The following is a 109180-nucleotide window of genomic DNA, read 5'->3' as shown; positions in this document are numbered from 1 at the left end:
ACGATTTGTGAAGGTGATTCTTATAACTGGTTAGTAGATGGCATGGATTATACTGTTGCAGATTCACCAGTGGTATTGAATTTAAACGATTCTAATGGTTGTCCATATACAGCAACATTAACAATAACAGAGGACGATGCACCAAATGCAGGAGAAGATGCGATCTTAACAGTTTGTGCAGATGTAGTTCCAACTAATGAAGATTTATTCGATGCTTTATTAGGCACTCCAAATGAAGGCGGAACATGGAGCGGACCACTAGCAGACGTATATACCTATACATTTGCAGCATCAGGATCATGTCCTGAAGTATCAGCAACAGTAACATTAGCATACTACGAAGTAACAGGCGATATCAGTGATACTCAAACAGTATGTGATGGCGGAAGTTATACATGGAGTATCGATACAGATAGCGATGGTATATCTGAGGATTACTTAGTAGATTCTGCAACAACCGAAACATTTAATGTAACCGATGAGAATGGTTGTCCATTCGATTTAGTATTAACATTAGCATACTATGATGTAACTCTAGATGATCAAGTTTCAGGAGAGGTTTGCGTTGGAAACACATATGAATATGAAGGTATTGAATATACAGTAGGATCTTATGATATACCTAAGACAGATACCAATGGTTGTCCATACAAAACAGTATTAACGGTTTCAGCATATGAAGTGACACCAGATGATGTAGCTTCAGGAGAAGTTTGTGTTGGAAATACATATGAATATGAAGGAACACAATATGCAGTAGGATCTTATGATATTCCAAAGACAGATTCCAATGGTTGTCCTTATACAACCGTATTGACAGTCACAGCTTATGAGGTAACTGAAGACATTGTAAACAATGTTACGATTTGTGAAGGTGATTCTTATAACTGGTTAGTAGATGGCATGGATTATACTGTTGCAGATTCACCAGTGGTATTGAATTTAAACGATTCGAATGGTTGTCCATATACAGCAACATTAACAATAACAGAGGACGATGCACCAAATGCAGGAGAAGATGCGATCTTAACAGTTTGTGCAGATGTAGTTCCAACTAATGAAGATTTATTCGATGCTTTATTAGGCACTCCAAATGAAGGTGGTACATGGAGCGGACCACTAGCAGACGTATATACATATACATTTGCAGCATCAGGATCATGTCCAGAAGTATCTGCAACAGTAAAAGTAGAATATTATGATGTGACTCCAGATGATGCAGCTACAGGCGAAGTTTGCATAGGTAACACTTATAACTATGAAGGTATTGAATATGCAGTAGGATCTTATGACATCCCAAGAACAGATGCCAATGGTTGTCCATACAAAACAGTATTAACGGTTTCAGCATATGATGTGACACCAGACAATACAGCTTCAGGAGAAGTTTGCGTTGGAAACACATATGAATATGAAGGAACACAATATGCAGTAGGATCTTATGACATCCAAAGAACAGATGCTAATGGTTGTCCTTATACAACAGTATTAACGGTAACTGCTTTTGATGTGACAGAAAACATTGAAACTGAGATATCAATTTGTAAAGATGACTCATACTTGTGGTCAATTACAAATGAAATATATACTGCAGCAGATTCTCCAGTGGTAGTGAATTTGAGTGATGCCAATGGTTGTCCTTATATTGCAACATTAATTATAAATGAAGATACAGTTCAAGATGCAGGTGAAGATGGTACTTTAACAGTTTGTCAGGATATAATACCTACAAATGAAGAATTGTTTGAAGCTTTAGGAGGAGATCCAGATGTTGGAGGTATTTGGAGTGGACCAATAGATGGTGTTTATAAATATGTATTTGAAGCTTCGGGATCTTGTGGAGAAGCATCGGCAACTGTTACTGTAGATTACTATGATGTGACACCAGATGTTACTGTAGATGGTGAGGTTTGTTACGGTCAAACATTTACTTATAACGGAATAGAGTACGGATTAGGTACTCATTATATTACTAATATAGATGATAATGGTTGTCCTTTTTCAACTATAATAAAAGTGACTTCAACTAACGGAACACCAGATGATGAAGCTAGCGGAATGGTTTGTATAGGTCAAACTTATATGTATCAAGGTGAAGAATATGAAGTAGGTGTTCACACAATTCTACAAGAAGGAAGTGATGGCTGTACTTATAATACTATTTTAACAGTAACAGAATATCCTAAAACAGAAGATGTTAAAGTTGATGTTGTTATATGTGAAGGTGATACTTACAATTGGACGTATGATGGTAATATATATACAGCTGCAGATTCGCCAGTTGTAATACAAACCGAAGATGATAATGGATGTCCATATACCGTAACTTTAATAATAGATGAAATACCAACAGCAAATGCAGGAGAAAATGGAGTTGTAACTGTTTGTATGGGTACTGTACCAACTAATGAAGAATTGTTTGAAGCATTAGGAGGTAATCCTGATTTAGGAGGAGTATGGAGTGGACCAATAAATGGAGAATACATCTATACAATAGAAGGAACAAATGATTGTCCAGGAGATTCTTCTATAATAAAAGTCTACGAATATTCTAAAGCTAAAAACATCAAAGAAGATGTTACAATCTGTAAAGAAGGTTCGTATTTATGGCCTTTAAGCGGTGAGACATATACTTATGAAGATTCTCCAGTAGTATTAAATCTAACTAATGATAATGGTTGTGATTATACAGCAACGCTTGTTATAAATCAAACCGAATTATTAAGTGCAGGAGAAAATAGTACATTGACAATATGTCAAGGTGTTGTTCCGTCAGAAAATGAATTATTTGCTGCCTTAGAAGGCTCACCAGATGAAGGTGGAGCTTGGAGTGGTCCAGTTAATGGAGATTATATATATACAATTCCTGGTACAGACTCATGTCCTGGATCTTATGCAATTGTAAAAGTGTATTATTATGAAGGAACTGATGATCTCATAGAAGAAGTTAATATCTGTGAAGGAGAATCATATTACTGGCCAGTTGATGGTAATGTATATGCTTCTAAGAATTCACCAGTAATAGCAAAAATGACAGATGACAATGGTTGTCCTTATACTGCTACTCTAATTATAAACGTTATTTCAACGAGTAATAGTTTTGGTCATTCATCTATCACAGCATGTGAAAAAGGTGGTCTTGTTGTATTATCTGGAGGAACACCTGAAGGAGGAATGTATTCTGGATATGGAGTCGTAGATAATAATGATGGTACATATAGTGTAAATACTAATATGTTAACTCCAGGAATTCATGCTATAATTTATACTTATGGTTATGGAACTAACTGTGCACAAATCATGAAATTTAAACTAGAAATAATAGATTGTGATAATTTTAGAGAAAGCTCAGTTAAGGATGTAGATTTTAAAGCATATCCAATTCCGTATTCTAAAGAAATTAATATAGCATATGAATTTGATTTTGATACAGATGTAAATATTCAAGTTATGGATATTCGAGGTATGTTACTTGAAGAAGTAAACAATAAGAACTACATTAAAAACTCAGAAAGCGTTTCACAAATAGACCTTTCAAAAGCTAATGATCAAATATTGTTTATTAAAGTCTCAACCAATAAAGGAAGTGTTGTAAAGAAAATAGTTCCTTCAAATAAGAGGTTATAAGTTTATCGAGTTTTATTAGTATTTTAATTAAAGCGAAGAGTAGTCATAATTTATGGCTACTTTTTGTTTTTAACAAGGTTTTCTATAAGTTGAATATTCACTTCATGTACACCTTCAAAAGGAATAATCTCTAAATGAGTACCAAACAAGTTTTTAGCTTTTTGAAGTTCTTCTTTCATTCGCTCATCATTGAGGTATTCATCTTTGTCACCATAAACAAGTTTAGCTTTTCCGTTAAAAAAGTCAAAATCTTCTTTTTTTAATTCCTTCGGAATTCCACCAGAATGCAATACCAATTGCGAACATTGCAATTGTCGGTTGGCAACATATCTCATAGCAACACTCACACCTTGAGAATATCCTAAAACGATTAGATTTTTTACTTCGGAAATTTGCTCTTTCTCAAAAATGGAATCAAAATAAGTCATTATATTTTTGGTTTCCATTGCAGTATTTTCTCGAGTTAACCAACTTGCTCCAACATGTTTAAATTTAGGAGTACTATAATATTTACTTTGAGCCTGAGGTGCAATAATATAATTCTCTTCAGGATTTAAACCCTTAAAATATCTAATAAAATACCTGCTTAAATAACCCATGCCATGACAAACAAACCAAACGTTTTTTGTAGATGAGGTGAGTTCATTTAAAGTAGAGTAACTATTGGTAATGGAATAAGAAATTTCCTTTTCTGTAGAATTCATTTTGTATCTTTACGTTTCTTAAAAATCATGCTAAAAATACAGTAATTATATGCAATTATCTAAACAAGACGTGCTTGCTAAAGCAAATGCAGCGAGTAAAAACACCTTGATGGAAACCTTAAATATTGAGATGGTAGACTATGGTGACGATTTTCTTGTGGCTAGAATGCCAGTAGATTCAAGAGTTTATCAACCAGATGGTGTTTTACATGGAGGAGCAACTGCAGCTTTAGCAGAAAGTGTTGGTAGTTTTGCTTCACATATCTTTCTAGATATTGAGAATAAATTTGTTCGTGGCTTAGAGATAACAGCCAATCATTTAAAAAGCGTCACAGAAGGTTACGTTTATGCTAAAGCCACTTTTTTACATAAAGGAAGAACCACACAATTGTTAGATATTAGAGTTACAGATGATAACGACAACTTAGTATCTATTTGTAGATTATCAACAATTTCGCTTACCAAAAAGAAGTAGGAGATGATAGAAAAAGAGTTCTTTACAGCTATAGAAACCCAAAACAATTCGCAACTACCTTTCGTAGCTTATAGAAAGCCTAACGAAAGTTTTGTGAAGGCAATTCTTCAAAAGGATGATGCGATACATACTGTAAGTGATTTTACTGAGAGTGGTTTTGTTTTCTCACCTTTTGATTCTGAAAAGAACACAATACTGTTCCCTCTAGAACAATCAAAGATGATTTCCTGTGAATATTTTATATCTTCGGAAATATCTAATGTTTCAAAACTAGAGCGTAAAAAGGAAGCTTCTAATAATTCTGAAATCGAACAAGAACAACACCTCAAATTAGTTGAGCAAGGAATTAAAGCTATAAAGGAAGGTAGATTTGAAAAAGTGGTTTTATCAAGAGTTGAAGGTGATCCAATTTCCGAAGAAAATCCAATAGAGATTTTTCAAAACTTACTTAAAAATTATCCAACTGCATTTGTATACCTCTGGTATCATCCAGAAATAGGACTCTGGCTTGGAGCAACTCCGGAAACGCTTTTGAAAATTGACGGACAACGATTTAAAACCATGTCATTAGCTGGAACTAAAAAGTATGACGATACGATTGAAAAGCCTTGGGGAACTAAGGAAATTGACGAACAGCAAATAGTAACAGATTATATTGTTAATAATCTTCGAGATATCGTTAGAAATATTAATGTTACAACTCCAAAGACAATTAAAGCTGGAGAATTATTACACTTACAGACTAAAATTTCGGGTATTTTAAAATTGGGAGATTTAAAGAAAGTTATTGAAACTTTACATCCAACACCTGCTATTTGTGGTTTACCCAAAATAGAAACCAAAAGTTTCATTTTAAATAATGAAAATTATAATAGAGAATACTACACAGGATTTTTAGGAGAACTGAATGTTAAATCATCAAAGACAAGAAACAAGAACCGTCGCAATGTAGAAAACAACGCGTATAATTTGGTGAAAACAACCAGCGAATTATTTGTGAATTTGAGATGCATGCAAATAAAAAAACAACAGGCTTTAATTTATGTAGGAGGTGGCATCACAAAAGATTCTAACCCAGAATTAGAGTGGGAGGAAACGGTTAATAAAACCCAAACGATGTTGCGTGTATTGAATTAATCACCAAATTTATCAATAAAGGCTTTGTAGAAATTCACAATGGGTATGATAGCTTCTGGCCAATCATTGAATTGCAAAGAATATTCTATTAATAACTCGTATTTACCATTAGAATTTATTCCAATTATTGTAGGCTCGAAAACATCTTTTTGAGTAATTTGGCGCAATCCTAAAATACTCTCGCTAGTTTGTATAAATGTTTTTATATCATTGCTCGATGTCTGAATTTTAAACCTATCCTTCTTCCTTGAAAAAAGATTTGTAAAGTGACTTTTTGTAGTTAATTGAAATTCTAAGGAACTTTGTCTATTCAAAATTACAGATTGAACATTTCCATAAAAATAAGTTCCAGTAGCGTTTTTTATTTTAATCGTTCTTCCTTTGTAATTAAGATTTAGTAAAAAAACACAATTCGGACTTATCACACCTCCACCAATATTTATTTTGTTTTCGGAAAAATGTAACGTAGCTCCTAATTGTTCTGCTATATCTTCAAATTCAGTTACTAAATTTGTCATTACTCAAGATTATTTAATTGATCTGTTTCAACAACTCAAAAACAGCAGCTTCAATTTGTTTATCTTTTCCGTTGGTAACTTCTTCAAAACCATTTTTAACTACAATATCAGGTTGCAGTTCTTTATTTTCTAACACATCGCCTTTAATGTCAAGCACTTGCATGTTTGGGATTCCAAATACAATACCATTTTGAATTCGTTCCCACCACACAAAACTACAAGTTCCTGGAACTGGCATTCCTACGAGTTTTCCAATTTTTAAATCCTTATATCCTGCAGGAGTACAGTGTGCATCAGAATAATTAGATTCTCCTATGAGCATAATACTTGGTTTCGTCCAACGAGTATGTGATTCTGTGCCAACAATTTTCCCTCCGTTTCTAAATTCCATATATTTTGTTCCACTTAAAAAGGTGGTGATATCATCAACTAAATCTCCACCACCATTAAAACGAGTATCAACAACTAAAGCTTTTTTATTCACTTCTTCTCCCATAACTTCGTCTAAAAACTCTCTAAAACTACTGTCATTCATATTTCTAATATGCATGTAACCAATTTGATTGTTTGATAGTTTATGAACCATTTCTCGGTTTTTTTTAATCCAACGTTGGTAGCGTAATTCGTTTTCTTTTCCTATTGAAATTGGCTTCACACGTTCTTTCCATCTGTTTTTTGTTGATGGATTATAGTAAGAAATCGTGATAGCATCACCAGCTTTTCTATTTAAAAGTGTGTAAAAATTAATGTCTTTAGTTATCACTTCACCATTTATTGCTTCAATTATCACTCCCGATTTGACTTTTTTATCTCCATTTAATAATGGACTTCCTTCAATAAGTTCGGTTATTTTGAGTCCGTCGCCATCGTAACTATCATCAATAAAAATTCCAAGTGATCCTGTTTCATCACCTTTTTTATTTGATGCTCTAAAACGTGCTCCAGTATGTGAGGCATTTAATTCTCCTAATAATTCTCCCAAAATGTCTTTAAAGTCAAAGTCATTATTAAGATGAGGTACGAATTTTTTGTAGTTAGCAGACAATTCATCCCAAGGTGCTCCATGAAGATTAGGATCTAAAAACTTTTTCTGAACTTGACGAGAGACGTGATCCATGAGATATAAACGTTCAGCAGAAAGATTAAAAGACATTTCGTCATTAATACCAACACCTTCTTTCTTCCCAGAATCGACGCTTACTTTAGAGATTTTTCCAGCGCTTAAAATAAATACATCTTTTGCATCTTTACCAAATGCTATGCTACCTCCACGACCAAATTTACCTAGAGATTTTATTTCTCTTGTACGTAAATCTAACTTCCATAAATCGGCTTTATTGTCTACGCGACCTAAGTATAATAAGGATTTAGCATCTTTAGTGATTAACATGTCAGATAGGTTGGTAGAAAATAATGAAAGTTTAACTTTCCGCTTAAATAAATTTTCTAGTTCAATTTCAATAGGCTTTAATGTTTTCTTTACTTCGGTTTTGTCATCGTCTTTTTTGTCTTTATCTTTTTTAGAATCTTTGTCCTTATCGTCATCATTTTCATCATCTGAAACAAATGCGTACTCGTCTTTACTTAATTTGAATTTGTCATATGCTTTTTGAGTCAAAAACACACCATAAACATCTAATTGTGAAGGACCTGTTTTGGCAACACTATGCATCCCATTTCTATCTGAAGACCAATATATCATAGAACCATCAAGCGACCATTTTGGTGAAAAGTCATTAAATCCGCTTTTTGAAACATTAATTAAATCACCAGTACCATCAGCTTTTAAAAGTCCAATTTCTGAAACCCAATGTTGATCTGGATTGAAGGTTAAAGCTATCCATTTACCATCTGGACTCCATTCAAATTGTTGGTCTCCATCTGCATACGAAAACTGTTTTTCGCCATTATGAATTGATGTGATTTTTCTAGTTTTTAAATTAATAGTTCTCAATTTTGTGCGCTCTTCTAGGTAAGCGATATCTTCACCTGTTGGCGAAAATTTAGGTTGAAAACTTTCAGAGGCATCAGCCAATAAAACGTCTTCTTTTAATTCAATGGCATTCAAGAAATATTTTTCTTTTGTATCCGGAAGCGTTTGCGTGTATAGGTTCCAGCTATTATTACGTTCTCCAGCATAAACAATTGTTCTACCATCTGCGCTAATATCAATACTGCGTTCTTGTTCTGGAGTTTCGGTAAGTCTACGTGTTAAACTACCATCTACAGACGTTACAAATACATCACCTCTATGAATGAAAATTAATTCTTTTCCGTTTGGAGATGGAACCATATCTGTCACGCTTCCATTAACAAATAATAACTCATTTTCCGGTAACGATTGATCACCACTTACATCTATACTTACTTTTTTTGGAGATTCTCCAATGCGCTGAGTGTAGATATTTCCGTTGAAACTATAAGCTAAAAGATCATCTTTTGAAACCGACAGATGTCGTACAGGATGCATTTCAAAATTTGAAACCTGTGAAGATTGATTAGGATTAGAGAATGTAGACTGAAATACGTTAAACGTTCCAGATTTTTCAGATAAAAAATAAAAAGTGTCACTAGAACCAAATAGTATATTGCGATTTTCTCCTTTAAAATTAGAAAGTTTTGTGTAATTCCCAGAAGCAGATTTGATCCATATATCTCGAGTTACAGAAGAAGTGTGATGTTTTCTCCACTCATCTTCATAGCCTTTAATTTCTTCAAATATCATGTCACCTTTACTATTGTTTTTTGCTTCATAAGCAGGAAAACTAGTAAGTTGTTTAGGTGTTGATGCGTTTTTATTTACACTATATAATTCTCCTAATCTATGAAATAACATAGAGTTTTGACTGTCTAATCGAATACTGTTAAACCAAACGTTTTCATTGTTTTGAGAGAAATCTGTAGGCATATCGTCAGCCGAATGAAACGTTAATCGCTTTACATTAGTTCCTGAAGCAGTCATTATAAAAACATCAAAATTCCCATGTCTATTAGAAGCAAAGGCTATGTGTTGACCATCGTGTGACCAAACAGGTTTGGTATCATAAGCACTATGAGTTGTTAATCGTGTTGCTTTTCCGCCATTAGATGACACGAGATATATATCTGCATTATAGGTAAAGGCAATTTGATTTCCATTTGGAGAAATCGCACTATTTCTAAGCCAAAGATTGTCATTTTGTTGTGCTGTTACTAAGTTGTTAAAAGTTAATGATAGTAGGAGAAAAAAGAGGGAATTGAATTTCATGAAATTAATATTTGATTATAAAGTGATGAAAGTTAGTAAATTAATTGTATCCAATCTTGTTTTTTTAGAGTGACATTTTGAATAACTTTGCAAAGACATGATACACCCTAAAATTCCGCTTGCACAAACTGTGATTCAGTTGTGTAAACTTAAAAACATAAAGCATATTGTTATTTCTCCTGGAAGCAGAAATGCACCATTAACATTAGGATTTAGCAATGATGAATTCTTTAATTGTTACAGTATTGTAGACGAGCGTTGTGCTGCTTTTTTTGCTTTGGGAATTGCACAGCAAACAAAAGAGCCTACAGTTGTTGTTTGTACTTCAGGTAGTGCGTTACTTAATTATTATCCTGCAGTTGCTGAGGCTTTTTATAGCGATATTCCGTTGATAGTACTTTCAGCAGATAGACCAAAACATTTAATAGGTATTGGTGATGGGCAAACCATCAATCAAAAAAATGTTTTTGAAAATCATATCTTATATTCCGCAAATTTGAAATTAGATTTAAAGGACGAAAGTAGATTATCAAACAAAGAAGAAATACCAATTTTTAAAAGTCTAGAGAATAAATTAGAACGTTTTTTAGGTTTACAACAAGGCATTCAATCTGACAACGAAAAGGAAATTAATAATGCAATTAATCTAGCGCGATTTAAAAAAGGACCTGTTCATATAAATGTACCATTAGACGAACCACTTTATGAAACTGTTGCGCAATTAACAGTAAGTCCTAAAGTTGAAGAATTAGATGTCAATCAGTTAAAAGTTGATCAAGCAGAACTTAAAGACTGTATTGATGAATGGTATGTATCAAAGAAAAAAATCATTTTAATAGGTGTGTTGCCTCCAAATCAAATAGAACAGCAATGGCTAGATGACTTAGCAAATGATGATAGTGTGATTGTTTTTACCGAAACGACTTCAAATATTCATCATGCAAAATTTTTTCCTAGTATCGATAAAATGATTGCACCATTAGAAGATGCAGATTTTAAAAAGCTACAACCAGAAATATTAATAACTATTGGTGGTTTAATTGTATCTAAAAAGATTAAAGCTTTTTTACGGAAGCTGCAACCTAAACACCATTGGCATATTGGTGATAAAAATGCAAATGATACGTTCTTTTGTTTAGACAAACATATCGTTGCAAAACCCAATGATTTCTTTGCTGAATTTCTACCAAAAATAACACATATTGCTAAAAGTGATTATTTAGATATATGGACAGTTGTAAAACAACGACGTCACAAAAAGCATTTGGAATATGTGAAGCAAATTCCATTTAGTGATTTTAAGGCATTTAGTCTACTATTAAAATCATTACCTAATAAAACAATTTTGCAATTAGGAAATAGTTCTACAATTAGATATACACAGTTGTTTAATATAAATCCTACTTTGGAGGTATATTGTAATCGTGGTACAAGTGGTATTGATGGCAGTACATCTACAGCAATTGGATGTGCAGTTGCCAATATAAAACAAACAACGTTTATCACTGGAGATTTAAGTTTTTTCTATGATAGCAATGCATTATGGAATAATTATATACCTAAAAATTTCAGAATTATAGTGCTCAATAATCAAGGAGGAGGTATTTTTAGAATTCTTCCTGGACATAAAAACACAGATAATTTTGACTATTTTTTTGAGACCAAACACAACTTAACTGCAAAGCAATTATCAGAAATGTATGGTTTTGAATATGTTACAGCGCATAACGAACAAGATTTAGAAAGTGCATTAAAATCTTTTCATAATAAATCTAAGCACCCACGATTACTAGAAGTGTTTACGCCAAGAACCGAAAATGATTCTTTACTATTAGACTACTTTAAATACATCAAATAAAAATGTGACTTCCTTAGTTTTTACGTGTCTAATAATTAACTATCTTTATAGAGCAAATATTTATTAACCTAAAAATTAACAACTAAGATGAGTAAAAGAGATGATTTAATAGCAAAGTATGCTGCAGATTTAAAAGATAAATGTGGTGTAACTCCAAACATGGATTTATTAACTAAAGTAACAATTGGTTGTGGACCATCTATTTATAATGCAGATGCTGCAACGGTTTCTGGAAGTGATGATTCTGAGCTAGCAACAGTAAAAAACAATTTCTTAATTAAAAAATTAGGATTAAAAGATAGCGCAGATTTAGATAAAGCTATTGATTCTGTAATGGAAACATATGGTAAATCAAATAGAAATAAATACAGAGCAGTTGTATATTATTTATTAGCTACACATTTCAAAAAAGAATCTGTTTACAAATAGAATTTTTTAAACATATAAAGAAGCGTTACGAAAGTGACGCTTTTTTTTTATTCGGAAATATTAAATCTTGAATTGTTGTGATTCTAACAATCTTACTTTTAGGTTTAAAATAATTATGCAATTTGAGTTCATTGATAAAAATATTAATTTGTCATACCATAACTTAAAAAGTAGCACCATCTAAAACTCTTTTTTCCATATCTTTGACGCATGATTAGAATAGGCGATTACAATACATTAGAAATTATACGAGAAAGTGAGCAAGGCATATATTTGTCAGATGCAGAGGATAATGAGGTTTTACTTCCAAATAGATATGTACCAGAGACATTTCAAATTTGGGAAAAACTAGAGGTTTTCGTGTATTTAGATAATGAAGAACGTCTTGTTGCTGTAACAGACGAACCTTATATTATACGTGATGATTTTGCTTTACTGCGTTGTAATCAAGTTACAGAACATGGTGCTTTTTTAGATTGGGGAATGGTTAAAGAACTCTTTTGCCCATTTAGTGAGCAAGCATTTAAAATGAAAGCAGGTGGCTGGTATCTTGTACATTGTTATCTCGATGAAAAAACAGATAGATTAGTTGCATCTAGTAAAACCAATCGTTTTTTAGACAATAAAGATCTAACGGTTCAGCAATTTGATGAAGTAGATTTGATTGTGTCTCATCCTTCAGATTTAGGAATGAATGTCATTGTTAATAATCAACATTTAGGCTTAATATTTCATGAAGATATATTTAAAGATATTAGTGTTGGAGATCGTTTAAAAGGTTTTGTTAAAAAAGTACGAGACGATAATAAACTTGATATTGTACTTGGTAAAATAGGTTATAGAAAAATTGAACCTAATGCCGATTTAGTGATGGAATATCTTGGTGACACCGATAACGGTTTTTTAGCACTTAATGATAAATCTAGTCCAGACGACATTAAAAACGTTTTACAAATGAGTAAAAAAACCTTTAAAAAGGCTATTGGTACTTTATATAAACAAAAGTTGATTACTATAAAAGATGATGGTATTTATTTAAATTAAATAGATGCTGCTGTTTCTTTTAGATTGTGTTCAACCCATTGTATAGCATTTTCTAAATTATCAAAATTTCTTCTATTAAACTTGAAGAAATGATTTTCTATTTCAAAAACTTTACTAGCCAAATCAGAGTAAGTTACTGTAGCGTATGCTTTTACATTTTTAAATGTCTTATTAAATATTGGTGCATCTGTAACTAAAATGGAGTATGAATGTATTCTGTTGCTAATAAAACCAAAACTGGTATTACCATATTGCTTTTCAATTTCAATCTTGGCTTCATTAAAATTTTCAAAATTAATGTTTACACCTTCATTGAATTCGCATACTACAAATTTCTTAAAAAAATATAAATCTCCTAAATCTATAGTTTTTTTTAATATTGGTTCTTCATTGTAAGGGCAATCTACAATTGACATATCTGTTATTTAAAAAATTAAAAATGCAAATATACTATGTCTATTTAGTCTATTTATTGTATTTTTTAACTTAAATACATTATTATAAATTTCCTATTAATAGGAATGAAAGCTTTACGAATATTACATGTTTTATGAAAATAACTCATAATAATTATTAAAAAAAACATTTAGAGCGTTTAAATTAACAATCTTCTAATATTGTATATTAACAAAAAGATTAAAGAATTTAATTAAGAGGTAAAGGGATCTTGCTTATCACTCTATTGTAAACAGTATCTATACCTTCATAAAGGTTATTAAAGCTAATATCTTCGGAAGTGCAAAACTGACTTTCAATATCTGCATTCATGCGTCCAGCAAAATTATAACTAACAATTCCGTAGGCAACTAAATTTGGAAACATAGAGCGCACTTCAACAGTTTCTAATAAAGCAATAGAATAAGAATTAATTCTGTTTGCGATAATGCCAAAAGGTTTAGAATTTCCGAAGTAATTCATCATAGATTCTAAAATTTTCTTTCCGTTTTTTATGTCAGCATGAATGCCTTCGTTAAATTCTACAACAGCAATATGATTGAAGAAATGAATAACTCCTGCTTTAGATTGCTCTTCTTTAATAATTTGATGTGCAATATTAGAATTCAAAATTTTCATATCCCTAAAATATGTATTAATTATTATGGCGTTTTAAATTGATGCCTATAATAAGACACTTGTTTTTATAAAATGTCACATAAATATTTAATTGCTAGTATTTTATGTGAGAGACTCATAAGATTTAGATGTTTTTTGATTGAAGTATTATTTTTAAAGCAGTATTTTTGTAGTAAATATTATTAATTATGAGTCAAACCGAATGGGTTACCGCAAAAACCTATGAAGACATTACCTATAAAAAATGTAATGGTGTTGCTAGAATAGCTTTTAATCGTCCTGATATTAGAAACGCTTTCCGACCAAAAACAACAAAAGAACTTTACGATGCTTTTTACGATGCTGGAGAAGACGTAAATATTGGTGTTGTATTATTGTCTGCAGAAGGTCCATCAACAAAAGATGGCATTTGGAGTTTTTGTTCTGGAGGCGATCAAAAAGCAAGAGGTCATCAAGGCTATGTTGGAGAAGATGGTTATCATCGTCTTAATATTTTGGAGGTTCAACGTTTAATTCGTTTTATGCCAAAAGCTGTGATTGCTGTAGTTCCAGGTTGGGCAGTAGGAGGAGGTCACAGTCTTCATGTTGTTTGTGATTTAACGTTAGCGAGTAAAGAACATGCTATTTTTAAGCAAACAGATGCAGATGTAACGAGTTTTGATGGTGGATATGGATCTGCTTATTTGGCAAAAATGGTCGGACAAAAACGCGCTCGTGAGATTTTTTTCCTCGGAAGAAATTACTCAGCTCAAGAAGCCTATGACATGGGAATGGTCAATGCAGTAATTCCTCATGATGAATTAGAAGATACTGCTTATGAGTGGGCTCAAGAAATATTAGAAAAATCACCAACATCAATAAAAATGCTAAAATTCGCTATGAATCTAACAGATGATGGTATGGTTGGTCAACAAGTATTTGCAGGAGAAGCTACGCGTTTGGCATATATGACAGATGAAGCTAAAGAAGGTCGCGATGCGTTTTTAGAAAAACGTAAACCTAACTTTGATAAAAAGTGGATTCCATAAATAGAAAGCTGTTTTATGATTAACAAAATAAAGCCATGGCTTTCCGCTTTTAGATTACGAACGTTGCCACTTTCGGTATCTGGTATTATTATAGGTTCATGCTTTGCATATTACAATGGGAAGTTTGATGGACTTATCATGACGTTTGCCATGCTCTTAACTATTGCACTACAAATTCTTTCAAATCTTGCCAATGATTATGGAGATGGAGTTAAAGGAACAGATAACGAAAATAGAATAGGACCAGAGCGTGCTATTCAAAGTGGAGCCATTACTCCAGAAGAGATGTTTGAAGGCATCAAAAAGAATATTCTTGTAGTTATCATCCTAACCGTAGGACTCATTTTTACATCTTTTGGTAGTAAATATTTACTGTATGCATTGGTGTTTTTCTTACTCGCAGGTTTCTCTGTATATGCAGCAATAAATTATACAGTTGGAAGCTCACCCTATGGCTACAAAGGCTTAGGAGATGTATTTGTTTTTATTTTCTTCGGAATAGTAAGCGTTGTTGGTAGTTATTTTCTTTATACAAAGCATATAGATCATCATGTTTGGTTACCTGCAATTTCTCTAGGTTTGTTAAGTATGGGTGTTTTAAATCTCAATAATATGAGAGATATCGAATCTGATAAATTATCAGGAAAAGAGACGCTAGCTGTTAAATTAGGAAAAGAAAAAGCGAAAGCCTATCAAATCACACTTATTGTTTTAGCTATTATTATTGCTATAGTTTTTTCAATTTTATACTACTCTAGCTTATGGAATTTCTTATTCTATATTGCCTTTATTCCATTGTTAATTCATTTAAATAAAGTTAGAAAAGCAACGAATCCAATAGATTATGATCCTCAATTAAAAGTATTGGCGCTAACCACATTTTTGTTTTCTCTATTATTAGGTGTAGGTTATATTTTATGATTTTTTTAACATAAATATTTGGTTATCAAATAATTAATACTTATATTTAAGTAGAAATTTTGTAGGTAGATACATTTTATATTGTGTCAACAATAAAATTTGGGGCTTTAAAACTCAGACAATTTCTTCAAATCTGTCTGAGTTTTTTTTGTATTTTTCAGTTCTATAAAACTAAACCCTAATTATGAACAGATTATTCCTTATTCTATTTACAATTTCAATTTTCACAGCTCAAGCTCAAAAAACTAGTAAACTTAAAGTTACAGAGAGCGAAGAGTATAAAGACGATGTTAAAACATTTGATATTAAATCCATTCATACTACAACATCAAATCTTACAGGAATTGTTAGAGAAAGTAAAAGAGATATTCTGTTTGATATTTTTGATGCTAATCTTAAAAAGATTTTTTCTAAAGTTGTTGATAGTGAAAAGAAAGAACGATTTATAGGTGAATTGTTTTTTGGTAATGAGATCAAATACTTTACTGTGTTATCACCAAAAAAAAAGGAACGCATCGTGTATTGTCACACTTTTAATCTGGCAACAAAATCCTATAATAAAAAAGAAATCTTTAGTGCTACCGTAGAAAAAAACCAAGGCTTATTTTCTGGTCGTAATAAACGTCAAACGAGTTTTGCCTTATCTCCTAACGGACAGTATTTTGCAATGGCTACAGATAACATAAAGAAAAACCTTAATAGTTATACCATTCGTGTCTATAATGCACAATCACTAGAAATGGTTTATAAAAAATCTTATAGAGAAGATGCGGAGCGTTTCTACCAACCTAATGATCTTACAGTTTCTAATGATGGCACTGTGTACTCGCTAGGAAAATTATTTAAAAAAGGGAAACGACAAAAAAAAGGAGGTGAAGCCAACTACGAATTCGTGCTTAATGAAATCTCTAAAGCATCAGTTAAGGACGTATTTATTGGTTTAGGAGAAGATGAGCACATCCAATCGTTAACAATTACAGATATAGATAATGAACTTCATTTAATTGGGTTTTATTCAGAAAGAAATGTAGGTAGAATCAAAGGGGGTTGTAACTTTATGATTGATACAGATAACCTTTCAGTAAAAAATAAGAAACTTTTAGCACTACCTCAAGAAGTATACGATGATCTTTATGGCTATAGAAAAGCAAAACGTAAAAACGACAAAGAATTGTCTAATTTTTATATAGATTATGTCCTAACAGATGGTCAAGGAAACACTTATATGCTAGCCGAAGAATTTTACGTCACAAGTCATTACGTATCTACAGGAACAACAGGTGGTTATTGGACCTATACCTATCATTATGATGATGTATTAATAATAAAATTTAATGCAGAAGGTAATCTAGATTGGGGAAGAAGCATCTTTAAACGTGCTACAGCACCTTCTTACAATGCGTTTATGAAAAATGGAGAATTGCATGTCATCTTAAATTCTGGTAAAAACTTAAAAGAGAAAAAAGATGGTCGTACAAAAGCATCAACAGGATGGTTTGAGTCCTCGTCACTCTATGATTTTGTGTATAGTGCTTCTGGTGAGGTAACTTATGACAAAATTCAAGATAATAAAGGGAATACCTTCTATGCACCTTTTTATGGTACATTTGAAAACGAGAAGTTTATCATGATGAGTACGAGAAAAAGTAAGAAGAAACAATTTATGACTTTAGAATAAGGCAATTTAATCCACATAATAATTAATACGCAATAACATGCAAATTACATTTTACGGTCACGCAAGTCTAGGAATCAAAGTCGCTGATATTGATATTTTGGTAGATCCTTTTATCTCCGGAAATCCAAAAGCAGCTCACATTTCTATAGAAACACTTAAAGCAGATTATATTTTGGTGACTCACGCACATCAAGATCATATTTTAGATGTTGAAGCTATTGCTAAACGCACAGGTGCTGTTGTGATTTCAAACTTTGAGATTGCAACTCACTATGATAAATTAGGCATAGAAAATCACCCAATGAATCATGGTGGACAATGGGATTTTGAGTTTGGAAACGTAAAATATGTTAATGCAATTCATACATCATCCTTTCCAGATGGTAGTTATGGTGGGCAACCAGGTGGTTTTATTATAGAAGGCGAACATAAAAACATTTACATTGCTGGAGATACTGCCTTGATGATGGATATGAAACTTATTCCATTATTTACAAAACTAGATTTAGCAATTCTTCCAATTGGAGATAATTTTACGATGGGAATTGACGACGCCATTTTAGCAAGTGATTTTGTTGAATGTGACAAAGTGTTAGGTTATCATTTTGATACCTTTGGTTATATAGAAATTGATCACGAAGACGCCAAACGTAAATTCTTTGATAAGGATAAAGATTTAATGTTGTTGGAGATTGGTGAGAGTATTGAGTTATAGATTGACTTCAATTTGACTAAAAACTAATGATAAGAAAAAAAGGATTAATACATACACTAATCTATTATAGTATTTGTGTGGTAGTATTTATAGTTTTATCTGTGACATTAGAACAGCCAAGACATTTTTTTGGTTTGAATTATATATTTCTCTTTTTGATAGCATTAATTGCGTTTTTCTTGATACTTATGAACCTGATTAGCATAGATATGAATAAACATAAAGAGTATAATATAGGTGCTCTTTTTGTTCATTTATTTTTTTTAATAGGAGTAATAACATGGTATGTAATTATTTATTATAGTCAATTTGAATAAAATATTTATGACTAAAAAATTAGGAGATTATTTTGCAAAACATCTTCTGTGACCTTTACTCACAACCAAGTACCTACCTGACCTTACTGCGCAACACAAATTTATGAACCAATTTTGGTGATAAGCGTTTTAATAACACACCAAAACGTTCAAACTTACCAATATAAGCTTCATACTTTTCTTTTTGAATAGCTGTAATCATTTTTTTGACGAAGACATCAACATCTAATCCGTTTTCTGTCATCTCATCTTGATACTCTTGCTTGCTACCATCTGCGGTTAAAGCATTTCTTGCCACATTGGTATTTACAAAACCAGGACAAATAAAAGTGACTTTCACATGGTCTTTATCATGTTCTAAACGTAAGGCATCAAAAAAGCCATGCAAGGCATGTTTTGCACCACAATAGGCAGAGCGATAATGCGAACTAAATTTCCCCATTAAACTAGACACAACAACAAAATGACCAGATTGTTGTGCAACAAAATGTGGTAGCAATGCTTTAGAAATGGCAACGGTTCCTAAATAATCTACTTCCATTAGTTTACGATCTACAGCAATAGACGTTTCGATAATTGGAGAACGCTGACTAATACCACCATTATTCACCAGTATATCAATAGTTCCAAATGCTGAAATAGCTTCATTTGCAATTTCTTGCATGGCATCAGTTTCTGCTAAATCTAAAGGCAAGACATACACCAACTCTGGATTGTGACATAATTGTTTCACCTTTTCAAGTTCTGAAGTTCGTCTAGCAGACAAGATTAATTTACAATCGTATGTTGATAATGCAATGGCTAGACTTTTTCCTATTCCGCTAGAAGCACCAGTAATCCAAACTGTTTTATTGTTAAGTTTCATTTTTTGCTCGTAAAAACGAGAGTATTTATTTTTTCATTGTAAACTGCGACTGCGAACTATGTTTTAAATATTCCTTCCGCAAATCATCTGAGGATTGTCCAGTGCCATCATGTCTCCAACCAGGAGGTTTAAAAAGATAAAGTAATCTGTGTTTTAACGATTTCCGACCAGAAAAAGCATCTTTAAACATGTGTACCCATTCTATAAAAGCTATGCTTATTGGGTTGTATGTGTTGATATTTTTAACCAAACCGTACACCACTTTTTCATCTTTTAATTCAGCTTGAAATGTGCCAAATAATTTATCCCAAATAATTAATATTCCTGCGTGATTTCTATCTAGATATAAAGGATTGCTTCCATGATGAACACGATGATGAGAAGGTGTGTTAAAAACCGCTTCAAACCATTTTGGGAGTTTGTCGATGGCTTCAGTATGAATCCAAAATTGATACAATAAGCTAATGGACATTTGTAGTAAAATCATGCCTGGATGAAATCCTAAAAGTGGTAACCACAACCAAAACACAAAAGAGTAAAATCCGCCAGACCAAGTTTGACGCAACGCAGTACTCAAATTATAATGTTGTGAGGAGTGATGCACCACATGAGAAGCCCAAAATAAACGACACTCATGAGATGTGCGATGAAACCAATAATAGGCAAGATCATCTGCAAAGAATATTAAAACAAAACTCCACCAAGTAATTGGGATAGTGAATAGTCTAAAATGTTCATAAATGTAAAAAAAAGCCAATAAGACTAATGCTTTACTAAAAAAACCAAGAAACACATTGCCTAATCCCATTGCAATAGAGGAGAAGGCGTCTTTAGATTCGTAAGTCTTAATACCTTGTTTGATTGTCACATACAATTCTAATAGCATCGCAATGATAAAAAACGGAATGGCAAACAAAATAATATTAGGAAATTCTGGATCTTGCATGTACTCATATTACGTTTTGCTAAAGTACAAAATTGTTAAATATTTATCTTCACTTTTATGAAACAGACTTTTTTTTGGACTAAGACCACTTATCGTAAAAAGTAAATTTAGTTTTCATTCTGATTTCTAATTCGATCAAACGTAATTTGTGCATACAGATTTCTTATTTTTGTCCTAATGATAAAAGCAACATACAAACACTACAAGCTTCACTTCAAAAACCCAAGCGGAACTTCTCGTGGGATTTTAAAAACCAAAGACACTTGGTTTCTTCTTTTAGTGAAAGATGGAAAAACAGGTATTGGAGAATGTGGTATGTTTAAAGGTCTCAGTATTGATGATAGACCAGATTTTGAGCAAAAATTGCAATGGACTTGCGATAACATCAACTTGGGTGTTGACAAACTAGTCACTGAGCTCATTGAATTCCCGAGTATTCAAATAGGTGTAGAGATGGCTTTTAAATCTTTAGAAAGTGAGGATGGTTTTAATTTATTTCCTTCACGATTTACTCAAAACCAAGCACCAATTCCAATCAACGGATTGATTTGGATGGGAGACAAAGCCTTCATGAAACAGCAAATCAAAGATAAATTAGAAGCTGGTTTCTCATGTATAAAATTAAAAATTGGAGCTATTGATTTTTCTTCGGAAATTGAACTCCTTAAATCTATTCGTCAGGAATTTTCAGCAAAAGAAATAGAACTTCGTGTAGATGCAAATGGTGCATTTTCTCCAGAAGAAGCTTTAGAGAAATTAAAACGTTTATCAGAATTTGATTTACATTCTATTGAACAACCCATAAAACAAGGACAATGGAATGAGATGGCAAAATTATGTCAAAACACACCTTTGCCAATTGCTTTAGACGAGGAGTTGATTGGCGTATTTTCCGAAGAAAAAAAGAAAGCGTTATTGTCTATAATTAATCCGCAATACATCATCTTAAAACCAACGTTGGTTGGTGGATTTCAAGGAAGTGAATCATGGATTAATCTAGCAGAACAGCAAAATATTAAATGGTGGATAACAAGTGCGCTAGAAAGTAATATTGGACTAAATGCAATTGCACAATGGACCTTTGCACTAAACAATAAATTGCCTCAAGGTTTAGGAACTGGTAGTTTATTTACTAATAATATTGATTCGCCATTAATTGTAAAAAATGGTACATTGCAGCACGAAAATAATCGAGATTGGAACACGTCGCTTCTCGATATTAAACTAAAATAAAAATGAATAAATTTATAGCACAAGCTTTTAAAGTTGAACATGATTTCTGGAAGTATTTAGTAGGATCTTTGATTGTCTTTTCAGCAGCTTTGGTTGGTCAGTTTCCATTATTGGGAGCTGTAGTCATGAAAGTGATTAGTGATGGAGGAGATGTACAATCTATTAATGAATCTTCAATGTATTCTATTTTAGATTCTAATGTGTTTTTACTTTTGGCATTATTATCATTTGCTGTTGGTTTTATTGGGCTATACTTGGCTGTAAAATTTATACATAAACAAAAAATGACTGCAATTGCGACTTCTAGATCAAAACTAGATTGGAAACGTATTTGGTTCGCTTTTATCTTTTGGGGAATTTTATCATCAGGTCTCGTTTTAGTCGATTATTTTTACTTAGCACCAGAAGGTTATGTCTATAATTTTGAAATGCAACGTTTTATTATTCTAGCAATAATCGCCATAGCTTTAGTACCTATACAAACCAGTTTAGAAGAATATTTGTTTAGAGGCTATTTGATGCAAGGATTTGGTGTTGCAACTACAGACAAGTTTTTTCCTTATGCGTTTTTGATGTCATTGATTACGATTCCAATGTTTATTATATTAAATATTAAATATTCAATTGACTATTTGCAAAATAGTTTACTATTATTAGCAGTGATTGCAGTAGGTGTTATTGTATTTCAAATTATTAAAAAAACGAACGGATTTGAATCTAAAAGCTATAATAGTCTTAGAAATGTATGCCAAAGAAATTGGTCACCCTTATTGATCACATCTGCTATTTTTGGCTTATTACATATCGCAAATCCTGAAATTGGAAAACTAGGGTATTCCTTATTGATTTACTATATAGGTACTGGATTATTTCTTGGGATTATGACCTTAATGGATGAAGGTACAGAGTTGGCGCTAGGGTTTCATGCAGCAAATAATTTGTTTACTGCATTGCTGGTAACTTCAGACTGGACGGCATTTCAAACACATTCTATTTTAAAAGATATAGCTGAGCCAAAATTAGAATTTATAGATATGGTTTTTCCTGTATTTATAATGTTTCCAATTATATTATTCATTTTTTCTAAGGTGTATAAATGGACCAATTGGAAAGAAAAGCTGTTTGGTAAAATTGTAGAGCCACCAAAAGAAGACTACAAAATTATAGGTTAATTATTGCTTTTAAGCCGAAATGTTATGACTCCAATATTTGATAAAATTCATTTAAAATTTAAACTCAATGGCACCAATTATGATCATGAGGAACTTAAAGAAGTTGCTTATAGCTTGGTGAAAGAAGGAGAGCCATATGAGAAAATAACTGGAGATTTCTTGTTAGATTGGTTAGACGAAAAAGACTTTGTTTTAGCAAATACATCTGGATCTACAGGTAAACCAAAAACCATGAAATTGCGTAAGCAAGCTATGGTTAATTCTTGTATTGCAACTGGTGATTATTTAGGTTTAGAACCTGGAGATACTTCGTTGCATTGTTTGCCAACACAATATATTGCTGGTAAAATGATGTTAGTACGAGCTATGATTTTAGGTCTAGAAATTGATCTCGTTGAGCCAACGTCACAACCTATTTTTGATTATGAGAAAAAGTATCGCTTTTGCGCTATGTTACCAATGCAATTAAAGTCTACATTAAGTTATTTACATAATGTAGATATTATGATTGTTGGAGGTTCTTCGGTTTCTAAAAGCCTTATAGAATCTACGCAAAATTTAAAAACTAAAGTGTATGCAACGTATGGCATGACAGAAACAGCAACGCATATTGCTTTAAAACCATTAAATAACGGACAAGAAAAAACACATTTTGAAGTGTTACCAAATGTGACTATTTCTCAAGATGATAGAGAGTGCTTGGTTATTGATGCTCCTAAAGTAGCTTCTAAAAAAGTGGTGACTAATGATATTGTGAAATTACATTCTAAAACTACTTTTGATTGGATTGGTCGTATTGATAATGTGATTAATTCTGGTGGATTAAAATTATTTCCAGAGCAAATAGAAGAGAAATTAAAAGGCAATATAAAAATGCAATTCTTTGTTGCTTCTGAGCCTAATGAAACTTTAGGAGAGCAACTCATTTTAGTTATTGAAGCAGATGATACTGCTTTAGATTCAACAGTTTTTAATGGATTAGGCAAACTTGAAATTCCGAAGAAAACATACGCAGTATCACAATTTGTGATGACAGATACTGGAAAAATTCAACGTAAAAAAACTCTTGAAAAAATTAAATTTTAGTCGTTCTTCTTTTTGGTAAGCGATATAGAAAATAAGCAGCAACAAGACCAACACCTGCAAATATAGACATAACTCCAAAAGTATATTGTAAGCCTAATGCGCCAGGATGAGCATCTAAAAAGTATCCCATTAATGGTCCTGCAAAAATATCAGGTGTATAACCAATTATAGATATAAAACCAACTGCTGTTCCTGTTAATGCAATTGGTATTTTACCTTCTTCTAATGTTGCGAAATATAGCACTCTTGCAGAATATACGCCAATTGCCATTGTTCCAATTGAGAGTGTGAAAAATAGAGTGGAACTATCGTCAATTATTCCGCTCGCAAAAATACCACTGGTGACGAGCATGAGAAAAAAGCCAACCACGATCCATAATGATGCTCTTGTACGATCTGCAATTAATCCAATAACAACTCCGATTACTGGACGCATATATAAAAGGTATGTGCCTACTTTAGCTGATTCAATGTCGTTATATCCCATGACATCTTTAGCATATAAACTAAAAACATCTGTCATTTTATAAGCGTAATACGCACAAAGAATTATGATCATTAATAACCATACTGATGGTATTTTCATGACAATTTTAAAATCAGCAAACGTTAATTTGGGTTTTGAAATACTAATGTTTTTTTCGGAAGGATTGAGATTCTTGAGAAAAAAGTAAACAAAAACACTTACAACACAAATTGCTAAAGACGTATAAATAATGACTTGTTTAAAGGCTTCTTGACGTTCTGTAAATGAAGTTAACTCAATGTCTTTAGTAATAAATAAGGAAAAAATGATCAAACCTACTGACCCAAAAAGAGCTGCTACCAAACCACGACCACCATCTAAAAAGCCAAAAGCGATGCCTTGTTTGTCTGTTCCACCCCAAATTCTAGTGGCTTTAATCATGGCAGCCCAAAAGAGAAAAATAGTTGTGAAACCCCAAAACCCGTAAAGAATATGAAGGTTTAATAGAGAAGGGTAGGTTGAGAGATAAAATCCGCCACAGGCTGTGAGTATTAAAGCCACAGACATTAATAGGTGAGGTTTAAATTTATCGGCTAATGGTCCTCCAAAAAAATAGGAGAAAAAAGCAACGGTTCCATAAACAGAAAAGCAGCTCCCAATTTGAACATTATTTATTGCAAAAACTTCTAGAAATGTGGGTCTAAAAATACGTTGTAAAACAAATGGTAATATAAATACAGCTTCTCCAGCTAAAATGAGTAGGAGAATGATATATGCTGGTGATTTTGTGGTTTTGTTTTTCAATATTCTGGATAATGAAATCTAAAAACGTTATGAGGATCTTTGCTTAAGATTTCCTTTACTTTTTCATGTTGTGCTTCAAAAGTTCCTAAAGATGTTCCTTTGCAGATACCATAACAATAATGATACTGGAGTAACTCATAATCAAAATCTGTTATTTGTTTGTCTTCAGAGAAACAATTTGAGAAATAGCTATCACAATCAAATTCTTTGGATAATTTAAAGAAGCCTAATGACTGAAACAAAAGAGCTTTGATTTTAGCAATTCTAAGGGACTCACTAAAATATTTCTCATTGTTTATTTTAAGAGATCCTTTATACAATTGATTATTATTGTACCAATATACCCAAAAATCAGCATCCTTCTTTTTTTCTAAATTTTTATCATAATTATAATCACTGGAATAATAAATGGTGTAATTAGAGTCTGCATGATTTTTAGCTTCATAAATATTAAGTGAATCAATTTGAGTTGAGATTTGCTTTGCGAAGGATAAAATAGATTTTTTCTCTTTTTTAGAAACAGATTTGGCAAAAAATAGTTTGATGTCACTTTTCCAATATTTCATTGTGGTTTCATTATCTATCATTTTATGATTAAAAGCAACTTTCTTATACTGGTCAAGAAATAAAGAATCTTTATATACATAGTCTACATAAGTACCAATAGTTTTCATCTTTTCAGTAATTAATACCAATGTAATTTCATCTCTAATAATAAAATTTAAAGAATCTTTTTTGGTTAAAGGTGATTTATATCTTGTGTGATAGTCTTGTATTGGAACATAATTTCTGATTACGACACTTGGTTTTTTTTGTGAAAAACTAGATAAAGTTATAAGTATGAAAATTATAAAACAAAGTATTGATTTCATATTGGTTTAATTAATTTTTTTGCAATAGTGTTTCAAAATCAGTTCCATCTATACGTCTATTATAAAGCTGATAATAATGTAATTTTAAAATTGACAAATCTAAATCACTAATTATTTTTTCATTCTCATAAATGAGATTGGTTAAAATACTTTCGTCCATTAAGGAAGCGTTCAAGAAAAAGCGACCTAAACTTAAAAAAATGCCTTGTTTTATATTAGCTAGTAAATGATCATTATTATTTAATTGTTCTCTATTGATTTTCAATGAACAGCCAATAATCCCATTTCTATTGTCATTGATTAAAAAATAATTACAGTAATCAAAAAAATAATTATTTACTGTAAATTTTTCTGAAAGCTTATAGGTCTTAGAATTTGTACTAAAAATTTCATCGGTAATTTGAACCCGATAATTAGCCTTATCTATGTTATTAGTGAATGTTACACTAAGATTATCAATGTCATTTACTTGGCTATAAAACGATTTGACTTCCTTTTTTATCTTGTTAGGAATCTCTTTATCAAAGTAAATTACCACTGGAACTTTCCATTGAAATATTCGATACACCTTTTTAGAATGCTTTTTTGTACGGTAGAACACCGATTTTTTGTAGTGCGAAAAAAGCTTAGGCGTTTTCTCTTTGTCATACTGAAAATCGCTTAAATCAAGATACTTCAGTTCTTCACGATAAAATGTATCTCTACTAGAAATCGTATATAATAACGCTTCACTTTCAATGTTTTTTGAATCCATTTTGCTAAATCTAATCCTAGGATTTATGACATTTTCCTCAGATTGAGAAAAACCAATACTAGAACATAGGAAACAAAAAATGAGTATGTATTTCATAAACTAAACCTGTAAAACTCCCATATTAAAAGGTTTTTCAATAGGAGCATGGTTGGCAGCTTCTATTCCCATACTTATCCAAGTTCGTGTATCTAAAGGATTAATAACAGCATCTGTCCAAATACGTGACGCAGCATAATATGGTGATACTTGGTTGTCGTATCTGTTTTTAATTTTATCAAAAAGTTCTTTTTCTTTTGCTTCAGTAATTTTTTCACCCTTTTTAAGAAGTGATGCTTTTTCAATTTGCAGCAACACTTTAGCCGCAGAATTCCCACTCATTACAGCCAATTCAGCACTTGGCCAAGCAGCTATTAATCTTGGGTCGTAAGCTTTTCCACACATGGCATAGTTTCCTGCACCATAACTATTTCCGAGGATAATAGTAAATTTTGGAACTACACTATTACTAACTGCATTTACCATTTTTGCACCATCTTTGATGATACCACCATGTTCAGACTTGCTTCCAACCATAAAACCAGTGACATCTTGCAAAAATACTAATGGGATTTTCTTTTGGTTACAATTTGCAATAAAACGCGTAGCTTTATCTGCACTATCGTTATAAATCACACCTCCAAATTGCATTTCGCCTTTTTTGGTTTTTACCAGTTTACGTTGATTAGCAACAATACCAACTGCCCAACCATCAATGCGAGCATAAGCTGTGATGATTGTTTTTCCGTAGCCTTCTTTGTATTCGTCAAACTCACTATTATCAACCAAGCGTTTGATAATCTCTTTCATATCGTATTGCTCAGCACGTGATTTAGGTAAAATTCCGAAGATATCTTCAGGATTCTCTTTAGGTTTTTTAGAAACTGCTTTATTAAAGCCAGCTTTGTCATAATCGCCAATTTTATCTATTAAGCGTTGTATGGTTTCTAAAGCATCCTTATCATCTTTTGCTTTATAATCTGTAACTCCTGAAATCTCACAATGTGTTGTTGCACCACCTAAAGTTTCATTATCAATAGATTCTCCAATAGCAGCTTTTACTAAATAACTACCAGCAAGAAATATACTTCCAGTTTTATCTACAATAAGTGCTTCGTCACTCATAATTGGTAAATAGGCTCCACCAGCAACACAACTTCCCATCACTGCAGCAATTTGAGTAATTCCCATACTGCTCATCACTGCATTATTTCTAAAAATGCGACCAAAATGTTCTTTATCTGGGAAAATTTCATCTTGCATTGGCAAATACACACCTGCAGAATCTACTAAATATATAATAGGTAATCTGTTTTCTATAGCAATTTCTTGAGCACGTAAATTCTTTTTTCCAGTAATAGGAAACCATGCTCCAGCTTTTACTGTAGCATCATTGGCAACCACTATGCATTGTTTACCTTTTATGTAACCCATTTTTACGACAACACCTCCAGAAGGGCAACCACCATGTTCTTCATACATTCCATCACCAGCAAAAGCGCCAATTTCTATGGAAGGTTTTTTTGAATCTAAAAGAAAATTTACACGTTCTCTAGCAGTCATTTTTCCTTTAGAATGATGCTTTTCAATACGCTTTTCTCCACCACCAAGCTTTACTTGGGCTAAACGTTTTTTTAGGTCAGAAAGGAGTAATTTATTATGATCTTCGTTTTTATTGAAGTTTAAATCCATAGTGTGTTTTATTTCCTACGAATTTACGAAACCAACAACGGATTTAAAAGCGAATATTTTGTTAAAATCAATTACATGGAAATAGTTACCTAGGAATATATAAATTTTTTGTTGTATATTTGTACCATAACTAATAAATCACAAAAATGAAAAGAGATAAAATTATTTACTACATCGCTACAGGATTGTTAACATTATTGATGTTGTTTTCTGTTAGTATGTACTTTTTTAAACATGAAGATGTTTCAGCAATGTTTACTAATTTTGGTTATCCAACCTATATCATATATCCTTATGCAGTTGCTAAACTATTAGGATTAGTCGCTCTTTGGTTACCAAACTTTAAAACGCTTAAAGAATGGGCTTATTCAGCATTCTTTTTTGCTTTTATACTTGCGTTTTTTGCACATTACATGATTGGTGATGGCGAACAAACAGGAGCATTAGTAGCCTTAGTATTATTAATAGTATCGTATATATTTTATAAAAGAGTTAATAAATAATTGAAATGAAAAAAATTATAGTATTTGCAGGAAGTAACAGTAAGAATTCAATAAATAAGCAATTAGCAATATATACATCAACTTTAGTTGAAAATGTAGAGGTTATCGTTTTAGACTTAAATGATTTTGATTTACATGTCTACGGAATTGATTACGAAATAGAAAACGGCATTCCAGATAACGCAATTAAGTTTTTGGAGTATATAAAATCTTCAGATGGATTAATTATATCGCTTGCAGAACACAATGGAGCTTATTCGTCAGCATTTAAAAATCTTTTTGATTGGCTGTCTAGAGCTCAACAGAAAACGTTTTTTGGTAAACCTATGTTGCTTATGGCGACTTCACCAGGAGCAAGAGGTGGACAATCGGTTTTAGGGATGGCAATGGATCGTTTTCCTAGGCACGATGCGAATATTGTTGGAAAGTTTTCTTTGCCTTCATTTAATGATAATTTTTCCGAAGGAAAAATAAATAATAAAGTACTAAATGATCAATTATTAGAAGAGGTTCAACAATTTAAAGAAAGTTTATAATTATGGAAATCAAGAGTGAACATCATAAAACTGGAGGTAAATTCTATTTTGAAATTGATGGTATTGAAAAGGCACATTTAACCTATAAAGTTTCTAATACACATAAAATCATAATAGATCATACCGAAGTTGATCCTTCTTTAAAAGGACAAGGTATAGGCTATAAATTGGTTGAGTCATCAGTACAATATGCTAGAGAAAATGGATTAAAAATTAAAGCAACATGTTCTTATGCCAATGCTGTTTTAAATAAGAAAGATGAATTTAAAGACGTGTTAGCCTAAAAATCGAATATGGGAGATTTTGCAAAAGATATCAATTCAAAATTTGAAAATAATAGAGTAAAAGCAATGCTTAATATTATTTATACTGCAAATTGGATTATGAGTACTCAAAATGATTTTTTTAAAGATTTTGGTATATCACAGCAACAGTATAATATACTAAGAATTTTAAAAGGCGCTGGAGAACCTTTAAACGTTCAAACTATTAAAGATAGAATGATAGAACGTTCTCCAAACGCTACTCGATTAATGGATAAATTGTGTACTAAAGAATTAATTGAACGTTTGCCATGCCCTAATGATAGAAGAGTAGTGCATATAAATATTACAAAGCAAGGTTTAAAATTACTAGATCTAATATCAAAAAAAGATCGAAAAAATTTACTTGAAAATTTAACTGAAGATGAAGCAACTCAACTAAGTTATTTATTAGATAAAATAAGATAATTTAAAACGAGTCTAAGTCAGCTTCATCTTAAAATAATAACAAACAATGAAAACAATAATTCACAAAGCAGAGAATAGAGGTTTTGCAAATCATGGATGGTTGCAAGCAAACCACTCATTTAGTTTTGCAAATTTTTATGATAAAGACAAAGTGCATTTTGGAGCATTACGTGTGTTAAACGATGATATTATAGCTCCTAAAATGGGATTTGGAACACATCCTCATGATAATATGGAAATAATTACAATTCCATTAAAAGGAGTGCTTAAGCATAGAGATAATATAGTACATGACGAATGGCAGCAAGTGTTACCTGGAGAAGTTCAAGTGATGTCTGCAGGAACAGGTGTGCAACATTCTGAAATTAATGGATCTATAGATGAACATTTGAGTTTGTTTCAAATATGGATTATACCAAATAAGCAACAAGTTTCACCTCGATATGATCAAAAGTATTTTGAAGAAAAGGGTAGAGATAATAAGTTTCAAACTCTAGTAACCTCTATAGATGAAGATGATGATAGTGCATTAAAAATTTATCAAGATGCAAAAATATCAAGATTGTTTTTAGATGAAAACAAGTCGTTAAGTTATGCTCTTAAAACCCAAAATCATGGTGTTTATGTTATGGTGATAAGTGGAGATGTTACTATTGGAAATGATACTTTAGAGTCTCGTGATGCTCTAGGTATTTCAGAAACAAAAGAGTTTTCAGTTAAAGCTAATGAAAACTCAGAACTACTGTTCATTGAAGTTCCAATGAATTAAGTCAACTTTAATTGATTAATTGCTAAAAAGCATTCTGTAACGGAGTGCTTTTTTTGGTTAAAAAATGCGATATTTGTATTTCCCTTAATAAAAATTGAATTATGGCAATGAATAAAAATACAGTCCTAGCTTGGGCTACCACTATAATGATAATAGTAGGATTATGTTTAATCGCTTTAGGAGCATTTAGATACGATGATGTTGCTGGATGGGGATTTGCTGCTGTTGGTGGTGGATTTTTCTGTATAGCTTGGGTGTTTAATGCTTTAAAAGGTAGAATGTAGCTTTTGAAGACTAAATCAATACCAAGCAAAGGGTAGTTTCTGTAAATCAAAATAATTATCTTGTTTTGAAAGTATTTTGATCAACATAAGCTGTAAAAACAAAATTGAAAAGGTAGAATGTAGCTTTTCGGTAAGCTCTATAACTACAATAGAAACGATTAATTGTAAATTAATTTAAAATTTCATTTAAAAATAACTCAACAATTCAACAATACTATGAGTGACGATAAAAAAGTAATCTTCTCAATGTCTGGTTTAACCAAGACATTTCAAAGTGCGCAAACACCAGTTTTAAAAAATATATACTTAAGCTTCTTTTATGGAGCAAAAATAGGAATATTAGGACTTAACGGTTCTGGGAAATCTACGTTGCTTAAAATTATAGCAGGAGTAGATAAAAATTTTCAAGGTGATGTTACCTTTCTACAAGATTATTCGGTTGGGTTTTTAGAACAAGAACCACAATTAGATGACGATAAAACGGTTATGGAAGTTGTTCGTGAAGGTGCTGCAGAAACGGTAGCTATTCTTGATGAATACAATAAAATTAACGACATGTTTGGTCTTGAAGAAGTCTATTCAGATGCAGATAAGATGCAGAAGTTAATGGATAGACAAGCTGTGCTTCAAGATGAGATTGATGCAGAAAATGCTTGGGAGTTAGATACCAAATTAGAAATTGCAATGGATGCCTTAAGAACTCCAGATGGTGATAAGAAAATTGGTGTGCTTTCTGGTGGTGAGCGTCGTCGTGTTGCTTTATGTCGTTTATTATTACAAGAGCCAGATGTATTATTGTTAGATGAGCCTACTAACCACTTAGATGCAGAATCTGTACATTGGTTAGAACATCATTTAGCACAATATAAAGGAACTGTTATCGCAGTAACTCACGATAGATACTTTTTAGACAATGTTGCTGGATGGATTTTAGAACTCGATAGAGGTGAAGGTATTCCTTGGAAAGGGAATTACTCTTCTTGGTTAGATCAAAAATCTAAGCGTATGGCTCAAGAAAGCAAAACGGCATCTAAACGTCAAAAGACATTAGAACGTGAGTTGGAGTGGGTTCGTCAAGGTGCTAAAGGTCGTCAAACCAAACAAAAAGCTCGTTTAAATAATTACGATAAATTAATGAGTCAAGATCAAAAACAGCTTGACGAAAAGTTAGAAATATACATTCCAAATGGACCTCGTTTGGGTACAAATGTTATTGAGGCTATTGGTGTTAGTAAAGGGTATGATGATAAGTTATTGTATGAAGATTTAAATTTCAATTTACCTCAAGCTGGTATTGTTGGAGTTATTGGACCAAATGGTGCTGGTAAAACAACAATTTTCAGAATGATTATGGGAGAAGAAACTCCAGATAAAGGCGAATTTAAAGTTGGTGAAACAGCTAAACTGGCTTATGTAGATCAAAAGCATTCTAATATTGATCCCGAAAAATCAATCTGGCAAAATTTTAGTGATGAGCAAGAAATGGTTATGATGGGAGGAAAGCAGGTCAATTCTAGAGCGTACTTAAGTCGTTTTAATTTCTCTGGTAGCGAACAAAATAAAGCCGTTAAATTATTGTCTGGTGGTGAACGTAATCGTTTGCATTTAGCAATGACATTAAAAGAAGAAGGCAATGTTTTACTTTTAGATGAGCCAACCAATGATCTTGATGTCAATACATTAAGAGCATTAGAAGAAGGTCTAGAAAATTTTGCAGGTTGTGCAGTAGTTATTTCTCACGACAGATGGTTTTTAGATCGTATCTGTACGCATATTTTAGCTTTTGAAGGTGATAGTCAAGTCTATTTCTTTGAAGGTAGTTTCTCAGAGTATGAAGAGAATAAGAAAAAGCGTTTGGGTGGAGACTTAATGCCTAAGCGAATTAAATATAAAAAATTAGTAAGATAATCTAAATTAAAAATTAATTATGGTCACTCATTGTTGGTCATTGAGCGTGTTAGAAATGAGGCGAAGTGAACCAAAAACTATTTAATAAATATGTTCTGAACTTATTTTATAATTATTTGATAAGTCTAACTTTTTTAGTGTTTCTAAGTTTGTTTCAAAGGTCTCAAGTTCTTTTTTAATTGAATTTTCATGCTCATGAACGTAAAGATATTTTTTTGCTTTAAGAGCAAAAGCTATAGTTATAATTATAGAAATACTCGGTGCTAAAAGATCTATCATGACTAATTGTTATTATCATATAAATGACCATCAGTAAAATCTTGATAGCTTTTATCAATTTCAGACTTATAGAAACTATTATCCAATAAGCGTTTGTTTTCTGCTTTCAATTTATACATCTTGATTATTGCTACAGCAATAAAAATTAAGAATATAGAAGCAGTGACGATAAGAACTATAGTAAGTTGCATCGTGCTAACAAGTGAAATATTTGATGGATAGGAGTTTAGCATATCGCTATATTTATAATGATTTGGTTTTCAAATGTACAAAATAAATATATATAAAAGCACTTTATCTGAAAAAAAACACACTTTATCGATAGAATTTATGAACAACTCGATCCTTTATAGTTAATAACTCTATTATTTATACCAATCTAACTGCACTACTTCTATGCTTTCATCACCCTGATTAACAAGTGTTTTGAAATTGTCAACATCACTAAAACCGTCAGTTCCTCTATAGTGATATGGGTAAACTTGCTTTGGTTTAAACTCTAAAACAGCACTTACTGCACTTTCAACAGTCATTGTATACGGTAAATTCATACAAACAAAAGCTTTGTCAATATTTTCAAGAGCTCTCATTTCTGCAATATCTTCAGTATCTCCAGAGATGTAAATACGTTCATTATTTATAGTTACAACATATCCATTTCCTCGACCTTTAGCATGATATTTTAAGGCTTCTTCACGTAAATTGTACATTGGGATGGCTTCAAATAAGTGACCGTTTAAATTTATAGAATCGCCATTATTTAATGTTACGCTTTTTCCTAGTTTTAATTCCTTCGGAAATTTATCAACTACAGCTTTTGGAGCAATTACAGTTGCATGAGACAGATCTAATGCTTTTAAGGTCTCAATATCTAAATGATCTCCATGAATGTCTGTGATTAAGACGATTTCCGGAGAAGAAAACCCTTTAAAAGCTTCAGCACCTCCTGTTGGATCCACATAAATATCATCTTCACCATACGATAAAACCATAGTAGCATGTGATATTGGACTGATACTTAATTTCTTTTCTTGAGTAGATGTTTTTATAATTAAGTCTTTCGTGTTGGTTTCTAGAGTATTAGCAGTTTGCTCTTTTGGGTCTGTTTTACAAGAGAAAATTGATAAACACAACGATAACAATAGTAAATAGGAATATTTCATAATCTATATTTTTAGAACCTAAAGATAATAACAGTTTAATTAAGAAAATAGTTTGTAACAAAACATTACCTTTTACTACATATATTTTAGGCAGTTTATGTTTATAAAATCAGATTTTTTAACGAAATTGCTAGTCCTAAATAGTGTTCAACCAATATTAGCTCTTATAATAATTAAGAAATAGTATTAAATACAAAATATAATATGTCTGATGATTTTGATTTATTAGAAACAAATTCCAACGAAAAAACTGAAAAAGTAGATGTTAATTGGGGAAAAGCCATTGACCAAATGAAGTCAAAGCTTGCTCAAGAAGATGATCCAGAAAGTCGTCAAAAAATCTTAAATGCTACATTAGATAATGTTGTTGATATGGCAGAGAAAGATCGTACTACATTATTAGATGCGATTAAAGATTTGACCGATTATCAAGACGAAGTTGGTATTATGTTTGAAGGTTTTTCTGCATTAAACGCAGCAGAACAAAAAATCATAGACGATGCTGTTAAACGTTTAGAGCGTGCAAAAATAGAATTGGAAGATGCCAATGCAAAACCAGATACGTTTTGGAATAACCTCTTTGGAAGAAAAGGAAAAATCAAAAACGCAGAGCAAGAGCTTAAAGATGCTCAAAAAGTTCGTGATGCAGCAGATAATAAAGCAAAAGCAATGTTTCAACAACGTATTGAAACAGCAGATGTACAAACCTTATTAAATGAATTATCATTTAAAAGTCAGGCAGCTATCAAACGTTTAAAAGATAGAGAAGTAGAAATTAAAGAAGTTGAAGAAAGTTTAAAAACAGCTATCGTAGAAGCGAGTAATAATCATACTAAAGCGCTTCAGAAGAAAAAAGAAGTCGAAGACAAACTAGAAGAGCAGTATGCCATACTTAAGCAATCGCGTCAAGCTTTAGAAGAAGTAGCAGATAAACAATCTACAGAGTACTCAGAGGCTTTAAGTAAAGTCACAACATTAGAACAAAAAGTAGAAGAGTTAGAAGGTCTTAAAAACGCCTATACAACGCTTGCAGCTTCAAAAGATAGTTTTGTACATAAACATAATTTAACAATTAAAGTATTAACATCTTTACGTAGTAATTTACAAACGCATCGAGCAAAATTAAAGAGTGATACAGATGAACGTCTTAAATATTATGACGGTTACGTTGTTGCTTTAAAAGCTCGTACAGATCAAGAATTCGCTGCAATTTTAGAACATTTAGGTGTTAAAACAGATGAGCATATTGGAGAAACATTAGCTTCTATGCATACAGCAAGTGCTAAAGCACGTCAAGAAATGATGGATAATATTCCAGTTCATGAAAAAGTGATGCAAGGCGTTTATGGAAGTTATGCAGAGGCTTTAAACGAAATTAGAGAGAAAGATAAATCAATTCAAAAGAATTTTGCAGAGCGTTACGGTATCGATATGAAAGAGATTTTTGAAGATTACTATGCTGCAGATGCTAATGCACCTTCAGGAGGTGATGGAGGAGGAGAGCCAGAAGGTGAGCCAAAGCCAGAAGCTAACGACGACGATTTATTGTCTTAAAATAATTATGATAGCGTTACCTTTTGCGATTCAGGTCACTGAGCTTGTCAAAGTGCAGGATAGCAAAAGGTCAGGCTCTCGCAAGTCGCTCTCTTTGAGGAGCTCCAACAATTGCTCCATCCTTAACGCGATGTCTACTTATAATTTAAATTACAAAGAAAAACCAAAAGTTTGCTTATGGCTACTTGCCAATAGCTAAAAGCTAAGAGCGAAAAAAAATGATTGTAACACCATTAGATTCTGCAATATTAGACTCCAAAGAGCAATATGTGTTCTACCATAAAATGGTAGACTTCTCTCTCAAAGAGCTCATTGTAGCTGTACAACAAAAACAAATCTTAGAAGAGAAAGAAATTTTATTGTTTAAGCAATATTCAGATTTACTTTTATATTCCATTGAAGCTATGCGTGTAAAATACATGTATGACGACGAAGAAAACATGAAAGTAGATTTAACAGACTCAGGATTTCCTAATTATTTAGAGTTTCGTTATTTGTTTAATGATTTAGAATTGCGTGACGATTATTTAGGTAAGCTAACAGATGTAAATGTATTAAAAGAAGAATTTTTAGATACCTTATTAAGAAAGAAAGAACCAATTGCTAAGCGCAAATTATTTCAAGCGTCTTCAATTGTATATTATACATCAGCTAAAAAAGAATACATCTTTAATCGTTTTGTACAAGGTAAAATTATAGAAGCACCTCAAGATTCTCCTGGAGAATATATGGTAAGTTGGAGTTTTTATGATGTGTCACACAACCGTCCGTTTATTTGCTACATGTACTTTAATTATGATGGTAACCCAACAAAAGACAGAGAAGAGATTTACTACGCATTAAAAACAGTAGCAGATAGAGAAATGGCAATGGATACCATGGCTTATGGTATTGATAAGCGTGTCCCAAATATGTTTCCAAAGCTCATAAAACGTGTCGATTTAGGTCCAATCCACAACGTGTTTGCAAAAGATGAAAACAAAGTAACGCATGCTATTTTACAAGGAATTGCAGAAAAAGCAATCCCATTAGAGTCTTATGCGATTTCATTTAAAATTGATGAAGTAAGCTCAAAAAGTGAATTTAAAGAAGGAAGTTTTTTTAGTAAGCAAACCTTTCAAAAATGGGATGCGATTTTTAGACAACGTTACGTTTTTGCACCACATAGAATTATACAATTACTATATAATAAAACACCTGAGATTATGAATAAGTTAGCTAAAGCACCTATTCAAATTGCAGACTTGACAATGAAAAAATAAAAGACCAAAATAATTCCTTCCCTTATTTAGGGAAGATGGATTTATTCTGAGAAAACAGAATAAAGACGGAAGGGTTAAAATCCACCTCGTCTTTTGCTAAAAAGCAAAATCCACTCCTCCTTTTAAAGGAGGAGAATTTGATAGATGATTAAAATAATAATAAGTATAGAAGTTTAAAGCATAAATCTCAAGAAGTTGAGTAAGTGAACTTTGAATATTAAACTTAAAACATTGAACTAAAACATGGAACACAACTCAACATTTCCTATAAAACAAAATGAACTCGATATGCTTCGTGATGAAGCAACTTCCTATATAAAAAGTATTCAATGGGAACAAGGTCAGAGAGCAAAAAACAAAGATAAAGACGCAAAAGATGAGTCTATATTATTGTATTTATCTCGCGCTAAAGGAAATGGAGCCACAGATGTCACTTCGGTTTCAAAAACGATTTTAGAACTTAAAAAACGTTTGTTACCAGAGTCTATAGCAATTCCAATACACTTAAATCAAACACTGTATGCGGTTCAAGAAGGAATTACTTTAGGGATTTGGACCAAAGATAGTTACTACGATTCTTCTGGTTTATCTAGTTTGGCAGAAAACAGATCTGCTCTAGATAATTCAGGAAAGCGTGAGTATGAAAGTAAAATGCAAACGGCAACAGCATTTATGTTGTTTGCGACTGCTTACAAAATATTACATGATTTAAAATCCGTTGCTTCAGACGATTTAAGCGTCATGAAAAACAAATTTGCTGGCATTCCTGAAGTGTCTCTAATGTCTCCTTTAAAAGGGATTTCATGTGCCTTATTTTATTACGATAAATACTTAGGACATCCAGAAATCATAAAAACTGATAAAGACGTCATTGATTTTACCGTTGTTTATTTTGAAGCTTTAATAGCCGAAATCCAAATGCGTAAAAGCAGTTTGGAGTATACTGAAACGATAGTTGATAGAACTTATAAATTAGAAGACTCAGAATTTGCAGTTGCAGGTTGGGATAATGTATTTCAAGGGACAGCAAAAAGTGTTGAGTTTAATAAAATTCAGTTTGAACAAATTGTAGGTAACAGAGATGCAAAGCATTTTGCACGTCGTTTGACAGAACGTATGTTGAGTTACGATTTTGAAGCAAAAAAGAATCCGTTTCAAGAATTAGGTGGATTTATGCCAGTGTTTATGGGTTACGGAATTCCGGGAACAGGAAAAAGTATGCTGATTGCAGCAATTGCGACGCGATTAAAAGAACATTCAGATAATTTAGATATTCCATTTTTGTTTCACCCAATGCCAGACACGTTGATTTCAACCTTTCAAGGTGGTTCAGCAGAAAAAATGGTAGATTGGATGAAACCAATGCAAGATCCAAGTAAATTGATTTTTGCTCCAATAGATGATGCTGAAAACAATTTGCAAGAACGTACAGCTCAGGGAGTTTCCGCAGGTGTAAAAGAAGTTATTGGTGTATTTTTGAGATATACTGAAGGCGCTTATGCTGTTAACTACGGAAATAGTTCTATTGGATTATTCACAAATTTACCTGAAATGCTAGATAAAGCGGTCATTTCTCGTGTACAAGGTCGTTTCAAAATTGATGGAGCAAGAACTGAGCACGACTTTTTAGATCAAGATCATTTATGGTGGAGAAAGTTGGATACAACTATGCCAGATTTTGTGAATATGCAAGGTCCAGAAAACTATAGTTATTTGCAAGATCAAGGATTAGCAAAAAACATGGGAGAAATCTTTAATGTATCTGACAAGCCTACAGAAGTACGTGTTTTAGACGCTTATGATAAAACAGAAAAGCATTTTAAAACCAACCACCATTTGTTTTATGCTAATTTATATAAGGAGATTCAAAAGATTTTTCCATTCTTCTCATCTCGTGATGTGAGAAATATACAAAGTGCTGTGTCGTTACGATTAACAGATTTTGATTTAGAAGAAGATTGGTTTGATAATCCAGAAATTTATTTCAAAAAGGATTATGAGACAAAGTTTAATATGCTTCAGGAATTGATGCGAGCAAATATGAAAGGCTTAGATTTTTCTGAAATTCGCCGACAAGAAGTTGTGCGCTATTTGGATAATGTTGCGACGATTGCAGATACCGATTTTAAACGAAAAGTAGATGCAAGAATCAACCAATTAAACATAGAAACAGAAGCTAGAGAGCAATTTGGAATTAAATCATAACCATGAGTAATCGTGTAAAAGATATCAAACGACATGTATTATCTGATAAGTTTTTTAAACTGTCAGAATTTAAATTTGATTATCAGCTCAAAAATAAACAATGGGTTACAAATACGTGGGAAGTTTTAGAACGTCGTGATGCAGCTGCTGCCTTACTCTATAATCTCGAAAAACGTAGTATTATTTTAGTAAAACAGTTTAGGTTGCCTGCGTATTTAAATAAACATGAAACTGGGTTTTTGTTAGAAGTGCCTGCAGGAGTTATTGATGATAATGATGAATCACCAAAAACGGCAATGCAACGGGAACTGCTAGAAGAAACAGGTTATCAAATTAATAACCTCGAAAAAGTATATGATGCTTATGCAACTCCAGGAGGCAGTACAGAACGTTTTTCTTGTTTTATTGGTGCTTATGATTCATCGATGAAAACAAACGAAGGTGGTGGATTAGCCTCTGAAAATGAAGATATCGAAATTATTGAAATAGCTTTTGATGATGCCATAGGTTTATTAGCAAATGGAGACATTATTGATGCAAAAACAATCATGTTGCTACAACACGCTCAAATTAAAATATTTTAGAATTAATAATGAAAAAGATGACCGCTTTTGCGGAAACAAGATGCAAAAATTAAAAGCAGCAAATTTATATAGAAGTGAATTAATTCCAGTGAGTGGAAAACTCGTTGAGCGTTATAATAAATGCTTAAAAAAACTGGGTTTTACTGAAACAAAGCTGACTCATTTTCATATTGATGGTATTGGCTGGAGTCCGGAAATTTCCGAAGAAAAAAAGAATGGAAATTACTTATGCAATGGAGAATCAAATCCGCATGGTATTATCATTTCGCCTTTGCAAAACAAGAAACCTGTTTACATTCCTTATCATACATTTGATAGAGAAATGATGCAATCTGTGTTTAAAGTACATGGAGAGCGTATTAATGATATTACTAGAGATTCTGCTATTTGTATCGACTTTGATCAAAGTATAGATGCTTTTTATGAGCCATTAGATGTTTTGAGATATCAAATTGTTACCATAAAATTTCATCTTATAGATAATCTAGATCATGTTAGAGAGGAGCAATTACAACTTATTGAAAAGTTTAAAACAGGTAACAATTTTATTGACGAGGACTTACATAATCAATTATTAGAATCGGCTAATAAATATGGTGATTTAAGAGAACGTGATTTAGAATTACGATCTGTAAATTATGTCACAGATTCATTCTATACAAAATCATTTGGAGGTGTATATGTGCTTCGAGATTTTATCACACCAATTGTCGTGTTTGAAGATATGAAATGGTATAAAGAAGCAATTAAAGATACGCTTCATGACGTAACAATTTTTCATATTTCTCAACCAGAACTCATGGAGAAACTTCGTGATCATATCATAATCGCTTATGATTTAGAAGAAATGATAAAGTCTAAACGTTATGAACGTATAAAGAAATTTGAGTTTGCTCAGCATTTAAAAGATACTCAACATCCTATTAGAGATATTCTTAATGATCCATTATTATTTAAAAGTTATTTAAATAAAGTGGATATAGAAACGCGTAAAAAAGTGATGAGTGTAGAGCGTTATGTAGAAAAGTTAGAAACGAGTAATCAATATAAAATTTCAGATATAATAGACGACGATTTATTTGCAGCCATGCACGAACCACATTCTAGCTTGAGTCCTAATCATCAAGATTTAATTTGGAAGTTGTTAGTTAACATAGCACCAAAGGATGTGTTGTTTTTGTATTGGTATGACAAAGAAGAGTTTTATAAACAATATACAACTTGGGATGATTCTCTTAAGGATTGGGTCATTGAGACAATTAGTAACAATATTTGATTTTTTTAGACTAACTTTATAAGTGGTTGTCATTCCGCACTTGATGCGGAATCTCAAACTTTATGAAAGGTAATTATCATCAATATTATACTTATTTAGTCACTAATAAAAAAGAGGGAACACTTTATTTAGGTGTTACAAATGATTTAGAACGAAGAATGTATGAGCATAAAAACAAATTAGTATATGGGTTTACTCCTAAATATAATTTAAATAAACTAGTGTATTTTGAGCAATTTCAATATGTTGATAATGCTATAAAAAGAGAAAAACAATTGAAAAATTGGAATAGAGAATGGAAAATCGAATTAATTGAAAATGACATTCCAAATTGGAATGACTTATCTTTTGATTGGTAAAATATAAACAGATTCTGCGTCGTAGCGCAGAATGACAAAATAGGATAACCATGGGAATAGAAATAATAATATTTATTGCAGCAGTACTTTTTGGGATTTTTCTCTATTGGAGAGAATCTAACGGAAATGGACTCTATCGCTTTGTAAATAAGATAGTCAATAGTAAAGAATTGCAAATGGCTCCAAATAGTAAAAAAGGATTCATATATCAGCGATCTATTTTACCACGTATATTATTTATTGTCACTTTGGTGTTAATTGCAGCTTTAATTGTTGAATTCCTAACACCAATTTCAATATTTGGAAGTTATGTAGGAGTTTCAGCATTTGCCTCATTTGCTGCAGGAACTTTATTAGGAACCTATTTAGCCAATATTGTATTAAAATCAGGACAAGTTTTAGAAGAACAAAGTGAATCTTTAGAAGATAAATTTGAACATGCTGTAGAAAAAGGAAAAGACTTTATTGAGGATTTAAAAACTAGAGACGCTAAGGTTGTTGAAGAAGCCAAAGCAGAATTAAAAGTAGATCCTAAGCCAAAAGCAGACGATAAATCTGCACGTGACCGATTAAAAGATAAGGGTCTAATGTAATAAGAACTGTCACACTGATTGCAGTCAAAGTGTGAACGAGATTGAAAATAAATTAAAACAGATTCTGCGTCGTAGCGCAGAATGACAAAATACAACCAATGATCAAATCATACTGGAATAAAGGCGCAAAGCAAAAATTCATAACCATACTTTTAGGTTTAATTCTACTCATTGCATTATTTGCTTTTCGAGATGACTACCAACCTGGATTATTATTTCTTCGGAAATATATCTTCATCATTCTATTAAGTCTGTTGGTATTATTTTTCGGACTTAAAAAATTTAGAAGTTCTGCCAGCACAGGAAAACGTTTAGGTGTTTTGGCTTTATTATTAGTGTTCTTTGGGTTGTTATATGTAGCAGGATGGCATTTTAAGATGTATGATTATATGAAAACATACAATGTGTTTAACGATTTAAATAAAGTAGAAATTCACGAATTACCATTAACTCGTAACGAGCGTATCCAACCTTTGCAAAACATTTTTACAATGGCAAATGAAAGTGTTGGAGAAACCAAAGATGTATCTCTTCCACACTTAGTTCGTATTGAGGATGAAAATAAATGGACGATGGCTATTCAACCGTCTGAGAATTATACATTTCAACAAATAAGTGATAATACCGAAGAAGTATTTGCTGTATCTAGCACAACACCATTTCCTCGTTTTTCTAACGAAAATAGAATTTCAGTAACCTTTTCAATAGGTGAAACTTTAAAATTTAGTCGTAATACGTACAATGCAGTTGTGCAACGTTTTAATCCGTGGATGCTTATCAATTATGAGCCTAGCGATACATTTTACATGAAAAATGATTCGGGAGCATGGGTTCAGGTTGTGAGTTTAATTAAGTGGAAAGGTTTTTTCTTCCCATATCCAAGTTTTGGAGGTGTTATGGTTATTGACAGTGGTGAACACGATATGAATGATTATTTAGAGCGTATCACTATAGGAAAAGGAACATTTATCTCTCCAGAAGAGATGCAAAACTTTCCATACTTAACCAAACAAAATACGTTGGCAGAAAAAGTATCTAGATTACAAGCAGAATCTTTAAAATTTCTTGGTGGATTTAGTGATCCATTACCATGGAATATGTTGACAGCAGTTAAAATTCCAGAAATGCCTAAAGATCAAAATCAGCAACCTTACGTCACCGACTTTGATTTTTCAGGTTCAGAAAGTGATGCTTACACAGGTTTATACCATTGGTTTGGATTGGAGCCAGTAGGAGCAGAGCGCACAAGTTTAAGCTATAGCATATTTGTACCAGCAGATGGTACAGATAAATTGTATTATTATGATCATGCTACAAAAAAGCAAGGTTATGCAGGTGTTTCTGCGATGCCTCAAAAAGTTAAAGAATCTAAAAAAGAGATAGATTGGACAGCTAATTCTCCGGTAGAATTTAGACCCTATATAAAAGACATAGCTGGACGTAAACGTATGTTCTTTTTAGGAACAATTTCGGCAATTAGTGATACAGATGCAAAACAATTTGATGGATCTGCTACACCAGATTTAGTTTTAGTAGATAGTGAGTATCGTGATGTTATTTGGATTGACGTAAAACACCCTAGTACTTGGGATGAAGAAGTGTATAAGCAATTAGGCGAAGCTTGGAGAGCAAGTGAAGGCATTGGTTATTATTACGAAAAAGAAATCACAGACGAAGATTTACAAAGTATGATAGATTCTTTAACGGTTATTCCAAAAGTGAATAAGAATACTTCTGAAATTGAAGCCTTACAGCGGAAATTGGATTCTTTGAAGGCTTTGGAAGGGAATAATTAAATGCTTTAATAATGAATGTTTTAAGAATGGTATTTAGTTTATTTCTAGGTGCAATAACATTTTTGTCATGTTCAATTCATAAACCCGTTGTAAAAGATGTTATTGGCATATATCAATCTAAGGACGGAAAACCTTTCACAAAATTAGAAATCAATAAAGACAATACCTTTAGTTATCAGCAAGTTTCAGGCTTATATGATTCTAGGAGCAAAGGAAAATGGAAACTTCAAGGAAGTGATTTAATTTTAATAAGTGATGATTATTTTAAATCCGATATGATTGAAGTCATTGAAAAGGAAAACATCCAAAGCAAACAACTTCAACTGTACGATAGTTATAAAAAGCCATTTGTTAATTCTTTGGTGAAATTTAAAGTTGGAAATTTGTTTTTAGAGAGAATTACTAATGAAAAGGGAATTATTTTAATTGATGATTCATGGATTATTGACTCTTTTTATATTAACACAAATATAGATGAAGTTTATTCCTATTCTGTTAAAGAAATGAATACATCTTTTGAAGTAATACTTTACATCGATGACTTAAGTATGGAGTTCTTTAATAATGAAAAACTTGTTGTCAACAGGAATAGTTTAGTTTTAAAAAAACATAAATTATTTAAATAAAACCTCCACAATTTCTGTAACAAAACCCATGATTTTCAGACTTATAAGTAAAGTCTATTATGGGAGGTTACATGGGATTAGGTATGGCTTCTTGGATTTATAAACAAGGTCCAAGAAAACCGTTTTCTAAAAGAAAACGAAGACCAACTTGCAACACCCTTTCTACTTATGAAAGAGTGTTTAAATTGCAGCCATCAAAAAAATCCAGTAATCTTTATATTGTTTTTAGTTTTTTATTTATAGGTTTAGTTGCCATTGGTTTGTATTATAAAATACCAGAGTTTACAGACTATCATAGTATTAGAAATACGCAAAAAAGGGAACGTATTGAGCATAAAAATAAATCTGTTTATAATTTCTTAATGAATTCTGGGATAAATAGATTGAAAGCAAATAATTTAGTTGGTGCACATTCAGAGTTTACACTAGCACGAGCAATTTATCCTAATGATGAGACTGTAAATCAATTGTTGGTTGAGACTTTGGTTGGATTATGTGATGATAATAATACGTATTGTGTTGAATTGTATGTCATACTAGAAAATTCATTTTGATTAGTCGATAAGATAAGCATAAGGTGATTCAAGAGGAATCAAATGAAATGCTTTCCTATTCTTAATAAATTTGTCATTCCGACAATAGGAGGAATCTCTCACGAAAGGATAATGAGATATCTCACTACGTTCAATATGATATAGTCTATAAAACCTAAAAGGTCAATTCCATTTTAATATCACTACGAACATAAGGACTATTTTTTTCTAGCTTCAATTCTATAAACCCAAGCTTTCTATAAATATAAATCGCGTTTTCTAATTTGGTAGCAGAGTAGAGCATGAGTGATTTTAATTTATGCTCTCTTGCAAAATCGATACAATGTTGAAGTAGGTGTTGACCAATTTTTTGTCCGCGTTGATTAGGCAATACTGCCATTTTGGTCAACTCAAAAACTAAAGGGTCTTTTGTAGGCATCAAAGCAACAGTACCTAGAATGAGATCATTAGATTTAGCGAAGAAAATATGACCACCTTTATCAATAATGTAAGTTTCTGGTTTGCTTAACACGTCTTCATCAAAAGGCTCAACATAAAAATAGGTTTGTAACCACTCAATGTTTAGTTCATAGAAGTTTTTGGCATATCTATTTTCAAACGGAATGATCTCAAATGCTTTCATGCGCTCTAATAAAATCAGTAATGAGGTATGAAATGAGTTTGCCTACTTGAGTTTCGGTTTCTGGAGTAGGAGCAGCTTCACAAATATGCAAATAAGCTACATGCTCTTGTTTTCCGAAGAAATTAACAAAAGCTCTTGTTTTATTTACTGCAAATCCGCTAGGAGTCATCGCACTACTTGGCAAATCTTGTATGGCATCACAATCTATTTCTAACCCAAACTGTTTTGATGAAATATGTTCTAAAGCACGATTCATTTCAGCATCAAAAGATTTTTCTCGTCGTACCATCATACTCTCAAACGTATTGAATTTAATAGTTTTAAGTTTTTTTAAGGTTCTAAAAATTCTATCAGATGTATAATTTTCATGCAGACCAAAAACGAAGTAGTTTTTTAAAAACCCTTCAGCAAATGCATAACTAAATCCGTTGCCACTATGACGACCTTCTTCAGCTCTAAAATCATGATGCGCATCAAAATTTATAGCATTGATTTGCTTATTTAGCGCTAATGAAGTGCCTTTAATATTTCCGTAGGCATTATTATGACCACCTCCAATTATAATAGGAATCTTACCTGCACTAACAATTTGAGACACTAAAAAAGAGACAGATTCATCAATTGTATCGACTTTTTTTCTTGCTTTTGCGATGTCTTTCTTTTTACTTTGATCAAATTCGTTGACTTGTTCTTGATACTTCGGAAATTCTAAACACCCTAAAATTGCTATTTTTTTGGCATGCGTATGTGCATTACTTTGAATGTTTAACAAAATTTTAATGACTGCATCCCAAGCATTGTAAGTTCCTGGATTTCCGTAATTTGCGAATACTCCAATATCTTCTTTGATACCAAAAATAACATAAGAAACGTCTAATTTTAACAATTGTTCGTATATATCCTTGAAGTTGGGAAGTAATGAGATATGTTCTCCAAGTTTGGTTTCTTTAGAGCGTTTTTTCAGAATAGAATTTAATTCTGAAGTAGTAAAAGGTTTTAAATTGTCCATTAACAAAATTGTTTAATTTTGGCGAATTAAAAGTACAGTTTTTTTATTTTCAATTTCAAAAACGATTAACTAAAATTAAAGATTAACTTTTTTAAATAATTTAAACAAAAAGTAACTTATGGAAAATTCAAATAGTAAGGGTACAGGATTAAAAATTGCTTTAGGTGTATTACTAGCATTGTTTTTAGGTACAGGATTTTACACATCAAAACTTTATAATGAGAAAAAAGAAAACGAAATGTCTTTAACTCGTGAGAAAGAACAAGTGATGGCAGATTTGAGTACAATGGCAAAACAATATGATGTTGCTATTGGTGAGAATGAAGTCTCAAATGAGCGTTTAGAAGAAGCTAGAGGACGTATACAAGGTTTGATGGATTCATTAAAAATTTCTCAAAATAGTGTGAGTAGTTTGTGGAGATACAAAAAGAAATTCATGGCTTTACAAGAGGAAATGAATGTTTTAATGAAAGAGAACGATAAACTTAAAGTAGAAAACTCTTTATTAGCAACGACTTTAGATAGTACAACGGTTCAATTAGCAGAACGTACGGTTTTTACAGATTCTTTATTAGTGCAAAACACACAATTAGCAGAAGTTGTTGAAAATGCTGCAGTTTTACAAACTACAGATCTTAAAGGATTTGGTGTGATTGAAAGAAGCTCAGGTAAATTAATTCCAACAGAACGTGCTAAGCGTAGTGATAAACTTAAAGTATGTTATACTGTTGCAAAAAACAGATTAGTTGGTGCTGGAGATAAAGAATTATATGTGCAAATTTTAGATCCTAAAAACAATGTATTGGGTTCTAATGATCAAATACAGTTTGACGATACCGTTTTAAATTATAGCTTAATTAGTAAGTTTAATTACGAAAATAGAAACTTAAACATTTGTGAGTTTGTTGCTCCAAATGAAGATTTTGAAAAAGGACGTTACATTGTAAATGTTTTTAATAATAAGGAATTAATTTCTTCTTCAGAATTCACGCTGAAATAAGTAAGATAAGTTAGGTTAGATTGAAAAATCTGGAAGTTCACAATTGAGCTTTCAGATTTTTTTTTGTTTTTATTCGGAAAGTTGTGCAATACACAATTCTCTAACCTTCCAAAGTTCATCGTAATTTAGCGGTACATTTTTTTCTATAATCCACGACTTTAAAAATGATTGATGGCGTTTTAGCTTATAGTCTCCAATGTGTTCTGGTAAGATGAATTCTTCTTGTAATAAAGATTTTACAAAAGCAGGTGGTTTATTATCATTAAAAGTAATGTCTATGATTTTGTTATTCACTTTTAAATAACAATGCGCTTCAGGAATGTATTCTAATTGATAAGCATCTAAAACAGTACTAATTTTTGGCGTATTCTCTCTATTCATTTTAAAAATACCCAAGCACAATGTTATATCTTCAGTATTGTTTTCAGTAGCTATTGCTTTTAAAAAAGCGTGTTTTGTAGAGCAAGTGCCTTTGTTTTCTTTTATAACTAATGCGAAGTCACTTCGATTGGTATTTCTTCCATAAGGTAATTGTTTAATGTAATTGAACACTGAACTAAAATCTGGAAGCCCTTTTGCTATACATTGTTTAGAAAGCGACTGATGTTTAGATAAATTAAAATTTTTGACCATTAATTATAACGGTTTCAATTAGATTGTCGCCAAATGCGTAAGGTAAATGGTAATAACTAGGAATTGCTTTGGTGATGATTAAGTTTGCTTTTTTACCTCTACAAATACTTCCGTAGTTGTTAGAAATTCCCATGGCATAAGCTCCATTAATTGTTGCTGCATTAATAGCTTCTTCTGGAGTTAACTTCATTTTAATGCAAGCTGTAGAGACTACAAAATTCATGTTTCCGCTAGGTGTAGAACCAGGATTATAATCTGTTGCTAAAGCTAATGGTAAACCAGCATCTATTATTTGTCGTCCAGGAGTATAAGGAATACTCAAAAAATAGGAGCAAGACGGCAAGGCAACTGGCATTGTATGAGATGTTTTTAAAACCGAAATATCATCATCAGTAAGTTCTTCTAAATGATCAACAGAAAGTGCATTGTGTTTAACACCAAGCGCAACACCTCCAAATGCATTAAATTGATTGACATGAATTTTTGGTGTCATCCCATATTTAATTCCTGCTTTTAAAACACGTTCGGTATCTTCTAAGTCAAAATAGCCTTTTTCGCAAAAGACATCAATATAGTCGGCTAAATGCTCTTTAGCAACTGCAGGAATCATCTCATTAACAACCAAATCAATAAAACCATTCTTATTATTTGTAAATTCTTTTGGAATGGCATGTGCAGCTAATAATGTTGGTTTAATGCTTATTGGAAACTCATGTTTTAATCGTTTAATAACGCGAAGCATTTTTAATTCTGCTTCTATAGTCAATCCATAACCAGATTTTATTTCAATAGCTCCTGTTCCTAATTTTATAACTTTGGTAAGACGTTTGGCTGCTTGTTCATATAAACTATCTTCTGTAGTGTTTTGTAATGTTTCCGCAGAATTTAAAATGCCACCACCACGATTTGCGATATCCTCATAAGACAAGCCATTAATTCGATCTACAAATTCTTGAGTTCTATCACCTGCATATACAATATGCGTATGAGAATCACACCAAGCAGGCATTACAATTTTACCTTTCGCATCTATAATTTCATCAGCTTCTAGGCTTTCAAAATCATCCATACTACCAAATTCAACAATAGTATCATGTTCAATTAAAACATAAGCATTTTTAAGAATAGGCAAGATTTTCATGTCTTTGCCTTTAACAATAGTAATGTTGGTTTCTCTAACTTGAAGTAATTCTTTGATGTTGGTAATGAGTATGGACATAGTAATGATATAAAGTCTAAATTTAAAAATTATATCATTAGAAAAGTAGGCTAGAGGTCTCTATTTTTTAATAAACTTAAATACGGTATTGGTGGTATTAAATTTCAGAAAGTAGATTCCAGTTTTTAACTCGGAAACATCAACTGCTTCATGTAATTGCAGTTGTTGAGTTTTAATGATTTTACCAAGACTATCAAAAATAGATATTTCCGAAGCATTTGTTATACCATTAAAATGGAGCTTGTCTTCTGCTGGATTAGGAAACATTGTAATGTTTGCATGTTCAATATCTGAAACTGATAACACAATTTTTAAATTTTTAAACATATTGACTTTGTCATCATTATATGCAATCGTTGAAATGTCTAAATCACCATCATTTTCAAAATCTGCAAACGTAATGGTATACGCTTGACTTTGTGTATCATCAATTATTTGTTCTGGGCCAAAATTACCTGTACCATCACTTTTAAACCAAACGATGTCATTTCCAGCTCCAGATGAAGCGCTAGTGAGAATAAAATCTTTTATGTTATCATTATCTAAATCTCTTAAATCTAAGCAAGCAGGATTGGCAATACTAGTGCTAATTGCTGTTTCTACATAAGTTGCTGTGCCTGGAGAAACTTGAGTGCGTTTAAACCAAGAAGCATCTCCTGTGATATCTGTAACTAAGATATCTAAGCTAGAATCGTTATCAACATCTTCTGCCATGATACTAAATATATAATCTTTAGAATTTAAGGATACAATATTGGTATCTGCTATGAAATTTCCGTTGCCATCATTATAAAAAACTTCAATTTTACAATCGTTTGGTACTCCAAAGGCAATTGCATTTCCAATAACACAATCTATATCACCATCAAAGTCAATATCTTTCATGGCAAAAGCACCAGGACTTATAATTGTATTATCGATGATGTTTTTTGTTCCAAAATTTCCTGAGCCATCATTTGCAAACCAAATGACTTCATTTCCATTGTAAGCAGCAACAGCAACATCTAAAGATGTATTGTTATCTATAGTTCTAACATAGACCTGACCTGGACCATTTACAGTAGATGTGATAATTTGTTCAGGACCAAAATTACCTAGACCATCATTTTCAAACCAAACTAATGTGCCATCACCAGATGATGTTGAAACGACATCATTAAAACCATCATTATTTAAATCAGCAATGGCAACACCTCCTGCACTGTTTAACAAACCAATTGTAGCTGTTTGTAAATCAAAATTTCCTGTACCATCATTTTTTAACCAATACACTGTACCTCCAATTGTGGTACTCAATACGATATCAGGAAAAGCATCATCATCAATTAAGCCAGATGCAATGTTGTAAGGTGCATTTCCACCTGGAAGTGGAAGTACAATAGATTGCGTTTTATCAAAAGTTGTTTGTGCAAATGCATTAAAATTTCCGAAGACAATAAAAAGGCTATAGAATAAAAAATTACGCATGGTCATTAAATGGGTTTAAAACAAAACAAGCAAGTAAATAAAAATTCACTTGCTTGTTTTATAGTAAGAATGAATCTTTATTGTTTTACAAACTTGTGAGTTGTATTTGTATTTTCAAATTTAATGATATATAGTCCACTGTTTAAAGCAGAAATATCTAAACTTCCGTTTTGTTCTATTGAAGTATTAAGGACAGATTTACCTAAGATATCAAAAACCTCAAGGTTTAAAGTTTCCGAAGAAATACCTTTAAAATTTAAAACATTTTTTGTTGGATTAGGGAAGATGCTCAACGATTCTAAATTATAATCATTTGTACTTAAAACAATGTTGTTGTTAGAGAAATAGTTAAGGTCATCTTGGTTATAAGCGCAACTTGCAATATCTAAATCACCATCTCCATCATAATCTGCAACATCATAAACGAACGCTTGGCTAGATGTATCGTCAATTACTTGTTCAGCACCATAAGTTCCACCATTGTTTTTATACCAAACGAGATCATAACCAGCACCAGATGAACCACTACTTAAAATAATATCTTTAAGACTGTCACCATCTAGATCAACATGTTGCGCAACAGATGGATTTACAATTGAAGTTACAAAAGGAGTTTCTGTATAACTAAGTATAACTCCAAATTCATCAACTTCATCAACTTCATACCAATAAAAATTACCTGTTGGTCCACTACCATAAGAAACCTCTGTCGCCAAAATATCTAAATTAGCGTCGCCATCTAAATCTTCAAAAGTAGCATTAAAAACTCCATTTTTACCTGTTGCTACTGATGTAGCATCTTTGGTAAACGCAACACTACCACCAGGAAATAAATCATTTCTAAAAATTTCTATGACATCACCACTATATACTGCAGTAGCAATTATAGCATCTAAATCACCATCTCCATCAATATCTTTCATATTTATAACACCTGGAGCAGCTAATGTATTATCTATAATATTAGCACTACCAAAATTTCCAAATCCATCACCAGAGAACCAAATAACTTGATTATCGACAGATGACGTCACAGCAATATCAATATTACTATCTGCATCAATATTACCTACGAATGAACCACTTAATCCATCATAAGCATCTGTAATTAATTGCTCAGTTACAAAATTTCCTGCACCATCGTTCGCAAACCATACAAGTTTACTATTGTTACCATAGGTAGAAGTAGCATAACTCCCAAAACCACTAGCAAGGAGATCTAAACTACCATCACCATTAAGATCTACAAGTTTAACAGCACCAACATTTATAAGTGAATTAACAATTGCTGTTTGTTTTATAAAAGTGCCATCACCATTACCTTTATACCAAACAATAATATGATCTACGTCGGTACCAATAATGATATCTAAAATACTATCACCATCAATTAAACCTGTTGCAATCGTATAGGGATTATTACCAGTGTTTGAGTCAATAGTAACTTTTGGTTCAAAAGTTGTTTGAGCGTACATCATTGTACAAGCTCCAAATAAAGTTAATAAGCTAAGTAATTTTAGTTTCATAGTAATTATTTTAAATGCTAATATATGTAAAAAACACTAACAAATTAGCGTTTTATCGAATTTTAATGCGTTTAATCGTTATTTTATAGTGCCAACCATATTTTCTGGTTTTACCCATTCGTCATAATCTTCTGCAGTGACGTAGCCAAGATTTATAGCTTCTACTTTTAGAGTTGTTCCGTTTTTATGTGCCGTATTTGCTATTTCCGCAGCCTTATAATATCCAATTTTTGTATTTAGTGCAGTCACTAACATTAAAGAGTTGTTGAGTAGTTGTTTAATAACTTCGTGGTTTGGTTCAATACCTGCAGCACAATGCTCTTCAAAACTTACACAAGCATCACCAAGCAATTGCGCACTTTGTAACACATTTGCAGCCATCATTGGTTTAAATACATTAAGTTCATAATGACCTTGCGTGCCACCAACTGTCACAGCAACATCGTTACCCATAACTTGAGCACACACCATTGTTAAGGCTTCACATTGTGTTGGATTTACTTTTCCTGGCATAATAGAACTTCCAGGTTCGTTAGCAGGAATTGTAATTTCTCCAATCCCACTTCTAGGACCAGAAGCCATCATTCTAATATCATTTGCAATTTTATTAAGCGAAACTGCTAGTTGTTTTAAAGCACCATGCGTTTCTACTAAAGCATCGTGAGCAGCAAGTGCTTCAAATTTATTATCTGCGGTAATGAATGGTAAGTCGGTAAATTTTGCAATATATTCGGCCACCAATTCACTATAACCATCAGGAGTATTTAGACCTGTACCAACTGCAGTTCCTCCAAGTGCTAATTCACTTAAATGCGGAAGCGTATTTTCAAGGGCTTTCAATCCGTGATCTAATTGTGACACGTAACCCGAAAATTCTTGACCTAAAGTTAAAGGTGTCGCATCCATTAAATGTGTACGACCAATTTTTACTACCTCTTTAAAAGCGATTGATTTTTCGTGTAATGTATTTCTTAATTGAATCACACCAGAGATGGTGTTTTCTGCAATCTTTTTATAAATAGCAATATGCATTCCTGTAGGGAACGTATCATTAGACGATTGTGATTTGTTCACATCATCATTTGGCTGTATCGTTTTCTCACCTTCACCAATCACTTTACCAGCAATTTGATGTGCTCTATTCGCAATTACTTCATTAACGTTCATATTACTTTGCGTCCCAGAACCAGTTTGCCAAATCACCAACGGAAACTGATCATCATGCTTTCCTTCTAAAATTTCATCACAAACTTGTGCTATCAAATCACGTTTTTCACTAGACAAAACACCTAATTCACAGTTGGTATAAGCAGCAGCTTTTTTAAGATATGCAAAGCCGTACACAATTTCTAAAGGCATTGATGCGACTGGACCAATTTTAAAGTTGTTACGAGAACGTTCTGTTTGCGCTCCCCAAAGTTTATCTGCAGGCACATTTACGTTACCCATTGTGTCTTTTTCTATTCTATATTCCATAATTGCTTGTGTTTTTTTAGGTGCTGTAAAGTTATGGATTTTGATTGTTTTTTTTGATGGATTTTTGGGTTTATTACTTCGGAAATTGGAACCTATAATTTTTTGTCTATTTCATTGACTTGTAATTAAAAATCAGGTATATCTACGCTAAAATTTTATCACAGCAACTAGTATTTTGTGAACTATTAATCAACACAATGTAACTCATGAAATTCAAACTTGTTATAATCGTTATTTTTTTATTGGCATTATTTTTAAACTGTAAAGACAATAAAACTGATGTGATAATACACTCATTTGATCAAGAGATTGTCATAGACACAATGAAGACAAAAAGTTCAATAAGCTCATTTTTAGCATTGTCTGATGTGCATTTAAATAGTGATGCAGGTAATGTGACATTTGGAAGAGGTAATGATACAGGAGATTCACTTTGGGCTAGAACAAAATTAAAACTAGAAGCTGTCATAAAAGCAGAACAACCAAAATTTATGGTGTACTTGGGTGATTTACCGCATCATTGTGATACTAGTCGTGTAAAAAATGTAACACTCATGCTAGAACATTTACGTTCGCTTAATATAAATATTCCGTTGTTGTACTTGCCAGGTAATAATGATTCGTTAGGTGGAGATTATGCGTCTTTTCAAAATAGAGATAGTGTTACTCCATTTTCCACAGATAAAAATAAATTTGATCCTTGGCCAATATTACACGAGTCTAAAGGGAAGATCAAAATATCTGATACAGATTTCAGAAGTAAATTTGGATATTATGCTACAGATCTAGCTATTGGTACTGATACTTTGAAAATTATAGCACTAAATACGGTCATATTCACAAAAAGTTACTATGTAAGTCAGGATGGTGTAACCCAACAAGCAGCTGCTGAAAAGCAATTTCATTGGCTAGAGAAAACGTTAGATAGTATTAAAACTAATAAACCTATTTTGATGATGATGCATATTCCACCAGGAATTGATAATTATGCAGTTTTTGATAAAAACAAAAAAGGTTGTAATAATGTACCTGGACCTATGTGGAATCCCTATTTAAAAGTCACCAACTTAAATGGAGATTTATTAACACTTCAAAATGCATTTTTGAATTTAGTTGAAGGTAAGAAAGCTCAAATCAAAGGCATATTAACAAGTCATACACATTTTGATGGGATTAGACGTTTGTACTCAAGCAAATCCGTGCAAAATGATAGTTTAATTGCGATAAGTATGTCTACACCAGGTATTACGATTGGTCATGGTAATAATCCTGGATTTAAAATGTATACATATAATGATGTTACTTATGATATTTTAGATTTTGAAACATATTATGCAGTACCAACTGTAAATGATTTTGGTACATTTAAGTTTAAAGGGAATTTATCTTATACGTTTAAAGAGACTTATAAAGTTTTAGATTCTACGCAGTCTATTTATGAAAGCGTAGCAAACATGAGTGATGCAGATTTGAAAACTCATATGAGTAAAATTCTAGCTGTAAAAAGTGTTAAAACACCAAGTATAATAAGCTGTTATAAGTTTGATACTGTCATGAATGTAGTGCGCCAAAAGTAAATAAGGAAGTGTTTAAATAATAAAGCATGAATTTAAAAAGTGATATTAAAAACCACATCATTAGTTTTCTCAATGAGATAGGAATTGACGTGATCAAAGCAAATTTAGGTGATAACACCTTTTTACCAGGTTTACAACTCCAAGGGCAAACCATACTCGTAGATGAAGAAAAGCTAAAATATCCAGGAGACTTATTACATGAAGCTGGTCATATAGCAGTGACAGAAAAACAGCTGAGACCATTAATTGGTACAAATAAAATAGGAGAGGATTGGCCAGGTTTAGGTGATGAGATTGTGGCTATATTATGGTCGTATGCGGCATTAGATCATTTAAAATTAGACCCAAAAGTAGTGTTTCATTCAGAAGGTTATAAAAATGCCTCACCTTGGTTTATAGAACAATTTACGAGTGGAGTATATATGGGATTGCCACTTTTAGAATGGATGGGAGTTTGTGATACTGAAACGTTTCCTAAGATGAAGCGATGGTTACGTTGATGGTTTTAAAACATCAAAAATATCAAGAGATTATTCATAAACTATTTAAAGATATAGTAATAAATGAATAAAGAATTTTAAAAGTACTGTGTTAATAGTATTTGGAACAGTAAAAAAGAAGCTACCAAAATTTCTTAACAACCCTGTTAATAAAACTCAAATTTACTATTGCAAAACAAATCCCTTTATTATATCTTTGCGATAACAAAAAATAAGAACATGTTTGATTTTGACCAATATTTAGGATTTTTAGCTTTTTTAAGCATATTAACTTTAGGATTCTGGTTGATGATATTTCTCATCACATTTGTAATTCCTTATTGGATTGGTGGATCGCTTATTGAGCGATTAAATGAAATTAAAGAAGAAAAGAAAGCTAAGCGTGAAGCTGCCACTCATTAAGTAGTCGTTTTACTTTTATATAGATATTAAAAAAGGAAACCAATTTGGTTTCCTTTTTTTTTGTCTTATTCTTTTTTATTCCCCTTCTCTTTAAGGAGGATTCGATTCGCTCTCATAAAAGAGATTGAATACGAGGTGGTTAGATTGTTTTATTAATGATTACTTAAATATTATTACCCTTCCGACTTTGATTTCTTAGCTGAAATCAAATCCACCTTCCCTTGAAAAAAGGGAAGGAATTTTAATTATGTTTTCTAAAGGCAATTAAAGCACATAAGAGTAAGCACTGAATACTGCGACTGCAAACTGCCAACTGAAAAAAACTACCCTTCAAAATCAAAATTATCTCCTGCAGAATCTCCTCGTTCTCGTTGGTTCTTTTTCTGTTGATTAAATCTATAAGTGAATGAGACATTAAAACTACGTTGTCTCCATTGAAACTCGCTATCATTAATAAAAGTATCAGTTGTAGCTGTGGATTGTCGTTTTCTAGTATTAAAGACATCACTTACGTTAAATGCAATAGAGGCTCTGTCTTTCCATAAATCTTTACTAAACGCTAAATCTGTTGATAGAATTCCTTTTTGTGTGCTTTGAGCATCTTCTCTAGGTCCACGATAGAATATTCGAGTTTGCCAATCTATCTCTCCTGGTAAGGTATATTTATTGTTAATTCTTGCAAACCAACTAAAGTTTTCATTTCCAAAATCTGTGCCTTCATATATTCCAACGGTTTTTGATTTGAATAAGTTGATGTTTCCGTTAAGGTTCCATTTTTTTGATGGTCTGTAAGTTAGAGTGAATTCAAATCCGTAACGATCATCAGTAGCTAAATTAATTGGAGAACGTCTAATAATTGGTACTTCTGTTCCGCCAACTACCGTTGTTTCTCCAGTGTCAAGTGTTACAAATGTAAAGACATCTGTAGCTTGTTGGTAATAAATAGAAGAGTTAAGAGTTATTTTTCCGAAGCGATTCAAATACCCAAAATCAAATGAATTTGAGTAACTAGGATCTAAATCTGGATTTCCTTGAAAGATGTTAGTTGCGCTACTTCTAGAAGGAAACGGGTTAATATAACGAGAACGAGGACGTCTAATTCTACGATTATATCCTAAGGTTAAATTTTGTTTTTCAGAAATTTCATAACCTAAATTTACAGTAGGGAAGAGTCCTGTGTAATTTTTACGTTGCAAATCGTTTGTGGTAATTTGATTTATAGTCACACGAGATTGCTCCATACGAAGTCCTAATAAATACGAGAATTTATCTTTTACTTTACTGCCAAACTGTGTGTATAATGCATTTACATATTGACGGAAAATAAGATTGTTACTCACATCATTGTCTATAACAAAATCGCCATTTTCATTAAATTCTAAAACGTAATCTGTATCTGTTTCTTCATAGTTTCCTCTGAAACCAAATTCAAAATTACTTTTTTCTCCAATAGGTTTAGTATAGTCTAATTGTAAGAGAATTTCATCTTGATTTTCTATGGTTTTAACTCGCTCTGCTGCATTTCCATCTTGAGCAATGATAGATTTTTCTTCTTCACCATTATCTTCATATTGAAAATCTATGGTTAAACGATGCTGACTATTACCATTAAATTGTTTGTCAAAATTAACAGCATATTGTCTAGTAGCATCCGTTTCTTCTTCTGGATCTAAACGTATAGACTCAGTGATAAGGTTGCTATTGCTATCAAACTCTTGGATGGTATTTGTGTTGTTATTATTTTGGTCACTATCTCTATACACAAACGAAGTCACTACCGAAGTCGTTTCATTGATATACCATTCTACACCAAGATTGGTATTAAAGCCTTTGCTTTGTCTGTCAAATTCTCTTGATTCTTTAAAAAAGGTACTAGGATCATCACCATTAAAATATTCGGTATTTGTAGTTGCATTACCTGGAGATTCTCTATAACTATATCCAGAAGTATTAAAGAAATTGAAATCTCCAGTTCTATAATTTATATTTCCAGAAACACCTGCTTGTGTTGGGTCTCCAGCATTTAAAGTTACAGCTCCATTAAGTCCTTGTAGTTTGCTACGACGTAAAATAATATTTAGAATTCCTGCTGTACCTTCAGCATCATAACGAGCAGAGGGTGAAGTGATGACTTCTACACGCTCAATAGATTCTGCAGGTAATTGTCTAAGTGCATCTGTAGAATTTAAACCTACTAATCCAGAAGGTTTACCATTAATAAGGATGGTAACATTTTCGTTTCCACGAAGGGCAACATTACCTTCAACATCTACAGAAACCGATGGCACATTATCTAAAACGTCACTCACAGTACCACCTCTAACAGTTAAATCACTACCGACATTATATATCTTTTTATCTAATTTTATTTCTACTGTTGTCTTTTCTGCAATAACTTCTACAGCATCTAAAGCTTCTAGATTAAGAGACAATGAAACAGTACCTAAATTAATATCTTTAGTAAGTGATTTATTCTCGTAAGATTTGGTTTTGTATGAAAGATATTCAACCTTAACATCATAAACACCTGGTGCGACTTCTATTTTAAATTCGCCTTTAGCATCTGTGATACCTCCAGTAATAATCTTATTTTCTTTTTTACTGAAAAGTGAAATTGTTGCATATTCTAATGGATAATTCCCATCTATATCTAGTACAGTACCAGAAACAATGATTTCACTTTGAGCGAAACTAAATGCAAAGGTTAAAAATGATAATAGTAGTAAATAAGTAGTTTTGTGTAACATTCTCAAGCAGTTAAGGTTTGTATGATTATTAATCCACAAATTTAGAACTACTAGATATATTGACTGGTTAATGTTTTGTTAAACAAAAAAGCATAGTGTGTTAAATAAAATAGAAATTTAAACTTCTAAATTGAAAGTATAGTTTATTGAAAAAAAGGATTAAGATTTATTTTTCTTTTTACGTTTTTTTTCTTTCTTTTTCTTCTTTTTTTCTTCGCTACGATCCCATTTGCCTTTTAAAGCATCCATGATTTTAGACATTTGCTCTTCAGTAATCATGGCTTTTAGATCTCTAAAATGGCTATCATCTAGATTTTGAACATACGTTTTTCTTTCAAAATCTCGTAGACCAGCAATCATATTAATTTTTTGTAATTCTGTGAAATAGGATTCCATTTGTTGCTTGATGATTTCCTTTTGAAAGTCATCAACTTTTAAAGTTCCAACAAACTCACTGATGTATTCTTTCTTTTTCTTTTCCATCTCAGCTTCATATTTGAGTTTGTCTTTTTCTGCCTTAGCTTGAGAAAAACCGTTACTCATAAATATTACTGAGCAAAAAATTGAGATAAGTACTGTTTTCATTTTGTAATAATTAAATAGAAGTGCTTTAAATTTTTAACATTGTATCAAATGTAATAGGTTTGAATCACTTCAAAATGTCTAATATGTTTTGTGACGGACGACCAATAACAGCCTTCTTTCCATTAATAACGATAGGACGCTCTATTAATTTAGGATGCGTAACCATAGCTTTTATAATTTGAGCATCTGTTAATGGTTTTCCTTTAAAATCAGACTTCCAAATCGCCTCATTTTTTCTAACGAGTTCAATGGGTTTGATTTTTAGAAGAGCAATGATGTTTTTCAATTCTTCTTCGGAAATTGGCTCATCCAGATATTTTATCACTTCAAAATCTTTGCCAGAATTTTCTAAAACGTTTAAACCTTCTCTAGATTTACTGCATCTTGGGTTGTGAAGTATTGTAATCATTGTCTGTTTTTAATTATAATTCGTTAGGGTTTTCTTCTTTTTGACCCATCATCATTAAATATGCTTTTAAAAATGGTTCAATATCACCATCCATAACCGCATCTACATTTCCAGTTTCATGAGCAGAACGCACATCTTTTACTAATTTGTATGGATGCATGACATAATTTCTAATCTGGCTTCCCCATTCAATTTTCATCTTGCCAGCTTCAATATCATCACGTTGGGCTAATTGCTTTTGTAATTCTATTTCATAAAGCTGAGATTTTAGCATTTGCATAGCACGAGATCTGTTATCGTGTTGCGAACGTGTTTCAGAGCATGAAATCTGAATTCCTGATGGTTTGTGAGTTAACTGCACTTTGGTTTCTACCTTGTTAACATTTTGTCCACCAGCACCACTTGAACGTGCTGTTGTAATTTCTATATCGGCAGGATTAATATCAATTTCAATAGTATCATCTACTAGAGGATACACATATACCGAAGCAAAACTTGTATGACGTTTAGCATTACTATCAAAAGGAGAAATTCTTACCAAACGATGTACACCATTTTCTCCTTTAAGCCATCCAAAAGCATAATCACCTTCTATTTCTAAAGTTACGGTTTTTATACCAGCAACATCACCACCTTGATAGTTGAGCTCTTTTATTTTAAATCCGCTTTTTTCAGCATACATCAAATACATACGCATCAGCATGTTTGCCCAATCACAAGATTCTGTTCCACCAGCACCTGCAGTAATTTGTAGCACAGCACTTAGTGAATCTCCTTCTTCAGATAACATGTTTTTGAACTCTAATTTTTCTATAAGGAGTAAAGCTTTGTCGTAACGGTCTTGAACGTTTTCTGCAGGAGCCTCATCTTCTTTAAAGAATTCATAAATAACTTCTAAGTCTTCTATAAGTGTTTTAGATGTATTGTAATCTTCAACCCAAGCCTTTTTAGTTCTAATAGATTTCATGACTAATTCAGCCTCTTTTGAGTTATTCCAAAAATTTGGGTCAAAAGTTTGTTCTTCTTCGTTAGAAATTTCTATTAATTTGGCATCAATGTCAAAGGTAGTGCCTAAGTTTATCGAGGCGTGTATTGAGATCTTTTATTTGATCTGATGTTATCATTATGAGTAATTTTTGGTAAAATTAATATTTAAATTGTTCAGAAAAAATTAAAACCTAATTATGTTTAAATTGATGGTGTAGATGTTAATTGTGAGTAGTCTTTTTGAATTTCTGAAGGAAGCGGAATAAAAGACACAGTACGTTTAAAGAAAAACCATTTTTCTTGCCTAACAATATAAGGCACAAAACCAATGCGATAAAAGCCTTTAAGGCTACCAATATTACGATCTTTAACAAAAGCTATTGCTCTTTTGAGATGTTTGTATTGCTCTTGTTTTAAAATTTGATACATAGCATTTGGCATAATACGCATTCCTCTATAATCAACATGCGTGAAAACACCTTCAATTATGGCTTCATTTTCTTTTAATTTGGGAAAAATTGGTCCAAAATACTTTAGAATTTCATCATTTTGTTCATGTTTAAAAAGCCATTGTCTATATACTGTAGAATTATCAATAGTAGTTGCTACATAACAATTTGGGATTTTAGCTTCTACCAAACGTGCATGCCTATGTTCTTCTTTAAGTGAGTTAATATCTGAGTCTTCAAAGGGTCTTATAACCATATCAAGCATTGATTCATAACTATTAAGCTGTTCAGGTATCACCTCTAGACCAATGAAATTTGTTGTAGAAAATAGTCGTGTTGAAATAGCCTCAAAAATAGGTTTTAGACGACCATTTATGATAAGGGTGAAAATTATTTTTATTCTGTTTATTAGGGCTTTCAGTATAATTTGATAATTGATATAGAAACAAACCAAAATTTGCAACCATAAGTTTAACAATAATTTAGACACAAATTATTTTATGAAGTCACAATTACTATTAGGCTAAAAATAACTAAATTTAAACCTTAAACACAACAATGAGACACTATATCCTTAGCTTAATCACGTTTTTCTTAATCCTAAATGGTTTTTCACAAAAATTAGACACAAAACAATTAAAAGATTATGATGGCTTTTTTAATTTCCATTATGAAGAGTCTACAGATAAAATCTATCTAGAGGTCAGTGATTTAAACAAAGAGTTTCTATATGTAAATTCTTTAGCAACAGGAGTCGGCTCAAATGATATTGGGTTAGATAGAGGACAAATAGGTCGAGAACGAATAGTGAAATTTGAAAAAGCAGGAAATAAATTATTACTCATTCAGCCTAATTTGAATTATAGAGCAATTACAGATAATGAATTGGAGAAAAAAAGTATAGAACAAGCCTTTGCAAAATCGGTGCTTTATGGGTTTAAAATTGAAGAACATAATAATGGGACATACTTTATAGACCTCACACCTTTTTTATTGCAAGATGCAAATAATGTTGAAAGTAGATTAAAAGGAGAGGGTTCATACAGACTAGATTTAAGCAAAAGTGCTTTGTCCTTAGAACGGACTAAAGCATTCCCAAAAAATGTAGAATTTGAAGCCTTATTAACGTTTAAAGGCGACCCAAAAGGTAGAAACATTAGAAGTGTGACACCAACAGCATCTTTAGTTAGTGTAATACAACATCATAGTTTTATTGAACTACCAGATGACAACTTTAAAATGCGAGAATTTGACGTGCGTAGTGGAGCAATTTCTTTATCTTATTTAGATTATGCAACTCCAATACAAGAACAAATTAGAAAGCGCTATATCATTCGTCATCGGTTAGAAAAAAAGAAGCCAAATGGTAATTTATTGAATCCAAGTGAAGCCGTTGAGCCTATCATCTATTATTTAGACCCAGGAACACCAGAACCAGTACGTTCTGCTTTGCTCGAAGGTGCCAATTGGTGGAATGACGCTTTTGAAGCCATCGGTTATAAAAATGCATTTCAAGTTAAAATGTTACCAGATGATGCAGATCCTATGGATTGTCGCTACAATGTGATTCAATGGGTTCATCGCTCAACACGAGGTTGGAGTTATGGTGCAAGTGTTATAGATCCAAGAACTGGCGAAATTATTAAAGGACATGTGAGTTTAGGGAGTTTACGTATTCGTCAAGATTTCATGATTGCACAAGCCTTGATGAACAAACCGTTTGCTGAGCGCGATGATAATTATCAGCCAATGTTAGAGATGGCTTTGGCAAGAATTAGACAGTTGAGCGCACATGAAGTTGGACACACAATTGGGTTTACACATAATTTTGTTGCGAGCGCAAATGGTAGAGCTTCGGTTATGGATTATCCGCATCCTACAATTTCTATTAACGACGGAAATATCAACTTTTCAAACGCTTATGCTGTTGGAATAGGAGCTTGGGATAAGGTAACTGTAGCGTATTCGTATTCAGAATTTAACGACAACCTAAGAGAAAAAGATAATTTAAAAACAATTCTTGAAGCTGCAGAACGTGAAGGTTTAAAATTTATTTCAGATTCTGATGCTAGAGCGCAAGGTGGCGCACATGCCTTTGCACATCTTTGGGATAATGGTAAAAGTGCTTCCGAAGAGTTAGAAAATGTACTAAAAGTAAGAGCACAAGCGATTTCAAATTTTTCTGCGGATAATATTCGTGAAGGTGAACCGTATTCAGTTTTAGAAGATGTGTTTGTGCCACTTTATTTTTTCCATCGTTTTCAAGTAGAAGCAGCAACTAAAGTTGTTGGCGGATTGGATTATAACTACGCAGTCAAAGGAGATGGTCAAATGATTGTAGAACCAGTTGATGTCAACATTCAAAAAGAGACTTTAATTCAAATTTTAAATACAATTTCTGCTGAAGCGTTAGCCATTCCGAAGAACACATTAAAACTCTTTCCTCCACGAGCTTATACATATTATAGATCGCGAGAATCATTTAAAGGAAAAACAGGAGTTGCGTTTGATCCCATGAGTGCAGCAGCCACAGCAAGTGATATGACGTTGAAGTTGTTGTTACATCCAGAACGTGCTAATAGAATGATTCAGCAAAAAAGTTTAGATGATAAGCAGTTAGGTTTTGATGAAATGTTGAAACAAATTTTAGATGCTTCCTTCGGAAAAACATATAATGATGCTTATAAAGATGAAATTCAGCAATTAATAAATGAACGTGTGTTATTGCATCTCATGAATTTAGCAATAAGTGATACATCCTTTTTTCAAGTGAAAGCAAAAGCAAATGATGCTATAAATTCACTTTTTAGAGATTATCTTGCAGATAAAAAGAAACCATCGCTTTATGCGTCACAATTTTCACTTCTCATAAAAGAATTTAGAGAAGATCCAGAAGAATTTAAAATAGAAAACGCTCCAAAAATACCTGATGGTTCACCAATAGGTAGTGATTTTTGCAATTATAATGAGAATTAAAGCCTAGTGTCAGGCTGATCGTGGTCACTGAGTGTAGTCGAAGTGCAGTTGAAGCCTACTAAAATATGTTTAACTAAAAAAGATTCCCGATGTCATGGGAAATAGATACTGAATAAATTCAGCATAAATATGATTATAGATTTAAGAAGCGATACAGTTACAAAGCCAACAAAAGGAATGTTGGAAGCTATGATGACTGCTGAGGTAGGAGACGATGTATTTCAAGAAGATCCAACAGTTAATGCCTTAGAAAAACGATTAGCAGAAATGTTTGGCAAACCTAGAGCTTTGTTCTTTCCTTCAGGAAGTATGGCAAATCAAACCGCTTTAAACTTACACACAAATCCAGGAGAGCAAGTCATTTGCGATAAATATGCTCATATCTACAATTATGAAGCTGGAGGAGCTTCATTTAATAGTGGGATTTCATGCCATTTACTAGATGGACACAGAGGTATGTTTACTGCTGCTCAAGTTAAAGACGCTATTAATCCAGATGCGTTTTATTACAGTCAAACCACATTAGTAGAAGTTGAAAATACAACGAATAAAGGAGGAGGAGCGTGCTGGGATTTTGAAGAACTAAAAAAAATAAAAACTATTTGTACGAATCATGATTTAGGATATCACTTAGATGGTGCGCGACTTTGGAATGCTTTGGTGGCAAAACAAGAAACAACACAACAGTATGGAGATCTTTTTGATACGATTTCTGTATGTTTTAGTAAAGGTTTAGGTTGTCCTATCGGTTCAGTGTTGATTGGTGATGAAGCAATAATGAAAAATGCTATAAGAGTACGAAAGGTCTTAGGCGGTAATATGAGGCAAGTTGGCTATTTGGCTGCTGCAGGATTATATGCTTTAGATCATCATATTGAACGATTAGGCGACGACCATAATAGAGCTAAAGAGATTGGTAAAGTTCTAGAAGACTTATCCATCATCCGAAAAGTAGAGCCAATAGAAACCAACATCGTTATTTTTGAGTTAGAATCTCATGTTGATGAAAGCGAGTTTATCAACCAATTAGCAGATAAGCAAATTAAAATTATTGGTATGGGAAGCAATAAATTACGTATGGTCACACATCTGGATTATACAGATGTGATGCATGAACGTTTGTTGGAGGTTTTAAATGAGTTTTAGTTAAAAACTATTCTATTTAAACAAATCCATTCCAGGAATATTTGGCATTCCTTCTTTAGCAACAGCAGCAACTTCAGTTTCATGAACTGTTGTCGCACGAGCTATCGCTTTATTAATAGTTAGAATTAAATAATCTTCAAGCATATCTTTATCTTGTAATAACTCATCATCAATGTCAATAGATTTAATCGTACGATTTGCTGAAATAGTTACTTTTACTTTTTCGTCATGACTTTTCATATCGATTAAAACAGTGTGTAATCGCTCTTTCGTTTCTTCTACTTTTTTTTGAGCTTCTTTGAGTTTGCCCATCATTCCCATCATATCTCCAAACATAAAATTGTGTATTAAAAATTATTAATTGAGTTCAAACACAAAATTACTAAATTGCAAGGCTTTTAAAAAGAAAAATGCTATCGCATTAGTTTCCGAAGATATATATATGAAGAAAACCATTGAAGCTCCTGTAGCTAGAATAATTCCGAAGGAATTAAAAAAACATAATGACTTAAGAACAGATAATTATTTTTGGCTCAATCAACGAGATGACCAAAATGTTTTAGATTACCTTAATGCAGAGAATGATTATTACGAGCAAGAAACTGCTCACACCAAAGACTTAGAGACATCGCTTTTTGAGGAGATGAAAGCTAGAATTAAGGAAGATGATTCTTCTGTGCCTTATAAATATAATGGGTATTGGTACATTGTTAGATATGAAAAAGGAAAGGGCTATCCAATTTATACGCGTAGAAAAGAATCTTTAGAAGCTGAGGAAGAATTGCTTTTTGATTGTAATGAAATGGCCGAAGGTCATGCTTATTTTAGGTTAGTTGGGTTAAGTGTGAGTCCAGATAATACCATGATTACTTTTGGTATGGATCTTACAGGAAGACGACAATACACATTGCAAATTAAGAGTTTGATTACTAATGAAGTGTTCTCAGATGCTATAGAAAACACAACAGGTTCGTCTACTTGGGCAAATGATAATACGACATTGTTCTACGCTAAAAAGGACGAACAAACCTTAAGATCTAATGAGATTTATAAGCATAAAATTGGAGATTCTGAAGATCAAGATGTTTTAGTATTTACAGAAGAAGATGATATGTTTGGCGCAGCAGTTTATAAAACGAAGTCAAGAAAATATATAATTATTGCGTGTTACAGCACATTAACAAATGAGTTTCATTTTCTCAATGCAGATACTCCAGATACTAGTTTTAAACTATTTCAACGTCGTATTCGCGGATTAGAATACAGTATTTCACATTTTGAAGATCAGTTTTACATCCTCACAAATAAAGATAAAGCGACCAACTTTAAACTCATGAAAACTTCAGAAACAAAAACTGGAATAGACAATTGGGTTGAGGTTATTGCACATCGTGATGAGGTATTACTTGAAGATATTGAAATTTTTAAGGACTATTTAGTGATTAGTGAGCGTGCAAATGGTTTAAATCAAATTAGAATTACGCGTTGGGATAAAACCCAAGACTATTATTTGCCATTTGATAATGAAACCTATACAGCAAATGCAGGAACTAATGTTGATTTTGATACCGAAATTTTAAGATTTAGTTACCATTCGCTTACTAGTCCAGCTTCGGTTATTGATTTCAATATGCGAACTAAGGAGAGAGAAATAAAAAAAGAACAGGAGGTTTTAGACCCAAAGTTTGATAAAGATAATTACACGTCAGAACGAATTTGGGCAACAGCTCAAGATGGAACAAAAATTCCAATGTCGTTAGTAAGACGCAAAGACACTAAACTAGATGGCAATGCACCATTGCTTCAATATGCCTACGGAAGTTATGGGTCTACAATAGATCCTTATTTTTCAACAATACGATTGAGTTTGTTAGATCGAGGTTTCATTTATGTGATTGCTCATATAAGAGGTAGTGAATATTTAGGTAGAGATTGGTATGAAAACGGAAAGCTTTTACAAAAGAAAAACACATTCACAGATTTTATAGATTGCTCAAGGTATTTAATTGATAACAACTACACTTCTGCAGCACATTTATATGCAATGGGTGGAAGTGCAGGTGGTTTATTAATGGGAGTTATTCTAAATGAAGCACCACAGTTATATAATGGTATTATTGCGCAAGTCCCATTTGTTGATGTTATGACTACAATGCTTGATGATACCATTCCTTTAACAACAGGAGAATATGATGAATGGGGAAATCCAAATGATAAAGACTATTACGATTATATGAAAAGTTATTCACCATATGATAATGTGAAGGCTCAAGATTATCCGCACCTTTTAGTAACTGCTGGTTTAAACGATTCTCAAGTGCAATATTGGGAACCTGCAAAGTGGGTGGCAAAGCTTAGAACTCTTAAACAAAATGATACTAAATTGTTTTTCAATATTAATATGGATGCTGGTCATGGAGGCGCTTCCGGAAGATTTGAATCCTTAAAAGAAGATGCTCAGGAATATGCATTTTTATTGGATTTGGAAGGTATTTTGGACTAATTCAAAAAAATATCGTAATTTTGCAAGGTTATACGTTTCAGATTTAAAAGTAGGAAACTGATAAATAGCATTTATGAAAAAAGACATTCAAGTATTTGATAACGTTTTACAATTAATAGGTAAAACTCCCCTCATCAAATTAAATAAAATGACTGAAGGTTTTGAAGGCGACTTCTTTGCAAAAGTAGAAGCATTTAATCCAGGTCATTCGTCAAAAGACAGAATTGCACTTCACATTATTGAAGAAGCCGAAAGAAAAGGCATCTTATCTCCTGGAGATACTATTATAGAAACAACATCTGGTAATACAGGTTTTAGTATTGCTATGGTAAGTATCATTAAAGGTTATGAGTGTATTTTGGCTGTAAGTTCAAAATCATCTGCAGATAAGATTGATATGCTTAAGTCAATGGGAGCACAAGTTTATGTGTGTCCAGCCAATGTTAAAGCAGACGATCCTCGTTCATATTATCAAGTAGCAAAACGCTTGCATGATGAAATAAAAGGTTCTGTATATATCAATCAGTATTTTAATGAGCTTAATTTAGATGCTCATTACCATTCAACTGGTCCAGAAATTTGGCAACAAACAGAAGGGCAAATCACACATTTAGTGGCTTGTAGCGGAACAGGAGGAACAATCTCAGGAATTTCTAAATACCTAAAAGAGCAAAACCCTAACGTTAAAGTGATTGGTGTTGATGCTTATGGTTCTGTATTAAAAAAATATCATGAAACTCGCGAGTTTGATGATAAAGAGATTTACCCTTACCGTATTGAAGGTTTAGGTAAAAACTTAATACCAACAGCAACAGATTTTGATTTAATTGATACCTTTATCAAGGTTACAGATGAAGAAAGTGCACACACAGCACGTGAAATATCTAAAACTGAAGGTTTATTCGTTGGTTATACAAGTGGTGCAGCAATGCAAGCACTAAAACAACTTAATGAAGAAGGTGAATTTAAAAAAGGAGATAAAGTAGTTGTTGTTTTTCCAGATCATGGGTCTCGTTACATGAGTAAAGTGTATAGTGATAAGTGGATGGAAGATCAAGGTTTCTTTGATAGTAAGACACAAATTGCTGAAAAAATTCAGTACATAAAATAAATAGCATTTTAGATGCTTTTAAAATCCTATTACGATATTAAGTAATAGGATTTTTTGCATTTAGATTAATTATGAACATTGGTTCATAAAAATATTATGCTGTCATAATTTAATTAACTAATTTTGCATCGAGTCTGTCTTCTTGTTTTCTAAGAAAATTAAGAACCCTAGGCAAATTCTAACAACTAATATGACTAAAACTGACTTATAAATGAAGGATTTATTTGCAAAGATATATAAGGACAAAGGACCATTAGGGAAATGGGCTTCTCAAGCAGAAGGTTATTTTGTGTTTCCAAAGCTTGAAGGTGAGATTTCTAATAGAATGAAATTTCAAGGTAAAGAAGTTATTACTTGGAGTATTAATGACTATTTAGGATTGGCAAACCATCCTGAAGTTCGTAAAGTAGATGCAGAAGCTGCAGCACAATATGGATCCGCTTATCCAATGGGTGCACGTATGATGTCTGGTCATACAGAATTACACGAACAATTACAAAACGAACTTGCTGAGTTTGTTAGCAAAGAAGCTGCTTATTTACTAAACTTTGGTTATCAAGGGATGGTATCTACTGTAGATGCTTTAGTAGCTAAAGATGATATTATTGTTTATGATGTAGATGCTCACGCTTGTATTATTGATGGTGTGCGTTTACATATGGGTAAACGTTTTACTTATAAGCACAATGATATAGAAAGCTTAGAAAAAAACTTAGAGCGTGCTACTAAAATGGCAGAGCAAACAGGTGGAGGAATTCTTGTTATTTCTGAAGGTGTCTTCGGAATGCGAGGTGAACAAGGTCGTTTAAAAGAAATTGTAGCACTTAAAAAGAAATTTAACTTCAGATTATTTGTTGATGATGCTCACGGTTTTGGAACCTTAGGAAAAACAGGAGCTGGAGCAGGAGAAGAGCAAGGTGTACAAGATGATATCGATGTGTATTTTGCAACATTTGCTAAATCTTTAGCAAGTACAGGTGCTTTTATTGCTGCAGATCAAGAAATCATTGATTACTTAAAATACAATTTACGTTCGCAAATGTTTGCTAAATCGTTACAAATGCAACTTGTTGTAGGTGCATTGAAACGTTTAGATATGTTGCGTACAATGCCAGAATTAAAAGAAAATCTTTGGAAAATCACCAATGCTTTACAATCTGGATTAAAAGAACGTGGTTTTGATATAGGAACGACAAAAAGTTGTGTAACTCCAGTATATTTAAAAGGAAGTATTCCTGAAGCTATGGCTTTAGTTCGTGATTTACGTGAAAACTATGGTATTTTCTGTTCTATCGTTGTGTATCCAGTAATCCCTAAAGGATTAATTTTATTAAGAATGATACCAACTGCAACGCATACATTACAAGATGTAACTGATACGCTTGATGCTTTTGATGCGATTAGAACACGTTTAGAAAACGGAACATACAAACGCTTATCTGCTTCAGTAATGGCTGCAATGGGTGAGTAATTTGATTATAATATAAAGATTTAAAAAATCCGATTCAAATATGAATCGGATTTTTTTATTTAGTTTTCTTTTCAGTGTTTTTGTAAAAGTATTCTATTATAAAGCACAAGGCAACTATAGAAAGTGCAACGATAACACCTATTCTATTAGATTCAAATTGTTTTATAATTAATACAATTAACGATATCGTACATAAAATTAAGCCAATAGTAGGTATCCATCGTTTTGCGTTGATTTGTTTACTTAGTTTGAATCCGACATAATTAACTACTGCAAAAATGATTAAAAATCCAACACTACCAGCAGTTGAAATGCTTTCTAACTTCAAAAAATTCACAAGAATTAAGGTCGCAATAGCAGTAATGATAAGGCCAATTGGTTGATTCCAAAATTTACCCGTAAGCTCGTGAGGTAATTCGTCATCTTTAGCAATTTGATAACTCACGCGACTTCCACCGTATAATGAAGCATTTATTGCCGAGAATGTTGAAATAAGAGCAGCAACGGTCATTACAGTGAATCCTAATTTACCAAGCATTGGTTTTGCTGCTTTAGCAAGAACATATTCTTCAGCAGATTTTATGGTATCAAAAGACAATGAACCAACAGTTACAATTGAAATTATGATGTAAAGTAAAATCACAAAGCCAACTGAATAGTAATAGGCTTTTGGGATATTTATCTTCGGATTGATGATATTTGATCCTGCATTAGCGATAAGTTCAAACCCTTCATAAGCCACTAAAATAACCATTCCTGCAGTTAGAATTTGAATTGGGCTTTCCCAATTTGTAGCCGAAAGTTGTGATAAGTTAGGATTTCCGAAGAGACCATAAATCCCAATTCCGATAAACGCAATAAGGATTATAAGTTTTATAGCGACGGAATAAGATTCAATCGTAGACACCACTTTTACACTGTAATAATTGATGATTGTAGCAATAATTATGATAGCACTAGAATAAATATGAGTGTCTATTTTCACACTACCAGAAAGTTCTAAAAGATTTGGTGCGTAAGACCCAAATGCAGAAGCGTAAAGCGACAACATAATAATATAGCTAATCCAAAGAAGGTTGTTGATTGAGCCACTAAAAATGGTTTTTCCAAAACCTTCATTTATAAATTTTACTGTACCTCCATTATCAGGAAATTTGAGAGTGAGTTTTACATAAGAGTAAGAGGTTATAAAAGCTACAATACCAGCAAAAAGAAAAGCCACAGGAGTTGCGCCTTTTGATAATGATACAGCAAGACCAAGTACAGCAAAGATTCCTCCACCAACCATACCACCAATACCTATAGAAATTGCACTTTTTAAACTTATTTTGTCACTCATTGCAATTCTATTTTATCGTTATAATCTTTACAGCGATTTTTTAAACGTTTTACGTCTTCTGTACACTACAGGGAAAAAGTGTTTCCAAATCTTGTGAATAGCTTCATTGTCTTCTAACTCTGGAGTTCTGAAACAGGTTTTAATTCCTAGTTGTCTAAACGTTTCATAATATTCGTTAAAAATAACAGCATGCACACCTTTATTTTGATATTTTGGATGAATACCAATCAAATAGAAAATGACTTCTTTGCTATTCGTTTTAGCTTTTAAAATATGTCTAAATCCAAATGGAAATAACTTACCATTTGCTTTTTGAAGTGCTTTAGAAAACGCAGGCATGACAATAGCAAAACCAACAAGTTCATCGTCTTTGTCAACAACGAATTTGATGTAATCAGGATTGATAAAACTTATAAATTTCTTTTTAAAATATTCTTTCTGAATGTCTGTAATCGCAACAAAAGAAGATAATGAAGAGTAACTTTCGTTAAATAAATCAAACATCTTGTCTGCATATGGCATCACCTCAGATGTTTTAGTAAATTTAAGAGCACGTAAACTATAGCGACGTTTTATGAGTTCTTGCGCTTTTTTGAAAAATTCTGGTTTTACGTTTTCAAACGGAAATTGGCTTTCAGAATAATTTTTTTCTATTGTATAACCATGTGCTTCAAAATGGTTAACATAATAGGGATGATTATACCAAGTAATCATTGGAGCTATGGCGTCAAAACCTTCTGTTATAACACCTACCTTATCAAGGTTAGAAAACCCAACAGGACCTTCAGTATAATCAAGGTTATTCTCTTTTCCTATGCGATTGACTTCTTCCAAAAGTGCTTTAGAGACCTCTAAGTCATCAATAAAATCAAACCAACCAAAACGCATTTTCTTTTGCTTTTGATTATTAACTTCTAACCAATTAATGATAGCAGCAACACGACCAACGATTTCATTGTTTTTATAGGCTAAGAAAAAACGTGCCTCAGCATCCTCAAAAATGGGGTTTTTGTCTTTATTAAACGTTTCTAATTCTTGCTTAATAATAGGAGGAACCCAATATTGAGAATCTTTATAAAGTTTAAAAGGAAATTTTACAAATTGTTTTAATTCCTTTTTAGAATGAATTTCTTTTACTGTAATCATAGTTTAGGCTTAAAGGCTTCCGTCATCATCAAAATCATTTGCTCTTTTATTCTTGCCTTTTTTCTTTTTAGGTTTCCGTTTGTCGGCATCTTTTCTAGAATTCCCATTGTCTGTTTCTTTATCCACATGGAAATCGAAGCGGTAAGACATTCCGAAGTTAATACCAAAAACAGAAGGTGTATCCTTACTATTAAAAGTCAAAGCAGTATCTAATTGGAAATCTTTACTCCATAAATAACCACCTCCAAAACGGAATAAATTGTCTGCATAAAAATCACTTTTGATGCCTTGCGTTTCTGCAAAAATTACCCATTGCGGATTGAAAGAATGCGTAAGCGTTATGATGTATTGAAACTCTGAGTAATCTGTACCAATTCTATCCATTAATAAATTGGTTACTAAAACCCAACCTCCAGAAAAATTATTTTGAGAAGCCACCATGATTTTAGGACTAAAACCTTCAATTCCTGGAGCAGTATATGGATTATTCTTCGTGTCAAAATTTGCACCAGCATATACAGCAACTGCAGGTATTAGAGATTTCCATTTAAAAGACCTATTGGCATGATAACTATATAAATTAGGTTTTTCCTCTTCTTCACCATCTTTAGTTTTATAAGGATCATATACCAAATATTTTGCTCCAATCGTAAATTGCTTAAAATTTGAACGCTTGTCTTCTAATGAAATTGTAGAACGATTATCTGTAAACGTATCGTTTTGGTAAGTTCCTTCTATATTTAGTTCTAGCTGCTCAAAAAGGAGTCCGTAACGTGCCGTAAAATCAACACCAAATCCAGAAACTTCATATTTTAAAGGTGTATGTTTTTCATTGATAATGTATGGTCCAACTTCTACTTGTGCAACGTTTGTTCCTACGGAAAAAGCACTTTTAGAGACACCTGGTCTGTTAGAATTAATAACGTCAGTATATTGGGCAAACATAAACTGAACACAGAGAAATGTTATAAAAATAAGCCCTTTTTTTATGAGTTTCATAGGTTATCGATTAAATTCAAATATAGAGATTTTATATAATTTTTAAGTATTTATAACAGTAATTATATAGAGATAATTGTATTTTTGAATAAAATTAATTTAATGTTACAACAAGCATCATTATATGGTTTTCTTAGAACCATTCTTATTATACTTTTGGTGTGGTATGGTATTAAAATTTTGACGCGTTTATTTGCGCCATATTTAATGCGTTACATGTCAAAAAAAATGCAGCAAAAGTTTGAAGGTCAATTTGGTCAACAACAGCAACGTCAACAACCTACGCAAAAGGAAGGTGAAACTGTTATAGATAAAATACCAAATAGAAATACAACTTCTAATAAAAAAGTAGGCGAATACATCGATTACGAAGAGGTTGATTAATCTTTCAAAGTACTATCATAACGTATTATTTTTTACTTCGGAAATATTATAATTCACACATTGTAATCTTATGAAGTGGTATTTTTAAAAAAAATAACTACTTTTCAGCAACAATCCATTTAATAGCGTTTCATGCAATTTTCATTTAAAAAATTTCTACCTCATTTATTGGTTTTAGTTGGTTTTGTAGCCATTTCATTAGCGTATTTTAGTCCGGTTTTACAAGGCAAGAAAATATATCAAAGCGATATCATGCATTATATTGGTATGGCTGAACAACAAAAAGAATTTAAAGCCACTACAGGACAAGAAACCTATTGGACAAACAGTGCGTTTGGTGGAATGCCAACTTACCAATTAGGAGCAAGATATCCACATAATTATATCAAAAAATTAGATGCTGTGTTGCGTTTTTTACCACGTCCAGCAGATTATCTATTCATTTATTTCATTGGATTTTACATCTTATTACTCTGTCTTAAAGTAGATTACAAACTTGCAGCTTTAGGAGCTTTAGCCTTTGGGTTTTCCACCTATCTCATTATAATTCTAGGTGTTGGTCATAATAGTAAAGCACACGCAATAGCTTATATGCCTTTGGTTCTCGCAGGAATTGTGCTCACTTTTAGGCAAAAGTATATCGCAGGTTTTCTACTCACAGCAGTCGCCTTAGGTTTAGAAATTGGTGCCAACCATTTTCAAATGACCTATTATTTGATGTTGCTGGTTGTCGTATTAGGAATCGCTTATTTGATAGATGCTTATAGAAAAAAAATGTTGCCTCACTTTTTTAAATCGGTTGGTTTAATGGTCGTTGCGCTAATTTTAGCCATTGGTCTTAATGCTACTAATATTCTTGCAACACAAGAATATGTCAAAGAAAGCACACGTGGACAAAGTGAATTAACGATCAATCCAGATGGTTCACCAAAAGAAGTGTCTTCCGGTTTGAGTAAAGAATATATTACAGAGTACAGTTATGGAAAGTTAGAAACCTTCAACCTTTTCATTCCAAGATTTCTAGGAGGAGGAAGTGGAGAAGATGTTGGTAAAGACTCTGAGATTTACAAGTTTTTTAGAAATATAGGAGCAACTCCTGTACAAGCCTTGCAAGAATCTCAAAATGCACCTACATATTGGGGAGAACAAACCATTGTAGAAGCACCAGCTTATATAGGAGCAGTGATGATTTTCTTATTTGTATTTGCATTATTTTTAGTGAGAGGTCGCTTAAAATGGTGGCTTGTTGGTGGAACAGTATTAGCACTTTTATTATCCTACGGAAAAAATCTAGGGTTTCTAACCGATTTCTTTATTGATTATGTACCACTTTATAATAAGTTTAGAGCCGTAAGTTCAATCCAAGTGATTGTAGAATTGTGTGTGCCAGTATTGGCAATTTTCGGATTGGTAAAACTATTCAATGATTTTGATAAAGACGAGCATAAACTTAATGCACTCAAAATTTCTTTAGCAATTGTTGGAGGTTTAGCATTAATATTCTTACTCTTTAAATCTACATTCTTTGAATTTGTTGGAGCAAATGATGGTTACTACAGACAAGCGTATGGAGAATACGGTCAAGGTTATATTGATGCGCTTAGAGCAGATAGAAAAGCATTTTTTACTCAAGATACACTTCGGACATTGATATTAGTACTGCTATCTGCAGGTACGATATTTATGTTTATTAAGAAGAAAATTTCTGAAACTTTAGTCGTCGGTATTTTTGCTATTTTAATATTATTTGATCTAGTTGGTGTAGATAGACGTTATGTCAACACAGATAATTTTGTGTCTGCATATAAAGTTGATAAACCATATCAACCAAATGCTGCAGATCTAGAAATTATGGAAGACAAAGGACATTTTAGAGTCCTTGATATTTCTAATGAAGGCAGCAGAGCACCAGCCAGAGCAGCTTATTTTCATAATACATTAAGTGGTTATCACGCAGCAAAATTAAAACGCTTTGATGAGTTGTTTGATTTTCATATTTCTAGAAATAATATGAATGTCCTCAATATGCTCAATACAAAATATTTTATTGCAGAAGAACAAGGACAAGTATTTCCTTATGTTAATGAAGATGCAAATGGAAATGCGTGGTTTGTGAGTGAATTGGAGAAATTAGAATCTGCTAATGAAGAAATTAGAGCATTAGATAGTTTACAGACTTTAACCAAAGCAGTAACAACTATTTCAGAATTATCATCAAAACGTTTCAATGTCGATTCTACAGCAACAATAACTCTAACAGCACATCAACCAAATAAGTTGACCTATAAGTCATCAAACCCAAATGAAGGTTTTTCAGTGTTTTCTGAAATGTACTACGGAAACGGTTGGATAGCAACCATCGATGGAAAAGAAACACCAATTCAACGCGTAGATTATACATTAAGAGGCTTACAAATTCCTGCTGGAAATCACGATATCGAATTTAAATTTGAACCTCAAGTGGTACAAACCGGAAGTATGATTGCGCTTGGGAGTTCTGTATTATTAGGATTGTTGTTGATTGGTGGAGTTTGGTTTGGGTTTAGGAAGGAAGATTAATTGTCATTCCTGCGCAGGCAGGAATCCAGAATTAATAAAAAACTAATAGATTCCTGCCTTCGCAGGAATGACAAAAATGAGTAAAACAAAAGTACTTATCATCACATACTATTGGCCACCAGCAGGAGGTCCAGGAGTTCAGCGATGGTTGAAGTTTGTCAAATACTTACCTGAGTATGGTATTGAACCTATTGTGTATTGCCCAGAAAACCCAAGCTATCCTATTGAAGATGATAGTTTATTGAGTGAAGTTTCAAAAGATATAAAAATCCTTAAACAAGCTATTAGCGAACCTTATCGTTTTGCAAATCTATTATCAAAAAAGGATTCTAAACAGATTAGTTCTGGGGTAATTCCGAAGAAAAAAAAGCAAAGTATTATGCAACGTTTAATGTTGTATGTGAGAGGTAATTTTTTTATTCCAGATGCGAGAAAGAATTGGGTGAAACCATCAGTAGAATTTCTTTCAGATTATATTAAAGAACATAACATCAAAACCATAATTACTACTGGTCCACCACACAGTTTACATCTTATTGGTTTACAATTAAAAGCGCAACTAGGAGTGAAGTGGCTGGCAGATTTTAGAGATCCTTGGACAACCATTGGGTATCATAAACAATTGAAATTATCTAAATCTTCCGCAGAAAAACACAGAGCATTAGAGTCGCAAGTTTTACAATCTGCTGATGAGATTATCGTCACTAGTGAAAACACTAAAAAAGAATTTTTATCCAAAACAAACCACCCAATAACTGTTATTACAAATGGTTATGATGCACATAAAATTGAGCGTCCAAAAAAAGACGAAAAATTTACGCTAGCACATATTGGTTCACTATTATCTGAAAGAAACCCAAAGCAATTATGGACTGCTGTAAAAGAACTCATTGACGAGAATGAAAATTTCCGAAGTGAATTTCAATTAAAATTAATAGGCGTTGTGAGTGAAGATGTTTTGCAAACACTCAAAGAATTTCAATTAGAAGCTTACATTAATACTGTTGGTTATGTAACTCATGAGGACGCGATAAAAGCGCAAATGGCATCTCGTGTGTTGTTGATGGTTGAGATAGATTCTATAGACACTAAAGTTATTATTCCAGGTAAATTATTTGAATATATGGCTTCTGGAACTCCAATTATGGCTGTAGGTCCAAAAGAATCTGATGTAGAAACGATTTTAAAATCAACAAATACAGGTCGTTATTTTTATTACGATGACAAAGAAAAAATTAAATCACAAATTTTGTCGTATTTTGAAGCGTTTAAATCCAACACTTTAATTGTTAATGCGATTGGGTTGGAGCAGTATAGTAGAAAATCACTAACCAAAGTATTGTCTAGAATCATCTAATGGGAATCGTTCTTCATCAATCCTTAAGAAATACAATTACAACCTATTTAGGTTTTGGTTTAGGAGCTATTAGCACACTTTTTTTATACACCAATTTTATAAGTGCTGAATATTACGGACTCGTAGCTTACATACTTTCTGCAGCAAATATTATGATGCCTTTATTAGCTTTTGGTGCACACAATACGATTGTAAAATTCTATTCTACATTTAAATCTAAAAACTCACTCAATAGCTTTTTAACATTGATGTTGTTTTTACCAATTGCGCTCTCAATACCTTTGGCTTTTGTTGGTTATTTTGCATATGATACAATTGCTGATTTATTAACTACAAAAAACGAAATTGTTAGAGGCTACCTCTGGTATATTTTTCTCACTGCTTTATCCATGGCATATTTTGAGGTGTTTTATGCTTGGGTAAAAGTACAGATGCAAACAGTTTTTGGTAATTTCATGAAAGAGGTTTTTCATCGTGTAGGAGCAATGTTACTCTTATTTTTAGTCTATTTTAAACTCATAGATATTGACCAGTTTATGCTAGGCATTGTTGGAGTTTACATCTTACGAGCTTTAATTATGATGTTTTATGCGTTTAGCAGAAGACTTCCAGTGTTTAGGTTTAATAGAATAGATAAACTGAGTTCTATTTTAAAGTATTCATCGCTCATTATCATTGCAGGTTCTATTGCAACGATCATCTTAGATCTTGATAAATTTATGCTTAATAATTATATCGAAATCGAAAAAGTAGCGTATTACAGTGTTGCAGTTTTTATTGCCACAGTAATTGCAGTTCCGCAACGTGCTATGCATCAAATATTATTACCATTAACTGCTCAGTATTTGAATGATAATAATAAAGGCGCACTTAAAGATTTGTATCAGAGAAGTTCATTAACGTTATATGTCATTAGTGGTTACATATTCTTATTGATTGTTTTAAATATCAATCAACTTTATGAGATTATTCCTTCGGAATTTAGTGGTGGATTAATCGTCGTTTTCCTCATAAGTATTGCCAAGTTATACGACAACCTCTTAGGAAATAACAACGCTATATTATTTAATAGTGATTATTATAGAATGGTGCTTGTTTTTGGAGTTATCCTAGCCGTTTTGGCAGTTTTACTTAACATCATGTTAATCCCAATGTATGGAATCAATGGTGCAGGACTGGCTACGTTTATTGCTATTTTAGTTTACAATACGATTAAAATTATTTTTGTAAAGCAAAAATTTAATATGCTTCCATTTACTTCGGAAACTTTAAAAATCACAATACTCTTAATGCTTTTAGTAATTGGGTTCTACTTTTGGGAGTTTCCGTTTAATGCGTATTTAAATATTGCATTGAAGTCTATTGCAATAGGTATCGTGTATGTTTTCTTAATTTATAAATTAAATATTTCCGAAGATATTTCCGAAGCAATTCGAAAATACTTAAGGCTTAAATAATATGAGTATGATTCTTTAATCATCTAGAATAAAATCCTTCCCTTTTTGAAGGAAGGTGGATTTCGTTTTTTTAATCGAAAGACGGAAGGGTTAAAAGCTTTAAATATTTAAATCACTTCTCTTGAAAACTCTACGAGACTTTATGTGTTAATTATAAAAAGAGATACCCACTTTCGTGAGTATTAATGAGAAAGTCCCACAAGGTGCTTTGAGGCATACTCTTATGGGACGATCTACTAACCAACCAAAACTTTAATATTGTTATGAGCGAGATCTTGTTCTGCTCGTTCCAGAACTTCTTGTTTTAGAAGATGTTCTTGGACTTGATGTTTTTACTTGCGAGCTACTTCTAGATTGTGTTGCATTTCTTGAAGTTGTACTTCGCTTGTTACTAGATATACGTGTATTTGTCGTTTTTGGTTTTCTAACACTCGTATTTTTATTTACTGTTCTAGGTGTCGCTTTTTTATTAGACACAGTTTTAGGTGATTTAGTCACATTTCTAGTTCTTGGTGTCGATGTTTTTGGTGTAACTGTTCTAGGTGTTGATGTTCTAGGTGTTACTTTTGTATCTCTATTATTCACTCTAGGACTACTGTTTGTACGTGGTGTAGACGTTGTTGCTCTATCACCTCTAGTTGACGTTCTAGGAGTAGACGATAAACTTCTATTATCACTACGTCTTGGTGTTGCTTCTTGTCTGTAACGGTTACTTATTGTAGATGTTCTTCGTCCAGTTGTTGCAACAGTACCTCGTCTGCTATTTACTCTTACAGGTTGTCTATAGTTATCTCTATATGGTCTGTAATATGTATGTCTTACAGGAGTGTAATATTGTCTGTATGGTCTTGTATATACTACACAGTAATTTACTGGTGGTGCAACATAATAGGTGTGCCATGGTCTGTAAACATAAGCTCTGTTATATACGTTTATGAAACCTGTGTAGTGTGTGTAAACTCTATTACTGTTGTAGTGTACATATAATCCTCCTAATCGTGTAATGCGTCCATAAGAATTATAGTTAATGTTTACATTTCCTATTTGAGTAACACGTCCATAATAATCATAATAAATTGCTGTATTTTCAACTTGGATGATTGCTCCAAAATCGTCATACTGTACATAAGGATTATAATCATAACCAGAGTTAAAACTAATTGAGAAACCTGGTGTGTTAATTCCAACATTTACATCTGGACCATAATTTTGCATATAGAAATCAAATTGTCCATCGGGAAAAACCGAAAACTCGACGCCTCCTTCTACAAATATGAAAGAATTACCATAACCTCTAACATAGTTGTTTGTTGTGTTTGTTTCTACTGTGTTGGTGGTTGTTGCGTTTACCGTTGTTCCTACTAGGAGCAAAAGGGTAAAAATTGATATTAATTTTTTACTCATTGATATCATTTTTTTTTGGTATTCGTGAATCTTCGTTTTCATAATTGTAAAGTGTTTTTTGATTACAGTTATTGTAAAACAATTAACGTGCCAAAAAACGATAAGACTAGTTAGTTGGTTGATTTATAGTGATTTGTGTAAACGGGTAAATCTACGTGTATATATATCAATAGATAGAATTATTTTGTTGCTTTATAATTTTAGTAGCGAATAATCATGAACTCATTACAAGAAACTACAACAAAACTAGATCGTGTTAAATTGCCTTTTAATTTTAATGCGCAACGAATGCATGACGAATATTTGAAACTCCAACTCAAAGATTTTGAATATTACAATGTTATTCAATTAAGAGCTCCAGCACATCTTGTTGATACCTCTTTACCTTTTCCTCCGCCTGTAGATGATTATGCAGATGGTACATGGACAAATTGGTTAGATACAAATGATTTAAATACATCACCTTATTTAAAAAGTATTATAGATTCTTTTAAAGACCTAACAACAGTAACATTAGTACGACTACTTCGACTGGCACCAAAGTCTGAAGTTAAAGAACACACAGACCCTACACTTGGGTTAGAGGTAGAAAAATCTGTGATACGATTGACGTTACCAATTTTTAATAACAAGGAAACAACATTTTATTTAAACGCTGTACCTGTAGACATGCAACCAGGAGAATGTTGGTATTTAAAACTAACAGATCCACATCAGGTTGTAAACTCTGGAAATACAGAACGTGTGAATTTAACGATTGATATGATACCTAATGAGAATATTAGAAGTCTAATTAATGAAAGTAAATAATTAGTTAAAGACCAAATTAAAAATCCCGAAGGTTTGGGGAAACGCTTCGGGATTTTATATGTGTTCATATTAAAATGAACAACCAACCAATATGTAAATATTTTCTATTTTTTATTTTTTTTCTGCTTTTTTACTTTACCATCTTTACGGTAGTAGTAAAAATCATCGTCATCACTATAGTTATCGTTATAATCATCATAATGTTGTCCTCCATATCCAGTTGAAACTCCATAGTTATGAGTTGTATTATTATGATTTACAATTCCAGTAACATGTATAATTTCTCCCCAACGATTGTAGTTGATTTTTAGTCCGCCAACCTGACGAAGCAAACCATTACTACGTTGGTAACTCATGTATACCGAACCAGCACGTTTAATTCTACCTTCTCTGTCATAATTGATAAAAACATTACCAATTCTACGAACCTTACCATTACTATCATGTGTAATTATTACACCTCTTGGTCTAGGAGTAGCATAGTGAACTCGGTTAACAGTTCCTGGAGCTCCATAAGTTGTGTTTACTGAGCTTCTTCGTGTTTGAGAGGATCTGTAATACGTTTCTGTGATGTTATTTTGGATTTCAGTATTGAAATCGAAACTTCCATCCGGAAAAATTAAAAATTCTACACCTCGTTCAATGAACACTATTGGCTCGGCAAAACGATAGCGTGCATTATTTAAATCTTCCCCATTACTAACAACATGTCCTGTTGTAGTTGCTTGTGCAGATGTTAATCCTATTAACAAGGCTGCAATAAAAAGTACTTGCTTTTTCATAATTATAGGTTTTTAGATTTAGCCTTTATTTCTAACTCGTTTAGAAATTTTTCGACTTACGCTATTTGATATGAATTTACCAATTTGCGTGCCAAAAAACACAATTAACTGATTGTCAATAATTTGACGTATATTTTTGTTGGCTTAACATTTCCGAAGTGATTAAGAAAAACATTAATTATGAGAATTTTTAGTTAACATTTTTATATTTCTTCGGAAATATGCCAACTTCAAATACGTTCATTTTTTTTACTACTTTTATAACATCAACCAAAACATACAAATGGGAAACCAAACTACAAAATGTCAAAACTGCGAATCTGATTTAAAAGAAGAATTTGACTTTTGCCCAAATTGCGGACAAAAAACTACAGAGGAACTTACGGTAGGTGTGTTATTTTACAATACCATAAGTAACTATTTCTCGTTTGATGCTCGTTTTTTTAAGAGTTTCATTCCATTAATGTTTAAACCAGGATTTCTAGCAAGAAAATTTCTGGAAGGTAAACGTTTGCTGTATTTACATCCAGCTCAGATGTATTTGTTTATTTCGGTAGTGTTCTTTTTTATATATTCATTTACAGTACGTTCACAAACAGAATGGATTAATAGAGAATTGAGAGAAACCTTTAATGAAAAGGCAAATGTGGTTTTAAAAGATTCTGTTGAGCAAAAAAAAATAGACTCTATTAATAAAATTGAGAATAAAAAAAATGATTCTATCGCAAGAGCAGAAGTAAAAAAAGCACTTGTTGATAATAAGTGGATCACAGGAATGGATGATAAAGAGATTGATTCTCTAGTGGCTCGTGACGATTTCAGTAAAAACAAAAAAGTAAGTTTCGATTTTAATGAAAAGGAATTGGATTCCTTAATAGATGTTGGAGCAACTGATGAAGAGCTCTATAAAGCCATGGGAATGAATGATGATGATGGCTGGTTTAAGAAAAAATTATATACTCAGGTCCTTAAGTTTTATAAAACAAGAGATGGAGGCAGTATCTTAAAAGCCTTTTATGACACTATACCAATTGCACTATTCTTTTTACTACCAATTTTTGCAATCTTCTTAAAAGTGTTGTATTTTAGAAAGGGTAGGTTTGCACATCACTTAGTTTTTAGCTTCTATTATTTCTCATTTCTGTTTACTGTGTTTAGCATCATTTTTGGCGTTAATCTTTTTTGGGATGTTCCAGATGGTATAGATTGGTTAATCGCATTGTCCACTTTTGTGTATCTCTTTATTGCACTCAAGCGATTTTATGGTCAAGGTTGGTTTTTAAGCTTCTTTAAATGTAGCGTTGCAACGTTTTCATTTATGCTAGTGGTTATCCCAATTGCAGCAGTTATTATTGGATTATTGTCGTTTATGATTTATTAAATGAAAATATTCACAGGACTTTTTGTTATACTTGTTTTTTTGTTTTCTTGTAAAAATGATTCAAAAACAGATGTGCCTTTAGTTGAAAAGTCAAAAACTGTAAAACCAAATCTTCATTTAAAAAAAATAATAGATTCTCTTGATACTATTTTACCTAAGGTTGGTTATTATTTATTTGATTTAAACCATGATCAATTAAAAGAATTAATGGTGTACGACATTGATGCTTGTACAACTCCGTCAAAATGTGAATATTATATTTTGCAATATGATATAGAAAAAGATAATTATAAAACTATAGGTCATCTAAAAGGTTCTTTTAGAGATTTAATTAGTGTTGAAGATGGTTTCGATTTTATAAATACAGGTATACCAATTGATGGTTCTAGTTCCATAACATCTAGATATTCTTATATAAATGGACACTATCAATTAACTAAAAATACTCTTGTTGAAATTAAAAAGGGAGAGATGATAGAAATAAACCTTCTAAAAAGGGCAGATTCTTTATGATTTTTAGATTTTATCTTTTAAATAAACACCAGTAATAGACTTCTTATTCTTCACGATTTCTTCAGGAGTTCCTGCAGCCATGAGTTGTCCACCTCTAATTCCTCCTTCAGGACCCAAATCAATAATATAATCGGCACATTTTATTAAATCGAGATTATGTTCAATCACAATGATAGAATGTCCTTTTCCAATTAAAGCTTGAAACGATTTCAATAGTTTCTTAATATCGTGAAAGTGAAGTCCAGTTGTAGGCTCATCAAAAATAAATAGCGCATTATCACTTTTGCTCCCTTTTCCGAGGAAAGAAGCTAGTTTAATACGTTGTGCTTCACCACCAGAAAGGGTAGAAGAGCTTTGCCCTAAAGCCACATATCCCAATCCAACATCTTGTAGTGGTTGTAATTTATTTTTAATTTTTGTAACATTATATGTATCAAAAAATGCAATGGCATCATCAATAGTCATACTCAAAATATCGTCAATATTTTTACCTTCAAAATTGACTTCTAACACATCTTTTTTGAAACGTTTTCCATTACAAGTTTCGCAAGTTAAATGCACATCTGCCATAAACTGCATTTCAATGGTCACTTCACCATCACCTTTGCAGGTTTCACATCGTCCGCCATCAACATTAAAACTAAAATGCTTGGCTTGGTAGTTTCTAATAGTACTTAATTTCTGCTTGGCAAACAATGCTCTAATATCATCATAAGCTTTGATGTACGTCACAGGATTTGATCGTGATGAACGACCAATTGGATTTTGATCTACAAATTCTATATGTTTTATAGCTGCAAAATTACCTTTAAGGTCTGTGAATTGACCAGGTTTATCACCAAAACCTGTTAGTTTTTTTTGAATAGCAGGAAATAAGATTTTCTTGACGAGCGTACTTTTTCCACTACCAGAAACACCTGTAATAACTGTTAGCATTTCCAAAGGAAAAACGACATCTATATTTTTAAGATTATTTGCTTTTGCTCCAACAATCTCAACTTGATATTTAGATGTTCTTCTTTTCTTCGGAAGCTCAATCTTGAGCGTTTCATTTAAATATTGAGCCGTTAGAGAATTTGATTTCAGGATATCTTTAAAGGTTCCTGTGGCAACAACTTCGCCTCCAAATGTCCCTGCTTCAGGACCAATATCTATAATTTCATCTGCAGCTTTCATGATGTCTTCATCGTGTTCTACGACAATAACTGTATTACCTAAATCGCGAAGCGCAATTAAAACCTTAATTAGTTTTTCTGTGTCTTTTGGATGTAAACCAATACTTGGTTCATCTAATATATACATGGAGCCAACAAGGCTACTTCCAAGAGATGTTGCTAAATTTATGCGTTGACTTTCACCACCAGAAAGTGTGTTTGATTTTCTGTTAAGTGTTAAATAATCTAAACCTACATTACTTAGAAAGGCGAGTCTATTATTGATTTCTTTTAAAAGACGTTTTGCAATTGTTGTATCGTGAGCATCCAATTTTAATTGTTTAAAAAAGGTGGCCAATTCATCCAAAGGTTTTTCTACTAAATCAGTAATAGTCACATTTGCGACTTTAACATAATTTGCTTCTTCGCGTAGTCGTTTACCTTTACAAACCGAACATTTTGTTTTTCCGCGATAGCGAGATAACATCACACGATTTTGAATTTTATAAGCTTTAGATTCTAACTCAGCAAAGAAAGCATCTAACCCTTCAAAGTATTCATTTCCATCCCAAACAAGTTGTTTTTGTTCAGCAGATAATTCAAAAAACGGTTTGTGGATAGGGAAGTCAAACTTATGAGAGTTGTTTACCAATTGATCGCGATAATAACTCATGCTTTCTCCTCTCCATGGGAAAATAGCATTTTCATAAACTGATAATCCAGTATTAGGAATCACTAATTCATCATCAATACCAATGATATCTCCATAACCTTCACATTTAGGGCAAGCTCCATAAGGATTGTTAAAACTGAATAAATGCGGATTAGGTTCTAAAAACGTCATCCCATCCAATTCAAATTTATTATTGAATTCTGTTCGTTTATTGTTAGAAAGCGATTCTAAGATAGCTGTTCCTTTTCCTTCAAAAAAAGCAGTTTCAATGGCATCTGCTAGTCTGTTGTAGAAATCTTCTTCGTGTTTAACGATGATACGATCAACAACGAGAAAGACATTTTTTTTCAAGCCTTTTTCTACAGCGTCATCAATTCTTAAAACATCATTTTTATATTGAACTCTAGCGTAACCTTGTTGTTTAAGAACGTTGAGTTTATCTTCCATAGTTCGTCCTTCTTCAAGAATAATAGGAGAGAGGAGCAACAATTTTTCGCGTTCATCAAATGATTTTACTAAATCTAAAACATCTTTTGTGCGATGCTTTTTGACTAAATCTCCAGATATTGGAGAATAGGTTTTTCCTATTCTGGCGAATAATAATTTTAGATAATCATAAATCTCTGTCGTTGTACCAACTGTAGAACGCGGATTTGTACTATTCACCTTTTGCTCAATAGCAATAGCTGGAGCAATGCCTTTTATGACATCAACTTTTGGTTTATTGAGTCGTCCTAAAAACTGACGAGCGTAACTAGACAGGCTTTCAACATAACGTCGTTGACCTTCTGCATACAAAGTATCAAAGGCTAAACTAGACTTTCCTGAACCTGATAAACCAGTGATAACTACTAATTTGTTTCTTGGGATAACAACATCAATATTTTTTAGGTTATGCAGTTTTGCACCTTTTATGATGATGTTTTCTTTTGGATTAAGGTCTAGAATATTAGTGCTCATAGGAGTTTTGGCGAATATGAAAATGCAAAGATAAGTCTTTTATAAATGCCTAAAAAATGGATTATTGTCCATAAAAATGTTAAAGTTTGTTACTTTTTTTTGGAATTACGGAATGATTGTTGTTATATTTGGGACATAAACAATTAAAACAGAGCGCTTATAATATAATATTACTTTAAAACATTTAACCCCAAGCTAAGATTAAACTCTTTGCCATTAAAGTAATTATTATGAGACACGAACTTATCACAGACGCTGTTTTAGTTAAGAACTACATGAATGGAGACGAAAGCGCTCTATCTATCCTTATCAACAGACACAAACAACGAATTTATAGTTTTATCTATTCAAAAGTATTTGATAGAGATATCACTGAAGATATTTTTCAGGATGCCTTTATCAAGGTTATCAAGAATTTAAAACTTGGTAAATATAACGAGGAAGGTAAATTTTTACCTTGGGTGATGCGCATCTCTCATAACTTGGTTATAGACCATTTCCGTAGAAATAATAGAATGCCAAAATTTGATAATACAGGTGATTTTAATATTTTTTCAGTACTTGGTGATCCAGCATTAAATGCTGAGAAACGTTTAATTAAAGATCAAGTAGAGTGTGACTTGCGACGACTTATCCAAGAATTGCCAGAAGACCAAAAAGAGGTTTTGATTATGCGTATGTACAAGGATATGAGTTTTAAAGAAATCTCAGAACGTACAGGTGTTAGTATTAATACTGCACTAGGAAGAATGCGTTATGCACTTATTAATTTAAGAAAGGTCATCGATCAAAATAATATCGTTTTGACAAATTAGTAGTGTTCAATATATAATAAAGTAAGTTTTATTGCGTTATTGAGTTTATAACAAACTAAAAAACGTAAAATGGCAAAACTTTACTCAGAATGCATCCAAAAACAAAACGATCTTAACCCAAAAGAAGAGACAGTGGATTTTCTTTTGAATTACAGCAAGGCTTTAAGTGTTATACATTGCAATAATTTGAAGTTTGAAGCACTTCAAAACTAAATTTGAAAAGTCCCAAGTCGTTAGTCCTTGGGACTTTTTTTTATTCCTGCGAATGCAGGAGTCTTTTTTATAAGAATTACTTACCTTTTTTTATTTCTAGTGTTTCCATTGAAGCTACAGCATCATTAAAGAAGTTTTCTGTATTGGGCAGATTCGTATAAAAGTCAAATTCTATCAACTCATTATCTAAATTTGTTCCAAAAGTTATTGATTTGTCGATACCGTCTTTGAAAGGCATAATAACTTTTAAAACTCCAAATCTTTTATTATTAATAATTATAGAATCGGTTGTAACATTAATGTTTCCTTTTTCTTCTTCGATTAGTTGTTTTTTTTCTGAAGCCCAAGTTTTTAGCTCAAATGGTGGAAAATTATTGAATACTCCAGGTTCTGAAATTGTGAATTGTTCAAATTGAGTTTTATCAGTTTTGTAGAACATTCCACTTTCCATTAATACTCCCAACTTAGAATTTTGAACTCGATAACATTTTCTGTCGTCCATAACATTATCAGAATAATTATCCCAAATATTTAAAGTATCATAGCTTTTAGGTAAATTAATAGATATGGAATGTTTGTAATGCGTCAAATAAATGTCATAACGATTGTCCTCTTTTCTAGAACAAGAAAAGATTAATATCAATACTATGATAGATATGACATTTCTAATAGTTAACATTTATCACTTTTTCTTATCATAATACTCTTTCAAAACAGAAGATCTTCCAATCGTTTTTGTAATGATATCTTTTTCTAAATCCCAACCTCTAGCTGGAGAGTATTCTCTTCCATACCAAATAATTTGGAGATGTAAATCATTCCATAATTCCTTTGGAAATAAGCGTTTTGCATCTTTTTCGGTCTGAACCACGTTTTTTCCGTTAGTAAGATTCCAACGATACATTAATCGGTGAATATGAGTATCTACAGGAAATGCAGGAATTCCAAAAGCTTGAGATAACACTACTGCAGCCGTTTTATGACCTACAGCAGGAAGTTCTTCTAAATCTGCATAAGTTTGAGGAACTTCACCATTATGCTTATCAATTAAAATATGTGACAAACCATGAATCCCTTTACTCTTCATTGGAGATAAGCCTACAGGTTTGATTATCTCTCTTATTTCCTCAATAGAAAGTTTTATCATATCATAAGGATTATCTGCTTTAGCAAATAGGAGAGGTGTTATTTTATTAACGCGAACATCTGTACTTTGAGCAGACATTAATACAGCAATTAATAAGGTATAAGGATCTTTGTGATCTAACGGAACAGGAATTGTTGGATATAATTCTTTTAACGTATTAATAACAAAATCTACCTTTTCTTGCTTAGTCATAAGTTGTATTTTTACATGTATTCCTATTCGGAATAAAATATTGTCAAATAATTATAATAGATATTGTCATATTGAGTGCAGTCGAAATACTTTTAATATCGAAAAACACACGATTTTCGTCTGCGCTCAAACTGACATTTTATAAAAGTTTAAGACAGTTTTTCAAAATCAAATTTCATTAACAAAGTTACAAATTATGACACAACTAAAAGCAGGAGATAAAGCTCCAAATTTCACATCAAAAGATGAACAAGGAAACACGATTTCTTTAGGAGATTACAAAGGGAAAAAATTGGTTGTTTTCTTTTATCCTAAGGCAAGTACACCAGGTTGTACTGTTGAAGCATGTAATTTAAATGATAATTTTGAGCGCTTTCAATCTTTGGGTTATGAGATTTTAGGTGTAAGTGCAGATAGCGCAAAACGTCAATCTAATTTTAAAACTAAATACGGATTTCAATACCCATTGTTAGCAGATGAAGATAAATCTGTTATTGAAGCTTTTGGAGTTTGGGGACCAAAGAAATTTATGGGAAAAGAATATGACGGAATTCATAGAACAACATTCGTTATTGACGAAAAAGGTGTTATTGAAAATGTGATCACTAAAGTGAAAACAAAAGATCATACTGCTCAAATATTATCAGAATAATTCCGAGTATTGTCATTCTGTACTTGTTTCAGAATCTCACACGAATAAACAAAAAAACCACATGAAAATCATGTGGTTTTTTATATATATCAAAATTTGAGATTACTCTCCTAAATAGGCTTGCTCGGTTTCACAACCAAATAGGCTTTTCTCTTTTATAAGATTAGATACACCTTCTGGTAACATAGATTCCCAACCATCATCACCATTGGCTATCATCTTTAATACGGTTCTTGAGAATACAGATAATGTAGAATCATCATAATCTGAAATATCCACAACTTTACCATTGTACTTAAAGAACTTGTAAAGTTCTTTCATACGAGGATGTACTTTTAAGTTTTCACTATTAGTAATTGTACCATCTGCATTTTTCATTGGATATAGATACACTCTTAAATCTTTGTAAAATAATTTTCCAAAGGCTTCTAAAATTCCACCACTTAAATGACGATAATATTTCTCGTCAAAAATATCAACAAGGTTATTTACACCCATTGCTAATCCCATACGTGCTCTAGTATATTGAGAGAAATATTCAACCAGTTTGTAATACTCTTGAAAATTTGAAATCAATACCGTTTGACCTAAAGAACATAATAGTTTTGCACGATCCATGAAATCTTGCTCGTCAATTTCACCTTCTGCACGAAGGTTAGAGAGTGTGATTTCAAAAATAACTTGTGTCTTCTCAATATCTACTTTATTTTCTTTTATGAACATTTCATAAGATTTCTTATACATGTCCATATTTACTTTTGTTACTGGTCTAAAACTACCACGTAATGCCAAAATATTCTTTTTGTAAAGTACTCTAGCTGGTAACACATTGGTTCCATCAGGAGAAAACATGACAGCATCTGTCATACCATTTTTAACCAATTGTAAACTCATTAAACGGTTATCAACGTTTTCATAAAGAGGTCCTTCAAAATTAATAGTATCAATTTCTACTTGGTCTTTATCTAAATGATCGTATAAATAACGTAAGAGTTTTTTAGGTTCATTGTATTTATAGAATGCTCCATAAATTAAGTTAGTACCTAAAATACCTAAGGTTTCTTGTTGTAATCTAGCATCTGTCTCTTTAAATCTAAGATGCAATACTATTTGATTATAACCTTGAGTTGGATCTACTTGGTACTTAATACCTACCCAACCATGACCTTTATATTTTTTTGCGAAGTCAATAGTAGCAACCGTATTTGCATAAGCAAAGAACATTTTGTTTGGATGCGCTTCTCTTAAAATACGTTCTTCAACCAAATTAACTTCATGGTCTAGCATTTTGCGAAGTCGTGCTTCGGTTACATAACGTTTATCATCTTCAATGCCATAAATCGCATCACTAAACGCTTTATCATAAGCAGACATTGCTTTTGCAATGGTGCCTGAACCACCTCCAGCTCTAAAAAACTGACGTACAGTTTCTTGACCTGCACCAATTTCGGCGAAGGTTCCGTAGATGTTTTCATTTAAGTTGATGCGTAAACATTTCGTTCTTAACGACGGAATCTCATCAAACTCTTTATCTCCTTTTAAGGTTATTTCCATTTTGTGGTCTGGGTTTTGTCAACTACACAAAGGTATTAAATTAGGAGGTCAAACTAAAAAAATTAGTTTTATTTTTGTTCTAAAGACATTATACATTGAAAGTAACATTTTTAGGCACAGGTACATCACAAGGTATTCCAGTTATTGGAAGCGATCACCCAGTTTGCTTGAGTACAAACCCAAAAGACAAACGTTTACGTGTCTCTGTTTTAATAGAGTGGGATGATTACGCATATGTGATTGATTGCGGACCAGACTTTAGACAGCAAATGCTTAGAACGAATTGTAATAGGATTGATGGCATCGTTTTTACTCATGAACATGCAGATCATACTGCTGGATTAGATGATATTCGTCCGTTTTATTTTCGTCAAGGTGACATCCCATTTTATGCGCACAAACGTGTTTTTGGTGAATTAAGAAAACGGTTTGATTATATTTTTACTACAAAAGAGAAGTATCCTGGAGTGCCAAGTGTGATTCAGCATGAAATTAAAAATGAGCCTTTTCTCCTCGGAAATGTAACCGTAGTACCAATTAATGGCTTTCATCATAAGCTTCAGGTATTTGGGTTTCGTTTTGGAGATTTCGCATATCTCACAGATATGAAAACCATAGCAGATGAAGAAGTCGAAAAACTCAAAGGTGTAAAAGTTCTTGTTGTTAATGGATTGCGAGAAAAAGAACATCTATCACATTTCAACCTAAAAGAAGCACTAGAGTTTATTGATAAAGTTCAACCAGAAACTGCTTATTTGACTCATATTAGTCATTATTTAGGTTTTCATGACGTGGTACAACAAACTTTGCCAGAAAACGTTAATTTAGCCTACGATAACTTACAAATAGAAATATAGAAAATGAAGCGAGCATACTAATAAGCTTTATGTTTTTTGATAATTATTTTCGAATTCATTTGACAAAAAAAAACAATAAAAATTACCCAATGAAGAAAAGACTGTTTATGTACCTGTTTATTTTCACGTTATTACTCGTGATTTTTCAATTCGTTAACTCCAAAAAAATAATTGAAAGCTATGATAAGAAACTCACAGTTTATATGGAGAAAAACACGAAGTTAGAGGATTCTATAACTTCAATAGAAGACAATTTAACAACAGATTTATATACGTTTAGATTTGATACAAACGATGATGCAATGACCTATTGGGAAAATGAAGGGTATCGTATTTCAGAATTTGTACCATTTATAAAAGATCAACTTATGAACCTAAATGTGTATGATACAGAAGATCATCCTTTAGTGCCTTATGCGTCAATGACAGAAAATAAAATGCTTATTGATCAAATTAGAATGATCAATCACAAATGGATTGTTGCTAGTTTTACAGATGGCACTTATTGGGGAGAAATGTTACTTGATTATGATATTGAAAATAAAGAGAATTTGAAATTTAAGGTGATTAAGTCTGTTTTATATCAGCCTTGATTTTTTGTAAAGCGGTTGAGTATTATTTTTTTAAGCAAGTTTAATGGTTAAGTTGTTGGCATAAGATTCAAATTTTTTAGAATGAAATTCTTTCAATCCACCAAGGCAATCGTTATGAAAATGAGTAGAAACTATCACTTTTAAATCTTTTTTACCAATCCAGTTTATTAATTCGGCAGATGCTATATCATTAACTGGAGTATCAAAAATTATGACGTCGTTTTGATTAAAATAGATGATACCATTGCATGGGACTTTTCCGTAGTTTTCAGTATCTAAATATGAAATATGTTTAAAAAGGTTTTCACAAAGCTTTTCAATTTTCAAATTTTCAGATGAATAATTATAATACACAGGTTTATCAGTATTACAACTGCTAAAAACAACTATGATTACTAAAGCTAATACTTTTTTTATCATAAAATCAATTTTTATTTCTTAGTCCATTCCTCTCGAGTAATACTAAATACTTTATACACGTCAACTTGTTTTTCTAAGGACATTCCGTTTTTGATGGCGACGATTTCCGAAGCAATATTATCAACATGCATCATAGAAATCACATTATCTGTGAAATTATGCTCAAAACAAAAGTCTCTACATTTTTTAGCAGCTTCTTGAGCGTAACCTTTTCCCCAAAATTTTGGAAGAATAGAGTAACCAACTTCTAATCGTTCTTCGTCTTCAACGGTTTGAATTAATAATCCGCTTTGTCCAATAAATTCTCCTGTTTGTTTATCTATGAGTGCATTCATGCCTCCAAGATTGTTTTCATATCTATGCCAAACTTTTTTGAACCAATAGTCACATTGTTCGGTTTGTGATAAACCGCTTGGCATGCCTAGAAATTTATCAACGTTTTTTTCTTTGAATAGTGGTAACCATGTATCATAGTCGTCTTTGGTGACTAATCTATACTGTAAACGTTCACTTTCTTGGTTTGTGAGTAGATATTTGTTCATGGTTCTAGTTATTTAAAAGGTTTGTAGGAAGTAACACTAAATACTTAATTTCTTTATTTTGAAAGATTTCATAAATGTATCAATTTTATCATTATATGAACCTACATAACTAATATAGTAAACTCGATTTTCTTTTTTTATAATCTTCACATGAGCCATTGGTTTTACATCAGGATGCTCCCTTGGCTTAAATTTTAAATAGATACCTTTAAAATCTTTATCTTCAATAGTCTCTATATCACCAAATTTAAGATTTATTGATATACTTGAAATGTAATTTGTGGCAATATTATTTAAAAAATCTTCGTCAGATATATCTTTAAATATTTCAGAAGGATAGTCACGATAATCAACACTAAAAATTTGATGTGGTTCTAAAATAGATTTATAATTAAATACTTGAAAATCATAATCTCCATCCTTTATATTTTCAATATCGAGAAGTGGAACTGAAGGGAATCTAGCCTCAAATCTACCGGAATCAGAAGCATAAGCTCCTGTTTTTGTTTTATAGATATCACCATTTTGATTACAGGATATAAAAAAAACAAAACCGATTAAAATTACGAAACTGATTCTCATAATCAAATTCTAGTTTCCAACCAGCTCTTAAACTCATAAAAGTTTTGAGGTGCAACACCATGACCTACAGGGAATTCTGAAAAGGTATTTTTAATATTGAGTTTGTTTAAAAACACAGGTGCTTTTCTTGCCCAATCTACTGGAATGACTTGATCTACACTTCCGTGGGAACAATAAAAATCTAGATTAGAGTAATCGTTGTCTTCTAAATTATCATTAAGCATATCTTCACTAATATAACCACTTAAAGCGATGATATTCTTAACTTTTTCTGGATAGGTAAGTGCCACAGCATAACTTAAAATGGTACCTTGACTAAATCCTAAAAGTGTAACGTTATCTTTATTTACTGGATACTCAGCACACGCTTCATCAATAAATTGAGCAATATTATCTCTAGATTCTAAAGCTTGTTCAACATCATTCCACTTGTTTTGATTGGCATCAAAATTGATGGCATACCAAGCATTTCCGTAAGGTTGCATTGGATGAGGCGCTCTCACAGAAATGATAAACAACTCTTCTGGTAATTCTTTCGCAAACGAAAATAAATCGTTCTCGTCGCTACCATAACCATGCAGCATGATTAATAGTGGAGCGTTTTCTTTTAGTGAAGAGGGTCTAGTGATGTAGTGTAATTGTGAGTTCATAAATTATTGTCCGATTGTTGAAAAAAGTTTCTGAAAATATGGTCCTAAAATTGGGACTTCGTTCATTTTTTTTCCGGCAGCTCCAATTATTCCGTAGATGAAAAGAGCGAAAAAGAAAATATAGAATGAAATGGATATCATCCAACTATCAAAAGCTCCAATAAAAGAACCTAACATCAATTGTAATATTAATAAACCTAGGGCTTGACGAATGTGAAAAGATACTAACGGGTTTCTTACTTCACGATTCATAAAAAAAGCAATCAAAGTACCAATTAATGTGAGGTATGCTACGATTGCCATGTAATCGTTATTTTTATTTGTAGTGTTTTCCATTTTTTATTTTAAAATCAATTGATTGCTTGAGATAATTCCGTAAACGGTTCCTTTTAAGTCTTGGTTTAAAAACATAGAATTTTTGGAAGTAGAAATGATGTTTTTCGAAGAAAAAGTATACGTGTCATTAGGATTAAACAATGTTAAATTAGCTTTGTTTCCAATAGTAACTGGAGCGCTTTCAACATTAAAACGGTCTTTTCCTTTTGTAAGTAATTCAATAGTTTTTTTAATGGTAAATATAGAGTTCAAAGCTCCAAAAGCACTTTCTAAACCTATTGTTCCATACTTTGCATAATCAAATTCTATCTTTTTATGCTCGATGTCTATTGGATTGTGATCGCTTGTGACCATATCGATTGTTCCGTCTTTGAGTCCGATAATTAACGCGTCAATATCGTTTTGCGTTCTCAATGGAGGCAATACTTTATAGTTAGTGTCAAATGTTGTTAGATTTTCATCTGTAAATACCAAGTTGTGAATCGCAACGCTACACGTCACGTCTAATTTTTTCTGTTTAGCAGCTCTAATTAGTTCCACCGATTTCGCAGTAGAAATGGTTGGAATATGCAATTTACCTTCGGTATACTCTAAAATGAATAAGTCTCTGGCGATTTGTAATTCTTCTGCTAAAGCCGGATTTCCTTTTAAACCCAATGAAGTACTCGTCACGTTTTCATTCATGACGCCTAATCCTGTTATTTTTGATTCCTGCGGAAATGAGCAAACCAAACCACCAAAATTGCTAGCATATTGTAAAGCGACTTTCATCAAGTTTGGATTAGCAATTGGTTTCTGATAATCATAAAAAGCAACAGCTCCTGCAGAAGTCATATCAAAAAGTTCAGCTAAATCAATCCCATCACTATGCTTTGTCAAAGCTCCAATTGGTAATAATTGGACAGCATTATTTGATGATTTAGATTTCAGAAAAGAAATATCTGCATAACTATCAATTACAGGATTGGTGTTTGAATTCACTGCAACAGTAGTAAATCCTGAGTATGCAGCAGTTTTAAGTCCGTTTTCAATCGTCTCACGTTCTTCAAATCCAGGTTCTCCAAAACTTACCGAACTATCAAACCAACCTTGTGACACATGAAGGTTGTCTAAAGTAATTACTTTGTAGTTTTTAGGATTTTGAATGCGTTTTGAAATTTGAGAAATCAATCCCTTTTCAATTAGAATATCAACGGTTTGATTGTGAAAATCGCTTTTAGGGTCAACTATAGTGGCAGATTTTACAAGTACGTTCATTTTAGAAATTTTAAGATGAGCATTTCAATGATTAAGAAAATCACTGCAAAAATAACAAACCATTTCCATAGTTCGTTAACATTCGTCGCACTTTTAATCTCGCTTATTGCAGATGCTACAGAATTATCCAAACTCGTGTTCGCAATAGTTTGAACGTCAAAATAGTTAAGATTACTTTCGCTACGATCAAAATTAAAACTCAAATTTTTAAGAAACGTATCTTTATTTTTTACCGAAATAATACCAGCAATATCTGGATATGTATTTGTGATTAACTCTACTTTGTTATCATAAGTTTGTTGCAATGGAATCACAGAATTCTCACCATTTACCAAAGTCAAAATATCGTCTTGTTGCAATTGTGTAGCAACATCTATCGTGTTTTCTTTTCCTATTGTATAGTATAAATCTCCAGTTTTTAAACTTTGTTTTCCAATGTTATATAGCACAGGAACAATAAGTGGTGAATTCTTAAAATTAGAATTTTTATCTTCTATTGCTGCGGAAAATCGATAGGCATTTCCACTTTGAGCGAGAAAGGATGTACCATCTTCATAACTTAGAATTGAAGCTGTTGAGTTGGTTGCATTTGCATAAAACCCATTTACTTTTGGATACTGAAAATTAGAAACCCGTTTGTCAAAAACATTAGTTAATAATGGATGTGAATAATTAATGGTTGTAATTTTCTTTTCAACGGAATTTAATGTACCAAAACTAGATAGTCCAAAGCTATTAAAAAGTAGGTTATAAGTATTAATTTTAATGTCATTTGAAGGAATAATTAATAGTTTTCCACCATTATCTGTAAACGATTTTAGAGCAGTTGTCAATGAGCTTGGTATATCTTTTAACTCATTTAAAATGATTAAATTTTGTTGTTCTAAAGTATTATAATTGAGTGCGCTAAAATTTGAGGCTGTATATTGAAATTCATCACTAGTATAAATTTTTTGAAGAAATGTATCATCTGCTTCATTTATACTAAGTACATTTATTTTTTCTCGTTGATCAATATTAAAGTATAGGGTATTATCATATTGAAGGTTACTATCATCAATAACGAGTCTACCATTAAATATGGAATTTGCAGGTATAGTAAAGCTTGTCGATGCCTCATCTGTAATGTCAACAGCCGTTTTAGCAATGAGTTTATCATCATTAAATAAAGACACAGGTAAGGTTTCAATGGCATCACCATGATTTTTTAACCGAACTGTGAGCTCTAAATTTTCAACTGTAGTTTTAGAAATGTAAACACTATCAATTGCGATATTATTTCGATTTGATGGTAAAAGTTGTACAAGTTTTAAATTGATTAAGCTATCATTTGTAGCTGTAAGACTTTCGGCTTTTTGTTGAAAATCGGATACTAGAACCAAATTTTTAATAGAACTCTCATCGTTTGAAAACAATTGCTTTGCTTTTAAAACAGCAGCATCATAAGCCAATTGATTTGGAGAATGTTTTAATTGGATTAAATCATTCTTAATTGCTTTTACAGTTGTTTTATTAAAATTAGCATCATTAGTGAAAATTGAAATTTGCTCATTCTCATCAATATTTTCTATAATATCTTGAATAGCTGTATTGAGCAAACTCCCATTATTACTTGGCGATTGCATGCTAAATGAATTATCGAGATAGATTACAGTTTCGCTTTTGGTATTAAAACTATCTGAATTTGAAATATAGGGTTGAGCAAATGCAATAATTACACAAGCTAGAAGCAACATCCTTGTAATTAAGGTCAGCCATTTTTTAATTTGTGAACTTTTACGCGTTTGTATCGTTAGTTCCTTTAAAAACTGAACATTAGTAAACGGAACACTCTTAAATTTTCTAAGCTGAAATAAGTGAACAATAATAGGAATGATGAGCAGGAGTAAAGCGTAAAGAAGTTCTGGATGTTTAAACTGCATTCCTGTTTTTGGGATTGTTATACGACTTACCAATTAAAATTAATAACTGGTATTATATTAATAATTCAAATATAGAAAATGATAAGGGATTTGTGGGTTTTGGTTTTGAGAATTTTAACTTTTCAACAGAAAAAGAAATAATCTACCATAGACTCCATTTTCAGAGTATTAAAATATCTTTTAATTTCAATTTGAGCCTCAGTATTAGCTACACTGACAATACATTGAGGATGATCTAAAGTTTTTAAATGCTCAAAACTATAGAGTAGCTCGTCATAAATATGCTTACTAATTTTTTTAGGATTGTCACAAATCCATATAAATGTTATGCCTTTTTGTTTCAAAAGTTTCGCAACTTTTTTTCCTTTTTGTCCTGCTCCCCAAATTGTTAATGGTCTTGAAGCGTCGTGATTAAGTTCTAAAAAATAATCGACCTTGAGTTCTAGGAAGTGATTTTCGGCATAATGATCATCTGTTCTTGATGCTCTTGTACTATAATCTCTCCAATAATGTAAAAGGGTATGGGTAGGAATGCAGCTCATTTCATGCTTATAAAACCGAAATGTTAAGTCATAATCTTCTGGATAACGATTGGGTGTAAAAGCGCCACATAATTCTAAATCATCACGATGTAGCATCCAACAAGGTGATGGGATGACGCATTCTTTATAGATTTCAGAGTAATTTTTGCCTTTTAATGTTAATCCGTTTAACCAAGATTCATATTTAGCGTAACCGTCACCAATACCATTTTCACTAAAATATTGGACCAAACCTAAAGCAATATGTTTTTTACCATGCGTTTGCAAATCTTTAAGCATCACGCTTAACTTTTCTGGATGCATGATGTCATCACTATCCATTCTTGTGATGAAGGTTCCGTTACTTTCAGAATACGCTAAACGTAAGGCTTCAATAATACCATGACCTGAATTTTTTATCAGTTTTATGCGATTATCCATTTCCGCGAAAGCGAGAACCGTTTTATAACTCTCATCTGTAGAATGGTCGTCAACAATGAGTAACTCCCAATGTGGATAGCTTTGATTGATTATAGAGTCTAAACATTCTGTCAAATACTGAGACGTATTTTTAAAAGGCGTGAGGATGCTAATGAGCGGTTTGTGCATGTTACAAAAGTACCATTTTTAACAAAACCTTAGCTAAAATAGTAGTAACACATTGTAGTTTTGCAAGACTAAAATTGAAAATAAAAACTAATTATTTATAACAATGAAATATATTTTATCAACTTTTGCTTTAGGTGCTTTGTTAATCTCTTGTGGAGGTTCAAAATCTACGGTAAATGATTTGGCAACTGCCAACCCAATTACAACGTCTATTAATTTATCTTCAATACAAGACGATAGAGCTCCTGTGATTATAAATCCAGGACGTTTTACTGTAGAAACTGTAACATATAGAATGCCAAAAGTAGTACAAGGAACCTACTCAATTAGCGATTTTGGTAAATACGTTGATGATTTTAAAGCCTTAGATTACAATGGAAATGAATTAGAAGTAACACGAGTAGATGATAATACATGGACGATTCTTGACGCAACAAAACTTGACAAAATTGAATATTTGGTCAATGACACTTTTGATCAGGAAGCCGTAGGAGGTATTGGTGGAGAACAACCTTTTTCTCCATCAGGAACAAATATAGAACCTGATAATTATGTATTGAATCTTCATGGTTTTATTGGGTATTTTGATTCTTTAAAAAACGCACAATACACATTAGATGTCACTGCACCAGCAAGTTTTGAGCGTACATCTGCTTTACAAACCACAAACACAAAATCTAGTAGTGATGGTACTAAAATCACGACCTCTTATTTTGCACCACGTTATTTTGATATTACAGATAACCCAATGATGTATGGTAAGTTGGATGTTGAAGAATTTATGGTAGGTGATATAAAAATTGTATTGAGTGTTTATTCTCCAAATAAAATACATACTGCAGCTAGTATGAAAGAGACTGTTTATAAAATGATGGAAGCTCAAAAAGCGTATTTAGGTGATGTGAATACAACACCTCGTTATGATATTTACTTGTATTTATCAGATGGAAGCCAAGGTGCTCCTAAAGGTTTTGGAGCTTTAGAACATCATACATCTACTGTAGTTGTATTGCCTGAACATTCTACAAAAGATCAATTAGCAGCCTCTATGGTTGATGTTGTTGCACATGAGTTTTTTCATATTGTAACACCTTTATCTGTACATTCTGAAGATGTACATTATTTTGATTATTACGAACCAACATTTTCTAAGCATTTATGGATGTATGAAGGTGTAACTGAGTACTTTGCTCAACATTTTCAAGTATATGAAGGTTTGATTGATGCTGAACTATTTTTCACTGTTATGGACCAAAAAATTAAGCGATCTATGAGAATGGATGATACTATGAGTTTTACTACAATGAGTGAAAACGTTATTGATGAGCCTTATGCATCAAATTATTTAAATGTCTATGATAAAGGAGCATTAATTGGGATGTGCATCGATATTTTAATGCGAGAAGAGAGTAATGGTAACAGAAGTATGTTATCTCTTATGAAAGAATTATCTGCTAAATATGGTAAAGAAAAACCATTTGTTGATGATAATCTTATCGCAGAAATTACTGCAATGACCTACCCATCTGTTGGTGAGTTTTTAAATACACATGTAGTTGGAACGACTCCAATTGACTATGCTAAGTTTTTTGAAAAAGTAGGAGTAGAGTATAAAAATGTAAAAGTAGAAACGTCTTACATACAAGATGGTAAGGGATTTATCTTTGATGGAGATCGTGAAAAATTGGTAATTTTCTTTTCAGAAGGTGTAAAAAACAATAGCTTTTGGGCAGATCAAGGTGTTTTACCAGGTGATGTTATCAAAACAATAAATGGAGAAGCGTTAACTGTTGTAAATGCTCAGGCTATGCTTGGTGCAATGTATCAATGGGAACCAGGACAAGAGATTAATGTTGTACTAGATAGAGATGGGAAAGATATCGTTGTAATAACAACATTGACACAATCCTATACAATGGTTATAAAATTAGTAGAAGCAGACAATGCAACAGCTAAACAGGAAGAACTTAGAAAAGCTTGGTTAAAGGGCTAATTAAAAATTGAAACGTATTTAAAAAGCCGATAGGCATTAATGTTTATCGGCTTTTTTATTATCAGAGATTTATTCGTTTTCTAAAATGTACAGTTTATTTATTTGGCAAGTATAAAAGAAAACGTGCTTCCTTTTCCTTCGGTTGATTCTACTGAAATGTCTCCACCCAATTTCTCAACTAAATCTTTTACAGTACTTAAACCAATACCAGTACTCGATTTTCCGAAGTCATTTTTAACTGTTTTAAAGATTTCAAAAATGTAAGCTTGTTTATCTTTTGGGATACCAATGCCATTATCTTTTACACTAAATTGATGTTTAAACAAATTTGATGTGTACGTAATTTCAACTAAACGTTTTGGTTTATCGTTATATTTTAAAGCGTTATCAACGAGATTAATTAAAATTTGTGACAATGCAGCTTTATTGATATTATTAACGGTTAGACCTTTTGGAAACTTCAATTCGTCTGTTTTAGAAATGAGAATCAGTTTAATATCTTCGGAAAGATCATCAAGATTAACATCCTCTCTTTTTGATTTTAATAATTCATCTGCTTTATAGTGCAATAAAATACCATCAATGTAATCATTAAGTATCGTTGTAGACTCTTCGATGTAACTGATATATTCTTTAGATTCATCAGAGAAATTGTTTTTGTTTTCATCTCGAATCAAACCCGTTAACGAGATAATATTTGCTAAAGGTGATTTTAAATCATGAGAGACATGACTTGCAAATGAGTTTAATTTATCATTTCGCTTTTCTAATTCTTGCTTCGCTTTTTCGAGTATTTCATTTTTCGTCCGAAGTTCAAAAAGATTAACCACTTGTTGACTTAAAATTTTTAAGGCATCAATTTGGTTAGTGGTAAGAACTCTAGGCTTATGATCAAAAACACAAAGGCTTCCAAGTTGATAGCCATCAGGATTAACCAAAGGCATACCAGCATAAAAGATTGCATTAAAGTCTTTAATTAAAGGATTATCTATAAAACGCTCATCTAAACGAGCATCTGGAATTATTAATATGTCATCTTGTAAAATAGCATGTCCGCAAAAAGAGATGTCTCTAGGTGATTCACTAAAAGGGATTCCAAAATGTGATTTAAAGAAGTTTCGGTTTTCATCTAAAACGGTAATTAATGAAATAGGAACGTCACAAATACTCGCAATTAATTTTGTGATATTATCATAATCACTTTCTGGAAGTGTATCTAAAATACTATAGGATTTTACTGCTTCTAAACGCTGTAGCTCATTTGTTGGTAATTTTGGGCTTTGCATATAATTAATTTATTGATTTGAGTGAATATATTTACGTAAAAAAAAAATAGTTGGTTTTATAAATTTAAAATCCTTCAAAAACGCCTAATCCAAATAGCGCAAAATCATATTTTACAGGATCTTTAGGATCTAGTTTCCGTAAAGCAGTATCGAGTTCAAATAGTGCTTTACCATCATTTTGTTTGCGTTTTAAGAGTTTTAATTTTCTAGCCACATTTCCGGAGTGCACATCTAAAGGACACGATAAAAGGGCAGGAGAGATGCTTTTCCAGATCCCAAAATCTACACCATTATTATCCTGTCTTACCATCCAACGTAAATACATATTGATGCGTTTTGCTGCGGAATTTTTAAGCGGATCACTCACATGTTTTTTTGTGCGTTCTAAATGATCAATCTCAAAAAAGATGTTTTTGAAATTGTGGATAGCGTGCTGAAAGTTTTGTGCTTCAGAACTATTTGAAAACAGAGCTTCTAATCCGTTATGATTTGTATAAATATGTTTTAAACTTTTAATAAACTGAATAAAATCGTTGCCATTAAAGGTTCTATGAACAAAAGGTAGCAGTTTTTCTAAGTCACTATCTTCATGATTTAAAATGAAATCGTGAGGCGATTGATCGAGAAAGTTCATCATTTTATTAGCATTATTGATGATGCTTTTACGATTTCCCCAAGCAATGGTAGCCGTTAAGAATCCTGAAATTTCAATGTCTTCCTTTTTAGAAAATTGATGCGGAATTTGAATAGGATCACTCTCAATAAATCTAGGATGATTGTATTGCTCTACTTTAGAGTCTAGAAATTCTTTTAGGTCTTTTTTGTTCAAATGGTTTTAGGTTTTTATTATTAAAATTAAGTTTCTTTATACTATGAAACAAAATCCATAATTACTGAAAATTCTAGTATTTTTGTCACATAAACTAATTTTTATGAAATCTTTAATATACGTATTTGCTTTTACATTTTTAATGTTGTTCTCTTGTGAGCGCGTCAAAAATAAAACCCAAGAAACCATAAATGCTGGAGGAGAAGTCGTTGGTAAATCGGCAACTGAGTTTGTTGAAGGTATATCTGAAGGGATCGATAAAACCCTTGAAGCTAAAGTTAAATTATCTCCAAGTTTAATAGAAAATGGTTTGTCTACAGGGAAGTTTGAGATTACAGATAATCCATTAGGTGGAACTAATAACTTACTGACCTTATATCTTATTTTTGATAAAGATTACGACGGAATTCTTCGTGTAAAAGTATTTGACAAAAACGGACTAGAAACAGGACGTGCTAAATTAGAGGTCAAAGAAATTAAAGGCAATGCCAATTATTTTGATTTTACGTTTGGAGATCGTGTTAAGATTGAGGCTAGGAGTTTGATTGTTGTGGAGTAAGTTTTTAAATTTGATACATGAAGAAAATAACTGTTTTATGTTTCATTTTATTAGTAACCATAGTTGGTTATAGTCAAGAAAAACAAATAGATCAAAGTAAATCTTTTGAGAATGTTCTACTAGCTATTAAAACGGATTCTATTCTGTTATTTAAAAAATCATTTAGCAGGACTGTCAATAAAAATATTGATGATAATGATTTTTGGAATACTAAATTTAATGAAGTGAAAAAACTATTTCAAAAGAAATTAGGTGATTACAATTTAAATTTATTCACATATCACTTTATTGATTATTATGACAAACTTGTAGTTTACTATAATAAAGAAGAGGTCTTTGATATAGATATTATTTATGAAGATGGATTGTGGAAATTACTTTTAAAATAAATAAAAATTACCCAACAATCTTCCCATCAACCATCGTCAATTTTCGGTCTGCCATATCTGCTAATTCGTCGTTATGAGTAACGATAACAAAGGTTTGACCAAATTCATCACGTAGTTTAAAAAAGAGGTTGTGAAGGTTTTCGGCAGCTTCACTGTCTAGATTTCCTGATGGTTCATCGGCAAAAATCAAACTAGGATTGTTTACTAAAGCTCTAGCCACTGCAACGCGTTGTTGTTCACCTCCTGATAATTCATTTGGTTTATGATGGTATCGATGCGATAATCCCAAAAAGTCTAATAATTCTTTAGCTCGAGTTTCGGCTTGCGATTGCGATTTTCCGAAGATAAACGCAGGAATACAAACATTTTCTAAAGCGGTAAACTCTGGTAATAATTGGTGAAACTGAAATATAAAACCAATATGCTCATTTCTAAATTTTGCTAAAGCTTTATCTCCTAATTTTGGAATAGACACATCATTAATCACCAGCTCACTAGAGCTGTTTTTCTCAATTTGATCTAAGGTTCCAATGATTTGTAGTAAGGTTGTTTTTCCAGCTCCAGAAGCACCAACAATAGATACAACTTCACCTTTTGCAATATTTAAATCGACACCTTTTAAAACGTGTAAATCACCGTAATATTTATGAATGTTTTTTGCTTTAATCATCTAGTAGAAATGAATTTCGAAATTACTACTTTAATCTGAATTAACGTAATTTATAAAAACCGAGATTGTCTCTGATGATTTTGAGACAGACTACTTAGTTTATCAACATTTTTGTCTCTCTTTTTAAAGATGCCTTTGACATTATTATAATCAATAAAATATTGAAGTCTTAATGAAAACGAATGTAAAATAGGTTGCTCAAAAAGGGTGTTTAAACTTTCATTATAACGTCGTAATGCTTCTCTATCACTATTAAATAATTGATTTCTATATAATGCAGTTAAAAAACTTCCTGGTGCAAATTGCCAAGTGTAGTTTAAATCTAAATTCCATGTGCTGAAGTTAACATTAGAACTATCTAAGCCTAAACTGTCATAAGTGTTACCTGTGTTTTGGAGCTGGCCGTTTTCCTCTAAAAAATAAACCTCATCATCATAATCAACGGTAGACCAATAGTTTCTAAATGTCAAACCTAAGGCATGAAACGGATTAAAATTATAAGTTCCTCTCACTTGATTTACAACTGTAGTTTGGTCACGTTGTCCAAATACTATTTCGTCATCTAAACTGTTGGAATTATTAGCATAACCTCTGTCTTTATACACTTTGTTGATGTCAAAAGAGTAGATCACTAAAAACTTATCGCTAATTCTAACTCTTGGGTCTATGCCAATCCAATATTCTTTAGTGTTTCTGCCATCTTCAAAAAATAAAACACCTCCAACATTGATGTCATAAGCAAATACTTTATTGTAATTTGAAGAAAAATAAACACTACCATTCATACGATTTTCATAAACGAAAAAACGGTTGTCTTGTCTGGCTTCAAAATAATCGTATTGCTTTCCTGCAAGAAGATTTAAACTACCACCAAAACCGTGGAGTTTTTCTTTTAGCTGAAAGTTCATGTTACCACCAAATCCAAATCCAGTAAACTCACCTGGATCTGCTAATCTTGTGTAGTTAATGTAGGTGCTCCAACTCCTACTGATGAAATTTTTAGTAGGTTCAAAAATTCTGTGGCTAAAATCAACTCCAAAATTATTGTAATTATTTCTATTTAGAAGTCCTAAATCATTGATGTCATATTTGGTATCTGCATAACTATGATCAAAACTATACCTATAATTTCCATGAGTTTTTCCAACATAAGCAAACGTGCTATATCCAGATGTCGTGCCTTCTAAATGGTTAACATGACTCATTTTAGCTTGACCATATATGTTGTATGTATTTTTTTTATTTGTGATATCAGCAATTAATGCAGTCACATTTGCATCTCTAAAATGGCCATCTCTAGTCACATTTGTATTTACTAAACTTATAGATGAGTTTTGATTAAATTGTTGATCTAAAACCAAAATATTATAATTTGATAATGGTTCTATCAATTGTTCTCTAGATACTCCAGTAATTGTATCTCTAGATGTAGCGAATGTTTTTTCTGTAATGGCATTAAAAAATCCAATTCCTAGGCCTTTTTTTGTTCGTCCAGAAACTTTAGCAGCATTTAGTACTTTAACCGTGTTTGGTCGTTCTGTTGTAACTTCATTTTCATTGAGTGATACGCTTCCTGATGGTCTGCTACCAACACGTCTGGAGAAAAATAGATTTCCTTTACTAAAGAGATCTACACCTTCTGTAAAAAACTGACGTTGCTCAGAGAAGGTTTGTTCAAAAGGTCCTAAGTTTAATGATAGGTTATCAAAACCTGCTTGGCTAAAATCTGGAACCAAAGTCATATCCAACGTAAAATTCTCTGTAATCCCGTATTTAACATCTAAACCAAATTTTAAATCGGTTTCTGTGTTTCCATCAAAACTATTTATGATTCCAGTAGAAAACGGATAAAAAGATAATCGAGTAGGAGGTTCTATGTTTTCAATACCTGTGAGTTCTCCATGATACAAACCAATATTTCCTTTGGTGATATCTATGGGATTCCATGTGTATTGAGAACGATAACGTCTAAATTGTCTGTGAAATTGAATTCCCCAAGTTTGTACTTCTTGGTTAGAAAAACGCAAACAACGATAAGGGATTTCCATCTCTACAACCCAACCATCATCATTAATTTTCACTTTACTATCCCAAACTGCATTCCATCCAAAATCTTCTCCATTACTTGGGTTTGATACAGCATCTGCTTGTGTTCCAGAGCTAAATACAAAAAACTCGG

At 32.2% G+C, this 109180-nt stretch carries 101 protein-coding genes (1 of these 101 running past the window's edge); 53 read left to right on the top strand and 48 right to left on the bottom strand.

The window, feature by feature from the left end:
• On the top strand, positions 1-3627 hold a 3627-nt coding region (locus tag WNY78_RS14530), incomplete at its 5' end, for a T9SS type A sorting domain-containing protein (protein ID WP_342873937.1).
• A gap of 56 nt (positions 3628-3683) precedes the next feature.
• On the opposite strand, the gene WNY78_RS14525 is transcribed toward WNY78_RS14530, so the two are convergent.
• A complete protein-coding gene (locus WNY78_RS14525; protein WP_342873936.1) occupies positions 3684-4331 on the bottom strand; it encodes an esterase in 648 nt (215 codons plus the stop codon).
• 49 nt (positions 4332-4380) lie between these two features.
• Between WNY78_RS14525 and WNY78_RS14520 the strand changes: the two genes are divergently transcribed.
• Complete coding sequence (locus WNY78_RS14520; protein ID WP_342873935.1) at positions 4381-4806, top strand: hotdog fold thioesterase; 426 nt, start codon at positions 4381-4383, stop codon at positions 4804-4806.
• 3 nt (positions 4807-4809) lie between these two features.
• The gene (locus WNY78_RS14515; protein WP_342873934.1) at positions 4810-5943 is read left to right on the top strand and encodes a chorismate-binding protein; all 1134 of its coding nucleotides are present in this window, start codon (positions 4810-4812) and stop codon (positions 5941-5943) included.
• Here the strand turns inward: WNY78_RS14515 and WNY78_RS14510 are convergent.
• Positions 5940-6461 (bottom strand): hypothetical protein, encoded by a 522-nt coding sequence (locus WNY78_RS14510; RefSeq protein ID WP_342873933.1) that lies wholly within the window; start codon positions 6459-6461, stop codon positions 5940-5942. The genes WNY78_RS14515 and WNY78_RS14510 overlap by 4 nt on opposite strands.
• Positions 6462-6474: 13 nt before the next feature.
• Positions 6475-9708 carry a S41 family peptidase gene (locus WNY78_RS14505; RefSeq protein WP_342873932.1) on the bottom strand — a complete coding sequence of 1078 codons (3234 nt, stop codon included), beginning with the start codon at positions 9706-9708 and terminating at the stop codon, positions 6475-6477.
• A gap of 97 nt (positions 9709-9805) precedes the next feature.
• Between WNY78_RS14505 and menD the strand changes: the two genes are divergently transcribed.
• The 3 genes from menD to WNY78_RS14490 all read left to right on the top strand — a co-directional run bounded on the left by menD (position 9806) and on the right by WNY78_RS14490 (position 13039).
• Complete coding sequence (gene menD, locus WNY78_RS14500) at positions 9806-11566, top strand: 2-succinyl-5-enolpyruvyl-6-hydroxy-3-cyclohexene-1-carboxylic-acid synthase (RefSeq protein WP_342873931.1); 1761 nt, start codon at positions 9806-9808, stop codon at positions 11564-11566.
• A gap of 87 nt (positions 11567-11653) precedes the next feature.
• A complete protein-coding gene (locus tag WNY78_RS14495; protein ID WP_342873930.1) occupies positions 11654-11995 on the top strand; it encodes a DUF2853 family protein in 342 nt (113 codons plus the stop codon).
• A gap of 210 nt (positions 11996-12205) precedes the next feature.
• On the top strand, positions 12206-13039 hold the full coding sequence (locus tag WNY78_RS14490) for a S1-like domain-containing RNA-binding protein (RefSeq protein ID WP_342873929.1): 834 nt from the start codon (positions 12206-12208) through the stop codon (positions 13037-13039).
• Here the strand turns inward: WNY78_RS14490 and WNY78_RS14485 are convergent.
• Positions 13036-13455: a hypothetical protein gene (locus WNY78_RS14485; RefSeq protein WP_342873928.1), complete on the bottom strand. Its 420-nt coding sequence runs from the start codon at positions 13453-13455 to the stop codon at positions 13036-13038. The two genes, WNY78_RS14490 and WNY78_RS14485, sit on opposite strands and share 4 nt — an antisense overlap.
• A gap of 229 nt (positions 13456-13684) precedes the next feature.
• Complete coding sequence (locus WNY78_RS14480) at positions 13685-14104, bottom strand: hypothetical protein (RefSeq protein ID WP_342873927.1); 420 nt, start codon at positions 14102-14104, stop codon at positions 13685-13687.
• A 197-nt stretch (positions 14105-14301) separates the two neighbouring features.
• On the opposite strand from WNY78_RS14480, the gene WNY78_RS14475 reads away from it, so the two are divergent.
• The 4 genes from WNY78_RS14475 to WNY78_RS14460 all read left to right on the top strand — a co-directional run bounded on the left by WNY78_RS14475 (position 14302) and on the right by WNY78_RS14460 (position 18455).
• Positions 14302-15141 carry a 1,4-dihydroxy-2-naphthoyl-CoA synthase gene (locus tag WNY78_RS14475; RefSeq protein WP_342873926.1) on the top strand — a complete coding sequence of 280 codons (840 nt, stop codon included), beginning with the start codon at positions 14302-14304 and terminating at the stop codon, positions 15139-15141.
• A 15-nt stretch (positions 15142-15156) separates the two neighbouring features.
• The gene (gene menA / locus WNY78_RS14470) at positions 15157-16062 is read left to right on the top strand and encodes a 1,4-dihydroxy-2-naphthoate octaprenyltransferase (RefSeq protein ID WP_342873925.1); all 906 of its coding nucleotides are present in this window, start codon (positions 15157-15159) and stop codon (positions 16060-16062) included.
• Positions 16063-16246: 184 nt separating this feature from the next.
• Positions 16247-17740 (top strand): hypothetical protein, encoded by a 1494-nt coding sequence (locus WNY78_RS14465; protein ID WP_342873924.1) that lies wholly within the window; start codon positions 16247-16249, stop codon positions 17738-17740.
• Between the two features lie 37 nt (positions 17741-17777).
• Positions 17778-18455, top strand: coding sequence for a metal-dependent hydrolase (locus tag WNY78_RS14460; protein WP_342873923.1), 678 nt, complete (start codon positions 17778-17780; stop codon positions 18453-18455).
• A gap of 390 nt (positions 18456-18845) precedes the next feature.
• Here the strand turns inward: WNY78_RS14460 and WNY78_RS14455 are convergent, their stop codons facing one another.
• Together WNY78_RS14455 and WNY78_RS14450 are read right to left on the bottom strand one after the other, a co-directional pair.
• Positions 18846-19637, bottom strand: coding sequence for an SDR family oxidoreductase (locus tag WNY78_RS14455; protein ID WP_342873922.1), 792 nt, complete (start codon positions 19635-19637; stop codon positions 18846-18848).
• Positions 19638-19662: 25 nt separating this feature from the next.
• Complete coding sequence (locus tag WNY78_RS14450; protein WP_342873921.1) at positions 19663-20583, bottom strand: sterol desaturase family protein; 921 nt, start codon at positions 20581-20583, stop codon at positions 19663-19665.
• A gap of 180 nt (positions 20584-20763) precedes the next feature.
• Between WNY78_RS14450 and WNY78_RS14445 the strand changes: the two genes are divergently transcribed.
• From WNY78_RS14445 to WNY78_RS14435, 3 genes are read left to right on the top strand one after another with little or no spacing between them, the layout of a single operon-like run.
• Positions 20764-21816 carry an o-succinylbenzoate synthase gene (locus WNY78_RS14445; RefSeq protein ID WP_342873940.1) on the top strand — a complete coding sequence of 351 codons (1053 nt, stop codon included), beginning with the start codon at positions 20764-20766 and terminating at the stop codon, positions 21814-21816.
• Between the two features lie 2 nt (positions 21817-21818).
• On the top strand, positions 21819-22988 hold the full coding sequence (locus WNY78_RS14440; RefSeq protein ID WP_342873920.1) for a CPBP family intramembrane glutamic endopeptidase: 1170 nt from the start codon (positions 21819-21821) through the stop codon (positions 22986-22988).
• 24 nt (positions 22989-23012) lie between these two features.
• The gene (locus WNY78_RS14435) at positions 23013-24074 is read left to right on the top strand and encodes an AMP-binding protein (RefSeq protein WP_342873919.1); all 1062 of its coding nucleotides are present in this window, start codon (positions 23013-23015) and stop codon (positions 24072-24074) included.
• Here the strand turns inward: WNY78_RS14435 and WNY78_RS14430 are convergent.
• The 4 genes from WNY78_RS14430 to WNY78_RS14415 all read right to left on the bottom strand — a co-directional run bounded on the left by WNY78_RS14430 (position 24064) and on the right by WNY78_RS14415 (position 28698).
• Positions 24064-25347 carry an MFS transporter gene (locus tag WNY78_RS14430; RefSeq protein WP_342873939.1) on the bottom strand — a complete coding sequence of 428 codons (1284 nt, stop codon included), beginning with the start codon at positions 25345-25347 and terminating at the stop codon, positions 24064-24066. The two genes, WNY78_RS14435 and WNY78_RS14430, sit on opposite strands and share 11 nt — an antisense overlap.
• Positions 25341-26216, bottom strand: coding sequence for a hypothetical protein (locus WNY78_RS14425; protein ID WP_342873918.1), 876 nt, complete (start codon positions 26214-26216; stop codon positions 25341-25343). Before WNY78_RS14425 ends, WNY78_RS14430 begins: the two co-directional genes overlap by 7 nt.
• Positions 26217-26226: 10 nt before the next feature.
• Positions 26227-26970, bottom strand: coding sequence for a hypothetical protein (locus tag WNY78_RS14420; protein ID WP_342873917.1), 744 nt, complete (start codon positions 26968-26970; stop codon positions 26227-26229).
• A 99-nt stretch (positions 26971-27069) separates the two neighbouring features.
• The gene (locus tag WNY78_RS14415) at positions 27070-28698 is read right to left on the bottom strand and encodes a carboxyl transferase domain-containing protein (protein ID WP_342873916.1); all 1629 of its coding nucleotides are present in this window, start codon (positions 28696-28698) and stop codon (positions 27070-27072) included.
• A 146-nt stretch (positions 28699-28844) separates the two neighbouring features.
• Here WNY78_RS14415 and WNY78_RS14410 point away from each other — a divergent pair, with 146 nt between their 5' ends.
• The 7 genes from WNY78_RS14410 to ettA all read left to right on the top strand — a co-directional run bounded on the left by WNY78_RS14410 (position 28845) and on the right by ettA (position 33429).
• Positions 28845-29201 (top strand): DoxX family protein, encoded by a 357-nt coding sequence (locus WNY78_RS14410; RefSeq protein ID WP_342873915.1) that lies wholly within the window; start codon positions 28845-28847, stop codon positions 29199-29201.
• A gap of 5 nt (positions 29202-29206) precedes the next feature.
• On the top strand, positions 29207-29737 hold the full coding sequence (locus WNY78_RS14405) for an NAD(P)H-dependent oxidoreductase (RefSeq protein WP_342873914.1): 531 nt from the start codon (positions 29207-29209) through the stop codon (positions 29735-29737).
• A 2-nt stretch (positions 29738-29739) separates the two neighbouring features.
• Positions 29740-30021, top strand: a complete 282-nt coding sequence (locus tag WNY78_RS14400) for a GNAT family N-acetyltransferase (RefSeq protein WP_342873913.1) — start codon at positions 29740-29742, stop codon at positions 30019-30021.
• A 9-nt stretch (positions 30022-30030) separates the two neighbouring features.
• A complete protein-coding gene (locus WNY78_RS14395; protein ID WP_342873912.1) occupies positions 30031-30468 on the top strand; it encodes a MarR family transcriptional regulator in 438 nt (145 codons plus the stop codon).
• Between the two features lie 46 nt (positions 30469-30514).
• Positions 30515-31237: a pirin family protein gene (locus tag WNY78_RS14390; protein WP_342873911.1), complete on the top strand. Its 723-nt coding sequence runs from the start codon at positions 30515-30517 to the stop codon at positions 31235-31237.
• A gap of 101 nt (positions 31238-31338) precedes the next feature.
• Positions 31339-31521, top strand: coding sequence for a CAL67264 family membrane protein (locus WNY78_RS14385; RefSeq protein ID WP_342873910.1), 183 nt, complete (start codon positions 31339-31341; stop codon positions 31519-31521).
• Positions 31522-31737: 216 nt separating this feature from the next.
• Positions 31738-33429, top strand: a complete 1692-nt coding sequence (ettA, locus tag WNY78_RS14380; protein WP_342873909.1) for an energy-dependent translational throttle protein EttA — start codon at positions 31738-31740, stop codon at positions 33427-33429.
• Positions 33430-33510: 81 nt separating this feature from the next.
• On the opposite strand, the gene WNY78_RS14375 is transcribed toward ettA, so the two are convergent.
• The 3 genes from WNY78_RS14375 to WNY78_RS14365 form a co-directional block, all read right to left on the bottom strand.
• On the bottom strand, positions 33511-33708 hold the full coding sequence (locus WNY78_RS14375; protein WP_342873908.1) for a hypothetical protein: 198 nt from the start codon (positions 33706-33708) through the stop codon (positions 33511-33513).
• A gap of 2 nt (positions 33709-33710) precedes the next feature.
• Entirely contained in the window at positions 33711-33941 is a 231-nt protein-coding gene (locus WNY78_RS14370; protein WP_342873907.1) for a hypothetical protein, read from the bottom strand.
• 132 nt (positions 33942-34073) lie between these two features.
• Positions 34074-34871 carry an MBL fold metallo-hydrolase gene (locus WNY78_RS14365; protein WP_342873906.1) on the bottom strand — a complete coding sequence of 266 codons (798 nt, stop codon included), beginning with the start codon at positions 34869-34871 and terminating at the stop codon, positions 34074-34076.
• Positions 34872-35075: 204 nt separating this feature from the next.
• On the opposite strand from WNY78_RS14365, the gene WNY78_RS14360 reads away from it, so the two are divergent.
• The 10 genes from WNY78_RS14360 to WNY78_RS14315 all read left to right on the top strand — a co-directional run bounded on the left by WNY78_RS14360 (position 35076) and on the right by WNY78_RS14315 (position 45680).
• Complete coding sequence (locus tag WNY78_RS14360) at positions 35076-36425, top strand: microtubule-binding protein (RefSeq protein ID WP_342873905.1); 1350 nt, start codon at positions 35076-35078, stop codon at positions 36423-36425.
• A gap of 218 nt (positions 36426-36643) precedes the next feature.
• Entirely contained in the window at positions 36644-37687 is a 1044-nt protein-coding gene (locus WNY78_RS14355) for a hypothetical protein (RefSeq protein ID WP_342873904.1), read from the top strand.
• A gap of 243 nt (positions 37688-37930) precedes the next feature.
• Positions 37931-39892 (top strand): AAA family ATPase, encoded by a 1962-nt coding sequence (locus WNY78_RS14350; RefSeq protein ID WP_342873903.1) that lies wholly within the window; start codon positions 37931-37933, stop codon positions 39890-39892.
• A 2-nt stretch (positions 39893-39894) separates the two neighbouring features.
• Positions 39895-40476 carry an NUDIX domain-containing protein gene (locus tag WNY78_RS14345; protein ID WP_342873902.1) on the top strand — a complete coding sequence of 194 codons (582 nt, stop codon included), beginning with the start codon at positions 39895-39897 and terminating at the stop codon, positions 40474-40476.
• A 40-nt stretch (positions 40477-40516) separates the two neighbouring features.
• The gene (locus WNY78_RS14340; protein ID WP_342873901.1) at positions 40517-41752 is read left to right on the top strand and encodes a DUF6638 family protein; all 1236 of its coding nucleotides are present in this window, start codon (positions 40517-40519) and stop codon (positions 41750-41752) included.
• A gap of 62 nt (positions 41753-41814) precedes the next feature.
• Positions 41815-42111, top strand: a complete 297-nt coding sequence (locus tag WNY78_RS14335) for a GIY-YIG nuclease family protein (RefSeq protein ID WP_342873900.1) — start codon at positions 41815-41817, stop codon at positions 42109-42111.
• Positions 42112-42161: 50 nt separating this feature from the next.
• The gene (locus tag WNY78_RS14330) at positions 42162-42704 is read left to right on the top strand and encodes a hypothetical protein (protein WP_342873899.1); all 543 of its coding nucleotides are present in this window, start codon (positions 42162-42164) and stop codon (positions 42702-42704) included.
• A gap of 98 nt (positions 42705-42802) precedes the next feature.
• Complete coding sequence (locus tag WNY78_RS14325) at positions 42803-44500, top strand: hypothetical protein (RefSeq protein ID WP_342873898.1); 1698 nt, start codon at positions 42803-42805, stop codon at positions 44498-44500.
• An 11-nt stretch (positions 44501-44511) separates the two neighbouring features.
• Positions 44512-45126, top strand: a complete 615-nt coding sequence (locus WNY78_RS14320) for a hypothetical protein (protein ID WP_342873897.1) — start codon at positions 44512-44514, stop codon at positions 45124-45126.
• A 59-nt stretch (positions 45127-45185) separates the two neighbouring features.
• Entirely contained in the window at positions 45186-45680 is a 495-nt protein-coding gene (locus WNY78_RS14315) for a hypothetical protein (protein WP_342873896.1), read from the top strand.
• A gap of 154 nt (positions 45681-45834) precedes the next feature.
• Here WNY78_RS14315 and WNY78_RS14310 read toward each other — a convergent pair whose 3' ends face one another.
• Complete coding sequence (locus WNY78_RS14310) at positions 45835-46302, bottom strand: GNAT family N-acetyltransferase (RefSeq protein ID WP_342873895.1); 468 nt, start codon at positions 46300-46302, stop codon at positions 45835-45837.
• Positions 46289-47311 carry a formimidoylglutamase gene (locus WNY78_RS14305; RefSeq protein ID WP_342873894.1) on the bottom strand — a complete coding sequence of 341 codons (1023 nt, stop codon included), beginning with the start codon at positions 47309-47311 and terminating at the stop codon, positions 46289-46291. The genes WNY78_RS14310 and WNY78_RS14305 overlap by 14 nt, the downstream gene beginning before the upstream one ends.
• 118 nt (positions 47312-47429) lie before the next feature.
• Here WNY78_RS14305 and WNY78_RS14300 point away from each other — a divergent pair, with 118 nt between their 5' ends.
• The gene (locus WNY78_RS14300) at positions 47430-48311 is read left to right on the top strand and encodes a chromosome partitioning protein ParA (protein ID WP_342873893.1); all 882 of its coding nucleotides are present in this window, start codon (positions 47430-47432) and stop codon (positions 48309-48311) included.
• 69 nt (positions 48312-48380) lie between these two features.
• Here the strand turns inward: WNY78_RS14300 and WNY78_RS14295 are convergent, their stop codons facing one another.
• The 5 genes from WNY78_RS14295 to fumC form a co-directional block, all read right to left on the bottom strand.
• Positions 48381-48944 carry a hypothetical protein gene (locus WNY78_RS14295; RefSeq protein WP_342873892.1) on the bottom strand — a complete coding sequence of 188 codons (564 nt, stop codon included), beginning with the start codon at positions 48942-48944 and terminating at the stop codon, positions 48381-48383.
• Positions 48928-50163 carry an imidazolonepropionase gene (gene hutI / locus WNY78_RS14290; protein WP_342873891.1) on the bottom strand — a complete coding sequence of 412 codons (1236 nt, stop codon included), beginning with the start codon at positions 50161-50163 and terminating at the stop codon, positions 48928-48930. The genes WNY78_RS14295 and hutI overlap by 17 nt, the downstream gene beginning before the upstream one ends.
• Positions 50164-50223: 60 nt before the next feature.
• Positions 50224-51630 (bottom strand): T9SS type A sorting domain-containing protein, encoded by a 1407-nt coding sequence (locus WNY78_RS14285; RefSeq protein WP_342873890.1) that lies wholly within the window; start codon positions 51628-51630, stop codon positions 50224-50226.
• A gap of 77 nt (positions 51631-51707) precedes the next feature.
• Positions 51708-53156 carry a T9SS type A sorting domain-containing protein gene (locus WNY78_RS14280; RefSeq protein WP_342873889.1) on the bottom strand — a complete coding sequence of 483 codons (1449 nt, stop codon included), beginning with the start codon at positions 53154-53156 and terminating at the stop codon, positions 51708-51710.
• Positions 53157-53234: 78 nt separating this feature from the next.
• Positions 53235-54632, bottom strand: a complete 1398-nt coding sequence (gene fumC / locus WNY78_RS14275; protein ID WP_342873888.1) for a class II fumarate hydratase — start codon at positions 54630-54632, stop codon at positions 53235-53237.
• A gap of 206 nt (positions 54633-54838) precedes the next feature.
• On the opposite strand from fumC, the gene WNY78_RS14270 reads away from it, so the two are divergent.
• From WNY78_RS14270 to WNY78_RS14260, 3 genes are all read left to right on the top strand, one after another.
• Positions 54839-56209, top strand: a complete 1371-nt coding sequence (locus tag WNY78_RS14270; protein WP_342873887.1) for a metallophosphoesterase — start codon at positions 54839-54841, stop codon at positions 56207-56209.
• Between the two features lie 26 nt (positions 56210-56235).
• Positions 56236-56709: a hypothetical protein gene (locus WNY78_RS14265; RefSeq protein ID WP_342873886.1), complete on the top strand. Its 474-nt coding sequence runs from the start codon at positions 56236-56238 to the stop codon at positions 56707-56709.
• A 219-nt stretch (positions 56710-56928) separates the two neighbouring features.
• A complete protein-coding gene (locus WNY78_RS14260; RefSeq protein ID WP_342873885.1) occupies positions 56929-57111 on the top strand; it encodes a hypothetical protein in 183 nt (60 codons plus the stop codon).
• Between the two features lie 323 nt (positions 57112-57434).
• Here WNY78_RS14260 and WNY78_RS14255 read toward each other — a convergent pair whose 3' ends face one another.
• The 5 genes from WNY78_RS14255 to WNY78_RS14235 form a co-directional block, all read right to left on the bottom strand.
• The gene (locus tag WNY78_RS14255; protein WP_342873884.1) at positions 57435-59858 is read right to left on the bottom strand and encodes a TonB-dependent receptor; all 2424 of its coding nucleotides are present in this window, start codon (positions 59856-59858) and stop codon (positions 57435-57437) included.
• 159 nt (positions 59859-60017) lie between these two features.
• Positions 60018-60443: a hypothetical protein gene (locus WNY78_RS14250; protein ID WP_342873883.1), complete on the bottom strand. Its 426-nt coding sequence runs from the start codon at positions 60441-60443 to the stop codon at positions 60018-60020.
• 64 nt (positions 60444-60507) lie between these two features.
• Positions 60508-60852 (bottom strand): arsenate reductase (glutaredoxin), encoded by a 345-nt coding sequence (gene arsC, locus WNY78_RS14245; protein WP_342873882.1) that lies wholly within the window; start codon positions 60850-60852, stop codon positions 60508-60510.
• A 13-nt stretch (positions 60853-60865) separates the two neighbouring features.
• Positions 60866-61976, bottom strand: a protein-coding gene (prfB, locus tag WNY78_RS14240; protein ID WP_342873881.1) for a peptide chain release factor 2 whose coding sequence is annotated in 2 segments (ribosomal slippage) — positions 60866-61912 and positions 61914-61976 — 1110 coding nt in all. Because the reading frame shifts where the segments join, the coding sequence is not laid out codon by codon here.
• A gap of 64 nt (positions 61977-62040) precedes the next feature.
• The gene (locus tag WNY78_RS14235) at positions 62041-62778 is read right to left on the bottom strand and encodes a hypothetical protein (protein WP_342873880.1); all 738 of its coding nucleotides are present in this window, start codon (positions 62776-62778) and stop codon (positions 62041-62043) included.
• Between the two features lie 68 nt (positions 62779-62846).
• Between WNY78_RS14235 and WNY78_RS14230 the strand changes: the two genes are divergently transcribed.
• Together WNY78_RS14230 and WNY78_RS14225 are read left to right on the top strand one after the other, a co-directional pair.
• Complete coding sequence (locus WNY78_RS14230) at positions 62847-65264, top strand: zinc-dependent metalloprotease (protein ID WP_342873879.1); 2418 nt, start codon at positions 62847-62849, stop codon at positions 65262-65264.
• A gap of 129 nt (positions 65265-65393) precedes the next feature.
• Positions 65394-66410 (top strand): GntG family PLP-dependent aldolase, encoded by a 1017-nt coding sequence (locus tag WNY78_RS14225; protein ID WP_342873878.1) that lies wholly within the window; start codon positions 65394-65396, stop codon positions 66408-66410.
• Positions 66411-66422: 12 nt separating this feature from the next.
• Here WNY78_RS14225 and WNY78_RS14220 read toward each other — a convergent pair whose 3' ends face one another.
• Positions 66423-66746, bottom strand: coding sequence for a YbaB/EbfC family nucleoid-associated protein (locus tag WNY78_RS14220; protein WP_342873877.1), 324 nt, complete (start codon positions 66744-66746; stop codon positions 66423-66425).
• Positions 66747-66852: 106 nt separating this feature from the next.
• On the opposite strand from WNY78_RS14220, the gene WNY78_RS14215 reads away from it, so the two are divergent.
• The 3 genes from WNY78_RS14215 (at position 66853) to WNY78_RS14205 (ending at position 71495) form a co-directional block, all read left to right on the top strand.
• A complete protein-coding gene (locus WNY78_RS14215; protein WP_342873938.1) occupies positions 66853-68913 on the top strand; it encodes a S9 family peptidase in 2061 nt (686 codons plus the stop codon).
• Between the two features lie 73 nt (positions 68914-68986).
• Complete coding sequence (locus WNY78_RS14210) at positions 68987-70024, top strand: cysteine synthase family protein (RefSeq protein WP_342873876.1); 1038 nt, start codon at positions 68987-68989, stop codon at positions 70022-70024.
• 211 nt (positions 70025-70235) lie between these two features.
• A complete protein-coding gene (locus WNY78_RS14205; protein WP_342873875.1) occupies positions 70236-71495 on the top strand; it encodes an aminotransferase class I/II-fold pyridoxal phosphate-dependent enzyme in 1260 nt (419 codons plus the stop codon).
• 55 nt (positions 71496-71550) lie between these two features.
• Here WNY78_RS14205 and WNY78_RS14200 read toward each other — a convergent pair whose 3' ends face one another.
• The 3 genes from WNY78_RS14200 to WNY78_RS14190 are packed head-to-tail and all read right to left on the bottom strand — an operon-like array spanning position 71551 to position 74979.
• A complete protein-coding gene (locus WNY78_RS14200) occupies positions 71551-72834 on the bottom strand; it encodes an APC family permease (RefSeq protein ID WP_342873874.1) in 1284 nt (427 codons plus the stop codon).
• A 27-nt stretch (positions 72835-72861) separates the two neighbouring features.
• Complete coding sequence (locus WNY78_RS14195; protein WP_342873873.1) at positions 72862-73980, bottom strand: GTP cyclohydrolase; 1119 nt, start codon at positions 73978-73980, stop codon at positions 72862-72864.
• Positions 73981-73989: 9 nt separating this feature from the next.
• On the bottom strand, positions 73990-74979 hold the full coding sequence (locus WNY78_RS14190; RefSeq protein ID WP_342873872.1) for a transporter: 990 nt from the start codon (positions 74977-74979) through the stop codon (positions 73990-73992).
• Positions 74980-75081: 102 nt separating this feature from the next.
• Here WNY78_RS14190 and WNY78_RS14185 point away from each other — a divergent pair, with 102 nt between their 5' ends.
• The 4 genes from WNY78_RS14185 to WNY78_RS14170 all read left to right on the top strand — a co-directional run bounded on the left by WNY78_RS14185 (position 75082) and on the right by WNY78_RS14170 (position 80736).
• Positions 75082-75363 carry a DUF4834 family protein gene (locus WNY78_RS14185; RefSeq protein WP_342873871.1) on the top strand — a complete coding sequence of 94 codons (282 nt, stop codon included), beginning with the start codon at positions 75082-75084 and terminating at the stop codon, positions 75361-75363.
• Between the two features lie 132 nt (positions 75364-75495).
• Positions 75496-77922 (top strand): YfhO family protein, encoded by a 2427-nt coding sequence (locus tag WNY78_RS14180; protein ID WP_342873870.1) that lies wholly within the window; start codon positions 75496-75498, stop codon positions 77920-77922.
• 76 nt (positions 77923-77998) lie between these two features.
• Positions 77999-79279, top strand: a complete 1281-nt coding sequence (locus tag WNY78_RS14175; RefSeq protein ID WP_342873869.1) for a glycosyltransferase family 4 protein — start codon at positions 77999-78001, stop codon at positions 79277-79279.
• A complete protein-coding gene (locus WNY78_RS14170) occupies positions 79279-80736 on the top strand; it encodes a polysaccharide biosynthesis C-terminal domain-containing protein (protein WP_342873868.1) in 1458 nt (485 codons plus the stop codon). The genes WNY78_RS14175 and WNY78_RS14170 overlap by 1 nt, the downstream gene beginning before the upstream one ends.
• A gap of 261 nt (positions 80737-80997) precedes the next feature.
• Here WNY78_RS14170 and WNY78_RS14165 read toward each other — a convergent pair whose 3' ends face one another.
• Positions 80998-82140: a hypothetical protein gene (locus WNY78_RS14165; RefSeq protein WP_342873867.1), complete on the bottom strand. Its 1143-nt coding sequence runs from the start codon at positions 82138-82140 to the stop codon at positions 80998-81000.
• Between the two features lie 216 nt (positions 82141-82356).
• Here WNY78_RS14165 and WNY78_RS14160 point away from each other — a divergent pair, with 216 nt between their 5' ends.
• A complete protein-coding gene (locus WNY78_RS14160) occupies positions 82357-82950 on the top strand; it encodes an aspartyl/asparaginyl beta-hydroxylase domain-containing protein (RefSeq protein WP_342873866.1) in 594 nt (197 codons plus the stop codon).
• A gap of 104 nt (positions 82951-83054) precedes the next feature.
• Here the strand turns inward: WNY78_RS14160 and WNY78_RS14155 are convergent, their stop codons facing one another.
• Positions 83055-83732, bottom strand: coding sequence for a hypothetical protein (locus WNY78_RS14155; protein WP_342873865.1), 678 nt, complete (start codon positions 83730-83732; stop codon positions 83055-83057).
• A gap of 283 nt (positions 83733-84015) precedes the next feature.
• Between WNY78_RS14155 and WNY78_RS14150 the strand changes: the two genes are divergently transcribed.
• Positions 84016-85113 carry a DUF3667 domain-containing protein gene (locus WNY78_RS14150; RefSeq protein ID WP_342873864.1) on the top strand — a complete coding sequence of 366 codons (1098 nt, stop codon included), beginning with the start codon at positions 84016-84018 and terminating at the stop codon, positions 85111-85113.
• Positions 85114-85626 (top strand): hypothetical protein, encoded by a 513-nt coding sequence (locus tag WNY78_RS14145; RefSeq protein WP_342873863.1) that lies wholly within the window; start codon positions 85114-85116, stop codon positions 85624-85626.
• A 3-nt stretch (positions 85627-85629) separates the two neighbouring features.
• Here the strand turns inward: WNY78_RS14145 and uvrA are convergent, their stop codons facing one another.
• Positions 85630-88413 carry an excinuclease ABC subunit UvrA gene (gene uvrA, locus WNY78_RS14140; protein WP_342873862.1) on the bottom strand — a complete coding sequence of 928 codons (2784 nt, stop codon included), beginning with the start codon at positions 88411-88413 and terminating at the stop codon, positions 85630-85632.
• Between the two features lie 230 nt (positions 88414-88643).
• On the opposite strand from uvrA, the gene WNY78_RS14135 reads away from it, so the two are divergent.
• Positions 88644-89228: a sigma-70 family RNA polymerase sigma factor gene (locus WNY78_RS14135; RefSeq protein ID WP_342873861.1), complete on the top strand. Its 585-nt coding sequence runs from the start codon at positions 88644-88646 to the stop codon at positions 89226-89228.
• A 289-nt stretch (positions 89229-89517) separates the two neighbouring features.
• On the opposite strand, the gene WNY78_RS14130 is transcribed toward WNY78_RS14135, so the two are convergent.
• Positions 89518-90120: a hypothetical protein gene (locus WNY78_RS14130; protein WP_342873860.1), complete on the bottom strand. Its 603-nt coding sequence runs from the start codon at positions 90118-90120 to the stop codon at positions 89518-89520.
• A gap of 3 nt (positions 90121-90123) precedes the next feature.
• Positions 90124-90780, bottom strand: a complete 657-nt coding sequence (gene nth, locus WNY78_RS14125) for an endonuclease III (RefSeq protein ID WP_342873859.1) — start codon at positions 90778-90780, stop codon at positions 90124-90126.
• A gap of 196 nt (positions 90781-90976) precedes the next feature.
• On the opposite strand from nth, the gene bcp reads away from it, so the two are divergent.
• Positions 90977-91432 (top strand): thioredoxin-dependent thiol peroxidase, encoded by a 456-nt coding sequence (bcp, locus tag WNY78_RS14120; RefSeq protein WP_342873858.1) that lies wholly within the window; start codon positions 90977-90979, stop codon positions 91430-91432.
• Positions 91433-91534: 102 nt separating this feature from the next.
• On the opposite strand, the gene WNY78_RS14115 is transcribed toward bcp, so the two are convergent.
• Positions 91535-92986 (bottom strand): TonB-dependent receptor, encoded by a 1452-nt coding sequence (locus WNY78_RS14115; protein ID WP_342873857.1) that lies wholly within the window; start codon positions 92984-92986, stop codon positions 91535-91537.
• A 95-nt stretch (positions 92987-93081) separates the two neighbouring features.
• Here WNY78_RS14115 and WNY78_RS14110 point away from each other — a divergent pair, with 95 nt between their 5' ends.
• Positions 93082-93843, top strand: a complete 762-nt coding sequence (locus WNY78_RS14110; protein WP_342873856.1) for an MBL fold metallo-hydrolase — start codon at positions 93082-93084, stop codon at positions 93841-93843.
• 203 nt (positions 93844-94046) lie between these two features.
• Complete coding sequence (locus tag WNY78_RS14105) at positions 94047-94436, top strand: hydrolase (protein WP_342873855.1); 390 nt, start codon at positions 94047-94049, stop codon at positions 94434-94436.
• A gap of 30 nt (positions 94437-94466) precedes the next feature.
• Here WNY78_RS14105 and WNY78_RS14100 read toward each other — a convergent pair whose 3' ends face one another.
• From WNY78_RS14100 to WNY78_RS14065, 8 genes are all read right to left on the bottom strand, one after another.
• Entirely contained in the window at positions 94467-94856 is a 390-nt protein-coding gene (locus tag WNY78_RS14100; protein WP_342873854.1) for a hypothetical protein, read from the bottom strand.
• 11 nt (positions 94857-94867) lie between these two features.
• The gene (locus WNY78_RS14095) at positions 94868-95398 is read right to left on the bottom strand and encodes a GNAT family N-acetyltransferase (RefSeq protein ID WP_342873853.1); all 531 of its coding nucleotides are present in this window, start codon (positions 95396-95398) and stop codon (positions 94868-94870) included.
• Between the two features lie 36 nt (positions 95399-95434).
• Complete coding sequence (locus WNY78_RS14090) at positions 95435-95980, bottom strand: hypothetical protein (protein ID WP_342873852.1); 546 nt, start codon at positions 95978-95980, stop codon at positions 95435-95437.
• Positions 95981-95982: 2 nt separating this feature from the next.
• The gene (locus tag WNY78_RS14085; protein WP_342873851.1) at positions 95983-96630 is read right to left on the bottom strand and encodes an alpha/beta fold hydrolase; all 648 of its coding nucleotides are present in this window, start codon (positions 96628-96630) and stop codon (positions 95983-95985) included.
• Positions 96631-96633: 3 nt separating this feature from the next.
• A complete protein-coding gene (locus WNY78_RS14080; protein WP_342873850.1) occupies positions 96634-96966 on the bottom strand; it encodes a hypothetical protein in 333 nt (110 codons plus the stop codon).
• 3 nt (positions 96967-96969) lie between these two features.
• Complete coding sequence (locus tag WNY78_RS14075) at positions 96970-98223, bottom strand: dihydroorotase (RefSeq protein ID WP_342873849.1); 1254 nt, start codon at positions 98221-98223, stop codon at positions 96970-96972.
• A complete protein-coding gene (locus WNY78_RS14070; protein WP_342873848.1) occupies positions 98220-100145 on the bottom strand; it encodes a BatA domain-containing protein in 1926 nt (641 codons plus the stop codon). Before WNY78_RS14070 ends, WNY78_RS14075 begins: the two co-directional genes overlap by 4 nt.
• A gap of 122 nt (positions 100146-100267) precedes the next feature.
• Positions 100268-101275: a glycosyltransferase family 2 protein gene (locus WNY78_RS14065; protein ID WP_342873847.1), complete on the bottom strand. Its 1008-nt coding sequence runs from the start codon at positions 101273-101275 to the stop codon at positions 100268-100270.
• 103 nt (positions 101276-101378) lie between these two features.
• On the opposite strand from WNY78_RS14065, the gene WNY78_RS14060 reads away from it, so the two are divergent.
• A complete protein-coding gene (locus WNY78_RS14060; RefSeq protein WP_342873846.1) occupies positions 101379-103268 on the top strand; it encodes a peptidase M61 in 1890 nt (629 codons plus the stop codon).
• A gap of 98 nt (positions 103269-103366) precedes the next feature.
• Here the strand turns inward: WNY78_RS14060 and WNY78_RS14055 are convergent, their stop codons facing one another.
• Together WNY78_RS14055 and WNY78_RS14050 are read right to left on the bottom strand one after the other, a co-directional pair.
• Entirely contained in the window at positions 103367-104554 is a 1188-nt protein-coding gene (locus WNY78_RS14055; RefSeq protein WP_342873845.1) for a GAF domain-containing sensor histidine kinase, read from the bottom strand.
• Between the two features lie 64 nt (positions 104555-104618).
• Positions 104619-105383 carry a TIGR02757 family protein gene (locus WNY78_RS14050; protein ID WP_342873844.1) on the bottom strand — a complete coding sequence of 255 codons (765 nt, stop codon included), beginning with the start codon at positions 105381-105383 and terminating at the stop codon, positions 104619-104621.
• Positions 105384-105486: 103 nt separating this feature from the next.
• Between WNY78_RS14050 and WNY78_RS14045 the strand changes: the two genes are divergently transcribed.
• Both WNY78_RS14045 and WNY78_RS14040 read left to right on the top strand, forming a co-directional pair.
• Entirely contained in the window at positions 105487-105942 is a 456-nt protein-coding gene (locus WNY78_RS14045) for a hypothetical protein (protein ID WP_342873843.1), read from the top strand.
• Positions 105943-105959: 17 nt separating this feature from the next.
• Positions 105960-106331 (top strand): hypothetical protein, encoded by a 372-nt coding sequence (locus WNY78_RS14040; protein ID WP_342873842.1) that lies wholly within the window; start codon positions 105960-105962, stop codon positions 106329-106331.
• 7 nt (positions 106332-106338) lie between these two features.
• Here WNY78_RS14040 and WNY78_RS14035 read toward each other — a convergent pair whose 3' ends face one another.
• Together WNY78_RS14035 and WNY78_RS14030 are read right to left on the bottom strand one after the other, a co-directional pair.
• Positions 106339-107001: an ABC transporter ATP-binding protein gene (locus WNY78_RS14035; protein WP_342873841.1), complete on the bottom strand. Its 663-nt coding sequence runs from the start codon at positions 106999-107001 to the stop codon at positions 106339-106341.
• Positions 107002-107051: 50 nt separating this feature from the next.
• Positions 107052-109180 carry the 3' portion of a DUF5916 domain-containing protein gene (locus tag WNY78_RS14030; RefSeq protein ID WP_342873840.1) on the bottom strand. Its footprint extends 373 nt past the window's final position, so 2129 of the gene's 2502 nt are visible here — the last part of the coding sequence; the start codon falls outside the window, past its right edge; it ends in the stop codon at positions 107052-107054.

Source organism: Psychroserpens sp. AS72 (genome assembly GCF_038900375.1).
Taxonomy (GTDB): Bacteria; Bacteroidota; Bacteroidia; order Flavobacteriales; family Flavobacteriaceae; genus Psychroserpens.
The sequence above is the reverse complement of the archived record's forward strand: the minus strand, read 5'-3'. Positions and strand labels throughout refer to the sequence as shown.

What these genes read in the sequence shown, in the direction of transcription:
- WNY78_RS14525 (WP_342873936.1), bottom strand. Translation starts at nt 4,331, where the DNA reads ATGAATTCTACAGAAAAGGAAATTTCTTATTCCATTACCAATAGTTAC.
- WNY78_RS14520 (WP_342873935.1), top strand. Translation starts at nt 4,381, where the DNA reads ATGCAATTATCTAAACAAGACGTGCTTGCTAAAGCAAATGCAGCGAGT.
- WNY78_RS14515 (WP_342873934.1), top strand. Translation starts at nt 4,810, where the DNA reads ATGATAGAAAAAGAGTTCTTTACAGCTATAGAAACCCAAAACAATTCG.
- WNY78_RS14510 (WP_342873933.1), bottom strand. Translation starts at nt 6,461, where the DNA reads ATGACAAATTTAGTAACTGAATTTGAAGATATAGCAGAACAATTAGGA.
- WNY78_RS14505 (WP_342873932.1), bottom strand. Translation starts at nt 9,708, where the DNA reads ATGAAATTCAATTCCCTCTTTTTTCTCCTACTATCATTAACTTTTAAC.
- menD (WP_342873931.1), top strand. Translation starts at nt 9,806, where the DNA reads ATGATACACCCTAAAATTCCGCTTGCACAAACTGTGATTCAGTTGTGT.
- WNY78_RS14495 (WP_342873930.1), top strand. Translation starts at nt 11,654, where the DNA reads ATGAGTAAAAGAGATGATTTAATAGCAAAGTATGCTGCAGATTTAAAA.
- WNY78_RS14490 (WP_342873929.1), top strand. Translation starts at nt 12,206, where the DNA reads ATGATTAGAATAGGCGATTACAATACATTAGAAATTATACGAGAAAGT.
- WNY78_RS14485 (WP_342873928.1), bottom strand. Translation starts at nt 13,455, where the DNA reads ATGTCAATTGTAGATTGCCCTTACAATGAAGAACCAATATTAAAAAAA.
- WNY78_RS14475 (WP_342873926.1), top strand. Translation starts at nt 14,302, where the DNA reads ATGAGTCAAACCGAATGGGTTACCGCAAAAACCTATGAAGACATTACC.
- menA (WP_342873925.1), top strand. Translation starts at nt 15,157, where the DNA reads ATGATTAACAAAATAAAGCCATGGCTTTCCGCTTTTAGATTACGAACG.
- WNY78_RS14465 (WP_342873924.1), top strand. Translation starts at nt 16,247, where the DNA reads ATGAACAGATTATTCCTTATTCTATTTACAATTTCAATTTTCACAGCT.
- WNY78_RS14460 (WP_342873923.1), top strand. Translation starts at nt 17,778, where the DNA reads ATGCAAATTACATTTTACGGTCACGCAAGTCTAGGAATCAAAGTCGCT.
- WNY78_RS14455 (WP_342873922.1), bottom strand. Translation starts at nt 19,637, where the DNA reads ATGAAACTTAACAATAAAACAGTTTGGATTACTGGTGCTTCTAGCGGA.
- WNY78_RS14450 (WP_342873921.1), bottom strand. Translation starts at nt 20,583, where the DNA reads ATGCAAGATCCAGAATTTCCTAATATTATTTTGTTTGCCATTCCGTTT.
- WNY78_RS14440 (WP_342873920.1), top strand. Translation starts at nt 21,819, where the DNA reads ATGAATAAATTTATAGCACAAGCTTTTAAAGTTGAACATGATTTCTGG.
- WNY78_RS14435 (WP_342873919.1), top strand. Translation starts at nt 23,013, where the DNA reads ATGACTCCAATATTTGATAAAATTCATTTAAAATTTAAACTCAATGGC.
- WNY78_RS14425 (WP_342873918.1), bottom strand. Translation starts at nt 26,216, where the DNA reads ATGAAATCAATACTTTGTTTTATAATTTTCATACTTATAACTTTATCT.
- WNY78_RS14420 (WP_342873917.1), bottom strand. Translation starts at nt 26,970, where the DNA reads ATGGATTCAAAAAACATTGAAAGTGAAGCGTTATTATATACGATTTCT.
- WNY78_RS14415 (WP_342873916.1), bottom strand. Translation starts at nt 28,698, where the DNA reads ATGGATTTAAACTTCAATAAAAACGAAGATCATAATAAATTACTCCTT.
- WNY78_RS14410 (WP_342873915.1), top strand. Translation starts at nt 28,845, where the DNA reads ATGAAAAGAGATAAAATTATTTACTACATCGCTACAGGATTGTTAACA.
- WNY78_RS14405 (WP_342873914.1), top strand. Translation starts at nt 29,207, where the DNA reads ATGAAAAAAATTATAGTATTTGCAGGAAGTAACAGTAAGAATTCAATA.
- WNY78_RS14400 (WP_342873913.1), top strand. Translation starts at nt 29,740, where the DNA reads ATGGAAATCAAGAGTGAACATCATAAAACTGGAGGTAAATTCTATTTT.
- WNY78_RS14395 (WP_342873912.1), top strand. Translation starts at nt 30,031, where the DNA reads ATGGGAGATTTTGCAAAAGATATCAATTCAAAATTTGAAAATAATAGA.
- WNY78_RS14390 (WP_342873911.1), top strand. Translation starts at nt 30,515, where the DNA reads ATGAAAACAATAATTCACAAAGCAGAGAATAGAGGTTTTGCAAATCAT.
- WNY78_RS14385 (WP_342873910.1), top strand. Translation starts at nt 31,339, where the DNA reads ATGGCAATGAATAAAAATACAGTCCTAGCTTGGGCTACCACTATAATG.
- ettA (WP_342873909.1), top strand. Translation starts at nt 31,738, where the DNA reads ATGAGTGACGATAAAAAAGTAATCTTCTCAATGTCTGGTTTAACCAAG.
- WNY78_RS14375 (WP_342873908.1), bottom strand. Translation starts at nt 33,708, where the DNA reads ATGATAGATCTTTTAGCACCGAGTATTTCTATAATTATAACTATAGCT.
- WNY78_RS14370 (WP_342873907.1), bottom strand. Translation starts at nt 33,941, where the DNA reads ATGCTAAACTCCTATCCATCAAATATTTCACTTGTTAGCACGATGCAA.
- WNY78_RS14365 (WP_342873906.1), bottom strand. Translation starts at nt 34,871, where the DNA reads ATGAAATATTCCTATTTACTATTGTTATCGTTGTGTTTATCAATTTTC.
- WNY78_RS14360 (WP_342873905.1), top strand. Translation starts at nt 35,076, where the DNA reads ATGTCTGATGATTTTGATTTATTAGAAACAAATTCCAACGAAAAAACT.
- WNY78_RS14355 (WP_342873904.1), top strand. Translation starts at nt 36,644, where the DNA reads ATGATTGTAACACCATTAGATTCTGCAATATTAGACTCCAAAGAGCAA.
- WNY78_RS14350 (WP_342873903.1), top strand. Translation starts at nt 37,931, where the DNA reads ATGGAACACAACTCAACATTTCCTATAAAACAAAATGAACTCGATATG.
- WNY78_RS14345 (WP_342873902.1), top strand. Translation starts at nt 39,895, where the DNA reads ATGAGTAATCGTGTAAAAGATATCAAACGACATGTATTATCTGATAAG.
- WNY78_RS14340 (WP_342873901.1), top strand. Translation starts at nt 40,517, where the DNA reads ATGCAAAAATTAAAAGCAGCAAATTTATATAGAAGTGAATTAATTCCA.
- WNY78_RS14335 (WP_342873900.1), top strand. Translation starts at nt 41,815, where the DNA reads ATGAAAGGTAATTATCATCAATATTATACTTATTTAGTCACTAATAAA.
- WNY78_RS14330 (WP_342873899.1), top strand. Translation starts at nt 42,162, where the DNA reads ATGGGAATAGAAATAATAATATTTATTGCAGCAGTACTTTTTGGGATT.
- WNY78_RS14325 (WP_342873898.1), top strand. Translation starts at nt 42,803, where the DNA reads ATGATCAAATCATACTGGAATAAAGGCGCAAAGCAAAAATTCATAACC.
- WNY78_RS14320 (WP_342873897.1), top strand. Translation starts at nt 44,512, where the DNA reads ATGAATGTTTTAAGAATGGTATTTAGTTTATTTCTAGGTGCAATAACA.
- WNY78_RS14315 (WP_342873896.1), top strand. Translation starts at nt 45,186, where the DNA reads ATGGGAGGTTACATGGGATTAGGTATGGCTTCTTGGATTTATAAACAA.
- WNY78_RS14310 (WP_342873895.1), bottom strand. Translation starts at nt 46,302, where the DNA reads ATGAAAGCATTTGAGATCATTCCGTTTGAAAATAGATATGCCAAAAAC.
- WNY78_RS14305 (WP_342873894.1), bottom strand. Translation starts at nt 47,311, where the DNA reads ATGGACAATTTAAAACCTTTTACTACTTCAGAATTAAATTCTATTCTG.
- WNY78_RS14300 (WP_342873893.1), top strand. Translation starts at nt 47,430, where the DNA reads ATGGAAAATTCAAATAGTAAGGGTACAGGATTAAAAATTGCTTTAGGT.
- WNY78_RS14295 (WP_342873892.1), bottom strand. Translation starts at nt 48,944, where the DNA reads ATGGTCAAAAATTTTAATTTATCTAAACATCAGTCGCTTTCTAAACAA.
- hutI (WP_342873891.1), bottom strand. Translation starts at nt 50,163, where the DNA reads ATGTCCATACTCATTACCAACATCAAAGAATTACTTCAAGTTAGAGAA.
- WNY78_RS14285 (WP_342873890.1), bottom strand. Translation starts at nt 51,630, where the DNA reads ATGCGTAATTTTTTATTCTATAGCCTTTTTATTGTCTTCGGAAATTTT.
- WNY78_RS14280 (WP_342873889.1), bottom strand. Translation starts at nt 53,156, where the DNA reads ATGAAACTAAAATTACTTAGCTTATTAACTTTATTTGGAGCTTGTACA.
- fumC (WP_342873888.1), bottom strand. Translation starts at nt 54,632, where the DNA reads ATGGAATATAGAATAGAAAAAGACACAATGGGTAACGTAAATGTGCCT.
- WNY78_RS14270 (WP_342873887.1), top strand. Translation starts at nt 54,839, where the DNA reads ATGAAATTCAAACTTGTTATAATCGTTATTTTTTTATTGGCATTATTT.
- WNY78_RS14265 (WP_342873886.1), top strand. Translation starts at nt 56,236, where the DNA reads ATGAATTTAAAAAGTGATATTAAAAACCACATCATTAGTTTTCTCAAT.
- WNY78_RS14260 (WP_342873885.1), top strand. Translation starts at nt 56,929, where the DNA reads ATGTTTGATTTTGACCAATATTTAGGATTTTTAGCTTTTTTAAGCATA.
- WNY78_RS14255 (WP_342873884.1), bottom strand. Translation starts at nt 59,858, where the DNA reads ATGTTACACAAAACTACTTATTTACTACTATTATCATTTTTAACCTTT.
- WNY78_RS14250 (WP_342873883.1), bottom strand. Translation starts at nt 60,443, where the DNA reads ATGAAAACAGTACTTATCTCAATTTTTTGCTCAGTAATATTTATGAGT.
- arsC (WP_342873882.1), bottom strand. Translation starts at nt 60,852, where the DNA reads ATGATTACAATACTTCACAACCCAAGATGCAGTAAATCTAGAGAAGGT.
- WNY78_RS14230 (WP_342873879.1), top strand. Translation starts at nt 62,847, where the DNA reads ATGAGACACTATATCCTTAGCTTAATCACGTTTTTCTTAATCCTAAAT.
- WNY78_RS14225 (WP_342873878.1), top strand. Translation starts at nt 65,394, where the DNA reads ATGATTATAGATTTAAGAAGCGATACAGTTACAAAGCCAACAAAAGGA.
- WNY78_RS14220 (WP_342873877.1), bottom strand. Translation starts at nt 66,746, where the DNA reads ATGTTTGGAGATATGATGGGAATGATGGGCAAACTCAAAGAAGCTCAA.
- WNY78_RS14215 (WP_342873938.1), top strand. Translation starts at nt 66,853, where the DNA reads ATGAAGAAAACCATTGAAGCTCCTGTAGCTAGAATAATTCCGAAGGAA.
- WNY78_RS14210 (WP_342873876.1), top strand. Translation starts at nt 68,987, where the DNA reads ATGAAAAAAGACATTCAAGTATTTGATAACGTTTTACAATTAATAGGT.
- WNY78_RS14205 (WP_342873875.1), top strand. Translation starts at nt 70,236, where the DNA reads ATGAAGGATTTATTTGCAAAGATATATAAGGACAAAGGACCATTAGGG.
- WNY78_RS14200 (WP_342873874.1), bottom strand. Translation starts at nt 72,834, where the DNA reads ATGAGTGACAAAATAAGTTTAAAAAGTGCAATTTCTATAGGTATTGGT.
- WNY78_RS14195 (WP_342873873.1), bottom strand. Translation starts at nt 73,980, where the DNA reads ATGATTACAGTAAAAGAAATTCATTCTAAAAAGGAATTAAAACAATTT.
- WNY78_RS14190 (WP_342873872.1), bottom strand. Translation starts at nt 74,979, where the DNA reads ATGAAACTCATAAAAAAAGGGCTTATTTTTATAACATTTCTCTGTGTT.
- WNY78_RS14185 (WP_342873871.1), top strand. Translation starts at nt 75,082, where the DNA reads ATGTTACAACAAGCATCATTATATGGTTTTCTTAGAACCATTCTTATT.
- WNY78_RS14180 (WP_342873870.1), top strand. Translation starts at nt 75,496, where the DNA reads ATGCAATTTTCATTTAAAAAATTTCTACCTCATTTATTGGTTTTAGTT.
- WNY78_RS14175 (WP_342873869.1), top strand. Translation starts at nt 77,999, where the DNA reads ATGAGTAAAACAAAAGTACTTATCATCACATACTATTGGCCACCAGCA.
- WNY78_RS14170 (WP_342873868.1), top strand. Translation starts at nt 79,279, where the DNA reads ATGGGAATCGTTCTTCATCAATCCTTAAGAAATACAATTACAACCTAT.
- WNY78_RS14165 (WP_342873867.1), bottom strand. Translation starts at nt 82,140, where the DNA reads ATGAGTAAAAAATTAATATCAATTTTTACCCTTTTGCTCCTAGTAGGA.
- WNY78_RS14160 (WP_342873866.1), top strand. Translation starts at nt 82,357, where the DNA reads ATGAACTCATTACAAGAAACTACAACAAAACTAGATCGTGTTAAATTG.
- WNY78_RS14155 (WP_342873865.1), bottom strand. Translation starts at nt 83,732, where the DNA reads ATGAAAAAGCAAGTACTTTTTATTGCAGCCTTGTTAATAGGATTAACA.
- WNY78_RS14150 (WP_342873864.1), top strand. Translation starts at nt 84,016, where the DNA reads ATGGGAAACCAAACTACAAAATGTCAAAACTGCGAATCTGATTTAAAA.
- WNY78_RS14145 (WP_342873863.1), top strand. Translation starts at nt 85,114, where the DNA reads ATGAAAATATTCACAGGACTTTTTGTTATACTTGTTTTTTTGTTTTCT.
- uvrA (WP_342873862.1), bottom strand. Translation starts at nt 88,413, where the DNA reads ATGAGCACTAATATTCTAGACCTTAATCCAAAAGAAAACATCATCATA.
- WNY78_RS14135 (WP_342873861.1), top strand. Translation starts at nt 88,644, where the DNA reads ATGAGACACGAACTTATCACAGACGCTGTTTTAGTTAAGAACTACATG.
- WNY78_RS14130 (WP_342873860.1), bottom strand. Translation starts at nt 90,120, where the DNA reads ATGTTAACTATTAGAAATGTCATATCTATCATAGTATTGATATTAATC.
- nth (WP_342873859.1), bottom strand. Translation starts at nt 90,780, where the DNA reads ATGACTAAGCAAGAAAAGGTAGATTTTGTTATTAATACGTTAAAAGAA.
- bcp (WP_342873858.1), top strand. Translation starts at nt 90,977, where the DNA reads ATGACACAACTAAAAGCAGGAGATAAAGCTCCAAATTTCACATCAAAA.
- WNY78_RS14115 (WP_342873857.1), bottom strand. Translation starts at nt 92,986, where the DNA reads ATGGAAATAACCTTAAAAGGAGATAAAGAGTTTGATGAGATTCCGTCG.
- WNY78_RS14105 (WP_342873855.1), top strand. Translation starts at nt 94,047, where the DNA reads ATGGAGAAAAACACGAAGTTAGAGGATTCTATAACTTCAATAGAAGAC.
- WNY78_RS14100 (WP_342873854.1), bottom strand. Translation starts at nt 94,856, where the DNA reads ATGATAAAAAAAGTATTAGCTTTAGTAATCATAGTTGTTTTTAGCAGT.
- WNY78_RS14095 (WP_342873853.1), bottom strand. Translation starts at nt 95,398, where the DNA reads ATGAACAAATATCTACTCACAAACCAAGAAAGTGAACGTTTACAGTAT.
- WNY78_RS14090 (WP_342873852.1), bottom strand. Translation starts at nt 95,980, where the DNA reads ATGAGAATCAGTTTCGTAATTTTAATCGGTTTTGTTTTTTTTATATCC.
- WNY78_RS14085 (WP_342873851.1), bottom strand. Translation starts at nt 96,630, where the DNA reads ATGAACTCACAATTACACTACATCACTAGACCCTCTTCACTAAAAGAA.
- WNY78_RS14080 (WP_342873850.1), bottom strand. Translation starts at nt 96,966, where the DNA reads ATGGAAAACACTACAAATAAAAATAACGATTACATGGCAATCGTAGCA.
- WNY78_RS14075 (WP_342873849.1), bottom strand. Translation starts at nt 98,223, where the DNA reads ATGAACGTACTTGTAAAATCTGCCACTATAGTTGACCCTAAAAGCGAT.
- WNY78_RS14070 (WP_342873848.1), bottom strand. Translation starts at nt 100,145, where the DNA reads ATGCAGTTTAAACATCCAGAACTTCTTTACGCTTTACTCCTGCTCATC.
- WNY78_RS14065 (WP_342873847.1), bottom strand. Translation starts at nt 101,275, where the DNA reads ATGCACAAACCGCTCATTAGCATCCTCACGCCTTTTAAAAATACGTCT.
- WNY78_RS14060 (WP_342873846.1), top strand. Translation starts at nt 101,379, where the DNA reads ATGAAATATATTTTATCAACTTTTGCTTTAGGTGCTTTGTTAATCTCT.
- WNY78_RS14055 (WP_342873845.1), bottom strand. Translation starts at nt 104,554, where the DNA reads ATGCAAAGCCCAAAATTACCAACAAATGAGCTACAGCGTTTAGAAGCA.
- WNY78_RS14045 (WP_342873843.1), top strand. Translation starts at nt 105,487, where the DNA reads ATGAAATCTTTAATATACGTATTTGCTTTTACATTTTTAATGTTGTTC.
- WNY78_RS14040 (WP_342873842.1), top strand. Translation starts at nt 105,960, where the DNA reads ATGAAGAAAATAACTGTTTTATGTTTCATTTTATTAGTAACCATAGTT.
- WNY78_RS14035 (WP_342873841.1), bottom strand. Translation starts at nt 107,001, where the DNA reads ATGATTAAAGCAAAAAACATTCATAAATATTACGGTGATTTACACGTT.